Genomic DNA, 115,343 nt, shown 5'->3' on the forward strand with positions numbered 1-115,343 from the left:
GCGTCGCCGACGAGCGTGAAGGCGTTGTCGAAGCTGAAGAGGTTCTCGGCCGTGACCTTCACCTCCTTGTGCTTCTTACCGTCGATCCAGACCTCGATCGTCATGTCCGGCTTGTCTTCGCCGCTGGCGGTGAGGTAACCGGCCAGGGCTTCGATGCAGACCGCCGTGTCGCGGGTGCTGTTCCAGTACGTCGCATTTTTGCGGTTGTTGAGCAGGTACTTGACGAGCCCCGCCGCCTTCGGATCCTGCGGATTCACCTGCGTCAGGAGCTTCAGGTAGTAGGCGTTCGCCTCGACCCGGTCGCCGTACCAGCACCACCAGTAGCCGGCATGGTTCGGCAGGTCGATGTAGGTCGTCTGGTTCTCGTTGTCCGTGACGACGAACTGTTCGATGTTGCGGAGGATCATGTCCCGCTGCTCGACCTGCTGCTGCTTGTGCAGCGCCAGGCCGAACATCGCCGCGCTGTAGAGCGAGAGCTTCGTCCGGTCGCGGTAGAGGAACCGCTGCATCTCCGGCCCCGCGACGTCGGAGTCGACGAGCATCATGTAGACGAGAGCATCGAGATCGTCCGCCTGGCTGCGATACCGCTCACCGGACTTCGCCTCCCGTTTCTTCGCCGCGATCTCCTCGCCGATCTTGAGGAGCTGGATCTGCTCGTCCTGGTACTGCTTGAGCCACGCGATGCCGCGCTCAAGCGTTCCGGGGACGAGAGCCACGCCGTTCTGCTGCGCGATCTGGAGGCCGTGGACGACGACCGCGGTCGTGTGCGGATAGGAGTGTTCCCCGAAGCCGCTGAACCAGCCCCAGCCGCCGTCGGAGAGCTGCATCTCGGTCAGGTCTTTCACGCCCACCTTGACCATCCGCTCGACCTCGGCCTCGTCGAAGACCGGGTTCCACGAGGGGTCGTGCCAGTTCTTCGTCCCCCGCCGCCAGTCCTCCGCCCGCTTCTGTCCGTCGCCGAGTTCCTGGGCGTTGAGGTTCGTCCGCTTGGCCTGGATCGCCTTGAGGTCGAGCTTCATCCGCTTGAGGATGTTCTGCGTGATGACCGTCGGCAGGAACCGGTTCAGGGTCTGCTCGGTACAACCGTACGGGTAGTCGACGAGGTACGGCAGCGCATCGACCATCGCCCCCGCCAGCGTCGGCGAGTAGCGGATCTCCAGCAGGCTGTCGTTGATCCGCCGCTCCGCCGGGACCTTGACGGTCAGGGCTCCGGCCTCTTCGCCCGGCCGGACGACGCCGGTGAACGACTCGGTCTTGAGCATCCCGTGGACATAGACCGGGAACTTCATCTGCATGGCGTCGGACTCTTCGTCCGTCAGCGCCTTGACCGTGATGACCGCCTCGCCCGCCTGCTTCACGCTGACGATGAAGTCGACCTTGATCTCGCCGTCCGCGGGGATCACGACCTTCTGCGGATTGAGCGTCCGGTCCGCCTTCTCGAGGCACGGACCATCGAGAACGAGCTCGACGACCCCCGCCTTCTCGGTCTTGAGGTAGTTGTGGACGTTGGCGGTGATGAAGACCTGGTCCTTCTCGACGAAGAACCGCGGCGCCTGCAGCCGGACGAGCAGGTTCTTGGAGGTCACGACCTCCGTCGAGCCTTCACCGACGCGGGTCCCCTTCCCGATCGCCCACGCCCGGAGCTTCCAGGCGGTGAGGTTCTCGGGCATCGTCAGCGCGACTTCCGCGATCCCGTCCGCACCGGTCGTGATGTCCCCCTTCCAGAAGGCGGAATCGGCGAAGTTCGTCCGGACCGTCGGCTGAACCATCTCCGCTCCGCCGTCACCTCCCGCAGGTCCTCCCGGCGCCGCCCCCGACGACTTCGCCATCAAGGCATCCGCCGCCATCGGGGCGGCCGAGGCCGGCGCCGGGGGAGCGGCCGCTCCCTCCATCATCTCACCGCCGAGTGAGAAGCGGCGACCGCGTGCGGCCTGCATCTTCGTCGCACCCGCTCCTCGCTGGGCCACCTCGGCTTCGACAACGAGCCCGCCGAAGGCGCCGAGATCCTGCATCGTCGCTTCGCCGCTCTTCACAAGCTGCTGGAACCAGCGGTTGAGGCTGCTGTCGGTGGCGGGATTGTGATGCCGCCGCCACTTCCAGAAGAACTCGCGGATCTCCGGAACATTCGAGCCGCCCGAGATGTACTCGACGGCGCGGTCATACATCGTCAGCGCCATGGAACCGACGAACGGCTTTCCGTCGTTGTCGGTCAGCTTGAGCTTCACGGTCGCCGGCTGGCCCGGCTTGTACTCGCTCGCCGAGGGATCGACCTCGACGTTGATGACCCGCTTCTCCGGCGGGACGACCAGTTCCCTGGCCACGGTGTGGACCTTGCCGTCCGCGACCGTCACCGCCTCGACGAAGAAGTTCGGCATGTCCTTCTGGATGACCTCGATCTCCTCCGTGACGCTCTTCCCTTCCAGCCGGAGAATCCGCGGCTTGCCGTCGTAGATCCCGTTGACCGGCCGGACGAAGAACAGCACCGTCCCCTTGGCCTTGTCGACGTTCACCATGACCCGGGCCTTCTCGCCCGGGGCGTACTCCGCCTTCTCCGGGATCAGTTCGAGATCATTGAACCGGAAACTCTTCCCGTCAAAACCTTCGCCGGCGACGACGAAGAGGTAGCCCCCTTCGATCGTGTGCCGCTCGGCGTCGGTCACCTTGTAGGAGAGCCGGTACTGTCCGGGCTGGGCCGCTTTCACTTCCTGCGCGGCGTGCCCCTCCGCGTCGGTGTCGAGGTTCCACTCCTCGACCGTCTCCTCCTTCGGCACGCCGTCGGCGTCATAGCTCACCTTGAGGAGCAGCAGTTTCCCGCTCCCCTTCACCCCCTTGCCGCTGACCGTCCGGGCCTGGAACTCCGCCTTCACGGTGCTCCCGGCGCGGTAGTGGCCCCGGTCCGTCCAGGCGAAGACCTTAAACGGCTCGCGGGCGACCATCACGTTCCCGGTCCCGACGATGACCCGGCGGGAATTGTCCACGACTTCCGCGGTGATCGTGTACGAGTGGTCCTGGTCTCCGTGGAGCTCCTGCGCCAGGGCGGTGTCGATCTCGACCTCGACCGTCCCGTCCTTTCCGATCTCGACTTCCTGCTCCGCGACGAGCTCCGGCGGCTCCGGATTCCAGCCGATCCAGAAGGGAATCGGCGCGAGACAGCCCCAGCGGCCGTAGCCGGGATACCAGTTCGCCTCGCTGGCGAACCACCAGTAGCCGGGACCGTAGAACCAGTCCCACGGCCGGGCGGGATACCACCGCGCGTTGTGCGGCGAGCGTTCGACCTTGTACTTGACGGTCCCCTCGACGACCGGGGCTCCGAAGTAGTATTTCGCCTTGATCGTGGCGGTGATCTTCTCGCCGAGCATCACCGGCTTGTCCGGCGCATCGACGGTCACTTCGAACTCCGGCTTCTTGTACTCCTCGACCCGGAACGAGACGCTGCCGCCGTAGCGGTTCGGCTTTTCCAGCGTGAGGTTGTACTGGCCGAGCTTGGCCTCGTCCGGGAGAGCGTATTCGCCCAGGACTCCACCGAACTCGTCCGCCTTGAGGTCGAGCTTCTGGACCTCCTGCCCCTGCGGGTCGTGGATGCGGACGGTCACCTGATCCCCCGCGAACAGCGACTTGTCGTCCTTGTCGTACTTCGCCTGCCCAATCCAGAACTTGAACTTCACGGGCTGGGCCGGCCGGTAGACCGGGCGGTCGGTGATACCGTAAACCTTGGTCTCGTTGTACTCCTCGTCATGGCGCTGGCCGTACCAGACGTGGCTGAAGCCCTGGTGCGCGAACCGGCCGTCCGCGGTGCGGACCGTCGTCAGCCACTGGTAGTTGCCATCCATCAGCTTGGGATCGGCCAGCGTGATCCCGTCGGCGTCGGTCGCCTCGGCGAAGTTGGCGGTGAAGAGCTCTTGCTGGTTGGGCTTGCGGTTGTATTCCATCCGCCAGCCGAAGAACTCCATGTTGGCCCGGGGAATCGGTGTTCCGGACGCGGCGTCCGCCACGTAGTAGATCGTCTTCCCGTTCCCCGGCTTGCGGACGATGACCGTGTCGTCGATCCAGATCAGGACGCGGCTCATGTTGCCGTCACTCATCCTGGCCGTCACCAGATAGGCCCCCGCTTTTTCCAGCGGCGTCTCGACCGTGACCCGCCGGTGGAAGTGTTTCTCTCGGGGCTCGACAGCCAGCGTCCAACTGGCGACCGTCTCGCCGAGGTACTTTCGATTGTCCTGCTCGACGATCTGCCAGCCGATGTTGTCGATCTGGATCTTCTGCCAGTCGAGCTGCCGTGGCTTCGACTGGAGATACGTCTTGATGTCCTTCAGGAGTTCCGGAATCTTGACCGCGTGCGCCTCGAAGCGGACCTCCTTGCCGTTGCGGAAGCGGTACTCCAGCGTCGCTTTCTTCCCCGCCGGCAGCGATGAGCCCCCTTCGAAACGGCCCCAGTTCTTGACGATCTGATCGAGACTGTTCTGCCGGAACCCGCTGGGTCCCGGGCCGAATTTCTCGATCCCTGTCCGCCACCACTGGGCGGCAGTCTCGTACTGCTGACGGTTCTCGAAGATCGAAGCGAGCTGATTGACCGACAGTTCGGCCACCCCGAGGTTCGGATCGCTGAGATCCTGGTCGTTCACCAGCCGTTTGAAGATCCGGATCCAGTTGAATTCGTCCGGGACCTTGAACCGCTTGATGCCGGTTGCGAGGCGGGCGATCGTCTCGTCCTCGCCGAGCCCCGGCAGGGCAAAGGGACCGATCTCGTCCTTTCCATCGTTCCCGCCGGGGAGGACGACTCCCCACTGCCGCATGGTCTGGACGTCGAACTGCTGCATCAGGAAGTTCGCGAACCGCCAGTCGACGTCCGCCTGCTGCCGCGCCCCGCGTTTCCCCTCCTGCGCGAGAGCCCACCGCCACCGCTCGCCATCGCTCTTCGCCGCCTCCCAGCTCTCGGGAACGGTGTAGTAGACCGGGTTCCCGTCGGCGTCGACGGGAGCGCCCTTCGGCTGTCCCCCGCCTCCCCACATCCGGCCGCGGCCCCGACCTCGCCCCTGCCAGCCGAACTGGCCCTCCTGGTAGTCCGGCAGAGTCTCCAGGTCCGTCAGTTCCTGCAGCCGCCACGCCTCGGTCCCTTCGCGGCCGGACATCACCGCGTCGCCGAGCTGCCGGTAGAACTGATAGCGATCGTTCTGGTCTTTATCTGCCGCGACGAGCGGCATCGCTTTCACAAGGAGCTGGAGAGCCTCGACCCGATCCCGGTCGATCGTGCCGACGTACTCGCCTCCGCCGCGGTTGTTCCCCCGCTGGAACTTCCCGGCCACGACAAAGCCCCAGTGGTCCCCGTGCAGGAACGCCTGGGCCGCGGCGGCAAGGACTTCGTGGTGTGTCTCGTGCGCCGCGACGACATCGTGGCGAAACGCGTCGACATCGGCCTGCCGCTGGAGCGACTGCAGGCACTGCACGGCCCGGTTCATCGCGTCCGCGGCGACCCGGCCGGCGGTGTCGGGATCCTTGGCGTACCGGGCGAAGACGTCATACGCCTCCTTGAAGTTCCCCTGCTCCTGGAGCTTGACCGCATCTGCAAAGCGGGCTGGTTCGCCGGTCGCCGGTTGAGCCGCCATGAGGTACACCAGTCCTGAGCCGAGGAGGCCAAAGGCCATGAGGCCGACCATCAGGGCCAGCGGGCCGACCAGTCGAAGCGAGCGCGAGCGGCGCATCGGAGTCATCCTTTCCGAGCCCCCTTCCCGGGCCGAATGGCCCTCGTTCCGGGAAGAGGAAGAATCCTGTGAGTGACGTGGCGACTGGATCATAACGGAGGCACTTCTCAACGGCGACGACCCCGGAGAGGACCCCAAGCGGGCTTCTTCGGGCGCCGAATGGACGCCGCCCCGCCGCAGAGAGTTCCCGCGAATTCGCCCCGCGCCGACTGCCGATGCCGACGCAGGCCGTCAGGGCAATCTGGCGGGACTGAGCGTTCCGGGCCCGACCCTGTTGATCGAATTCGGCTCGCATTGGCCGCGGCAGATGGCTTCACGGCAACATGGCTCTACCGCAAAACAACACGTCCCCGGAGAACGAGATCGTTCTCCGGGGACGGCGAGTTCCATCAGCAGCGGATCATCCGTCGGCCAGCGACGGAGAGCCGACTACTTCTTGGCGCAGCAGGTCTTGGCCGCAGCGTGGGCTGCGGTTCCGCAGCCCCCGTCGGAGCAGCAATCCGCCTTGCCGAAGTTGCAGCAGACGCAGTCCGCGCAGGAGGTGCAGTCGCAGTTCGGGCATCCCCCGCCGCCGCTGCAGCAGGCTCCGCCGCAGAGGGCGGCGCAGGAGGCGGGCGTGGCGGCGGACGAGAGAGCCATGCCGGCTCCGGTCATGGCGAATAGCGACAGCGCAGCAGCAAACAGTTTCGTACGAGACATTGTGAAGAATCTCCGATTGAAGGATTCAGGAACGTCCGCGAGGGCGGACACGGGTGTGAACGGGCCGGGACGGAAATCGTCCCGCGGCGAAGCCAGGCGTTCACGCCGCAATCGGAGGGGGCACACAGGGGGGATGCGTCAGCCCGCAGAAGGAATCGCTGACGAGGTCCAGCCTCTCAAGGAGGGGGACTTCGATCTGGAGTCCGCGGACCGCGAGGGCGACCACGGGAATCGAAACGGTGGTGCAGCAGACGCACCCGGAGCAGTTGGTTCCGCAGTGTGAGGAGCCGACGTGGGGGGCTTTGCCGTCGTGGCGATGTGCGGCGGTGGCAGCACAGCAGGTTTTTGCGCCTGATGCGTGATCCGCGGCACAGCATCCGGAGGAGCAGGTCGCACCGCAGCAGGAGTGCTTCACTTGTTCTGTCGTGCCTTGGCCGGCACAGACGCTTGCTCCCGGGACGTGTGCAAATGGCACCGCGAGGGCGATGCAGCAGAGCACAACGATGGCGGGGATGCGGAACATGGCGACTCCATTATCCGCGCAGTGTCGAACTCCGGCAAGCGCATTTCCCGCCTCATCCGGGTCCAGGGGTCACCCTGGTGGGGAGTGCAGAGGGGCAACGCCCCTTTGCCCGCCGGAGGCCTGGCCTGTCTCGATCTCACTGAAGGAGCGCGTGTCCAAACGCGGACAACGTGCCGGATGCTCCCTTACCAACCCGCAGGGATTCCGAAGGCGAGCAGTGAGTCCTCAACGCCGGTTCCACAAAGGGGACGTCCTTTGTGTCCCACGGTTCCTCATGGAAGTGCCTCCGGCGGCAAGGGGGCGTGGCCCCCTTGACCCCAGGCTGCCGTGGCACGTTGGGTTTGACGTGGCATAGCCGAGCCGGCCAAGACGCGGTTCTTTAGGCCCGCTTTGCGTCCGCCGACGGATACCGGACCCGACCGTGATATATCCCAATCAACGACTTGATCAACGACTGCTCAATCTGATGAATATCCGTCAGACGCAGCGAACACTCGTCGAACTGACCATCCATGAGCTTCTTCATGGTGATCTTCTCAACCAGGTTCTCAATCCGACCCGGCGTCGGCTCCTCCAGCGTCCGGCTCGCACTCTCCACCGCGTCCGCCAGCATCAACACCCCCGCCTCGCGGGTCTGCGGCTTCGGCCCCGGATATCGGAACGAATGCTCTTCCGCATCGGTCCGGTGATCCGGGTCCTTCTCGGCATCCTTCCGGGCCTCATGGAAGAAGTACTCCACCAGCGTCGTCCCGTGATGCTGCTGGATGAAGTCAATGATCTGCTGCGGCAAGTGATGCTGCCGCCCCAGCTCCACCCCGTCTTTCACATGCCCAATGATGATCAGCGTGCTCATCGCCGGGTTCAGCGACTCATGGAGGTTCCCCTCCCCCGCCCGGCAGTTCTCGATGAAATACTGCGGCTTCAGCATCTTCCCGATGTCGTGGAAGTAAGCCCCCACGCGGACCAGAAGCCCGTTCGCCCCGATCGACTCCGCCGCCGCCTCGCCAATGCTCCCCACCGCAATCGAGTGGTTGTAAGTCCCCGGCGCCCGCCGGACGAGTTCCTGCAGCAACGGGTGCGACGGGTCGCACAGTTCCAGCAGCTTGATATCGGTCACGACCCCGAAGGTCGACTCAATGAACGGCAAGCTCCCGGCCACCAGATAACCGGCCGCCACACACCAAGCTGCTCCCTTGAGACAGTGGATCAGGAGCGCGTGATTGGACACCACCTCGACAAAGGATTCTGACGCCAGCAGCCCAATCCCCGCGCGAATGAACAGATGCGCCGCCGCCGTCCCAAACCCGATTTTCACGAGCGACGACCGGGAGGCGACCCGCTTGAGGGGCAGCACCGCCGCCCCGCAGGTGGCGATCAGAGTCACGAATTCATCGAGCTGCACCCGCGTGGCGAGCGTCAGGATCAGGCACAGCGAGAACGCCGTCAGCATCGCGACGTCCTGGTTGTAGGCGATGGCGACCACCATCACGAACGTCAGGACCGGGAGGATCTCCCCTCGCAAAGGATCGAGCGACATCCAGCGGGCGACAAAGGCGGTGAACACCACCCCGCCCAGCAAAACCCCCAGCCGATGCGTGCTCTGCGCCAGCCGCGGCTCGTTGAGAACGATATAGAAGCCGCCGATGACGACGAACACGCACAGCATCAGCAGCACGACCGCCATCCGGGCCAGTCGCATCGCCCACGGCACCGTCCGCTCGTTGGCGTCGTATTCATCGTGAAGAACCTGCAGCATCTCGGCGTCGAGCGTCACCCCCGGCGGAACCAGGAGGTCGCCGCGGAGGAACCGCTGCATGAGCTGCGGCACGGCATCGCGGGCCTTGCTCTGGGCCAGACGGGTCTCGCGCTGGTCGAACCGCAGCGTCGGCTCGATGCTGCGGATCAGCCACAGCGAGACCGCCGGGCGGAGTTCGTCCTTGAGGCTGGGATAGGAGAGCCAGGCCTTCCCCAGGTCCCCGGCGTCGTTGAGCTGATCCGCCAGCGTCACCTGCGGCAGCAGGAGGTCGAGGGCCGGGTCTTCTTTGCGTTCGGTCAGAACCCGGATGCGGCTGTCGCGCTGGATGCGGCCCGTGCGGATGTCGTCTTCGGAAATGACCCCGTTGCGCTCGAGAGGACGGATGAACTTGAGGAAGTCGTCCCCGATGTCCTCGATCCGCGTCTGGACGCTCTGCATCCCCTCGGCCACCAGCGTCGCCTTGAGCTGCTCGTACCGGAAAGCGGGGTCGTTGGCCTCAAAGAGCGCCGAGCCGTCGCTGGCGGGAAGGCTCGTCGTGTCCTTCACCAGACCAAAGGCCCGCTGGGTCGCGGGGCTCACCTGGTCGACGGTTGAGGACTGGGCGATTTCACCCAGGGCCGCGCGCAACTGTTGCGGAAGGTCGCGGAGCCGTTCGGGCTCATTGCGGAAGATGAACGGGACTTTCTCTTCGGCCTTGGCCCGTTCGCGGTCGGTCCCCTTTTCGTCGACCCGTTCGAAGTCGATCTTGGCGGCGATCCCGTGCGGAATCTGGTCGCCATTGCGGTAGGAAAAGGGGGCCTTCCAGCTTTCCAGGAGAACCAGGAGCAGGAGCACTGCGCCCACGCACAGGCCCGCCCGCTCGAGGGAGTCCCCCTCCTGCAGAGAGTCAATCAGGCGTTCCCAGAACTTCTGGCGGGGGCGAATCGTTGCCCTGGCCGGAACCCGGGACCGCTTTTGTCCAAAACCGAACATCCAGTGCCCATACAGGCGGATCGACGAGACCCGGATACCGTCCCCTCATCCTCAGGGGCCTCTTCCGGGGTGGCCTACTCTCCCTGGCCAGTCTTAACTTCCGTGCCGTCCCTTTCTTCGTCGCGCTTCGTCATCATACGCCTCCACAATTTCGCGTACGAGCCGATGCCTGACAATATCGAGTCCGGTCAGGGCAACTACGCCGACTCCGTCGATATGTTTGAGTCGGGCGATCGCGTCGTTGAGTCCAGACGGAACGTGAGGCGGCAGATCGGTTTGCGTCGTGTCGCCCGTCACGACCACCTTGGCTCCCTCGCCCATCCGGGTCAGGAACATTTTCATCTGGGTCGTGGTCGTGTTCTGTCCTTCGTCGAGGATGATGAAGGTGGAGTTCAGGGTCCGGCCCCGCATGAAAGCGAGGGGGACGATCTCGATGACGTCCGATTCCATGTACCGGCGGACCTGCTCGTAGTCGAGCATGTCGTTCATGGAGTCGAGGAGCGGGCGGAGGAACGGGTTGACCTTGGCCAGGAGGTCGCCGGGGAGGAAGCCGAGGCGTTCGCCGGCTTCGACGGCGGGGCGGACGAGGACGATTTTCCGGACCTGTTGTCGCCGGAGGGCGTTCACCGCCATGGCGACGGCGAGGTAGGTCTTGCCGCATCCAGCCGGCCCCGTGCAGAAGACGAGGTCATGTTTGCGGATGGCGTCGACGTATTCTTCCTGGCCCCGGGTCTTGGGGGTGACCTTCTTGGCCTTTTCGAGGAGGTCGATGGTGGGGGCGTCGGGCGTCTTGGCGCCGGGGCTGCCTCCGAGGACGCGGGAGAGGTCGTCGTCTTTGAGGATTCCTTTGCGGCGGACGAGGGGGAGGAGTTCGTTGATGACTTCCTGGGCGCGGGGGAGTCGGTCCTCGGGTCCGTCGAGGATGAGTTGTTCGCCGCGGAGGACGATGTTGACGCCGAGGTTCTCGCGCATGCGCCGCACGTGAACGTCCTGGGCTCCGAAGAGGAGGCTGGGATCGTCGTCGGGTGTGAGGGGGATGTTGGCTTGGGGCATGGGCGGTCCGGTGTGGGGGGGCGTGGGGATTCTAGCAGGACGCGGACCACCAGCGCAGGTTCGCCGCGTTGCGTTAAGCAGAGCTGCCATCCCATCAACCGGGTCCAGGGGGTACCCCTGGTGGGGAGTGCAGAGGGGCCTGTGTTGTTTTTCTGGCCCTTTGCCCGCCGGAGGCCTGGCCGTCGAGAGATATCTGAAGCGCGCCGTGTCCAAGCGCGGACACCGCGTCGTATGCCCCCTCACCAACCCGCGGGGAATTCAAAGCGAGCGGTGAGTCCTCATCGCCGGTCCCACAAGGCGGACGCCCGTTGTGTCCCACGGTTCCGCATGGAAGCGCCTCCGGCGGCAAGGGGGTGAGACCCCCTTGACCCCGGCTGCCGTGGCACGTTGGGTTTAGCAAATAGAGCCGTACCGGAAAGGACGGTCTTCAGAGCGGCTTGATCCGGATGTTGCGCCAAGCGACCTGGTAAGGCCCGGCCCCCTTCGCAATCCCATGCACCTGCAACCCAAGGAATCCCTTCGGATGCGTCTTGTAGATCTCCTCATGCGTCAGGTCCGCCACCGGCTGACCATTGATCCACGTCTGAATCCGCGGCCCCTTCGCCACCACACGGTACTTGTTCCACTCCCCGTCCTTGATGTGCTTGTGGAACTTCCGGTCCTCGTCCTTCACCAGCCAGCCGTACTTCGTCGCCTCGCCATAAATGTAACCCGCCTCCGGAGCCGGATTGTCGCTCGCCTCAATCTCCACCTGCGGACCATTCACCCGGCCGTCGTTCGTCCCGCCGACCGTCTGCGAGCGGATCTGAACACCGGAGTTCAGCTCCTTGTCGCATTTCACCTCGAACTCCAGTTCGAAGTCCCCGAACTCCTCCTTCGAACACAGGAACGAGTTCGGGCTCCCCTCATTCGTCTTGCCGAGAATCGTGCCATCCTCGACGCGATAGGTCGCGGTGCCGTTCTTCTGCTCCCAGCCATCGAGGGACTTCCCGTCGAAGAGCGACTTCCAGCCGTCTTCAGCGGCGAAGACCGGAAGCGCAAGAGCCAGGGCGAGACCAGCGGCAAAACGTGCGAGCGTTTTCATAGGGAGGTCGCAAGTGTGTGGTTGTGGGTGGCAAGAAGGACGAGTCCGTTTTCCAGACCGGTCTGGTCAGCAGAACTCCTGCGTCGTCGGCTTGATGACGAGGTCCGGCACATGCGCCCGCGGCGGCAGCGCCGCGACCGCCAGGATCATCGAGGCAATGTCGTCCGGCTGCAGGATCCGCGCCCGGTGCTCGACCGAAACCGGAACAGGCCGTGCATCGAGAATCGGAGTTTCGACTTCGCCCGGATAGACGTTCGTCACCCGGATCCCGTTGTTCCGCTCCTCGAGAGCCACGCAGGTTCCGAGCGCCGTCATGGCAAACTTCGAGGCGCTGTAGGCCACACCGCCGAGAGGACTCGCCCGCAACCCGGCGACCGACGAAATATTGATGATCAGTCCGTCCTTCCGCTCCCGCATCTGCGGCAGGACATAGTGAATCGTGTTGAACGCCCCGGTGACGTTCACCTGCATCAGCTTGTCCCAGTCCGCGGGATCGAGCGCCGCCATCGTCCGCTTCGGAACGTTGATCCCGGCACTGTTGAGAAGGATGTCGACGCGCCCCATCTCCCGCGTCGCCCACGCCACGACCTCGTCGGCGTTCGCGCGGACCGAGACGTCCCCCGCAAAGGTCAGGATCGGCGGATCCTTCGGTCCCTTGGCCGCCACTTCCTTGAGCTTGTCTTCCCGCCGCCCGGTAATGGCCACGCGGCATCCCGCCTTGGCGAAGGCCAGCGCACAACCGGCGCCGATCCCTGTCCCCCCTCCGGTCACCAGGACCGTCTTTCCTGCGAGCGACATCACTGCACTTTCTCTGAGATTCAGATGAGCACGGACCTTGTGGGCGCGACCAATGGCTTGGCGACGGCGTCCGATTTCTCCATACGGTAGGGCCGCCACCTGCGGACGCAACCGAACCCACCGTTCCCGTCCGCCCTGGAACCAGCGTTGCGACCTTCCTCACACCTTAGCACGTGCTTTGCAATCGTCGCGGATTGGTGAGGGGCATACGGCACGTTGTGCGAGTTTGGACACTCACTCCTTCAGACATCTCCCGACGGTCAGGCCTCCGGCGGGCAAGGGGCTAACAAAACGACACAGGCCCCCTTGCATCCCCCACCAGGGTGCCCCTGGCCCCGGTCGACCTGCGACGGCACTCGAACTCGCGGCACAACAGGCATAGACAGCGCATCCGACATCCCCGGCACCTCCCACCCCGGCCAGCCAAACCCGCAGAACTCCGCCCGCCTCCCCACCGCTCCCCGGAATTCCCCGGCAGCGCGCTATCTAACACCCTCGTCATCCAGCCACACGTGCCATGTTCATCGTGGGCCGTTGTCTTTCGTGAACAGGGCGGTGGAACTCCCCCCCGCGAACGACGACTCACGGTTTCATGGCATCACTCCTCATGGTTGGCTGGGATCAACTCCGACTCGCCGCATTCCAGGAGGCCCCCGAGTGTCAATTCACCGGGCAGGTCAAGCTCCCGGTCGTCCCCCAATGCGTCATCCGCTTCACCCATGAAGCCGACCGCCGCGAAGCCGACGTCTACAAGCTCTCCCAGATCCTCGAATCGGACTCGGCTCTCACCGCGGAACTCCTCCGCCACGTCAACTCCGCCCTCACCGGACTCCGCGCCCGCGTCCAGTCGGTCCGCAGCGCCCTGATGGCCGTCGGCATCCGCCGCTCCAAGGCCCTGGTCCTCACCGCCGCCCTCCGCAACGCCACCAAGAGCGTCAAGTCCCCCCTCATCCCGGCCAACCGGTTCCAGGAAGAGAACGTCGAACGGGCCCTCTTCGCCCTCGAAACCGCCCGTGTCCTCGGACGCGACATGGAACTGGCATACCTCGGCGGGATGGTCCAGGACCTGATTCTCCCGCACCTGACCGCCATCCACCGCGACGCCTACCAGCACTTCTCCCACGACATCCCCCTCGCGTCGTTCGAGCGATCGACGTTCAACTGGGACCACGCCGTGGCCGCCGCCCGGCTGCTGAACCAGTGGGGCTTCCCGGACGAACTCACCCTGGGAGTCCTGTACCACCACGACCTCGAGCGGATCCTCGCCCGGGACGAACTGAAGAACTCCGCCATCCTGCCGATCGCCGCGGCCGCTCTCCTCCCCGACTGCCTCGGGCAGTCGCCGGACGGGCTGATGATGCTGCTCACCCTGCAGGAGGAGCTCCCCGGCTTTCAGTTCCTGGAGATCGCGGCGGCGGTGGACGACGCCATCTCGGCCTTCGAGACGACCGACGAGAACCGCGTCCCGCTGTGCGAGCGGCTCGGCAACCTGGCGATGCAGCATCTCGAGCAGCACCGCCAGGACACGGTCGTGATGCAGAAGCACATCGGCCACTACTTCCTGGAGGGAGAGATCGGCCGGGGAGGGATGGGGGTCGTCTACCGCGCCCGCCACGACATGCTCAAGCGGCCCGCCGCCCTCAAGCTCCTGCTCTCGCCCGACCTGACCCCCAACATGATCCAGCGGTTCGAGGAGGAGGTTCAGCGGACGAGCCAGCTCACGAACCCCAACACGATCGGGATCTACGACTACGGCGTCACCCCCGCCGGGCTCTTCTACTACGCGATGGAATTCATCGACGGCATCACGCTGATGCGGCTCGTGCAGCAGTACGGACCGCAGCGCGAGGGGCGGGTGATCCACCTCCTGCTCCAGGCCTGCCACTCGATCGCCGACGCCCACGCGAACGGCCTGATCCACCGGGACATCAAGCCGGAAAACATCATGGTCGCCAGCCGCGGCGGCGTGAACGACATGGTCAAGGTCCTCGACTTCGGCCTCGCCAAGCCGGCCAAAGCCCTGTCGCAGGCGGACAGCGCCTACGGCATGAGCGGCACACCGCTCTACATGGCTCCGGACGCCATGACGCCCCCCTTCATCGTCGACGCCCGCACGGACATTTACAGCCTGGGGGCGGTCGCTTATTTCCTGCTGACCGGAGAGCCGGTCTTCACCGGGGACGACGTCCGGGAGATCCTGACCCAGCACGCCACCGTGGCCCCCATGCCCCCGTCGCTCCGGTCGGGGCGGACCGTCGCCGACGATCTGGAACAGATCATTCTCAAGTGCCTGGCCAAGCGCCCCGCGGAACGGTTCCAGAGCGCAAGCGAACTGATCGACGCGCTGCACGCCTGCCGGTCGGCCAAGGAGTGGACGCTCCGCGACGCCGCCGCCTGGTGGGGCGAACACAAGGACGTCGTCGCCTCCAGCAGCATCGCGCCGCTGCATCCCTCGGATGTGGAGACGATGCTCGTCCCCAAGGCGCTCCTCGAAGAGATCAGCAAGCGCGCGGTCGCCACCGCGAAGTAGGCCACCGGCGAGCGGGGAACGTCAGTCCCCTGATCCCCCTCGATACTGCACGCAGCCGGAACCGCCTCCCCGCACGCCCCGGTCACGCCCCCCGCAGGTCGTGACTCCCCTTCTCTTCCACCGTCAAAAAACCCCATCGCAGGGCCCGGTCCTGCTGGTACTGCTTCCCGAGCGTCAGCGCGGTGACCGCCTTCGCCAGCTCATACCCCAGATAGAAGGCGTGCGCGGCATCGACCGGCGACGCCTGCTGAAACGCTTCGAACAGCTCGAACGCATCGCGGCCCCGCCAGTAACCGTCGCGGTTCATGACGTGGATCTCCCCCCGCTCGACGAAGATCCGGAAGTTCGGATCCTGAATTTGCCGCGCGATCCCCTCCAGCTCCGCCGCGCCAAGCTCCTTGACCCGCGAGTCCCGCAGGAGCACCAGCGACGAGTCGACGTGCTTCGGAAGCGTCCGCTGGTCGACCGCGAACTTCACCAGCCGGCGGGCGGCATCGAACTCGCGAACCGCCGAGCGGGCCCACCCGATGACCTCCGTCGTCAGGACCGAGGTGACGCCGATCTCCTGGCAGATCCCCGCCAGCAGCAGGCTCATCCCCGCCGTATCGGCCTCCGCCAGTTCAGTGACGTTGCCGATCCCCATCATCATCGGCAGATCGGGCCACCGTCGACGGGCCTCGAAGTAGCGGGCCAGTGACGCCGAGAACCCGAACGCGATCGGCTCGAGAATCGGATCGATCCGGAACCGGGCTCCCGCGGTCCGCAGCGCGTCGATGGTGCGATCGAGCGAGTCGAGATCGCTCGGAGTGTCGGGGATCGCCACGACCTCCGCCGACAGCCGCGACGCCCACTCGATATTGGTCGAGTTCACACTGAGAACCAGATCCGCCCCCGCGGCGACAGCCGCCTCAACCTCCGCCCGGTCGAAACTGTCGATCGAGACCCGGTGCCCTTCCCGCACGAGCGCGGCCACGCACGCCCCGGTGCCGCTCCACGACTCCCCCGGAATGCACCCGACGTCGATCCGGTCCGCGCCGCTCTCGCGAAAGTGCTCCGCCATCCGCAGGACCGCCTCGGGGGCCATTCGCGGAGCGTGATTGACCTCGGCCAGGATCTCGATGTCGTACCGGCTCAAGTCCGCCTGCTTCCGGCCCCCCAGGCCAAAGTATTCGGGAAGGTCCAGGATATCCTTCGGCCCCCGCTCGAACGGCACCTGGAAGGACTCCTGCAGCGCCCCCAGGTCTCCCTGCACCCACCCCGGCACAACGACCCGGTCGACCTGCTCGGGGACCGAAAGCCGCCGCCGGATCAGGTCGACGTGCATCAGGGCCGCCACGCTCAGGCCCAGGACCGCCACTTCTCCTTCGAACCCCGCCCGCTCCGAGACGTCCGAGACGACGCGGCGCACGACATCTTCCGCCAGACGGCCGGTGACGAAGAGAAGGCGGGAAGGAGACACGGGTTCCTGGGCTCGTGGGAGGCTCGTCACGCACGATACTCGCGCGGCGTCGAATGCGATACTTGGCCGCGCCGGGCGTCTCCGTCCTGATGGTCTTCGCGCCATCACGGCCGCTCGCCGCTGGCTCCGCCCCCGGGAATCGGCGCCGGGGTCCCCCCATTGCGGTGATCCGAAAAGATAACACTTTCGTTATCTTCGGTTTGGCAAGTCTCTTGCAGAATGACCTGCTCGGGACCGACAACAGTGGGATCTGGACCAGGGAGCCGAGTGAACCATGCCGGAAGTCTCGTGGAAAGTCGATGCACCCCATGCACTTCCAGCCGACGAACTCTCGCGGACGCTGAAGACGGACCTCTCCAAGGGGCTGACCGATGACGAAGCCCGCCGCCGGCTCGAGCAAGTCGGGCCGAACCGGATCGCCGATGCCCGGAAACGGACACCGTGGCAGATCCTCGTCGCCCAGTTCCTGGAGTTCATGTCCCTGCTCCTGGCCGGCGCGGGGCTCCTCAGCCTTCTCGTCGGCGAATGGATCGACGCGGTCCTGATCTTCCTGATCGTCATCGCCAACGGGCTCCTCGGCTTCTCGCAGGAATGGCGGGCGGACAACGCCATCGACTCGCTGAAGAAGCTCACCGTCCCCAAGGCCCGTGTCCATCGCGGCGGCCGGATCCAGGAGGTCCCTGCCGAGGACCTCGTTCCCGGGGACGTCGTCGACGTCAAAGCGGGGGACGTCGTCCCCGCCGATGCCCGGCTGATCACGGCGGTCGATCTGGAAGCGGAGGAGTCGGCTCTCACCGGCGAATCGCTCCCCTCCGAGAAGGCGACCGACCCCCTCGATCCCCGCAGCTCGATCGGGGACCGGCACAATATGCTCCACATGGGGACCGCGGTCGCCCGCGGCCGCGGCGTGGCGATCGTCACCGCCACGGCGATGCAGACCGAACTCGGTCAGATCGCCCACATGCTGGAGTCGACGAAAGCCCAGGCCACCCCGCTGGAGGAGCGGCTCGAAAAGTTGACCCGGACCCTGGCGCTAGCGGTCTGCCTGATCGCGGTCGCGGTGTTCGTGATCGGCGTTGTCCGGGAGCGGTCGTCGGACTGGAACCGGGACCTCATCGCGCGAATGCTCCTGACCGCGGTCAGCCTCGGCGTGGCGGCGATTCCCGAAGGTCTCCCGGCGGTGATCACGATCTCGCTCGCCCTGGGAGCTCAGCGGATGGCGAAGCGGAACGCGATCATCCGCAAGCTGGCGGCGGTCGAAACGCTCGGCACGATCGACGTCATCTGCACCGACAAGACCGGCACGCTGACGCAGAACATCATGACCCTGGCCGACCTCAAGCCGGCCAACGACTCACCGGAAGGAAAGACGCAGCTCCTGGAGGCGATGGCGCTCTGCAACGACGCCGAGTTCTCCGGCGAGAAGGTGGTCGGCTCCGGGACCGAAGCGGCCCTCCTGCAGGGAGCGGTGAAGCAGAGCTTCGACGTCGGCAAGGCGCGGAAGGAACGCCCCCGCGTGGCGGAGATCCCGTTCTCGTCCGACCGCAAGCGGATGAGCACCCTGCATCGCCGCGGCGACAGCTGGGAGCTGATCGTCAAAGGGGCCTCGGACCGGATCCTGCCGCAATGCGCAAACGCGGCCGGCGTGTCGACCGACGAGTGGGTTCGCCGGAGCGAAGAGCTGGCGGGGCGTGGCCAGCGGGTGCTCGCCTTCGCCCGGCGGTCCTGGAGTTCCGAGACGCTCCCCGATCCGCCGCACGAAGCCGAGAAGGACCTCGAATTCCTCGGGCTCGTCGGCCTCGTCGATCCGGTCCGTCCCGAGGCGAAAGCGGCCATCGAACGCTGCCTCGCGGCCGGAATCACCCCTGTCATGATCACCGGCGACCATCCCGGCACGGCCCGGGCGATCGCCGACGGCGTGGGCATCCTCAAGACGAACGGCAAGGTCATGGACGGCCCCACGCTGGACGACCTGTCGCAGGAAGACCTGGAGAAGCAGGTTCACGAAATCGCGGTCTACGCCCGCGTCTCCCCCGCCCACAAGCTGCGGATCGTTCAGGCGCACCAGGCCCGGGGCCGGACCGCGGCGATGACCGGCGACGGCGTGAACGATGCCCCCGCTCTCAAGCAGGCGGACATCGGGATCGCGATGGGGATCACGGGGACGGATGTCTCCCGCGAAGCGTCGGCGATGGTCCTGGCGGACGACAACTTCGCGACGATCATCCGCGCCATCGAGGAAGGCCGCGTCGTCTACGACAACCTCCGGAAGTTCATCGCCTACCTGTTGACGACGAACGCCGCGGAGGTCTTCGTCATCCTCTCGGCGCTCATCGCCGGGATGCCGATGCCGCTCCTGCCGATTCACATCCTGTGGATCAACCTCGTGACGGACGGCCTTCCCGCCCTCGCGCTCGCCTTCGAGCCGGCGGAGGAGAACACGATGACGCGCCCGCCGCGGGGACGGAACGAGAGCCTGTTCTCAGGAGGGGTCGGCCGGTCCATCATCGTGATGGGGGCCGTGATGGCGCTGACGTGTTTCATCCTGTTTGTGGTCGCGCTGGGAGGGATTCAGACGGGACCGGTCGAGAGCGAGACGCTTTCGCGGGGCCGGACGCTGGTCTTCTCGGTCCTCTCGGTCACGCAGCTCTTTTATGTCCTGGGGATGCGGTCGCTGACGGAGTCGATCTGGACGCGGGGCGTGTTTGCGAACCGTCGGCTCATCGGCGCGGTCGTCATCGCGTTGGTGCTGCAGGTGGCGATCGTCTACATCCCGTTCTTCCAGAACATCTTCCACACGGCGCACCTGACGGTGCCGGACCTGCTGCTGGTCGCGCTCCTGTCGGCCATTCCGCTGGCGGCTCTCGAAGTCTGGAAGGTGATCGCCCGCCGGCGGACCGCCGCCTGATCGCCCGGACGCGGCGCGGACGAGAGGCGGCGCACGTCGCCTCAGTAATCAACGCTTCGAAGGCGACTCGCCCGGACTCGCGGCCGAAGTCGTCCTCGAAGCGGACGATTCGGGCCGGGCCGAGGATCGTTCCGCCGCCAGGGTTCTCGAGGCGGCGACGAGCTGCACCGCGGCCATGAGGTGCTCCCGGGAGAAGTAGGGGGTATCGGCCGCCCCGGCCTGATCGAAGGTCTTTCGCGCGAGATCGTCCCAGCTCATCCCACTGCCGATGTGCCACGCCGCCGCCTGCGCCACCGAGGAATTCACGGTGCCGCTCGCGACGGCCTCGCAGAGCGTCGCCAGCTCGGGCTGAGCGCTGTAGCGCTCCACGGCCACGACCGTGTAGCTGTTCCGGCTGGTCGGCGATCGCTTGCCGTGCTCCAGGCAGACCGAGCGAAAGGGAACCCGGACCGTCTCCGCCGGAGGAATGGAGAAGAAGCCCCCTCCGGCTCCACCCCCCTGGCCGCCGAGTCCGCCGCCGCCGCCAAGCCCTCCTCCCCCCACTCCGCCGCCGACCGCCTGGTTCTGCCCGCCGAGCCCGCCCCCTCCCTGTCCACCCCCCAGACCCCCTTGCCCTCCCCCCAGTCCGCCGCCGCCGAACTGCGGATGGATCTGAACGCCGACCATCGCCGCCGGCATGAGGACCGTGAGCGGCTTGTCGGTCCGGTTCCGGACGAACAGGTTTCCGCCGAACTCATTCTTGAGCCGCAGCGTCACCTCCAGCGACTCTCCCTCCATGCCGGCGAACAGCTCCACCCGTCCGGCCGCCGGGTCGTACTTCGGATTCGTGATCGGCTTCCGGAACGGTTCCGCCACGACGGCCGAGGTCGACAGGAGGACCAGCAACAGACTCAACGCAGCACGGCGAATCATGGTCGGACTTTCGTGAAGAGGGGCGGGGGCCGGGGACCGGAACCCACTGCAGGCGCGAGATCACGCGCTCCGCCGGATGCCAGGAGCCCGCGAGACTACGCCGGTCTCGTGAGCCCGGTCTGTGACCTGGCTCACGTTCGCCACCGGAGGCCAACGCGCCGTTCGAACCCGATCGACCCCACGGTGCGACAGCTCACAGAATCGCCCGGCCGCACCGGCGTAATCTCGCCACTCCACAGCAGGAGATCCGCAGTCGGATCCCCGCCACACTCTTTTCGCTGTCCGGAGAACCCCATGCTCTGCGTTCCCACTTCCCTCCGCCTCACCGCTCCAGCGCTGTTCGTCATGGCGGCAATCAGCCTCGTCGCGGGTCCCGCTCGGGCCGGCGAGCGGATTCCCCGCGTCGGCGAGACGGCAAAGGACTTCCAGCTCTCGTCCGTCCTCGGCACTCCCACGCGACTGTCGGACAAGCTCGCGGCCGGTCCGGTGGTCCTGGTCGTGCTGCGGGGCTACCCCGGCTACCAGTGCCCCGCCTGCCACAAGCAGGTCCAGGAGCTGATCCAGTCGGCCGGGAAGCTGGACAGTGCCCAGGCACAGGTCCTTCTCGTCTATCCCGGCCCCTCGAAGGGTCTGGCGGACAAGGCCAGGGAGTTCCAGGGACGAGGAGAGATCCCCAAGCACTTCACGCTCCTGCTCGATCCCGACTACGCCTTCACAACCGCCTACGGGCTGCGCTGGGACGAGCCGGGGGAGACCGCCTATCCGTCCACCTTTGTCCTTCAGCCGAAGACCGGAGAGATCGTCTTTGCCAAGATCGCCAAGGAACACGGCGGCCGAGCCCGCACGTCCGACGTTCTCGAAGCGCTCAAGCCGTTGGCGCGGACCAGGTAGCTCACGCGTTCCGCCGCGTCCGCAGCCGCGCCAGGTCCCGGGTGCAGTGCTCGCAGGTCCGCAGATGCCGGTCGATCCGCTCCCGGTCCCCCGCCGGGAGCGTCCCGGCCAGATACGACGGAAGTAACCGCACAACGTCGTGACACTCGATCGGCGCGGCGGCGTCCACGAGAGTCGCGTCCGGTCCCGGACCCAGGTTTGGCGCTGACGCGGGAACGACGGGAGCCTTATCGGCCAGCCCCTGGTCCTGCGACCGCTTCCACAGCAGCCCTCCAACGACCACGGCGCCGCTCGCCAAGCCCAGTTGCAGCAACGCCCGGCGCCGCGTAATCCGCGCACGGGCGGACCGGCCGGTCTCCCGGAGCAGTCCGGGAGGGCACGTCTGCCATTCCGTCGAGGATGGATCGGGTGTGTTCATCGGTCGGGCCTGTCGCTCCGGAAGGTCAGGATTCCGGTTTCGGAGCCGGGGGTCTGCGATCTGGCATACACATTGGAGGATTTGCGTGCTCCGGGCGGGGATCCGTCCCGCGTCGAATCTCCATCGGCGAGATGCTCATGGTGGAGCCTCTCCCAGAACACGCGGCGCAGGGGCAGACGAGGGAGGAACCGCGACCGTGCCCGCTGAGCGACGTTTGGAAGGAGATTCAACCGCCTCGGACGGCGACAGCGGCGGAAGGCCCGCCAGATCCCGCAGCCGGGTTATCGAGGTGACGCGGATCCGCTGTCGTCCCAGCTGGACGAGCCCCTCGTTCTGAAGGTCCCCGAGCGCCAGCGTCACCGACTCCCGCGTGGCGCCGATCAGGTTCGCGATCTCCTGGTGTGACAGCCGGATCGCGAGTTCGGCCGCTCCTCCGTCGCGGCGTCCGTAGTGCTCCAGGAGGTCCGCCAGCAGGAACAGGACCCGTTCGCGGGTCGTGCGGAAGAGCAGGCTCCGCAGCCGCCGCTCGATCCGCTGCCGCTGCCAGCCGATGAACTTCCAGATCCCGAGCGCCAGCCGTCCGTTCCGGTTCATGAGGTCCTCGAGCGAGGCCCGCGACAGGGAGGCCACGGTCGACCGGCCGGCCGATTCCGCGTGCTCCTCGCGGGAGCCGCTCGCCACGAGCGCCAGCTCTCCGAACAGTTCTCCGGGCTCGATCAGGGCCAGGACCGCCTCTTTCCCTTCCGCGGTCACGCTCAGGAGGCGGACGCGGCCCGCCACCACGAGGAAGACCGAATCGGCCCGGTCGAGCGGCGAGTAGACGATTTCCCGCGAACGGAACTCCCGGATCCGCGCGTGCGACTCCAGCAGGCCGAGCTCCGCTTCGGAGAGCTGCTCGAACAGCCGCGATTGTTTCAGATACCAGAGGCGCTCGGGCATGCGAAGAACGTGTTCAGAGGGCGGCGACCGTGCCGCGTTGGGGTTCCCGCTCCAGTCCCGTTGAGGAGCTCCCGCGTTCGCCGCCAATCATACCCAAGCCGCGAGGGCTTCGTGTCGCTTTCCGTACGGATTCTCTTGCAAGAATCGCCTCCTCGCCGGCAGAGCGCTGATCGCTCAAACCCAATGTGCCATGGCCACTGGGGTCAAGGGGGTCTCACCCCCTTGCCGCCGGAGGCACTTCCATGAGGAACCGTGGCAAACAACGGGCGTCCGCTTTGTGGTACCAGCGTTGAGGACTCACCGCTCGCTTTGGACTCCCCACGGGTTGGTGTGGGGGCATACGACACGTTGTCCGCGTTTGGACACACTCTCCTTCAGACATCTCTCGACGGACAGGCCTCCGGCGGGCAAAGGGGCGTTGCCCCTCTGCACTCCCCACCAGGGTGCCCCTGGACCCGGCGAGCCAGAGATGTTGGGGTGCATCCGCGCCCGTCGGCCGCTCCGGCGCCATGAAACTCCCTCGCCCCGGAACTATACTGATCACACGACCCGCTAAGGCCATCGACTCGCGCCGGCCGGGTTCCGGTCGAGACCGCCGCACGTGGCGCCGGACTCACCGGGTGATCACAGGAGTGAGGGACTGCGTTGGACGACCGCGTGACCGACATGACGAAATTCTTCCGTCGGCGGAGCACGCTACACCTCCCCATCACGCTGAGCGCCTGCCTCATCGCGCTCAACGTCACCCTCATGGTCTGCTGGATCATCGTCCTCGCCCGCGGAGCCCAGTGGACCGCCCTCACCGTCGGCGTCCTCGCCTTCACCCTCGCCCTCGCCGGCATGATCGTCTGGCTCGTCCTGACGATCAAAGAAATCCGCCTCAACAATCGCCAGGCCAACTTCGTCGACAGCGTCACCCACGAACTCAAATCCCCCATCGCGGCCCTGCAGCTTTATCTCCAAACCCTCCGGATGCGGAACCTCGACGCCGAACGGCGTGAAGAGTTCCACGCCACCATGGAGGCCGAACTCCACCGGCTCGACCAGCTCATCAACCAGCTCCTCGAAGTCGGCCGACTCGACGCCATCGGCCAGAACGAGATGCCCGAAGACGTCGACATCCCCCGCCTGATCGCCGAATGCGCCGATGGAGCCGCCCTCCACCACCAGGTCCGGGTCGCCGACACGTTCGAATTCGACCTAGCCCCCGTCGCGGTCCACACACAGCAGATCGTCGTCCGGATGATCCTCTCCAACCTCCTCGACAACGCGGTCAAGTACGGCGGCGAGCCCCCCAAGGTTCACGTCTCGCTCCAACTCAACGGCACCCGGGCCCGCCTGCGGATCACCAACAACGGAGCATCGGTCCCGTTCGACGACCGGAAGAAGATCTTCCGCATCTTCTACCGCGGCGGAAACGAACTCCAGCGGACCCGCAAAGGGACCGGCCTGGGCCTCTACATCGTCCACACGCTCGTCCGCCGCCTGAAAGGCTGGATCCACGTGACCGACCGCCTCGACGGCAAGCCCGGCTGCACGTTCGAAGCGGACATCCCGGACGCCCGCCCCCTGACCCCGGCAGCGGAAACCGCTCCCTCCCCGCCCCGCGCCCCGGCGGAGGTCCGCCGCTGATGGAGACCCGCAAACGGATCCTCGTCGTCGAGGACGAAGAGGCCATCGCCCGCGGCCTGCGGTTCAACTTCGAGCAGGAGGGCTACCTCGCGATCGTCTGCCGCGACGGCCCGACCGCGCTGACGCACTTCGCCTCCGGCGCCCCGGCGATCGACCTCGTGGTCCTCGACCTGATGCTGCCGGGCATGAGCGGCTACGAGATCTGCCGCGAGATCCGGGGCAAGAGCCGGCACGTCCCGATCCTGGTCCTGAGCGCCCGCACCCTGAGCGAGGACCGGGCCCACGCCTTCGACGTCGGCGTGGACCAGTACATGACCAAGCCGTTCGCCCTGCCTGAGCTCCTCAGCCGCTGCCGCAACCTCCTCGACCGCAACGAACGCCTCGGACTGGGAGCCGCCGCCCCCGTCGCGCCCGCCGTCCCGGCCGGCCCGTACCGCTTCCGGAACGTCGAAGTCGATCCCCGGACGTTTGAAGTCCGCGCCGGCGAGACGGTCTACCAGCTCACGACGATGGAGATGCAGCTCCTGCGGTACTTCCTCGACCATCCGGGGGAAGTCCTTCCGCGGGCACAGATCCTTCGCGACGTGTGGGACCAGAGCGCCGAGATCACGACCCGTTCGATCGACAACTTCGTGATGCGGCTCCGGAAGTACATCGAACTCGACGCCGCCAACCCCCGCCACCTGCTGTCCGTCCGGGGGACCGGCTACCGCTTCATTCCCGACCTCGGAGACACGAATGGCCACGGATCAGTCCCTCCTTCCAGTGATCGCGACGAGCCAGCCGGCGCCTAGCGCCTGCGCCGCCGGAGGCTGCGGAGGAACGGCCTGGATCCGGATCGGTGCGATCCTGGCGGGATTGGCGGTCGCCCTCGGAGCATTCGGCGCGCACGGCCTCGACGGGGTGCTGACGGCGAACTACGCCGGCAAGACGAAAGTCGTCGCCGGCGAGACGGTCGCCGCGGCGACCAAGTACCTCGGCGACTTCAAGACGGCGGCGGAGTACCAGATGTACCACGCCCTCGGCATCCTGCTTCTCGGCGTCCTGATGCAGGGAAGCGCCTGCCGCGGGCTGCGGATCGCCGCCTGGTGCCACGCCCTCGGGATCCTGCTCTTCAGCGGCAGCCTTTACGTCCTCGTCCTGACCGGCCGGACCTGGCTGGGGGCGATCACTCCGTTCGGCGGAACGCTGTTCCTCGCCGGCTGGGGAATCGCCGCGATGTCATCGATCAACAAACCGGCCACGGCGGCGGAATAGCCTCGCGGCCTCAGGCGGCCCACAGTTTCCGGATCACGATACAGAGGTCGGTCCACCAACCCTGCCGGGCGACGTACTCCATCTCGTCGATCTCGCCGGCGGGGGCAGGTTCCTTCGAAGCCGGCGCCTGTCCCCAGGGACAGAAGAGTCCCGGAGGCATGGCGGGCTGCGAGCCCGTCAGGTCCACGCAGGCTCCGCTTTCGTCCGAGACCTCGGGCGCCGACCCGACAAGGTGAATCTGCCCCGCCAGGACGTTCCACAGGCCGGGAAGCCGATCCCATCCGGACGCGACCAGCCATCGCTCGGGACCACCCTGCACCGTAGTACCGGGTCGCGAGGGGAGCCGAACGATCCCTTCCTCCGGCTCGCCGGCATCGGTCTCGGCGACGTCCACCGGGCGGGTCCGGAATCGCAGCAGCCGGATGCGGCGGCCATCGAGCCCGATCGCCGGGACGGCATCAAGCCAGTTCCCCGACCGCAGCACAGCCAGCACGCCGACGATGGCGACGAGCAGCGGCGAGAGAAAGGCCAGGAGCGCTCCTCCGACCACCAGATCGAAGAGACGTTTCCCGCGATACCCGTGGATCCAGAGCGAGGCGCCGGACCGTTCGGTCCCGGCTTCCGAGTCGGGCTTCGTGAAGCGGAGGATCACCGCCGACGCGGCGTCCCCCTCGTCGGAGGAGACGGTTCGAGCCGAGCCGACGGCAACCGGAATGAACCGGACCGTGGCAGGGGACGTTGTCGCAGGGGACGGAGCGGGAGGAGTCACAGACCGCGAATTCATAGAGGAAGACGCTTCAGGGAGATGTCCCCTCAACATGTCACATCTCCCCAGTCGCACCGGGAACTTCGCCATGGGATCCCTGACAATTCGCAAAGACTTTGCGGAAGAGACCGGACAACTCCGTTCGTTCGCAAGAGACCCGGCGGGCCGGGGGCCTTCCGGAAAATCTTTGCCTCCGGCGAAAAACACGCTCAAGTCTCGACGTCCGCCGGCCGAATGGAGACGCAGGTGACGGCCTGAGCGCTTCCAGTGCGCCCGGACCGCGCGAATCGTCCTCCGGATCCCTAGCTGAATGTCGTCTGTCGCGGATCGTCCTCGCGCCGCTATGGTCCGGCGCGTCCTGCCCCTTCCCAGTCAGCCTCGCCCCCGCCCCCGCCCCGATCTCCTCCGTCCTCTGACGAGCCGCGAGCCCGTGTCGATCTCCGTCGTCATCGCGAATCACAACGGCGGGCCGCTCCTCGCGGCCTGTCTCGATTCGGTCCGCCGGCTGCTCCCCGAGGCGGAAGTCCTCGTCATCGACAACGCCAGCGACGACAACTCGCGGGAAGCAACGCGCCGCGACTTCCCCGATGTCCGGCTCGTCGAGCTGTCCGAGAACCGGGGGTTCGCCTCTGCCAACAACCTCGGCTGTGTCGAGTCCCGCGGCGACATCCTGATTCTCCTGAACTCGGACGCGGAGCTGCTCGAGCCGGGACTGGCCGCCTGCATCGAGAGGCTTGAGCGGGAGCCGACGCTCGCCGCGGTCTCGCCGCGGCTGATCGGGACCGATGGACTTCCGCAGCCCAACTGTCTTCCCGGCCCCTCGATGGGCCGGGCCCTCCGGCGGGTGTTCCTGTGGGAACCGCGGGAGGGGAGCGTCGATCCCCGCCGGGCGGTTGTGTGGCTTCCCGCCACGTGCCTCGTTGTCCGCCGGGACGCCCTGGAGTCGGTCGGCGGACTGTTCGACGAGCGGTTCTATCAGTATTGGGAGGACGCCGATCTGTGCGCCCGCCTGATCCGCCAGGGCTGGCTGCTCTCGGTCTGTGATGACTCGACGGTTCTGCACCATGGCCGCGCCAGCGACCTTGGTCCGCGGTCGATCAGTTCACCACAGCGGCTCTTGTGGTACGCGTGGGGTCGGCTGCAGTGGTTCCGGAAGCACCGGACCCGTTTTGAGTACCTGCTGATTCTGGGGATCGATGTCCTGTTCGCGGGTCGGCTGTTCGTGCGGTCGCTTTTTGGCGAGCGTCACCGGGTGGAACGGGCGCGAGCGTCGGCGATCCTGCAGGCGGTCCGTCTGACGATGCGGAACGAATCTCCACCGGTGCGCACGGGCGACGGCTCCCGATAAGTCCACCGGGGTCCAGGGGGTCACCCCTGGTGGGGGATGCAAGGGGGCAACGCCCCTCTTGCCCGCCGGAGGCCCTCTCGTCGAGAGGTGTCTGAAGGAGTGAGTATCCAAACGCGGACGCAGTGCCGGATGCCCCCTCCACCAACCCGCGGGATTGCAAAGCGAGTGGTGCGCATTGAGGGAGTCCTCATAGCTGGCACCACAAAGGGAACGTCCGTTGTGTCCCACGGTTCCTCATCGAAGCGCCTCCGGCGGCAAGGGGGCCTGTGTTGTTTCTTGGCCCCTTGACCCCGGCTGCCATGGCACGTTGTTTTGAGGTGGCATAGCCGAGCCGGCAAGGACGCGGTTCGACGCGCCGGATACTCAACGCTTGCAAGACTTCATCCGCTCCACGAGCTGATCCAGCGCCGTCCCCCAACCCTCACGGAAACCCAACTCTTCATGCCGCTTCCGGGCCTCTTCGTCCCGATGAAGCGCGATCGCCGTGTACCGCGTACCGCTCCCCTCCGGAGCCATCAGGATGATGGCCGTCAGGAACGAACCGATCCCGCAACTCTCCAGCGGCGTGTGCCCCGGACGGAAGCCCGGCAGCAGAGCATCCGTCCACACAAGCCGCTCGTTCGGAACGACCTCCAGGTAACAGCCGACATTCGGAAACTGCTCCCCCTCGGGCGAGCACATCACGGTGCGGAAGATCCCGCCCGGACGAAGGTCGATCTCGCACTCGGAGACCCCCCAGGGCCTGGGGCAGAACCACTCCTTGATGTGCTCGGGAGTCGTCCAGGCCTCCCACACCAGCTCGCAGGGAACGTCGATCACACGCTCCAGAACAAGATCGAGCTTCGGATCCACCTTCCAGACCGGGGCCACGTTCGACACGGACTTGGACGTTGTCACTTGCGTTTCTCCTTGAGCTTCAAGAGGTAACTGTCGAGCTGATCGAGGCGCCGCTCCCAAAGCGCCCGCTGCCGGGCGAGCCAGTCTTCCGCCACCTGCAGCCGCGCGGGATCGAGCCGGTACGTCCGGACCCGGCCGGACTTTGTCGAACTGACGAGGCCGCAACCTTCCAGGATCCGCAGATGCTGAACAAAGGAAGGGAGCGCCATGTCGAACGGCTCGGCAAGTTCGCTCACCGACGCGGGACTCTCCCCCAGCCGTTCCACCACGAGTCGCCGCGTGGGATCGGACAACGCGCGAAAAACGCCGTCGACCGGATCGGCAACACGAGCCATGGACTCCCTCCCGCTCTGACCGCGGGCACGTCATTCCACTGCGTGTGGAGACCGCCCCGGCCCGGTTCGATCCTACCCCCGCCCAACACTTAGGTCAACACCTAAGTGTTGCACTCCTGCACGCCCCCTTGAGTACAAAGGTCCGAAGGATCGAGCCGCGTCCAGCCGGCGCTCTTGAACGACGTCCCGCGGCCCGTATCTTCGAAGGTCCCCGGTCCGCCGGGCGGGCCTCCCCCCCTGTGATCGACGTCCCGGATCGACGTCCGGAATCCCCCTCCTCCTCCTCGTCATGTCGTTTCGAGTCCACTGCACCTGCGGAGCGATGCTGCACGTCGGAGACCGGCTCCTCGGTAAGCGAGGCCGCTGCCCGACCTGCCAGTCCGCCCTCACGCTCCGCCCCAACGCCCCGCCCGCTCCCGTGGAGCGGCGGTGTGCCGGCTGCGGTGAAACGATCCGCGTCAACGCCCGAGCCAACGAACTGCTTTGTCCCGAGTGTGCAGCCCTCGCCGACTCGGCCGCCCTGCCGGAAGAGGCGGAGCTGCCGGTCATCGACCTCGACCGCTATCCCACCCCGGAAGCCGCCGCACCTCCGCCGCCCGCTCCGCTCCTGTCCCCGCTCCCGGCCGCAGTCCGCCCCACGGGCGAACCGGTCTGGGACGATGAGAGCGCCGGGTCCTCCGGGACGACACGGTCGACGCTTCTCTCCAAGGTCGACTGGCGGATCCTGGCGGCCGCGATTCCCCTGCTGCTCGTCGTCGTCATCGGCGGCTTCGCGGCAATGCAGGGCGGCGCGTTCTCCCTCAATCCCCTGCAGCTCGTCGCCAACATCGCGTTGCAACGGCAGCTCGCTCGCGCGATCGCCGACGATCCCCGCAACGCCGGCATCAAAGCATCCGCCTACTACCGGAACGCCTTCGACCAGTCCGTGCTCGTCTTCGACCTGCACGAGGTCTCCGGCGAACGGAACAAGCTCGACGTCTTCCGCGTCCTGCTCGACTTCGCCGCCGCCACGACCGACACCGACTGTGAAACGGTCGAGCTCGCCTTCCGCGGCACTCCGAGGTTCCTGATGAACGGAGACTACTTTCGAACGCTCGGCCGCGAGCGCAGCACCCAGAACCCCGCCTATACGATCCGCACGTTTCCCGAACACCTCCGGACCCCGTCAGGAACGCAGGCCTTTCAGCAATGGACCGGCGGCGTCCTTGGAGTCTTTGCCGAGCAGATGAAGGACTTCAACGAGATGCACGACCAGTGGTACGGCTACGCCGCACGTTGACCGCGCAGGACGCACCGGTCGCGGGCAATCGCTTCAGTGGGACGGTCGCAACGCCGCCGGACTCTGATTCCAGAGCGTGATGACAGGACGCGAGACGTCGCGGTCGTAGCCGAGGGCGCTGAGGCTCGCGGTATCCAGCAGAAACTTGCGGCCCAGCAGTCCCGGATCCGAGCCGACCCAGCGGGCCGCCAGCACGCGGATGAAATGGCCGCTCGTGAACAGCAGCGTATTCTCGCCATGGGCCCGCAGGCGGCGGACGACCCGGTCGGCCCGCGCCGCGACCTGCTGCGGCGACTCCCCTCCCGGACAGCCGTCGACGAAGACGTCCCAGCCGGGATGCCGGACCCGGATCTCCGCGCCGGTCTTCCCCTCGTACTCGCCGTAGTCCCACTCGACGAGGTCCGGATCGACCTCCGCCGTCGGCAGGAACCCCGACAGCTCACACGTCCGCCGGGCGCGCTGAAGGGGACTCGCATAGACCCGGGAAATCTCCAGCTCCCGCAGCCGCTCACCGAGAAGGAGAGCGTTCCGTTCGCCCTGCTCGGTGAGCGGGAGATCGGTGAGCCCCGTGTGCTGCCCCGTCCGGCTCCACTCGGTCTCCCCGTGCCGTGCCAGATAGACAACCGGAAGCGGCTCGCTCATCTCGGTTCCTCGGATGTCGGTCCCGCGCGCCTCCGCAAGCGGGAGTTCAAAATCGGCCTGTATCGTGCCGCAAACAACCTCAGCGGCAGGTGGCAGGTGGCAGTCACGTTCTCCGAAGTGCGACAAGAAGTCCACAGCTTGCGGGGGACCGTTCGCGAGCGCCCGCGATCGTCCCTCGACAAAGGCCAGCGGTCAGAACTCCGCCTTGTACTTGTCCGTCATCGAGCGGCGGACCTTGACCCCTTCCTCGGCGATCGTCTGGAACTGTTCGGCCCGGTCCATGGCGGCGCCGGCCCGTTCGTAGCGTTTCGTGCGGGCCGCGTCGCTCTCCTGGCGGGTCCAGTAGGAGTAGGTGTTGCCGTAGTAGTTCGTGAAGTAGCCCCAGAAGTAGCTCGGCTGGGTCTGCTCCTGGCTGATCCGCAGGGAGGCCATCCGGTACCGCGTCGCCTGAACCCGCAGCCGCAGCACCACGTCGTCGCAGTACTCCAGGACCTCGGGATCGACGTTCAGCGAAGGGAGAACCTCGATCTGCCGGGCGTACCGATCGAACCACAGGGCGTTCTCGCCCGCCCGCTGCGACTTCGCCTTATTGTCCTTCTTGAGGTCTTCGACGAGCTTGTCGCATGCGCGGAACCGGGCGAGCGACGCTTTGGCCATCCGCCGCTTCTCCTCCTCGGGCGAGAGCTTGGCGTCCGGCTGATACTCGCTCGGAACCTCCGTCGGGAATTCGACGAGGCTGAACATCTGCCGCAGCCCCGAAAGCGACAGCGGCCCCTCCAGAATCACGCGGTTGTCTTCCCGCCGGGCCTGCCAGTTCTCGATGTCGGAGATCCAGGCGCCGGTATCGGACAGGACCTCTTCGAACAGGTCCTTGCCCCAGGCGGTTGTGTCGGAGACCGGCTTCGAAAACTCGAGCGTCAGTTCCGCCGTCGGCTGGTCGCGGAAGCGGACGCGGATCGTCATCGACTTCAGCGTCTCCAGCACATTCGCCGCCCCGATCCGGGCGTTGGCCTTGTCGCGGAACGTCTCGCTCGACTGGATGTAACCGAGAATCTGCGAGCGGGCGAACATCCCCTCCAGATCGACCGCGATCAGGGCATCCGCCTTCGGTCCGAGCTGCGCCACCGTCGACACCAGGAACTCCGACGGCGGGGCCGGCTTGGTCGTCTTCGAAAGCCGGACGATGCGGCTCACCTGCTGCCGGTCGGGCGGAGTCAGGACGGCGAGGATGTTCTTCCCGGTCGAGACCGCGACCGCTCCGTAGGGGAGGACGGCGTACTCCGTCGGCCCGACCTCTTCGACCGATCCGCCGTAGTTGGCGGCGACCCCCGCCACGGAGGGCTCGGTGTTGGTCAGGAGCAGCGCGGTCTGCCAGTCGATCATCGACTCGCGAAAGCCGCGGATATGGGCCGCAAGCAGGATCTGGGAGACCTCCGAGCGGGCGACGATATGAGAGCTCGCGGAGGCGTCTCCCTCGGACGCCGCGATCGAGCGGGCGAACTCGGTCCGGCGGATCCGTTCCGCGTCGATCATGACGAGGACGTTGGCGTCGGCGGAGACCTGCTTCAGGAGGGGTGAGAACGGCGTTTCGGGGAGTTCCGAAGCGGGGGGAGCCGCGGACAACGGGGAAGCCGCGGCCCACAGGACCGCTGCGAGAAACCCGCTCGCGATGGCAGACGGACGGAGTGCTCTGAAGTTCCTCATGTGCGACCTTGCTCCCCGATGTGTTGAGGCGGTGGCCTGGCCGGGGCGTCTCCGTCTTCTGCCCCGCGGGAATGTCCGGCACCAATCCTTCCCCGCTCCTGCCGATCCGCCGCGGGCATCGTATCACCGGTCGGGCCAAGGATCACGATGGTCGATGAAGGGCGGGTTCACATAGGCGTTCTCGACTCGATGCGTCGCGGATGGCTCTTGCCGGCACGACTTCCATAGCTCAAACCCAATGTGCGACGGCAGCCTGGGGTCAAGGGGGCCTCGCCCCCTTGCCGCCGGAGGCATTTTCGATGGGGAACCGTGGTAAGCAACGGACGTCCCCTTTGTGGAGCCGGCGTTGAGGACTCACTGCTCGCTTTGGAATCCCCGCGGGTTGGCGAGGGGGCATCCGGCACGTTGTCCGCGATTGGACACGCTCTCCTTCAGACATCTCTCGACGGCCAGGCCTCCGGCGGGCAAGAGGGCTTCGCCCCCTTGCATCCCCCACCAGGGGTGGCCCCCTGGACCCCGGTTATGGGGGTAACGACGAACCGCCGCTGAGATTGCCTCCGGCACCGGCGCCATCCAGAATGCCCGCCCGATTCCCACTCCACCAAGAACACCATCGTGACGAACCGCTCCGCCTCCGCCGCCCTCGTTACCGCCCTGCTTCTGATCTCCCTCCTCATCGCCCCGCGCGGCTCGGCACAAACCCCAGCGGCCAAGCCCGCCGCCAAGGAGCCGGTCCTCGGCACCTACCACTGGCCCAACGGAACCGCCGGCGTCGACGCCTTCGCCACTTGGCTCGGCCGCGACGCGGTATGGGGACTGGACTTCGTCGGCTGGGAATCGTGGGACAACGTCGGCTGGCCCGTCTGGTGGCTCGAAGCGTGGTCGAAGTGGGTCCACGAGAAGCCGTCGCGCCGGTTCATCCTTTCCATCCCGCTCCTCACCGGCCCGGTCGACGGCAGCGGACCGACGCAGGGAAGCAAGGACGTCCGCAAGCCGGTCTCCCTCGAGCAGGGAGCGGCAGGGGCCTACAACCAACACTTCCGCGATCTAGCGACCAACCTCGTCCAGCACCGCCTGGGGGACACCATCCTGCGTCCCGGCTGGGAGTTCAACGGGAACTGGTATCCGTGGGGAGCCAAGGGGAAGACGGCCGCCTTCGCGGAGTACTGGCGGCAGATCGTGAAGACGATGCGGGCGGTCCCCGGCGCGGAGGGGCTCAAGTTCTGCTGGAACCCGACGCTGGGAGACCAGCAGTTCCCGGCCGACGAGGCCTGGCCGGGGGACGAGTTCGTGGACTATGTCGGGGTCGACGTTTATGACGAGACGTGGACCGCGGACACCTATCCGTGGCCGGCGGACGCGACCGCGGCGGAGATTGAGCGGCGGCAGAAGAAAGCATGGGAGGAGTGGATCGTCCAAAGCCCACGGGGACTGGCGTTCTGGACGAAGTTCGCCAAGGACCACAAGAAGCCGCTGGCGATTCCGGAGTGGGGGCTGGTCTGGTCTGATCATCAGCATGGTGGTCTGGACAATCCGTACTTCATCGAGCGGATGCATGCCTTCCTGACCGATCCGGCGAATGGCGTGGCGTTCCATTGTTACTTCGATATCAACGAGACGGACCACGGGCATCAGTTGTCGCCGGGCGTGGAGGGGACGGGCAAGGAGGAGGGAACGCGGTTCCCGAAGTCGGCGCGTCGTTTCCGAGAACTGTTCGGCAAAACGCCCTGAAGAATCCGTATCGGGGTCCAGGGGCTCGCCCCTGGTGGGGAGTGCAGAGGGGCAACGCCCCTTTGCCCGCCGGAGGCCTGGCCGTCGAGAGATGTCTGAAGAACGGCGTGTCCAAGCGCGGACACCGTGCCGTATGCCCCCTCGCCAACCCGCTGGGATCCGAGGCGAGCGAGGAGTTCCCAACGCCGTTCTCACAAAGCGGACGCCCGTTGCTTACCACGGTTCCTCAACGAAGCGCCTCCGGCGGCAAGGGGTGACCCCCTTGACCCCGGCTGCCGTCGCACGTTGGGTTTGAGCGAGCAACGCTGCGCCGGCAAGGGCGTCTTTCGCAGCAATCACGGCTCCGCTGTTTCCGCGGCCATCTGCTCGATCTCCTTCGGAGAGAGCGCCCGCGAGTAAAGCAGGAACTCATCGATCCGCCCCATCAAAAATCGCTCCGGAAACGCCTGCACATTCCCCGGCGTCCAGTTCCCCAGCTCCGCATCCCCGAACCGCACCGGAATCTCCTGAACCAGCGGCAGCTCCGCCACCGCCCGCCCGTTGACATAGTGAATCACCTTCCGCGCCGCCCGATCATAGACCACCGCAAAGTGCGTCCACCGCCCCAGGAACTCCTCATCCAGCGGCTGCGACAAGGAATACCGGATCCCCCGCCCCGGCCCCATCACCCCCAGTTCCAGCGAGCGGCGATTGCTCAGATGCCAGTGCCCCTCGAACCTCTCCCACCCATCCGCCATCAGCAGCGAGCTGAACCGGTTCGGCAGAGCATCGACACACGCCCACACCGCAATCGTGAGCGCGTCAAAGTCCCCGGGAATATGAAGCCGCACGCGGTCACACACCTGGCGAAAATCCAAGGCCGCCTTTCCAGGCCACCGCCCCGGTCCCCACTGACAGCCGACAATCGTCCCGTCGCCGGAGGGAGACCGCCCCGGCACCTGATTCTTCAGAGTCCGGATCCAGTCCTCCTGCCGATCGAACGTGTAATAGACCGCCAGACTCGGATCCCGCTGCCGGGCCTCCCGCCGCGCCTCCCACGTCCGCAGCCGGGCCTGCGCCGTCGCCTGCGCCCGGACCACAAGCTCCTCCGAACTGAGGAACGCCCCGGAATCGCTGGCGATCCGGTTCGCGGACTCCTGATGGTCAATACGGATCGCCTCGCCGGTCGTCAGCTCCCGCTCGGGAGCGACTCTCCGTTCGCCCGTCTTGTAGAGCTCGACCTTCCCTTCGAAGACGTGAACCTCGGTCGACGCCGTCCCATCGACCCGCAGGCCGAACTCCGTCCCCCGATCGATCAGGTCCAGCCGCGGCGTGCCGATCGTGAACCCCTTGGCGTGCGGCGGGACTGTCGCCCGCAGCTTGCCGCGGGAACAGAACGCCTCCATCGGCGAGACGATCTCGAAGTCCGCCGGCCCCTCAAGCACGACCGCCGCCCCGCTGTAGAACTCAATCTCCACGAAGCCCGACTTCAGCCGCAGCGCCCCGGGCGCCAGCCGGGAGCCGGCGTGCACCGGAGCCATCCCGGACTCCCACTCGGCCGATGAGTCTGCCCGAACGAGCGCCACCGTGTTGTCGAAATGGTCTTCGTCAGACTCACCCGTCTGCGGAGCGCTCTCCGTGATCGCCGCCGAAGGCGAATCGGCGGCCCGCCGGGGCCCTGTCCACCACAACGCGGCAATGGCCACCAGGACCGCAACAGCCGCGGTCGCGAGTGAAGCGAACGGCCGGAGTGTCCACCATCGCGTCGCCGGCGAAACGGGCCTGACGGCGAACGGCGAGCCCATCCCCTCCGCGACCTCGATATGCCGCCGCAGCGCCTCCTCCACGAACTTCGGCGGCACCGAGAGAGCGTGAGTGAGATCGGCGTACATCCCCATGAACTGGACGTAGTACGCCTCGGCCTCGGGCCGGCTGAGCACGATCTCCTCCAGCCGCGCAATCTCCTCGGGCCGGATCCGCTCCTCACAGAGCTTGTCGAGCAGAGCCCGCAGCTCCTCGGCTTCGGGAAAGGAAGTCGGCTGCGGGTTTGGATCGGGGTTCATGGACTCCCCTCCTGCCGGGCCAGCGTCCGCGTGATGCACTCAAACAGGACGTGGCGGACGCGGGACAGGGACTGATACACCGCCGCCACGCTCCGCTGAACCGCGGCCGCCGTCGACTCCGTCGTCGCCCCCTCGGCAAATCGCCGCGTCAGCAGGTCGCGATCCTTCTCGCTCAGCCGCGCCAGGCAGTTTAGGAGCGCCGCGCGGCGCTCGTCCAACTGGAGCGCGTCCCCCTGGTCCAGGATCGTCTCGGAGAGGCGTTCCAGCATCTCCTGGCGAAAGGGGACGCGGCGGCGGTTCTTCTTGAACAGCTCCAGGATCTTGAAATAGGCGATCCGGCAGCCCCATGCCGCAAAGTCGACCGGGGGCCGCTCCGGATCGAACTTTTCCCACAGGACGAAGCTGACTTCCTGAAGCACATCGTCCGCATCGGCCCGGTGAGGCACGAGCGTCAGGACGTAGCCATAGAGCCGCCTCTGGTTCTCCAGGAACAGGCGGAGGAAGACGCGGGTCTTGTCCCGCTCCGGGAGATCGTCGCCAAGGCGCGGAAACTCCGTGCGGTCCGGCCCCATGTCATGCCCAGCCAGTGGGAACTCGTCGGTGAGTCGCATGATGCCTCCCCGGTCGCGGCCTGTCGGGATTCACGGGCTCGGGATCACAGCTGCGGAATCACACGTATGGAGTCATGGAGTCCCGATGTCATTCCCAGCCCGGCTCCCGAGGGCCAGCCGGAGGGCGTCCGCCATGTTGTGGCTGTAGAAGGTCACCGCCCCATCCATCATGAGGAACTGCGCCCCTCCGGCGTGAGGGCTGCTGAACCCGATCCGCTTCTGGTCGTCGGTGCCGGCAATGTTGATCGGCATGCCGAACGAACCGCAGAACGTGTTATGGTTGTTCTGCGAATACTCGCTCCCCAGGGCGAAGAATTCGAGGGCCGTGCTCTGGGTCGGTCCCCGCCATCGTTCGCCAACCGCCACGGTGTTGCTGGTCCCGTCCTGGAAGTCGGACGTGCTGAAGGCGGTGTTCTGGTTGAACGCCCCGTTGTGGCGGGTCGTATCGCCGTTCCCGTTCACCCCGGGAACGTTGTCGTCGCCGTGGTTGCGGTTCTCGCCCCCCTTCGTGCCGGCCGGGTTCCCGATCGTGCCCGAGATCGACACGCCGTAGTTGACGGTCATGATCCCCGGCAGCGCCGCCATGTTGCCGCTGTCGCGGTCCATCGAGGCGACTCCCTCGGAGGTCGGGACCGAGGGACACCGGTAGGTCTCGATCCGCAGCTTGCGGGCCTCCAGGTTGTAGCCCGCGTTCCAGCCCAGCCCTTCGCCGAACGAGAGCTGGTTGTAGATACCGGCCTGGTCGACGTACGGGAGAATCATCGCCGACCAGTGGGTCGCCCGGCGGTTCAGGATCGTCGGGGTGTTGTCCTGGTTCAGCGTCTTGTAGCAGGCGGCGGGGAACCGGGAGTGCGTCTCCAGGTAGCTGTGGAGGGCGACGCCGATCTGCTTGAGGTTGTTCTGGCAGTTCGACCGCCGCGCCGCTTCCCGGGCCTGCTGGACGGCAGGGAGCAGGATGGCGACCAGGACCGCGATGATGGCGATCACAACGAGGAGTTCAATCAGCGTGAATCCAAGGCGCTTGGAACCAGGCATGGGCATCTCCAGCAGACGGGACAGACGGACGGGAGTGACAAAGGGGCCAGAACGGCCAACTAGACGTGGAGGAAAGATGGCGTTACCGAACGAGCTGGATCTCGACGGGATTGTCCCCCGGCTTGACCTCGACAATGAGGTCGTCGGGGCTCTTCCCCGGAAGCTTCCGAGCGGGATCGGGAGACCCGATGGAGACCTTGTGTTTGCCGACGACGGCGCCGTCCTTCTCGATGTAGGTGTTCAGATGAAAGGACCCGTCCGTCTCCACCTGACCGGTGGCCGCCTTTCCGGGTTCCTTGTCCTTGTCGTCCTTGGGGACCGGGGAGAACGTCACGGTCCCGAACGGGACCGGCTGTCCCTTGAAGGTCACCTTCCCCTGGACCTGTCCGGTCGTCCGCGTGTCTTCCTGGTTACCGCAACCCAGGGCAAAGGTGGTCGCTGTCAGCGCGAGCGCGAAAAGCCATTTCATGAGAACCCGCCTCCTCGGAAAGAGATCCGTCGATTGACGGCCGGGAATGGCTCCGACTGGGTGCGACTGCGAGCCGTTGGCCAGCGGCAGCAGCAAGCCCCGGGGAGCTTGGGACGATGTGGTGGACAGAAGGGAACGCGAACGAGCGGCGCGCAGCGGCCCCGTGCCTGGCGATTGCTGAATGGCCAACGAGACTGACTTCGGAACGGACCGTGACTGGTCCGGCCGTCCGTTCAACAGGGAAGTGACCGAAGTCCGAAGTGTTTGAGGGAGAAAATCTCCGATCTCGAAAAAATCGAGGGAGACGAGACGCGCCGGATCAGAAGAGGTGACGCCACTCCGGGAGAACCCGGAGGCCAACACTCAACTCCAACGTCCCCCCCTACCGGGTCCAGGGGCACCCTGGTGGGGGATGCAAGGGGGCAACGCCCTCTTGCCCGCCGGAGGCCCTCTCGTCGAGAGGTGTCTGAAGGAGTGAGTGTCCAAACGCGGACGCAGTGCCGGATGCCCCTCACCAACCCGCGATGTCTTCAGAGCGAGCCGTGAGTCCCCAACGCCGGTTTCACAAAAGGGACGCCCGTCGTCTACCACGGTTCCTCATGGAAGTGCCTCCGGCGGCAAGGGGGCGAAGCCCCCTTGACCCCAGCGGCCGTCGCACGTTGGGTTTGAGCAAACAAAGCTGCGTCGGCATCGAAAAGCCAACATCAACGCCCCGATGTCGCCCCCTCCCCCAGTCGATCGAGCGCCATCCCCGCATCGCCAGCAAGGACACCCTTCGGCTGGCGATCAAGCAGCGTCCGGATCAGCCCGCGGCCCCGCGGGTTCCCGAGCAGCCCCAGACCAATCGCGGCCCCCTCACGAACAGACAGCTCAGGATGATCCAGAAGCTCGACCAACCGCGACTCGTAAGCGGCGTCGCCCGAATGCCCCGCCAGACGGCACAGGAGCCCCAGCCCTTCCACATCCTGCCCCTCAACCAGCAGCCGTTCGAAGTGCGACCGGTACCGGCCAAGGACCTGAGCCGCCTCACTTCGCTGACGTTCCGGATGCTGCTCGTTGACCCGCAGGTAGCCAGTCCCACCATCGCGGTAGAGCTCATAGAGCCCCGCCCGCCAGATCTCGACGTGCGGACTCGCCAGGAGCCGATCGATCGGGAAGACGGGCCCGTCATCCATGAACCGTCCCCACATCGATCCGACGGGCCCCCCGATCACTTCGCTCTTCAGCCCCAGGAGCACATGCGACGGACGAACCGCCTCCGGAAGCGTTCCCAGGTCAACGACGACATCCTGAACGTACGGGGAATCGATCACGCGACAGGTCAGGGAGGCTTGCCCCGACGCCAAGGGACGCCCCTCCTGATCCAGCAGAACCACCGCCGCCACGGACGATTGCTCCGTCAAGTACGCTTCGCTGACGACCTTCAGCGTCGCGCTCCACTCCCGGGCGTCGTTCCGGTGAAGCTGCACGGACCGGAGCCGAGTCTTGCGGCCCTCATCCGCCGCCACATCGACCAGCACCGCCCGATCCAGCACGGCCGAGGCGGCGGCCGTCCTCGCAAACGCGGCCTGGTTCGCCTGGGTCGTCGCGGACGTCACCCCGTCGGCGGTCACGCGATGCAGGGACCAGCCCAGGAGGTGCTCGCCGAATCTCGGATAGTTGAGCTTCACCCACACGCGCTGCTGACCATCCCAGACGGTCCTCTTCAACCCCTCGAACTCCGGCCGCGTCGTGAAGTCCCCATAGGAGACGAGCGAGCGCTCAAACGCCGTCGCCTCCGGCGGCAACGTCCGATCGGTCAGGGCCTTCACATCCAGCGGCAGAACTTCCGGCGCCGCGTCCTCCAGAACGTCCACCCGCTTCGGAGGCTGGCCGCCGACGCGGATCGAGTCGACATAGGCACCATTCCGGCCACCCGGCTCGATCGCCTGAGCAAAGAGCCAGGACCGGTCCTCGACGAGTTGAAAGCGGAAGTCCATCTGGCGCCGCGACGGCCGCCCCGCGCCCGTCGATCCGTACTTGGCGTCGCGAAACATCGCCTCCAAATCCAACCCGGTGTGGGTGATTCGCATCGGGACGAACTGCCCGGCCTCCGGTTCCCGATAGTCGAGATAGCGAATCTCGTCATCGGAGAAACGTTCGAGAAGCGGCCGCCCCGTATCGTGATCGATGACGAGGAGCGTCTGCTCCGACCGGCTGCTGACGTATCCTCCGACGTAGGTCCCCTGAATTCCAATCCCCATCTGCCGATTGACCGGCGGCCCCACAATCACCGCCACATCCACCCGCCGTCCATCGAGGCTCGCCTCAAACTGGATCGGTGCCCGAAACTCCTTCGGCGCAGCGATCATCGCATCCAGCGCGGACCGGTACGTAATCCCGCGCAGCGCGTTCGCGTTGTTCGGGTCCCGGGTGGAATGCTCCGTTTCTTTGTAGTTCAGATGGAAGCGGTACAAGAGCTCCGGAAGCGCAGACCGATCGGGATCGATCCAGAGCCGGCTCGATTTCCGGATGCGGCTCAGGAACGGCTCGGCCGGACGCGCGAGTGATTCGAAACCGGCGATCGGAATGGCGAACGTATCGACCGGCGCTCCCTGCTTGTCGTAGAGCGTCACCGTCAAAGGCTCCGGCGACGCGATCCGGGCCGGCAGTTGTGGGACGACGAGTTCAAGACAGAGCGGCTGAAGCAGCGGCAGTCCGCCCGGTTCCCACCCGAATCGGTCAATCGTGAACCGGAGCGATTCGATCGACCGGCAGACCGGATCGTCCACCCCCGTCCATCGCAGGGGAACGGTGTCTCCAAGGTTCAGCGGGAGGACGGTATTCGAAACCGGCTGCGGCTCCACGGCGGGCTGCGCCAGCTCGTCGATGGCGGCCTGCAGCGAGGCGAGGTGGCGATCGACGTCTGGGGCGGCCACATCCCACTTCAGATCGACCAGTTCTTCGGTCTGCGGCTCCTTCCCGTCGAACCACGATCGTCCTGCTTTCAGAATCCACAGCGGCTCGACCGGCATGTGGAACTCGTACTCCACGTGGAACTGGTGCCCGGGGATCTCGATCGTGATCCGCCCCGGAACGGAGCGTCCGTCGGGCAATTCGATCCAGCGGTCGAACGTGATGGTCCGGGAATCCTTGTCCAGATCCGCCGACTCCCGGAGGATCCGTCCCGTCGCGTCGTCGATCAGGAGATCGGTCCGACCGGCGAAGAGGTCATGCACGTAGGACCAGGAGGTCGTGTGGAACATCGCCCCGGCGTTGATCCGCCGCCGGTTGTCGCGAAACGTGGGATGCATGAAGTTCGTCTTGAGCGTCAACACCGTCTGGCCTGGTTCGCCCGGCCGGGCATCGACGACGAAGTAGCGGTCCGGATGCCGCCCCCAGTCGAGAGCCACGAAGCAGGTCCGCGTCCCCATCAGATGCCCCCAGCGCTCGTCATCCCCCTTCTCGAGGGCCGTCGGCGTCCGGCGCGGATACGGCGAATCCGGGCGGCGTGTCAGCACATCGCCCCCTGACGTCAGGGCCCACAGACGCCCGACTTCCTCCGGACCTTGCTTGTCCTCGCGAAGCAGCACCTCGACGGAGCAACTCCCATCGCGCCGCCACGAGAAACGCTCATCGAGCCGCGCCGGGGCCATCCGGTGGGTGAACTGGAGGTTCGCCAACCGGCTCATGTCCGGCCGCTGCCAGGCGCGGTTCCGCTCGAGCACCCGGGCCGTGTCATACTTCGCCCCCCGCTCGACCGCGGCTTTCTCCCGTTCCAGGACCGCCGCCATCGCCGCCGGCGCCGCTGGCCAGCCGGCTTCCGCCACAAGACGCCCCCCCGCCGCATCAAGCGGCTGGGACTCCTTCCCCAGCTTCAATTGTTTCCCGTCGTCCGACCACTCGAACGCGTGATCGACTTCCGGCCGGTCGTGCGCCAATTGCCGCAGTCCCGTTCCGTCGCGGTCCACCACCCACAACTGCCAGTCCGACAATCTCGTCTCCCCCTTCCGATGCCGCGCGAGAACTTCGAAGGCGATCCGCCGACTGTCGGGGGACCAGGTCGGCCGGACGGCGCCGACCGTGAACGATTCGCCGGTCTCCTCGATCGAGACGGTCTGTCCCGGAGGCGTGACCTGCCGGAACTCGCGGCGGGCGACGTTCCAGATGCCGATGCGACCGTCGGGCTGCCCGTCGGCCCGATGGCGGTCGGTCACACAGGCGATCTCGGTCCCATCCGGAGACCACGCGGGGGCGTGCCCCAGGACGCCGGTCGGATCGACCTCGCCGGTGACGACATCGATCATCACCAGCGGATAGTCGACGACGTATCCGGCGGCGTGCCCTGTCGCGATCTTCCGCGAGTCAGGAGACCAGCAGAACCCCATCCGGATCGTCTTCCGGCTGAGTTGCCGCAGCTCGCCCGACTCCAGGTCGACCACAAACAACCCGGTGACTGCCTGACCGGGTGACGGAACACGACCGACGAACGCCACCCGCTTCCCATCCGGCGAGAGATGCTTCTCGCTGATGTCCCAGGCGGCCGGGAGAGAATCGATCCCCAGCGGCCGCGCGGCGGAGACCGTCAGGCGAGCACGATACAGGTCGTCCGCTTTCGGCCCGGCCGGCGCGTCGGGCTTGGCCGCGGGAACCGGAGCGGCGGTGTTCCTCGGCGGGGGCTCCTGAGCCACGACGGCGCGCTTCAGTCCAGCGCTGCAGGCCATCACGCCCGCGATCGCGAGCATGACAATCGCCGATCGCGAAAGGCGCGGCGAAGTCCCTCCCTCGAACAGCCGGGTGATCCGCTGCTGAAGCTGTTCGAGACCGGTCAACCCCGTCGCCGGAAGTCCCACGTTGCGGCGCGAGAGCAGTTCCACGGCCGCCACCAGGCCGCGGGCGTAGTCGGCCGCCCGCTCCGGCCATGTCCCGATGAGGCAGGCATCGCAGGCCTCTTCTTCCGCCTCATGCAGCCGCCCCCGAACCCAGTACACGGTCGGCAGCCACCAGAAGCCGACTGTCGCCAGCAGCTCCAGGAACCGGATCCAGTGATCCCGCCGCCGAACGTGAATCAGCTCGTGCGAGAGCAGCGTCGCCAGCACCTCGCGCGGGAGTTCCTCGACAAGCGACCGGGGGAGAAGAACCGTCAGCCGCCCCACCGGCCACAGGGCCGGAATCACGTTCCCGGACGTGACGACAATCCGCGGCAAGCTCTTCAACCCCAGATCCCGGCCGACCTCCCGGCCCGCTTCGATCAGGTCCGGCCCGGCCGGCTCCGCGTTCCGGAGCCAGCTCCGGAACCGGAGCGTGCGATACAGGACGATTAGCATTCCCAGGAGCGATCCCCCCAGCCACACACCGCCAAGGAGAGTCGGGAACGAGACCACCCCAACCCGCGGGCGTCCCGCGGCAGGAACCTCCTGAGTCACCAGCGGCGATTGATCCCGCGGGGCCGACGCCGCAACGGCGGACGTCGCCGGATGAGTCCCCACCGGCACGCGCTCCTCCGCCGGCCTCATCGCCGGGACCGCCTCAACGAGACCGCTCCGCGGGGGAGGGACCACGGAATCGCTGCCGCCCTTGGCGTACTCCGGGTGAAACAGCGGATCCGGTTCGACGGCGCCCGAAACATCCGGGCTCGCGAGAGCGACCGGGCCGACCGGCCCCGCACCCTCTGAACGAACACTCGCCGCCGACCGGGAATCTTCCAGCGAAGGGAGGGGCACGGCGAACCGCCACCCCGGCAACGGAGGCAGGAGCAGGCGGACCAGGACCAGCACCCACAGGGCGTGCAGCAGGACCGGAGAGGTGCGGGGGCGGAGTCGCGCGAGCACCGCCACGAGGATCGCCAGTCCTGTCGCCAGGAGGGCGTTTCCCATTCCCCATTCGAGAAGTGCAGCCATCGTCTCACTCCCTCCTGAACGCATTCCGCGTGAGCCCAACTCCGAGAGAATCACGACCGCCGGCGCCGCCCCGGCTCCTTGCGGGTCCGGGCCTCGAGGTCCTCCACCAGCTTCCGCAGCACGTCGACGTCCTCCGCGGAGATCGACCGCGTGTGCAGCAGGCCCGTCAGCAGCGGAGCCATCGAGCCCTCGCAGACGGTGTCGGCCAGGTCCTGCAGCCGATCCCCGACGAACTGGCTGCGGTCGATCGCGGCCCGAAACCGATGCGTCCGCCCGTCCCGATCCCGCGTCACCAGCCCCTTCCCCTCCAGCCGCTCCAGAAGCTTCTGAACGGTGTAATACTGCGAGGTCGACGCCCCGCCATAGAGCCGATCGGCGATGTCGCGGATCGGCACATCCGGCGACTCCCAGAGGACCTGCAGAACAGCGAGCTCAAACTGCGTCACGGCGGGCGAAGAGCGGGACATCAGACGGCTCCAGACAAAGTCAACCTGACTTTTATCCTGACCAGAGCCGCTGTCAAAGTCAACTTGTCTTTGTCTTGCGAACGACGCGAGCACAACGGGTGGCGTCCGCCCTCCCGACTGAGCCGCAGACCGAGTGTTGCCGGTCGTCCGGTGCACCAGAGCGGCACGGAGGGACAGTCTCCGGAGTGGCCGAGCCGTATTTCTGAACGCTGAACGCGTTGAACAATGCAGCCTGAGGCAACGCCCCAGGAATGGAGGTCGCGTTGGTTCCAAGCCCCGAGGGGGCGCCACAACAACCGGCGCTGTCGCGTCCCTTCAGGGCTTGCCGATCCTCCACGCGATCAACCTGGGGCGTTGCCCTCGTTCTTCTACACATCTCTGTCTTTGCCGGTTCCGGGGCGGAAGATGTCCCGGCATTGGGCCATATCGTGGGCTCGTTGCAGGCCCAGCCACAGCGTTTGCGGCCCCGGTTCGTTCTCTTTGCGGTCCACGAAGCCACCCAGTCTCGCCACCAGACGGATCATCGCCTTCAGCTTCGGCGGCTTTTGCGGCGGCCACTTCCCCGTCACCACCCGATACACCGCCTTCCATTCGCTCGGCTCAAAGAGCGTTTCGCAGTCCAGATCCGGGAACGCTCGACCCAGACGGCATAAATACAGCGTCCGCCATCCCACGATCAGCGAGAGCGCCAAGGCCGGCAACACTTGATCCACCGTCTCGAACCGCCGCTCTTCGATCCGGCAGCCCGACTTCAGCACCCGGAAGAACACTTCGATCATCCACCGCAGCGTGTAGTCCTCCAGAACCCCAACGCCTCGTCGGCCGACTGGACCGGTTCGCTCGTCAGCAGCAGCCACTCGATGGCCGGCTCCTCGGCAGGGGGATTAACCTCGCTTGCCAGTACCACATTCAGCGTGACCTCCGACAGTGTCCGGTCGGGACGGGACGGAGGACGCAGCGTCACCCTCGTTGAGCGGACCTCCATTACCGCCATGCGATCGTTACGGGACTGGCGACGAGACCGTTGATCCGTGGAGATCCTGGCTTTCCTGCCCCGCACCGCGATCGTCTTGATGGTGAGGACCGGAGCTTTGAGAACTTCGGCCCGCAACCGGGCTTCACCCCAGTCATCCGACACCACAGCCCGATCCTGGCAAGCGCGCAGGATGTAGCCGCAGGCCGCCCCGGAGGTCTCTTCCAGCACCTCATAGATGTCCGACTCGCTGTCGGCCACCATCAGGAAACGGGTTCCAGGAACCTGTGCGGCCAGTTCTCCCGCGGCCCGCAGCGCCTCCACCCACCGCATGCTCTCCTTCTGCTCGATCGGTATCTGCGCCCGCTCGCTCCGCGTCATCGACTGGCTGGTCTGTGGCTTCTCCTCGCGATTCCAGACCTTGGCGTGAACAATCCCCAACGGGGTCCCGTCCGGGGTGAAGCCCATCAAGGGATGCAGGAACATTCCGAAGCGGGAGCTTCCATCCAGCGTTCCCGCCCCGCGGACCTGCTGGTTGGGCCGGGTGAGATCGATCTCGGTCGTGTCCTGAACAAGCAGGACCCGTTCCTGCCCTGCGATCCTCCGCCGGGAGGCGTGGACATGAGGATCCAGGACATTGTCGAAGTGGACTTTGTCGTTATCGAAGAAGCGGTAAGCCGCCGCCATTTGGGCATAGCCTTCGCAGGCGGCCGGGATGCTGACCGCAGGAGCGGCGCTGAGATGATCGAGGATCAGTCGCATCCGGTCATTGAGTCTCTGGTCGCCCAGGTGGACATCTTTCGTCTCCTCCAGAACCCAGTCGGGCAACATGGCCATTCATCCTTGTGCGGCTTCGAGCTCCAATCTGTCCTGAGTGTCGCCAATCTCCCCTAATCAGCCGAGACTCACACAAACTTGTGTAGCAGAGCAAGGGCGTTGCCCCAGGCTCAGTTGTCTCACGCCGTTGGCGTGGCTGGCATCGAACGACCAGCCTTCTGGCGGAGTACACCTGAAAACAAGGGCCTCCTCGGGCGGGGGCATCGTCAGGACCCGTGAGCCCGAAATCCCTCGCTGCAGCTTCGGGCTAGTGGGTGGGGGAGAGGCCTTCGAAGAGACGGCTGCCGACACGGACCATTGTTGAGCCCTCCTCGATCGCCACAGCGAAGTCGCCACTCATTCCCATCGAGAGTTCGCTCAGGGCGATTCCCGGTTGGGCCGAGGCCTGGAGTTCGTCGCGGAGTTCGCGGAGGCGGCGGAAGACGGGGCGGGCGGTCTGGGGATCGTCCGTCAGGGGAGCCATCGTCATCAGGCCGGCGACGGTGACGTTCTCGACTGCCTGGATCTGCGGCCAGTCGCCTCGCACGGTCGCGGCGGAGAAGCCGTCCTTCGACTCCTCGCCCGAGACGTTGACCTCGAGCAGGACGCGGGGGGTCAGCCCGAGTTCCCCGGCGATCTCCCCGATCCGCGCCAGCAGTTTGAGAGAGTCGATCGAGTGGATGCAGGAGGCGAACGGCAGGACGGCCCGGACTTTGTTCCGCTGGAGGTGGCCGATGAGGTGCCATTCGGCACCCTGGAGCGTTCCGGCCCGCTCGATGAGTTGCTGCGGGCGGTTCTCGCCAAGAGCTGTCTGCCCGAGGGCCACGAGGCCGCGGACCCAGTCCATCTCGGCGTACTTCGTGACGGCGACCAGCCGGACCGAGTCGACGGGGCGGTTCGCCCGCTCGCAGGCAGCGGCAATCTCGGCCCGGACCGCGGTCCAGTTGGATGTCAGCCGGTCGGACATGGCGGTCGGAGGCGGGGAACTCGCGGAAAGTTCCGCGTGCCAACGAAAAAGGGCACGTCGACTGACGTGCCCTGAAATCTACAGTATGTCGCAGTGACCAGCGGCCCTGTGACCAACAGCGATCATTCGTCGGAGACGAACGGCAGGAGGGCGATGAACCGGGCCCGCATGATGGCCTGGCGGACGGCCCGCTGGAAGATCGCACAGGTCCCCGAGCGGCGGCGCGGCTGAATCCGGCCTTCCCGGTCGACGAGGGTCTTCAGGGTCTTGGTGTCTTTGTAGTCGACGTAAACCGGGCGGGGAATGTCCCCACCGCCGGTGAAGCGGCACTTGACCTTCTTCTTCAGGCGCGCCCGCTTCTTCCGCATCTTCTTCGGGTCGTTCTTCTGTCGTGGAAGCGGCATCGATCAATCCATCCAAACGCGGGAAAACGGGAAGGGAAGATTATGAGAAGGTGGGCGGGGAATTGCAACTTCAACGGGGCGAGAAGCTGTCAGCTCTCAGCGGTCAGCGGTCAGCGAGGAAAAATGCAGGCCACCGAGCCGTTTTCCCTCCGTCCCTAGACCCTGGTCCCTAGTCCCTAGCCCTTCTTCTGCACCTTCGCCCACGTATCCTTGAGGGTCACGGAACGGTTGAACACTGGTTTGCCGGGCTTGTGGTCGACGCTGTCCGGCGTGAAGTAGCCGAGACGCTCGAACTGGACGGGTGTTCCGGTCTGGGCGGCGGAGAGCGACGGTTCCAGTTTGGCGTTCGAGATCGTCTCGAGCGACTTGGGGTTGAGGTAGCTCTTCCAGTCTTCGCCTTCCGGGACCTGGCTCAGGTCTTCGATCCGGCAGAGGTGGTCGTAGAGGCGGACCTCGGCGTCCATCGCTTTTTCGGCGCTGACCCAGTGGATCGTCGCCTTCACTTTGCGGCCGTCCGGGGCATCGCCGCCGCGGGTGGCCGGGTCGTAGGTGGCGCGGATCAACGTTACGTTGCCGGCGGCGTCCTTCTCGACCCCCGTGCACTTGATGAAGTAGGCCCACCGCAGGCGGACCTCCTTGCCCGGCGAGAGCCGGAAGAATCCCTTGGGCGGGGTTTCTTCGAAGTCCTCGCGCTCGATGTAGAGCTCGCGGCCGAAGGGGACCTTCCGGGAGCCGGCGGAGGGGTCTTCGGGGTTGTTGACTGCGTCGAGTTCTTCGGTCTGGCCTTCCGGGTAGTTCTCGATGAGGACTTTGACCGGGCGGAGGACCGCCATCCGCCGCTGGGCGATCTTGTTGAGGTGATCGCGGAGGGCGTTTTCGAAGACGACCATGTCGGTCAGGCCGTTGTACCGCGTCACTCCGATCGTTCCGCAGAAGTTGCGGAGGGCTTCCGGCGTGTAGCCGCGGCGGCGGAGGCCGCGGAGGGTTGGCATCCGCGGGTCGTCCCAGCCGGAGACCATTTTCGCCTGGACCAGTTCCAGCAGCTTCCGCTTGCTCATGACCGTGTAGGTCAGGTTGAGGCGGGCGAACTCGTACTGGTGGGACGGGAAGATGCCGAGCTTGTCGATGAACCAGTCGTAGAGCGGGCGGTGGGTTTCGAATTCCAGGGTGCAGATCGAGTGGGTGACCTGCTCGATGGAGTCGCTCTGGCCGTGGGCGTAGTCGTACATCGGGTAGATGCACCACGCGTCCTTGGTCCGGTGATGGTGGGCGTGGCGGATGCGGTAGAGGACCGGGTCGCGCATCATGAAGTGCGGCGAGGCCATGTCCATTTTGGCCCGGAGGACGTGGGTGCCGTCCGTGAATTCGCCTTTCCGCATCCGGCGGAAGAGGTCGAGGTTTTCGTCGACTTTGCGGCTGCGGTAGGGGCTGTCGACGCCGGCGGTCGAGGGCGTGCCGCGGCCGCGGCTCATTTCTTCGGCGGACTGGCTGTCAACGTAGGCGAGGCCTTTTTCGATCAGTTCCTCGGCCCACCGGTAGAGCTGTTCGAAGTAGTCGGAGGCGTAGTAGAGGCCGTCCCACTGGAAGCCGAGCCAGCGGATGTCGTCCTGGATGGATTCGACGTATTCGGTGTCTTCAGTGGTGGGGTTGGTGTCGTCGAAGCGGAGGTTGCATTTGCCTCCGAATTCTTTGGCGAGGCCGAAGTTGAGGCAGATCGACTTGGCGTGTCCGATGTGGAGGTAGCCGTTGGGTTCGGGGGGGAAGCGGGTCTGGACGCGTCCGTTGTGTGTGCCGGCGGCGATGGAGTCGGCGACGATCTGGCGGATGAAGTCGAGGGGTTTCTCGGGTGTGTTCTCGCCAGCGGGGGTGTTCGGGTTGGCGGCGTCAGACATGAATCCGTTCTCGGGTTCGGCAACACGGGTGGCATGGGGGACCGAGGCGGTCCTGCCTGGGGATTCTATGGAAGGTTGGCTGGAATGCGAATTCGAGATTGGTGCGCCTGCCGGCACGACGTTTTAGCTCAAACCCAATGTGCGACGGCAGCCGGGGTCAAGGGGGTCTCACCCCCTTGCCGCCGGAGGCGCTTCCATGAGGAACCGTGGGGCGCAACGGGCGTCCGCTTTGTGCAACCGGCGTTTCGCGGTCCCCGCTCGCTTTGGAGTCCCCGCGGGTTGGTGAGGGGGCATACGGCAAGGTGTCCGCGCTTGGATACGCCCTCCTTCAGACATCTCTCGACGAGAGGGCCTCCGGCGGGCAAAGGGGCGTTGCCCCTCTGCACTCCCCACCAGGGGGAGCCCCTGGACCCCGGTATGAGCTTGATTTGTCTGCGGGTGGTCAGACCCTGGCTGCGTCTTTGCGCTGCATTCGCTCGACCGCGGACAGGCGTTCGAGGCGTGTGTCGTCGTGAAGCCTGACCAGCATCCGCTCGATCGCCGGCGTCAACATCCGATCCCTACGGCTCATCGCCACCCGCGCCGCCGCCAAACCCGGCTGAATCCCCCCCGGAATCTCGTCCAGCCGGCCATGCCACAACCGCATGAACGACGGAATATGCTTCGGCATCAACTCCCCCGCCGGCAACAGCATCGACATCACCCCGATCGACGAGCCGGTGTTAAACAGACTGCACAACGCCGTCTTCGTGTGATCCCCAATAAAACAACCCACCTTCGTCGACCCGGAGTCAATCGGCACACCGGACAGCGGGACCGTGACCGCCGAGTAATCATTCTTCAGATCGCTGTTCGAGGTCAGCGCCCCCAGGTTCACCCACGACCCCACATAACTGTGGCCCAGGAATCCGTCGTGGTACTTGTTCGAGAAGCCGTGAACGACGCTCTCCTCGATCTCGCCTCCAATACGGCAGACCGGCCCGAAGCTGCATCCCGCTCGGACATTCGCCCGGAAGAGCTGCGTCTTCGGCCCGACATAACACGGCCCCTCCAGCCGCGTAAACGCCTGGACCTTGGCTCCGGCATCGATGTAAACCGGCCCCGAGCGGGCGTCGATCACAACGAACGGGTCGACGTCCGCCGTCAGGTCGACGTGAACGTTGCGGTCCTCACCGAGGATCGCCACCTGGGCGCTTAGGTTCGCCTTCTTCGGGCTCTTGATCCGCGACCGGAAGTCCGCGGCGAGCTGCTCGCCGTTGTGATGAACGATGTCCCACGGGTAGCTGACGAGCGTCCCCTCCGCCGCGACCGGCCGGCGGTGCCGCGCGATCTGCGCCAGCGACTCGTCGACCGCCTCGGACCGGAACGCCAGTCCTTCCTCGGCCGTGAGCGTGAGGTAAGCGACCGTGTCGCCGATGACACCGACCTCATCCGCTTTCGCCGCGGCGAGCGCGCCAGGTGCCGGGAGGTAACGGCCGTTGATCAGGAACGTCGTCCCCGTGGTCAGCCAGTGCTCATCGTTGACCCGCACCGCCGGGTGCTCTTCGCGGTAGACCTCGGCGAGGTGGGGCCGGCAGAAGGCGCCCCACTCCGTCGGCTGGACCTGCCTGAGGACCCGTTCCCGGTTGGAGAAGTGCCCGCAGAGGAGCTCGTAGACGGGACGGGTGAGGGCGAGCGGCTGGAAATGCTCCGCCCGGCTGTCTTCGAAAAAGGCCACGCGCTGCATGACGACGATCCGGTGCGGAGGCGATGGGAGGGAACGAAGCGCTCGCTGTCAGCGACCAGCTTTCAGCGGAACCGTGAAGGCATGGAGAATGGACGCCGAATTCCAGGAATCGAGCCAGCCGGCTCAGGCCGCCTTGTCCTCGTCGTTGACCGCGGACGACGCGCGGGAGGCGGCTCTGCGGCGTCGGCGGGCGAAGTGCGGGGATCGCAGCATCTGCTGCGTCGCCTGCTCCATCCGGATCATACGTTCGCCGAGGTATTCGACGCGCGTGGAAACCTCGCTCGACGTCTGCTGCATCCCGCCGGAGACGAGAGTGACGACGCCGAGGAACAGGAGCATCTGTCCCGCCGTCGTCACCAGGAACCCGGTCGAGGTGTAGCGGCCCACGCCCCCGAAGTAGCCCCACAGAACCATCGTGGTCCCGACGGTGAGGACGGCCACGCCAATGTAGGCGACGAGCTGCCCCCAGATCGACTCGGACCGGCCAGTCTTCTGTGGGTTCTGCGCCAGATACGTCTGGAGATCGAAGTGCGGGGCGGGGATTGCCGCCTCGGCCCGGTCCACGCGGCGCCGCGGACGGCGTTCCTGGGCGTCGGCGGCGGAGCCTCGGCGGGACTCAGAGACGTGTGCGGCCCCCCTCTGGGAGCGGGCGGTCCTGTGTTCGCCACGCGGCGCGCCTTCGGGGCGGGCCGGGGAGGAGGCTGTCGCGGATCGTGGCGATGTCGATGCCTGAGGGAGTCCGCCGGCTGACTCGGCGGGGGTGAGGTTGAAGATCGCCTTGGGGGGAGTGATCGGGGCCGGGGGCGCTGTCGGCTTGGCCGGGGCCGACGGGTTGCCCGGTGTGGGGGGCGCGGTCAGGGGGAGGGCGATCGACTTCGCATCCCGGGAGGGGAGGGGGGCGGCGACGGACGGCTTCGCCTGTGCGCCGTTCGCCTCCTCTGGAGCGTGAGCGGAGTCGGCCCGCCACACGGTCTTGGGTTTGGCGGTGCGGGCAATCGCCGGGCGGTCGAGCATCTTCCGCGGCGGAGGTCCGACGGGCGCGGGAGGGCCGGCGGGGCGGGCAGAGTCAGAGGACACGAGGGCGGGGGCGGGGGCGGGGGACGCCGGTTCGGGCGACCCTTGGGCGGATGGCGCCGCGGGCGGGGCGGGGGACCGCTCCAGGCTGATCGACGGGATTCCGTCCGCCGGAGGGCTGGCCGGAGCGGAGGCGGCACTTGCGGTGGCCGGGCGTCCCTTGATCAGGGCGGCGACGGCGTCGGACGATACCGGGAAGGCCTTGCGAAGCTCGTCCGCGAAAGAGGCCGCCGGCTTCTCGGTTGTCGAAGCCGTGACCGGAGCGGGGGCGGCGGGGCTGGAGGTCAACGGAACGTTGCTGGCGATTCGCTCGGGCGCTGGAGGCGCGGAGGGACTGGCTTCGGCGGCCGGCACGGAGGCGCCCTCCTCACGGGACCAGCGCTCCAGCAGTTCGCGGGCGCTGCGGATCTCGGGGTGCTGCGAGGGCGTGTAGACCTTCTGGATCTCGTGCCCGCACTGCGTGCAGTTCAGCGACTGGCCTCCCGCTGCCAGTTCGGCCGCCACGTCGGCATGACACCGGGTACACCACATCCTTGCTCCCCCTCCCCTTCGCGGTCCTGAGTCCCTGGACCGGGCGATGCTGTTCGCGATCGAGATGCCTCTCGGCGGAAAGGAGATCCCGAGTCGGGCGGAGTATGTGCAAAATTTGCAAAATCGGACAAGACGAATGTCGGGAGGCGATCTGCGGAAGGCGGAAGACCTCAGACAGAAGGTCGAGGGGGAGGGGCGGACGTGGGGCGGGAAGCCTGTTTGATCGCGAAGAACAGCATTCGGACGCAAACGAGAGGCCGCCCCCGAAGTTCTTTCTACCTTCCGCCTTCCGCCGATTTCCGCCCAGATCCTTGTTCCCGTTTGCGCCCCGTTGCTTTAGGATCTGGCCACGTCAGACCCTCGTGGATGGACCGAACATGTTGCAGGGACGTGCCCTTACGACGGACTCCGCCGTCCAGCGCCCCCGCGGAGTGCCGGAAACGAAGGGAACTCCCAACCCCGAGTGGCGGGCCATACAGCGCGGCATGAGCAACACCTCTTATCTGCATTTTGGCGCCCACCTCGAAGTTCAGAACGGGGTGAGCGGGGCCCGCTTCCTGGTGTGGGCTCCAGACGCGCGCGAAGTCTGCGTCATCGGCGACTTCAACTCCTGGACCCACGGCGAGGACTACCTCAACTCCAGCGACTCCGGGAACTGGTGGGGCTTTGTCCCCGGGGTGAAGAAGGGGGACCGCTACAAGTTCAGCATCCGGACGAAGGCGGGGGATCTTCTCGAAAAGGCGGATCCCTACGGCTTCTACCACGAGGAGCCTCCCCGCACGGCGTCGCTCATCTGGGACGTCACGGAGTTCGACTGGAAAGACAGCGCCTGGCTCGAGAAGCGGAAGAAGACGAACTGGTTCGAGTCGCCGATCTCGATGTACGAGGTCCATCTTGCTTCGTGGAAGCGGCCCTGGGACGGGCGGAAGTACCACACGTACCGCGAGCTGGCGGAGATGCTGGTCGAGTACGTCCAGGAGATGGGCTACACGCACATCCAGCTCATGCCGATCACGGAGTACCCGTTCGACGGCTCATGGGGCTATCAGACCGTCGGCTACTTCTCGCCGACGAGCCGGTTCGGCACGCCGGACGACTTCCAGTTCTTCATCGACTACCTGCACCAGAACGACGTCGGCGTCCTGCTCGACTGGGTTCCCGGCCACTTCCCGACCGACGCCCACAGCCTGGGCCGGTTCGACGGGACCGCTCTCTACGAGCACGAGGATCCGCGGCAGGGGTTCCATCCCGACTGGAACACCTACATCTTCAACTACGGGCGGATGGAGGTCCGGAACTTCCTCCTCTCGAGCGCCCGGTTCTGGCTCGACACCTACCACATCGACGGACTCCGCGTGGATGCGGTCGCGTCGATGCTGTACCTCGACTACTCCCGCTCCCACGGCGAGTGGGTTCCCAACAAGTACGGCGGTCGGGAGAACATTGAGGCGGTCAAGTTCCTGCAGGACATGAACGTGGCCCTGCACGGCGAGTTCCCGGGGATCCTGACGATCGCCGAAGAATCGACCTCGTGGCCCGGCGTCACGCGGCCGGTCTATGACGGCGGCCTCGGCTTCAGCATGAAGTGGGACATGGGGTGGATGAACGACACCCTCCGCTATCTCTCGCGGGAGACGGTCCACCGCCAGTACCACCAGAACGAGCTGTCGTTCCGTTCGCTCTATCAGTTCACCGAGAACTTCCTGATGCCGCTCTCGCACGACGAAGTCGTGCACGGCAAGAAGGCGATCCTCTCCAAGATGCCGGGGGATGCGTGGCAGCAGTTTGCCAACGCGCGGCTCCTGTACTCGTATCAGTACGCCGCCCCCGGAAAGAAGCTGCTGTTCATGGGAGGGGAGCTCGGCCAGTGGACCGAGTGGAACCATGACAGCCAGCTCGATTGGGAGCTGCTGAAGTACCCGGAGCATGCGGGGCTCAACCGCTGCCTCCGAGACCTGAACACGCTGATGCGGCAGGAGAAGGCGCTCCACGAACTCGACTGCAACTCCGGCGGGTTCTCGTGGGTCAGCGCCGACGACGCGACGCACAGCGTCTATGCCTGGTGCCGCTACTCCAAGGACCGCTCCGAGGTGCTCCTGGTCGTCATGAACATGACGCCGGTGCCGCGGCATGAGTATGCGATCGGTGTTCCGATCGCCGGGCAGTGGAAAGAGATCTTCAACAGCGATGCCCGGATGTACGGCGGGACCGACGTCGGCAATGGCGGCGTGGTCGAGACCGAGACGGTCCCGATGAACTGGCAGGAGCAGAGTCTGCTGCTGACGCTGCCGCCGCTGGGGATGATTATCCTCAAGGCGGAACCGGTGGTCGCGCCCGCCGTGAAGAAGTAGGCGTCTCGGCGTCTCGAACTACGTCCTTGCCGGCGCGGCTCTGTTAGCTCAAACCCAACGTGGTACGGCAGCCTGGGGTCAAGGGGGCCACGCCCCCTTGCCGCCGGAGGCATTTTGATGAGGAACCGTGGAGCACAACGGGCGACCGCTTTGTGGTCCCAGCTATGAGGACTCCCTCAATCCACACCGCTCGCTTCGCGATCCCCGCGGGTTGATGTGGGGGCATCCGACACGGCGTCCGCGTTTGGACACGATCTCCTTCAGACATCTTCCGACGGCCAGGCCTCCGGCGGGCAAAGGGGCGTTGCCCCTCTGCACTCCCCACCAGGGGCGTGGCCCCTGGACCCCGGTTTGGCTTGCGCGAGGGACGATCACCTGATGGCCGAAGTCGTTGCCGGCTGCGCCCCGATCTGCGGGGCGTGGGCAGCGTGGATCGACTTCGTCAGCTCGACCAGCTTGCCCGCGTCTTCCTTCTTCACTCCGTCGAGCTGGCCGGAGACTTCATAGATCCAGTCCGGACGGACCTGGCTTGCCTCGTCCATCATCCGCAGGAAGAGCGAGACCTCTTCGAAGTTCTTGTCCATGATCTTGTTGGTCACCGGCGCGATCGTCCGGGCGACGAAGTCGACCGCCTGCGACGGAAACGAGATGAACATGTCGGCCTGCTGCGTCACCAGGGAATTCCCCAGCGAGTCCTTCTGCGTCGTGACCTGCAGGTGCATCAGCCCGGCCCCCTTGATCGGTTTCGGCAGCAGAGGGCTGGTGAAGGTCCCGGTGCAGACGACGAGGCTGCTGGACGGGGTGCGGTAGAGGACCTCCATGTCCCCGACCGTCCCGTCGCCGGCGTCGCATGTGTATTTGCCGGGCGCGGTCTTGGTCATCTTGAGGCCCGAGACTCCCATGGCCCGCCAGATGCTGACCGCGACGTCCGGGTGGTCGCAGAAGTAGCCGTGCATCCGCGGATCAGATTCGCAGCGGATCTTCGGCAGGCGGCGGAAGAGGCTGACGTCCTGAAGGACGGCGTTGGCCTTCTGCCGCTGCTCCGGCGTCAGCCTTTGCAAGGGGAGCGACTGGAGCGCGAGTTTGCGCTCGTCCCGTCCCGACGTCCCCGCGTTGAGCGTTTCGACGCGGATGTCCGGAACATCGCTGGCGATCAGCCCGGCGGAGCATGAGACTCCGAGCACGAGGGCGGCGACCCGGATCGTCCACGTCCACCGTTGAACCTGTGGCGGACGTGACGCACCGGGCGCGCGGACGCCCTGAAAGGCGGTCGCCTGGACCATATCGCTCCCCTTCCCCTGAGCGAAACGGCACGCCCCCGTGCTGATCCGGCTGTCGGCTCCTGTTGGAGCCTCCCCCCTCCGGATCATCCGGGCAGACTGAACGGCGGCCTATCGCTGGCTGCCGCGGGGATCGCACCCCGGAAAAGTCTGCCCAACCGTTCGCACTGATACCATCGGCACAACCGCGATGGGTTGATCAAGGGAAAGTCGTTCAAAGGGGAGAATACGGAGGCCGGATCGGCGGGACTGGCCGGAAGTCTCGAAATGTGTCCATGCCGGCACGGCTCCCATAGCTCAAACCCAACGTGCCACGGCAGCCGGGGTCAAGGGGGTCACCCCTTGCCGCCGGAGGCGCTTTCATGAGGAACCGTGGGACGCCACGGATGTCCCTTTTGTGGGACCAGCGTTGAGGACTCCCTCACATCACACAGCTTGCTCTGCAATCCCCGCGTGTTGGTGAGGGGGCATACGGCACCTTGTCCGCGCCTGGACACGTGCTCCTTCAGACATCTCTCGACGAGAGGGCCTCCGGCGGGCAAGGGGGTGTGACCCCCTTGCATCCCCCACCAGGGTGCCCCTGGACCCGGTGAGGGGAGAGATCTCGCGCTCTCCCTTCCGCCTTCTACCTCAATCTGCTGTCATGGCCGTTTCCCCCCGTGAGCCACGCCACATGCGGTCCTACCTCCAGCTCTGCCGTTTTCCCGCCGTCTTCACCGCCCTCGGAGACATCCTGCTGGGGTACCTGCTCGTCCGGTCGACACTCACCCCCATCGTGAGCGTCGCGGCCCTGCTCGTGGCGACCGCAGGCCTCTACCTCTCGGGAATGGCCTGGAACGACATCTTCGACCGCGAAGAAGACGCCCGCGAACGCCCCAAGCGGCCCATCCCCTCGGGACGCATTCCGCTCCGGTCGGCAACCGTGTTCGCTTCCGGACTTATGGGGATCGGCCTCGCCGCGAGTGCCGTCGCCGGCGTTCCCTCGCTCTTCGTCGCGCTGATCCTCGCCGGATGCATTCTCCTCTACGACGCGTGGCTCAAGCGGACCCCCATCGGTCCGGTCGCGATGGGGACCTGCCGCTTCCTCAACGTGCTGCTCGGCGCGAGCGGCGGCGCGGCGACCTTCGCCGACGTCTGGCGGATGCCGCAGATCTGGGTCGCCGCCGCTATGGGGATCTACATCGCCGGCGTGACCTGGTTCGCCCGGAAGGACTCCGGCGAGAGTCCACGCGGCTCGCTCGTTGCCTCGGGCTTCGTCGTCAACCTGGGCTTCCTGGGACTGGCGGCCTGGGTCAGCGGCGCGGCCCTGCGGTGGGGCTTCGGGGATCCCGTCCTCGATCCGCCCGGCGAATGGAACCTCGTCCTCGCCCTGGTGGTGATTGCGATCACGGTCAACCGCCGGATCGTGCTCGCCGTCGGTGATCCAAGCCCGCGAGTCGTGCAACTGGCGGTGAAGACAATGCTCCTGACCCTGCTGGTCCTCGATGCGCTGCTGATCTACTACTACCGCGGCGACCCGGGGATGCCGTACTCGCTGGTCTGCCTGGCCATGCTGATCCCGGCCCTGTTCCTTGGGCGGTGGCTGACGATCACGTGATTGGTTCTCAGTGGTCCGTGGTCAGTCGTCAGTTTTCAGCCCGATCTCAGAACGGAAGACTGAGAACTGACAACCCCTCCACGTAACCCTTTGTCGCGTCAGGTCCTGCGAGCCTGTCGAAACCGAGAGAATCGGAGGCCATTTCTGTCGTCCGCCCGACGACGGCCCGCGTATTATTCTGTGCCGGAGATGAGACGGACATCATCTCCGTGCTTGAGAACTTCAAAGCACGTAAACCCACAACGACCATGATCCTCGACTTTCAATACTACTTGTTCCTCGCCCCCGCGCTGCTCCTCATGATGTGGGCGCAGTGGCGCGTGAAGTCCACGTTCGCGGAAGCCGAGCAGGTCCCCGCGAATCTGTCCGGTGCGGCGGCTGCGCGGCATATCCTCGACGCCGCAGGTCTGCAGGATGTCGCCATCGAGCAGACGCCCGGCATGCTGTCGGATCACTACGACCCCAGCACGCGGGTCATCCGGCTGAGCGACGCGGTCTACAGCCAGCGGAGCGCGGCGGCGGTGGGGGTGGCGGCGCACGAGGCGGGACACGCCATTCAGCACGCCACGCACTACGCCCCGCTCGTCTTCCGCAACATCGCGGTTCCGGCGGCGACGTTCGGAAGCAACATCTCGTTCATCCTGCTCATCTTCGGTGCGATCATGGGCTTCCGGCCCCTGATCTGGCTGGGGATCATCGCCTTCGGGATGGTCGTCGCGTTCCAGCTCATCAACCTGCCGTGTGAGTTCGACGCCAGCCGCCGGGCGAAGAAGCTGCTCGGTGAGATGGGGATCGTGGACTACGAAGGGGGTGTCGCTGTGGCCCGGACCCTCAACGCCGCGGCCTGGACCTATGTGGCCGGGACGCTCCAGGCGGTCCTGACCCTCCTGTACTACATCCTCCGCTTCACCGGTGGCTCGCGGGACGAGTAACCGCGGCCCGCGACAGCGGCAGACTGAGAGTCGGCACCGGCCGACGGTGAAATGGTCACCGTCGGCCGGTTTGCTTTTGGGCAGGTGTCGGTCGCCCGAAAGGGGCGCCGCGAGACGCAGAATCGGCTGGGAAGCGTGCGGGCCGGTATTCGGGTGGTCTTCGCAAAGGTCTAACTTGTAGCGACTTATGATCTTGGTGGGGCCTGCGGCCGAGCCGGGAATCGCGAATTTACGATTCCTTCCTTTGTTTTACCGGTATAGCAGGTGCATAATGTCGGCCCCACCTTGGCTGAGATTCAGTCTCAATCGAATCTGGCCGCCTCTCGCCCGCCTCGAAATGGGTTTTTGAAATGGAACTGAACTGGCTGTATCGCCGCCTCGGCGAAGACTTTGGGCCGGTGACGCTCGAGACCCTCCACGAACTGCTCACGACAGGGCAGGTCGATCCCGACGACCTCGTGCGCCGGGTCGATGAGACGGAATGGCAGCCGGCGACCTCGCTCCCGGCCCTGGAGATCGACTCCGACAGCCAGTTCGATCTCGACATCGGATCGATGCTGTCCGCCGCCACACGGGCGAGCGCCCGCGAAGCGGCCGTCGACCACACCGCCTGCGAACGCCGCAACTTCGCCCCGGTCCGCAGCGCGAAGAACAAGAGATCGGCTCCGGCCCCGGTCGCGACCCCGGAACCCGCAGCGGTTCCGGCGAACTGGTACTGCTCCTCTCTCGGACAGGTGCTCGGCCCCTACACCTTCGACGCCCTCAAGGAGATGGCGGTCGACGGGACTCTCTCCCCGACCGACGACGTCCGCGAAGGGGTTGAGGGGACGTGGCTCTCCGCCAAGCGGCTCCCCGAACTGTTCCCCAAGACTGCCTCGACCGGCAAGTCCTCCGACGAGATGGACGCCGTGAACCTCGATCGGGTCGAGTGGTTCTGCCGCATTGACGGCGACGAGTTCGGTCCGATGTCGCTGAACGACCTCCAGAAGCGGATCGGCGAAGGGACGCTGGACCGCAAGGACCTGGTCCGCCGCTCGTGGGGGGCCGCCTGGCTCCACGCGCAGGACATTCCCGGTCTGGCGTTTCCGGTGGCGGCCGCGGTCGCTGCGCCGGTGGTTGCCCCGGTCGCTGCGAAGTCCGCCGCTCTCGAAGAGACCAAGTCGTTCGCCCCGATCCGTAAGGACAGCAATCGGGAGATCGACGCCGTCCCCGCCGAGCGACCGACTCCGCGGCCCGCCATCGCCGAATCGACGCTCTCCAGCTACGCCGAAACGGCTCGCGCCGCGTCGCCGGTCGCGTCGTCCTACGGAGCTTCGTCCACCACGCCTCCTCCGAGCTATCGGCCGACGCCGGTCGCTCCCCCGCCCCCACCTCCGCGGGCGTCCCGTTCGAGCTCCGGCCCGTCGTGGAGTTTCTCGCTCCCGTCGGGGCTGCTGGACAATCTCAAGAACCCGAAGCTCCTGGCCGGAGCGGGGGGCTTTGTCGTTGTGCTGGCTCTCGTGTTCGGCGCCAAGTTCTTCATCGGGGCGCCCGGAGTGAAGGAGTTTGCGACGATCCAGGAGTTGTGGGACGAGGTCGACAAGGCGATCCAGTCCAACGCGGCCGACGGCGCGTTCCAGGAGATGAAGTCCAAGCACACCGCTGAGGTGAAGGCTCTCAAGGCCGCGATCGAGAAGAAGGCGAGCGCGCAGAACCGCCTGGCCCAGATCATCCTCTACTGCACTCGCGACCACCTGCCGAAGATCTACGAAGGCTCGGCCCCCGAACGGACGAAGCGGCACGCGATGATGAAGGCCGACATGCAGGAGGCGAGCGAGCTCTTCCAGCGGCATACGTCGTGAGACGTGAGGCTTGAGGCGAAAGGCTGAAGGTAGAGATCAGAAGAGAGTCGGTTGAGGGGTGCGCCGGGGCTGGCGCACCTCCGATCTCGGGCTGTGGACCTGATCCTTGATACCTGGCACCGGATACTTCTCCCTATGGCATCCCTCCAGGTTGGTGACCTTGTTCCGGATCTGTCGGGGACGGACCAGTCGGGGCGGACGGTCCGGCTCTCGGATTTTCGCGGGCAGTGCGTTGTGTTGTTCTTCTATCCCAAGAACAACACGCCCGTTTGCACGCAGGAGGCCTGCCGGTTCCGCGATCTCCATGAGGAGTTTGTGGAGGAGAACACGGTGGTCATTGGTGTCAGTGGTGACTCGGAGGCTTCGCATCAGCAGTTCGCCGACAAGCAGCGGCTTCCGTACGTTCTGATCAGCGACTCGGCGGGGACGTGGCGGGGGGCCTTTGGTGTTCCCCGGATGCTGGCGCTGTTTCCTGGTCGCGTGACCTATGTGGTTGATCCGGAGGGCCGGATCCGGCACATCACGAACTCCGCGATGAATGCGCAGCGGCATGTTGACGAGGCGAGGGAGGCGGTGCGGGCGATTCGGGGCCAAGCGGGCGGGTAGCGTCCCACGATTTTACCGGGTCCAGGGGCACCCTGGTGGGGAGTGCAGAGGGGCAACGCCCCTTTGCCCGCCGGAGGCCTGTCCGTCGAGAGATGTCCTGAAGTCGGGCGTATCCAGGCGCGGACACCGTGCCGTATGCCCCCTCACCAACCCGCTTGGTTTTCAGAGCGAGCAGTGAAATCGAAACGCCGGCTCCATAAAGCGGTCGTCCGTTGTGTCCCACGGTTCCTCATGGAAGCGCCTCCGGCGGCAAGGGGGTGCTGTGTTGTTTCTTTGGCCTTTGACCCCTGGCTGCCGTGGCACGTTGGGTTTGAGCTAAGGACGTCCGTCCGGCAAGGACGTTGTTTCACGCGGTCCCGTCTCGTCGACGCGGATCTCGGAACCCGGCAGCACCTGGCCATGAAGTCCGTTCCGCATCCGCCATTCGATCGGCGTGCCGCCAGGGTACTCATGGGCGCGGCGGGGAGGGAGGTCGTGCCAGTCCGACCAGTAGGACTCCGGCGTCCGGACCCGGTAGACGAACGGCCGGCGTCCCTCGTTCACGATCCGGAGGGGCGGCGGAACCATTCCGAGCTCCAGACGCGTCGGGCGGGATCCGAGCGACTGCAGCCGCAGCCGGGACCCGCCCATCTCGATGTCCTTCACCGGCTCCGCCTGGGAGCGGGAAGTCGTCCAGGCAATCCAGGCCGTACGGAACGATTCCACGACCGGCCGCACATCGCTCTCCGGCGATTCCGGGGTGACGCGGGGCTCGGTCGACCAGGCCGTCTGCAGGACACGCTTCGCGGGACTCGGGCGCTCGAGGCGGACCGTCAGATCGTGCTCGACGCGGAACCGGACCTGACGCTCGACGAGACGCGTTCCGTCGATGCGGCACGGGGTCAGCGCGGCGACGGGGGCGACGAGCGTGGCGCTGATCGAGTCCGCATCGCCGGGGTTCTTGGCCCTGTCCGGCCCACCGGTGAGCTCCAGCCGCATCGGGGCCAGGATTTCGAGCTCGACATCGAGCTGCGTCTCGCCCCGCTCGGGGGAAAGCCCGGGCCAGAGCGCCGGGGTGGCGAGAGAGTGAAAGGCCGCCTCCGGCAGGTCGAGGACGTTGATCCGGGCCATCCCCTGCTCGACCTGCATCGTCGAACCCGCCTCGACCAGCCACGGCGAGGCGAGGATCGACAAGCCGGCGTCGGCGGGGAGCGTCGCGAGCGTGATGTCGCTGCCGGCCAGCGTTCGCGGAGCATGGGGCGAAGGGAGGGAGCTGCCGATCAGTCCCGTTCCGACGACCGAGAGACCGGTGCCGTCGATCCAGAGCTGCTGCGGCTGAATCCGCAACCGGGGGGACTGCACCGGGAGAGGCCACAGGAGCGACGAGAGGCTCGACGGGACGTCGAGCGCGAGCCGCTCTTCGAGCTGCGCGAGCATCCGCGGGACGACCGCCTTGATCTCGGCTTCGATCGCTTCTTTCTGAAGATAGACGCCGCCGACGATGCCGGTCGTCAACTCGTACTCGCCGAGGCCGGTCCCGCGGCGGACGATCCGCTCCGGGCGGGTGACGTACCAGTTGTCATCCTGGACGCGGAACGAGGTGCCGTCGTGGTGCAGCCGCAGCTTTCCGTTCTCGATCACGGGTCGGACACGGATCGTCATCGGCACCGCCCGCTGATGTCCGAGGACGACCTGGATCGGTCCCGCCTGGGCGTCGAGGGTCCGGCTGTGGATCGCCACGTCCGCGACCCGGAGCGTGAGCCGTTCCAATCCCAGCGACAGTTCGAGGCAGGCGTCCCGGCAGGCCCGCAGGTCGGCGCTCGTCAGGGCGCCGGCGAAGGTCAGGCCGCGGAACTCCGCGCGGTAGGCGTCCCCTTTGACGTCGAACGTCTTGATGATCGGCTCGAGCTCCCCTTTCAGGGAATCGGCGGGCATCAGGCCCGGCAGGCCGTGACCGATGGCCCCCAGGGCGTCGTTCCCGAGCCGCAGGCCGACCGCCTGGGGGACGATGAACGCGGTCTCGAACGGTTCATCCGTCCGCTGGACGCGCGACGGGGACGCCGGCGGCCAGTCGACCGATTCAGGAACGGGGGCATCGGCGGAGAGCATCCAGGCTCGAACCTGCGGCTGACGGTAGACCATCTCCCAGGAGTCGTGTCCGACCGGCAGCTCGGTGAAGCCCGGACTTCCTCCGGCCCGGCGAAGGGCCTCGATGCTGGCCTTCGTTTCCTCGGGGAGGACGATCTCGTCCTGCGCTCCATGAAAGGCCCAGAGCCGGGCGCCCTTGAGCGCGGCGAGTCGGTCCTGGTCATCGCCTCCGCCGCCGGCGATCGGCAGGATGGCGGACCAATGGTCGGGATGCGCCGTCGCGAGGGACCAGACGCCGAAGCCTCCCATCGACCAGCCGGTCAGGATCCGTCGCGCGGGGTCGGTGTGGTAGGTCTTCTCGACCTCCGACAGGATCGCCAGGGCACGCTCGCCCGCGGGGCGGTCGGGGGACCAGGCTTTGTGGATCCGGCCGCCGAGAGGAACCTGAGGAAAGACGACGATCGCGGGAAACGGCGGTTGCTTGCTCGCGAGCTCGTCCCGGATCACTTCGCCGAGGCCGACCCGGGTGGGGCGGACGCCGTCCGTTCCCCGCTCTCCAGCGCCGTGGAGGAAGAGAACGACGGGCCAGCGGTCGCGGGAGGTGTAGTTCGGGGGGACGTAGACCGAGTAGGCGTGGTCTCCCTGATCGTCGTGGAATGTCTTCGTCTGAAAGCCGATTCCCGCTGGCTCCGCGGCGCGGACCGTCGGGGACAGGAACAGCGCTGTCGTGACCGCCGCGGCGGTGACGAAAAAGCGGACGGCGGCGGGCAACATGGACGTGTCCTCTCAACCTGGGCCCTCCAGTCTGGCACATCCCAGGACGGGAGTCACGAAAACGGAGGCGGCGGCCACGGTCGCAGCGGTCAATTTTGATCCCGCGGCCCGATCCTTTCACACGGCTGGGACTTCCGCTAAGACCCGGCTCAACGTCGAAACCGATTCCTTCCCCGCGCCGCCATGTCCCGATCCAAGATCCACGCCGGTCCCCGCGTCCCCCGTTCGCGTCCCGCCGAACCGAAGGAGCGGGAAGAGGACTGGGAGATCGTCCTCAACGGCGAGCTCGACGAAAAATCGCAGGACCTCGCGCAGCGGCTGATGGAGCTTCCCCGGCGGTCGCGGGGGACGATCTTCTTCGACTCCTGCGGCGGGAGCGCCTTCGTCGGGCTGGCTCTGGCGTCGCTGATCCGGCTCCGCGGCCTCAAGGCGGACGGCGTCGTGGCGGGGGAGTGTTCGTCGGCGGCCCTGCTGCCGTTTGCGGCGTGCGAGCGGCGGTTTGTGACGCCGCACTCGACGCTCCTGTTCCACCCGCTCCGGTGGCAGAGCGAGGAGAGCGTCCGGCTGGAAGAGGCGGCCGAGTGGGCCCGGCACTTTCAGATCCTGGAGAACGACATGGACGCGCTGCTGGTCCGGTTCCTGGGCTGTCCGGCGGAGACGATCACCCGCTGGACCCGCCCCGGCCGGTTCGTCAGCGGTCAGGAACTTGTTGAGGCGGGGATCGCCCGAACCGTGACGCTGTTCGACGGCGACCTGTGGGCCCAGATCGGCAAGTCGTGAGCCAGAGACGGAGCGGCGCGGGAAACGGCGTCTAGCGCTTTCCGGGGGGGAGCTCCGCCGGTCCGATGGTGTCGCGTTTCATCAGCTTCGTTTTTTTGAAACACAGAGGCGCAGAGAGCGCGGAGCGAAAAGAGGCAGAGGCGAGACGGGAGCCTGCCGGGATCGCCGCCCGGCCTCTCCCACTCTCTCCCGGAACCTGTTGCGAACGTCGGCTCTCCTGCCGTCCCTCTCCGTGTCCTCTGTGCCTCTGTGTTTCCAGTCACTTCTTCATCCCGAACTCGACAGTGCGCAGAGATGGCCCCGGCGTCAGGTTCGTTCTGCTGCTCAATCGCTCTCGTCGGCTTGGACCAGGGGGATCGCGCCTCTGTTCCGGCGGGGCGTCGAGGCCGGTCACGTCGCTGTTCAACTGGACCGGTGAAGAGAAGATGAACGACTGTGCTGCGAAATCCGGCCGGGTCCCGAGGGCGTTGTTGGCTGCAGGCGGCATAGCGTTTGCCAAGTCTTGAAAACATGCCAAACCGCGCCGGTTTTGGCTCTAAGTTGCATGTCCATTGAGCATGGGCTGCGCGATGGAGTCGCAAGGGGTAGCCGGGCGGTGGCAACCACATCTTGGTTTTCTTGCGAGGCGTCGGGCGCTCCGAGGCTGTCGCGGCAGAAGGCGGTGTCGTTCCGTTCTGGCAACGACGGCCGCAGCGTTCCGGGGGAATGAATGTCTAAACGTCGCGGGTTCACGCTCATTGAGCTGCTGGTCGTCATCGCCATCATCGCCGTGCTTGTGGCGATCCTGCTTCCTGCCGTCCAGCAGGCCCGCGAGGCGGCCCGAGCCAGCCAGTGCCGGAACAACCTGAAGCAGCTCGGCATCGCGCTCCACAGCTACCATGAAACGATGGGCGTTCTCCCCCCCGGGCACATCGGCCGCTGCACCACCCCGCAGCTGAACACGTCGGGGCTGACGATGCTCCTCCCCTACCTGGATCAGGGGACGCTCTACAACAAGATGAACTTCAGCACGGCGATGACGACGTACAACAGTACGGCCCAGCCGACTCCCGCTCACGTGGATCCGGTCACCTCCGGCAATGCTCCCCTCGAGAAGACGATCATCCGGACGTTTCTCTGTCCGTCGGATGCGGGAAATCCGATCCTGACCGAGACGACGGCGCACTACGGGATCTCGGCCACCAACACCGGCACGGGCGGGGCCAAGACGAGCTATGACTTTGTCACGGCCGGCTCCGGGTTCATCTCGACCTGCGAGAACTGGCTGACGACGACGCTGACGATCCGCCGGATGTTCGGTGACAACACCGCGGTTCGCCTCACCGACGTCAAGGACGGAACGAGCAACACCGCCGCGATCTCCGAGACCTGCCTCGATGTCTACAACGGCCGGCCGCCGGCGTGGGCTTACCGCGGCTGGGTCATGGTCGGGATCGATCTGGCGACGTACCCGATCAACCTCTGGTACTACGCTCCGACCAACATTCAGAACCCCCCCGGCAAGCTCGCCAGCTGGGCCTATCCGGGAAGCACCCACGTCGGGGGACTCCATCTCCTGATGGGGGACGGGGCGGTCCGGTTCGTGACCGAAAACATCGACACCAGCACGAAGCAGCGCCTGGCCTACATTGCCGACGGCCTGCTGCTCGGGGATTTCTAAGGTCGGACGGAGAGTCTGCGGCCGTCCGAGCGTCCCTCCAGCGGCGGCCGCCTCTCTCGACTTTCCCTTTCGTTCGTGTCGCGACGATCTCTGTCTCTTTCTCGCTCTCCACTCATGAAACGAACTGCTGCGCTGTTTCTCGTTGTCGGACTGTTCGGATGCGGCGGGGCTCCCCCGGCCAAGCCTCTGCCGACGACCGTTCCCGTGTCGGGCAAGGTGACCCTGAACGGTCAGCCCCTGGCCGATGCCATGGTGACCTTCCGTCCCGACGGTGAGACCAAGGGGGTCGACAGCCTGGGGATGACCAACACGGCCGGGGAGTTCAGCCTCGACCAGATCCGTGGCGGCCAGGGGGCGTCGCCGGGAACCTATCGCGTCACGGTCAACCGCTTCGTCGCGGCCGACGGGAAGCCCGTTGTGCTCGATGCCGCGACGCCGCCCGCCGATGCGGGGGCCGTGGAGTCGCTGCCGGCCAAGTACAGCAGTGCCGGCGAAACGACCCTGAAGGCGACAGTGGCTCAGACCGGGAATGACGGTCTCAAGTTCGAATTGAAGAAGTAGCGGTTGCTTCCGAGGCCGGGGACAAGTCTGCACGGGGCGAATCGCGTTGGCCGACGAACGCTGTCCCGGTCTGAGCAAGTCTTGTGATAAGCGTCGTGTGCGGATCCCGCCACGACGCTTTTTTGTTGTCTGTTAAGGATCGCCTCGCCGCCGCCAGCGTCCAACCCTCGCAAGAGACTCCTCCCGAATCCACCTTGACGGCATTCGTAGACAGATACGTCGTCAAGCGGCGTGAGTCCAGAATCACCCCCACGGCTGCCGACAACATCCGACGGCATCTGGAGTACATGCAGAGAAAGCTCGGCCCAGGCCTTGATGCTTCGGCAGTCGGGGGCAAGCATGTCGACGATCTCCATCAGGCGTTGCTGCAGGACTGCGAAGGAAAACGCTTCACGAAGACATATGCGGCGGACATCTTCAAGACTGCGAAGATGTTCATTCGCTGGCTCCACGAAACTGACGTTCTTACCCAGCTCCCGAAGAACTTGACGTCCCGGGCTCTGCGGATCACTCGGGTACCGCCCGTCATCAAGACCTACCCTGTGGAACAGATCCGAGAACTGTTTGCAGCCGCTCCCGAGGACCTCAAGCTCTACATCCTCCTGGCTCTGAATTGCGGAATGACGCAGGTCGACATCAGCACGCTGAAGCCTGAGAGCGTCGATTGGGAGGCCGGAACGCTGACTCGCAAGCGAGGAAAGACCATCCACTTTGAGCGGGTTCCCACGGTCACCTACAAGCTGTGGGGCATCACGCTCAGGCTCCTGAAGAAGCTACGATCTGACGATCCGAACCATCTGCTGCTTTCCTCGAATGGGAAGACTCTTCGAGGCGAGGAACTCAGGAATGGCAAGCTTGTTCGACGGGATCCGATCCGCGTGGCATTCCAGCGACTTCGGAAGTCACTAGGGCGGTCGGGCGATTTCAAGAGCCTGAAGAAGACGAGCGCCTCACTTCTGCGAGACAATGTTGAGTTCAATGGCATCGAGGCGGTCTTCCTCGACCACGCGCCAAAGTCGATGTCGGATCGACACTACGCCACGGTTCCAACGGCCCTGCTGGCGAAGGGGCTCAAATGGTTGGAAACGGTTTACGATCTGACCTCGCTTCCTTGAGAGCTGCCATCGCAGTTCGCAATTGCTGGGAGAGGATGAAGCGGACGAAACGTCAACAAGTTGGTACGTGTTCGGCGGTCCACGTGAGTGATCCGAATTCCTGAGCGGGAGTTGGGAGCATTCGCCCCGAGTGGGTTTCTTACCAAACTCTTTTATGCTCTATGAACAGTCTGTTTGCCAACGGTCGGTGATGGGGTTAGAGAATAAATCGTCGATCGTTCCACTGGTTGTTTCCTGACATGCGCACTTGGATGTTTGGGAGTCTGCCGGAAGTGAGCTGGTCGCGGAACACAGGCCAATGTTCAATCGCATTCGCACATCGTGCTGGGAATGGACCGCGGAACGGATCCTCCGAAAGGCAAAACAACTCGAGCAATGCTCGAGCGACCGGCTCGAACGGGATCGTGCGGAACTGGGGGGCGCCGTCCGGCGCCGGCAACCGGTCTCTTCGATCATCGGCGAGGTCTTCGCGCTTGGCATCGAGACGACGCGGCGCGTGCTGGGCAAGAGGCACTATCCCGTCCAGGTCATGGGGGCGATCGCCCTGGCACGGGGGTTCGTGGCCGAGATGCAGACCGGTGAAGGGAAGACGTTGACCGCCGTCCTGCCGACATTGCTGCACGCCCTGGCCGGCAAAGGCTGCCATGTCCTGACCGCCAACGAATACCTCGCCCGCCGCGACGCCGCCGAGATGGCCCGGATCTTTGCGGAACTGGGGCTCACGACCGGCTGCGTCCTCGACGACATGGACGATGACGCCCGCCGGACCGCCTACGCCTGCGACATCACCTATGGAACCGCCGCCCAGATCGGCTTCGATTTCCTCCGGGACCGCCTGAAACGGGGCCCCCATCCCGACGAAGCCGCCCCCAAGGGGGCGGCCGGAGGGTGGCGCGAGTCGAGAGTTCAGCGCGGACTTCACATGGCCCTAATCGACGAAATCGACAGCGTCCTGATCGACGAGGCGAAGACGCCGCTGATCATCGGCATCGAAGACCGGGACCGGCCGGAGATCGAGAGCCTGTACCGGTGGGCCGATCACTGCGCCCGGACCTTCGACCCGGCGGAGGATTTCCAGGTCGATCCCCGCACGAGACAGGTCGACCTGACGGACCTGGGCAGCCGCAAGGTGACGCTCCTCTCCAAACCGCTTGCCCTGGACCAGATCGATTCGGAGACGATCTGCCTGCACGTCGAACGGGCATTGACCGCGCATCGCGTTTTCCACCGGGATCGGGACTACGTCGTACGGGAAGAGGAGATCGCGATCGTCGACGAGGGGACGGGCCGGATCATGGAGGGGCGGAAGTGGCAGGACGGACTCCATCAGGCGATCGAGGTCAAGGAACGGGCCCCCTTGTCCGCCCAGACAGGCTGTGCGGCGCGGATCACCGTCCAGTCGCTGTTTCGACGCTACGAGCATCTGGCCGGGATGACCGGGACCGCCGGTCCCGCGCGGCGGGAGTTCCGGAGTGTCTATCGGCTCCCCGTCGTGCGGATCCCGACGCACCGCCGCTGCCTGCGGTTCGGACTTCCCCCCCGCGTCTTCCCGACGCTCCGGGCGAAATGGGAGGCGGTCGCGGAATCGACCCTCCAGGGGATCGCGACGGGACGGGCCGTTCTGATCGGGACTCCTTCCGTCGAGGCGTCGCAGGGGCTGAGCCGCATCCTCGCGGAGGCGGGCGTCGAGCATGAGGTCCTCAATGCGATCCGGCACGCCGAGGAAGCCCCCATCGTCGCGAGGGCGGGCGAAGCGGGACGGGTCACGGTGGCGACCAATATGGCGGGACGCGGGACCGACATCCTCCTCGCCGAATCGGTCCGCCGCGCCGGCGGGCTGCATGTCATCGCCACGGAGCTCCACAGCTCGGCCCGGATCGACCGCCAGCTGGTCGGCCGCGCGGGCCGACAGGGGGATCCGGGGAGTTTTCAGTTCTTTCTATCACTGGAGGACGAGCTGCTCCGCACCCTCCCTCCGTCGCGGCTCGCCCGCCTGCGGAAGGGGGGGCAGGCGTCGGGCTCGTCCGAGCTGGCTCCCGAGTGGGCCCGCCTCTTCGAGACAGCCCAGCGCCGCATCGAGATCGGGCAGTCGCGCCAGCGTCGACAACTGCTGACCACCGAGAGACAGCGGGCCCAGCGCTACCACTACCTCAGACTGGACCCGTTCCTGGAGCTTACGGAATAAGTCCCGTGATGGGGTGTCGCGGGGGGGGCGGGCCGCCGCTCACCACCATAGCTTCCGCTGCACGAACTCCAGCAGGTCGCCGAACAGCACGTAACCGAGGCTCCGCGGACCGCAGTGCAGCCGGGCGGTCACCTCGGCCCCGATCCTCCGACCCGGCAGGTCGTTGGGAACGATCTCCACGAAGACTTCGACGACGCTCCCCTTCTCCTGGGATTCGTTGGACCGGCTCCCGATGGCGGAGAGCGCCCCTCGCTTCACCTGCGTGACCGCCGTCGCCGCCACGAACTCGACTTCGACCGGGGGCACCGGGGCGGCCGGGGCGGTCCCCGGCCCGCGGTGGGCCTCCAAGAGGTGCCCCATCCGGTACTCCGGGACGTCGAGCTCCAGCCGCCACGGTCCGTCAACGTCCATAATCTGCAGCAGGAGGTCGCCCCGCTTGACCGGACGGTCCAGCAGGTTCTGTCGCGTCTGGAAGGTCGCCACGCATCCATTGGCGGGCGATCGAACGACGAGGCCCTCTTTTCGGCTGAGGACCTTCGCGCGGCGTAGCCGGGTCCCTTCCAGTTCAATCTCCACCTTGCGGAGTTCGCCCGCCAGACGCAGGGCCTCCTCTTCGTTGCCGCGCGCTCCGGCCCGCTCCCGTTGCTGCCCCAGGGACTCGATCTGCTTCTGTTTCTCGCGAACGACGTTCTCCGCCTCGAGAAGCTCGGTCTCCAGGTCGTCGCTCCGCAACACCGCCAGCACGGTCCCCCGCTCCACGGTCTGGCCGTTCTCGGCCGAGACATCCACCACGATCCCGTCCCACGGAGCGAAGATCTCGTGCTGGACCGCCGGCATCGCCTGGCCGCGGGCTTCGACCCGGTACTCCCAGGGGACGAAGGCGAGCGCCCCCCCGACGAGGGCCAAGAGGGCACAGACCGCTCCGGCCAGGGCCAGCCGTCGTCCGCGGCCCCACCGGCAGGCGCGGCCGACCGCTTTCCATAGCGGTAGAAGGAAGATCGTCTCGTGGTCGCGGGCATTGCTCAGAGCGGCCGCGACCTGTTCCGCCACGAGCACGCCCCGGGCACGGACGAGGTCCGTCGGGGCGCTCTCCGAGAACTGCTCCAGGACCAGGCAACCGATCACCTCGCCCGCCGGGGGGCGGCGGCGATCGACGAGGTCCTGTTCGATCCGTTCGTGCGGGACGTTCTTCCGCAGCGGGAGGATCGTCACCATCCGGGACCGGCTCTCCTCAAGGAACCCTGCCAGCGGGTCCGCCAGAAACGAGGGGAACCCGTCGAGCGTCCCCTCGTAGAGGACCGGCTCTCCGTATCTGGACGCCTCGCGAGCCAGGGTTGCCAGCCGCCGGACGAGGTTCGCCCGATTCTGCAGGGACTCCTGTCCGCTCACCGCCGCCACGCGGCAGGACGATCCCGTGCGAAGGGCGACGCTGATCCGGTCGCACTCCAGCAGGACGCGGCCGTCGTTGGCGGCGACCTGGGCCACGGCGGAGACCGAGAGGCTCTGCTGCAGCGAGAGCACGAACGCGCTGAACGGTTCCCAGAACGGATCGGCGGCCGCAGCCGGCGCCGGAACGGGAGCCGCGTCGAGGCGGCTCAGGAGCGCGCCGATTTCGCTGCAGACAAGAGTCTGCCATTCCGGGTCATGCGGGGCGGCCGCCGGGAAGGCGAGTTCGAGGACGACCGTTCGCCCCGCTGCCCAATCGACACGTCGCCGGACAATCCGGACATCCGTTCCGGCCGGCGTGCTCCATTCGGCCGTGCTGACCGTTCCCGACTGGAAGGCGGCCCGGACGGCGTCCATGTGCCCCCCCTCCAACAGCAGGCGGCCTCCCGCGGCGACGAGACGGCTAACGCCGCCGCTGGCGACGAGTTGGAACCGGCCCGGAGCCTCCTGCTGCCACAGGAAGGCGGCCGCCAGGTGCTCGCCGTCCGATGCCGCGTCGAAGAAGCGGGCAATCCGCGCCGGGCCGTTCCCCGGAGCGTCTCTCAGCTCCTCAGCCCGCTGTCGCGCCCAGGAAAGCCATACGGCCTGCGGCGACTCCGCCCTCATCGGTGAATTCCTTGTTGCGATCTGTCTCCAGAGGGGCATAGCATCCAGTGGCTTTGCGACCGATTGCAAGGTCGTCTTCCGATCCAGAACTCATCCAGTTAAGGGCCGTTCGTGACACCCTTGCGCTCGGGGTCCGCCGGCTGTCGGCATGCGACAGCCATCCTGCTCCTGTTGCTCGTGGCACGGCCCGCGGTCGCCGCGGAGGAACCGCGCCGCGCTGCCGCGGAGGTCGAGTCCGTTCCCGCCCGGCTCCTCTTCGTCGACCGGCACTCACTGGCGTTCGAACGGGCCGGCGTCCTGGCCGAGGTCGCGGCCGAAGGAAGCTGCGTCCGACGGGGCGAGGTGGTCGCCCGGTTGAAGGCCGAGGTCGCGGCGGCCGCGCTGGCGGTGGCCCGGGCCCGCGTCGCGAATGAGGCAGAAGTCGTCGCGGCCCGATTGCAGTTCCAGGCGGCGGAGGCGGAGTTCGAGGCCGCTCAGGCCGCCAACTCCCGCGCGCCGGCGCTGACCAGCCTGTCCCTCCCGCCGGTGTCCCTCAACGTCTTCGAGTCGACCGCGCTGAATCGGCTGCGGCTGGCCCGGGAAACCGCGGCGGCCGAGATCGAAAGGGCCCGGAAGGAACAGACCGTCCAGGAGCGCTCCCGCGACCAGGCGGCGGCGGAGTTGGAGTCGTTTCGGCTGCTCTCTCCCCTGGACGGACTGGTGACGCGAGGCTTCAAGCGGCAGGGGGAAGGAGCCCAGGGAGGAGAGACGGTTCTGGAAGTCCTCTCGACCCGGAGGATCCGCGTGGAGGCGGACATCCAGGTGGCCCAGACCGCGCGGCTCGCGGTTGGAGAGGAGATCGACGTGCTCGTCACCCGCATCCCCGGGGACGAGGCGGGTCAGGAGACGCGCCGCGCGAGACTCGGCTTCGTCGATCCGACCGTCGAGCGGGTCTCGCAGACCGTGCGGGTCTGGGCCGACATCGACAATGGGGACAACCGCCTTCGGGAAGGGCTCCCAGCGAAACTCCTGCTTCCGGGCCGCGGACCGGCGGCCGGGACCGCGCGCTGAGGAGAGACGAGGATGCTTCAGGGATCGCTCGAACAGGGGGGGGCGGCGCTCGACCGTCCCGTCCCCTTCCGGAGACGGGTCGACCTCGACGTCGCTTGGATGGACTTTCGCGGGCGGCGATACGCCGTCCTCAAGGACCCGTTGTCTCTCCGCTACCACCGGCTCTCCCTGGACCAGCACGGCGTCCTGGCGCGGCTCGACGGAGAGCGGAGTCTCCGCCAGATCCGGGCCGATCTCCAGAGGGAATTCCCATCAGAATACTTCGCGCTCCCGGACGTCCAGGGGGTAATCCTCGGGCTCCACGAAAAGGGGCTGCTCACGGCGCTGCGGATGGGACAAGGTCCGACACTCGCCCACCGGGAACGGGAGCAGCAGAGACGGACGCTCTTCGCCGCCCTGAGGAACCCGCTGTCGATCCAGCTTCCAGGCTGGGATCCCGACCGGTTCCTGACGCGGCTCGAGCCGCTGGTCGGGTGGCTGTTTCGGCCGCTGACGCTTGCACTGGCCGGAGGAGTGATCGCCGGCGCGCTCGTCTTCGTGGCGGCTCACTTTCGGGACGTGCAGAACCGGCTGCCGGAGTTCCAGCGGTTCTTCGGCTGGCCCAATCTCCTGTTCCTGTGGCTGACGCTGGCGACGATCAAGGTGGTCCATGAGCTGGGACACGGGTTCGCCTGCAAGCATTTCGGGCGGGAGTGCCATTCGATCGGCGTGATGCTCCTCGTCTTCAGCCCGACGATGTACTGCGACGTGACCGACGCCTGGATGCTGCGGAGCAAGTGGGAGAGGATCCTGGTCAGCGCCGCCGGGATGTACTTCGAGGCCCTTCTCTCGACGGTGGCGCTCGTGGTGTGGTGGAACACCGAACCGGGGCTGCTGCACTTCCTCTGTCTCAACACGTTCTTCGTCTCCGCCGTCTCGACGGTGATCTTCAACGCCAACCCACTGCTTCGGTACGACGGCTACTACATCCTGTCCGACCTCCTCGAGATCCCGAACCTGCGGCAGACCGCCGACCGGCTCATGCAGCGGACCATCGCCCGGACTGGGCTCGGGATCGAGCTCCCGCCGCAACGGGACCTGCCCGAGTCGGGGAGGCCCTGGTTCCTGCTTTACGTCGTCGCGAGCGCAGTCTACCGCTGGATCGTCTTCGCCGGCATCCTCACCTTCTTCTACACCGTCCTGAAGCCTTACCGGCTGCAGAGCCTGGGGATCGTGATGGCCGTCGCGACCGTCGGGCTGGCGCTCGGCGGAACCGTCATGAACTTCGTCAAAATGTTGAAAGAGCCTCGTCGCGATCCGCCGTCGGCGCGCCGCATCCTCATCGCCTCCGGGGTCCTGGCGGCGAGCCTCGCGGGAGTCCTCTTGCTGCCGGTGCCCTGGTCCATCGAGGCTCCATTTTACATCGAGCCCGTCAGGGCCGTTCACCTCTACAACACAGTGTCAGGAGAGATCGTCAAGAGGGAAGTCGGGGAGGGAGATTCTGTCGCGGCCGGGGATGTCGTGATCGTCCTCGACAGCCCCGAGTTCGAGGCGCGGTTCGACGCGGTGCGAACGGATTTCGAGGCGTCCCTGGCGGAGGCGGAGGCGTGGGAGGCCGCGGGACGACCTGATGCCGTGGCCCTGGCTCGACAACGCGTGCGCTCGACCCAGGAGACGCTCAACCAATTGAAGGAAGAGTCTCATCGTCTTGTCGTGCGGAGCCCGATCGCAGGGAGAGTCTGCGCCCCGCCCCGCGTCGCCGCGCCGACCTTGGAGGTCGAACGTGAGCGTCTCTCTGGATGGTCAGGCACACCGCTCGACCGGAGGAATCTCGGAGCTTTCCTGCAGGAGCAAACCCACATAGCGACGATCGCCCCTGTGGAGCAATGGCAGGCGGTCCTCGTCATGGACCAGACGGAACGGGAAGAACTTTTGGTCGATCGTCCCGTTCGGTTGAAGCTCGAGGAACTCCCCCAGCGGGTCCTGGATGGGCGGATTGCAGAAATCTCCCACCGGCATCTGGAGCTTGCCCCGCGGGGCCTCTCCAATCGCTACGGCGGACCGCTGGTGACCGTGACGGACCCGCAAGGACGGGAAAAGCTCACGAGCGTGACTTACCAGGCGATCGTCCCGCTGGACATCGAGTCAAACTTAGCCCGTAGTGGCATGCGCGGAACGGCCCGCATCCATCTGACCGACCGATCGCTTGGGGAGTGGCTCTGGAGATCTTTTTGGACCACATTCCAGTTTCGACTGTAGCGGTTGCGCCGGCGCTTCCGGCGGCTTTGGACCGGGACCGCAGGGGACGACGATACGAGCGGTCGACGGAACAGGGAGTCTCCGTCAGGGTCTTTCAATTCTCTTCTCCCACATCAACGTGACGGATCCGCACGATGGGCCAGCGGGAGGGCAGAGCGGGGCGACGCGGACGGTGCGCCCTCGTATGCCTCTGCGTCTTCAGTCTTGCTCTCTCTGCTTGCCGGTCTCGGTGCACACATAATGGAAACTCACCGTTAGTTGAGTTGCACGAGGCTCCCGCAAACTCTGCCGATTCGGTGTCACCAAGTAAAACGAGCCTCGTGTCATTTGAGGCGGTGCCGATCGACGAGCCTCTCCGGTTGAGAAACCGCAGAGACCTGGAGTCGTGGGACCTGCCGCTTCAGGAGGCGATCTTCGTCGCGTTGTCACGTGCCGAAGTGATTCGCCAGAACGGGCAGTTTTTTTCTCCGACCAACACGCTGCTCCGATCGCCCGACGGACTTCCTACGGTCTATGACCCGGCGTTGCAGGAGTCCGGTGTTCTGTTCGGACAGCGTGGGGTTGAGGCGGCTCTGTCCGATTTCGACACCCAGTTCACCACGCGGACAGTTTGGGGGAACAGCCAGCAGATTCAGAACAATCCGTTCATTGCCGGAGGGCTGCCAGCCGGTGCAACCTTGGATGAAGACGCGGCGCAGTTCCAGGCATCGTTGGACAAGACGCTTGCAACAGGCGGGCGAATCGGCATCAGCCACAATTGGAACTACTCCGCCAACAACTCCCTCGGACGGCTTCTCCCTTCGGTTTATGAAGGGAATCTCCGCGCCGAGTTCCGGCAGCCGCTGCTGGCAGGAGCGGGAACCGAGTTCACGCGGATTGCGGGCCCCATCTCGGACAACATCCAGGGGGTGACGGGGGTCCAGCAGGGGGTCCTCATCGCCCGGATCAGCGGCAACATCACCGTCACCGAATTTGAGAGCAACGTCGCCAGTTTTCTGCGGGACGTCGAGCGGCAGTATTGGCAGCTCCATCTCGCATATCGGACGATCGAAAGCGAGCTGGCGGGACTGCGGACTGCTCGCGAGATCTACGAGGTAGTGCAGGGCCGTGTTGGCGCCCAGGCTCCGGGCGGTGGAGCGGGACGGCTCGTCGAAGCCAGAGAAGGTGTTCTGCAATCAGAAAAACGCTCTCTGCAGGCTCTGGACGATCTTTATGCCGCGGAAGGTCAGCTCCGGCTGCTGATGGGACTGTCGGTCAATGACGGGTGCTTCATTCGGCCGAGCGATACCCCAGTCACGGCCGAGATCGCCCTCGACTGGGACTGCTCGCTCGGTGAGGCATTGGCACGCCGGCCGGAACTGCGTCGTCAGAAACTGGTTGTCGGAAGCGAGGAGCTTCAACTCATCGCGGCTGAGAACCTCCTCCGTCCCCGGCTCGATCTCGTGGCTAGCCAACAGCTCAACGGGTTTGGGGACGACCTACTCGGGTCGGGCGAGGTCCCCGGCACGACCCGAGCGCTCGGAAGCGCCTACGGCCGCCTGTTTGGTTTGGAGGAGAGATCTTGGACCGCGGGCTTCGAGTATTCCCAGGTCATCGGACGTCGGTATGCCATCACTCAGGTGAGAAACCATGAGCTCCGCCTGGCCAAGGCCCAGGCCATCCTCCGGACGCAGGAGACGGAGATCAGCCACGAGCTGGCGGCGGCGTTTCGAGAGGTCGATCGGACTTGGCTCTCGCTCCGCAGCGAGACGGCGCTGCTGGATAATGCGCGGCTCCGCGTGGAAGTGGCCCGCCAGGAATACCTCGCCAATCGGGACGGGACCGCATTCCTGTCGCTCGAAGCGCTGAATCGTGCGGTGGAAACCCTCGCCAGGGCGGAGTCAGACATGGCGAAGGCCGAAGTCGACTACACGCTCTCGTTGACTGAAATCGAGTACCGCTGCGGACGGCTCCTGCAGTTCAACAACGTGAATCTCCAGGAAGATCTTCGGGCTGCCTGTCCTCCGCCGTGAGTCCACTCAACACGACGTCGGTTGGTCACGAACTGAAGCCCCCCTGTTAATCAGAATCCTGAAGGCATCCGCCATGCAACCGCAAATCCTTCTCGGCCTCGGGGCCGGACACTGCGGCCTGAATGTCCTGCTGGAGATTCTGAACCATCAGCCCCAGACCCGCCTAACGCTGGAGCAGTCTCCGCTCCTCCCCTGGCAGGCGATCCCCGGCCGGCCCGGGATCCGGGAGCGGTTTGCACGATGGCGGAAGAAGCCCGCCGCCGAGCGGATTGGTGATGTCGCGACCTTCTATCTTCCGTACCTTCGCGAGGCGATCGCGTTAGAGCCCAACCTCCGGGCCGTCTGTCTCCGCCGCCCCAAGGAGGAGATCGTGGCCGCCTATCTCCGCCATCTTGATCAGCCAGGCCGTCCGCGCCTCAACCACTGGTCGCGTTCTCCGGAGGTGGGGTGGACGCAGGACCTCGTCTGGACTCCCACCTTCCCGAAGTACGATGAGCCGGACCGCCAAGCCGCCCTCGAGCAGTACTGGGAGGACTACTATACGCAGGCGGACGAGCTGGCGAATCGCCATCCGGACAACGTCCTGCTCCTCGACACGGCGGAACTGGCCGAGCCTGCCGGTGTCCGGAGGCTTCTCCAGTTTGTCGGGATCCCGGAGGCGCAGCAGGTGGTCGTGCAGGCCCGTCCCCCAATTCGCTCTGCGGTCCGTACGGACGAGGCCGTTGCCGATGCTGATCCGCTCTCGCCGCGGCGGTGCGTCATCCTGGTCCCCAATTCGGGGTCGATCCATCCGGAGTGCGACCAGTCGCTACGGCAGCTTGAAGCCCGCGGATACGAGGTTCGGCGCGTCTCGGGTTACGCAGCCATCGACCAGGGACGAAACCAGATCGCGACCGATGCCCTCCGCGATGGCTTTGAGGAGACGTTCTGGATCGACTCGGATATCGGGTTCTCCCCGGAGAGCGTCGAGCGGATCCGGCAGCACGGCCTCCCGATCTGCTGCGGCATCTATCCGCAGAAGGGGAAGCGGGCCCTGGCGTGCCACGTCCGCCCCGGGACGACGAAGATCCAGTTCGGAAAGACTGGTGGGCTGATTGAGATCCTCTATGCCGGGACCGGATTTCTGCATGTCCGACGGCAGGTCTATCTCGACGTCGCGCAGAAGCTGCGGCTCCCGACCTGCAATGAACGATTCGACCGGCCGACCTTCCCGTTCTTTCTGCCGATGGTGAAGCCGATCGAAGATGGGCACTGGTATCTGGCCGAGGACTACGCCTTCTGCGAGCGTGCCCGGCAGTGTGGACACATCGTCCAGGCCGACACCGGCGTCCGCCTGTGGCATCTTGGCCACTACCGTTACAGCTGGGAGGACGCCGGGAGGGAAACACCGCGGTTTGAGGATTTCACGCTCAACCTGAACTGACGCCGGAGTCCCGCTGGATCGGAGGGCGGTGGAGCGATGGGAGCTGTGCCGGACGGCGGAGTCTTTGTACGAAGAGGGGGATACGAAAAGTGCTCCCTTGATAGTCAGCAGACGTTCATGGAAGCGTGAGGGCACAGAGCGCGAGCCCAATTGTACCTACCGGGGGCACTGCAACGCCTCTTGCCAAGGCACGCCGCTGCCGGCATCACAGCTGGGACCGGAGCAACAGATCCTTCCCATCTACTGGTGCTCGAACCAGCAGTGCCCATTTTACTTCGGGCGTCCAATCACTGCTGGCCCAACGATGCCAGCGGCGGCACCCGGCGTTGTAGTGGAGTCCACGGGAGACGCCGGACTTGGCGGCGGCAATCCGGACGATGCCGTAGGTCCGGTAGGCGGTGAGGAAGGCTTGTTGCTTTGTTGTGAGGGGTTTGGGCATGGGCGTCGTACCGAGGAGGGGACGCCGGTCTATCGGCACGACGACGGTTCCACGCGCCCGGGCCGCCAAAAGTCGCCCCATGGTCAGATGGGCTGTCCACGGACCAGGGTGAGGGCCATTGTTGCCCCCCGTTAACCGGCACGCGGGGGCGTGCGTTCGGCGCGGCGCAGAGGACGCACCGCGAGCGGGAGCCACCGTCGCGGCTCGGCCGGAGCCTCGCCCTCCCATGGAAGCGAGAGCTTCTTTCGTCACTGACGGGACTCGTTCCGAATTTGCGCCGTGTTACCCCCCCCCCCGTTGAAACGGTGGGCTATTTCCTTCCGTCCCTTGCGGGACTGAGGACATCGAACGTTGAGACCGAAGCGCGAGCGGGGCGGAATGAGCCTCACGAGGAGGCGCGGAGAACGCGGAGGAAACTGCAGGAGGCGTGTCTCTTCTCCGCGGCCTCCGCGTCTCCGCGTGAGCATTTCCTTCATTCGAGTTCGGAACCGAATGGTTGGCCCGTTCGGCCGTCCTTCTGTTTCATCGGCCCACACCAAGGCCGGTGGCCCTGGCTGGAAGAACGGATGGGCCTTTGGGCCGGAATGCCCTATGTCCGTCGTCGGCCGGGTGCCACTTCTATGAAAGGCTGCTGCTCGTCAAGTCGGAATCGGTCGGAAGGTGGATCGCTGCGGGAAGCCCAGTCTTCTATCCGAGCCTCGGTGCGGCCCACCTAGTACTACAGCTGTAGTTCACCGGGGTGGCGGGTCATGCCCCCGAGACCGGTAATGGCACGCTTTCGCGGTCTGTTGGTGTCGACGCCGCCAGTCAGGCCAATCCAACACGCGTTGCGGCGCCATCACTGTGGCGAGGAGCAGCCGGGTCAGCAGGCTGCGAACTTCCGGGACCGTCACCGGAATCAGGTCCTCCTCTTTTTGGGGGCCACGGCCTGCACGCGATGGCGGATCACCGCCAGCGTCGCATGCGCCAGCATCGACAACGTGATGTGGCGATACCAGCCGGGCCAGGACCGGACCTCGTAGTCGTCCAGCCCCGTTTCCCGCTTCGCCTGCTCGAAGCACTCTTCGATGGCCCACCGGCTGCCGGCGATCTGGACCAGTTTCTTCAGAGGCGTTCCCTTCGGAGCGTGGGTGAAATAGTGAGCGATCTCGTCAGGATCGCTGATCGAACGACGCACCAGCCAGCCCCGCCCGAACCCCTCCTCATGGGGGCTGGGCCAAGAGACGAACGCCCAGTCATAAAGCCGCTCCCCCTTCGTACCGGGCCCGCACGACAGACGCTTCCAGTCTCGGGAGGGGATCCCCGCCAGATGCTGGTCGACGCGCACCCGCTTTCCCTTCAGGAACAGGTGGATCTGGGACGAGACTGCGACGACATAGCCCAGCCCCCGCTCTTCGCACAGCCTGCGCAAAGCATGGTCCGAGCCGGAGACCTCGTCCGCCGTCACCCACTGGGCCAGGATCCCTGCCTCGAGCGCTCGTTTGAGCATCTGCCGGGCCAGCTCCGGCTTTGTGGCAAAAGTCACGGACTCCGGCACCTTGGCCACCCGTCGCCGAGTGGGGTCTTCGGCCCACTCCTGCGGAAGGTACAAGGCACGATCGATCAAAGCGTGTCCGGCGGTGGCGCGGTACCCCAAGAAGACCCCCACTTGGCAGTTCTCAATCCTCCCCGCCGTTCCGCTGTATTGTCGCTTCACCCCGACAGACTTGTCTCCCTTCTTGAGGAACCCCGTCTCGTCAACGATCAGGATGCCATCCGCTGTCCCCAGCTGTTCAGACACATAGCCCCGGAGATCGATTCGGACCTCATCAGCATCCCAATCAGCCCGCCCCAGGAAGTGCTGCAGATTAACGGGTGTTGGTTCCCCCAGTTCCTCCGCCAGTTGCCAGCCGTTCTTCCGCTCGATCCGACTGATCAGCCCCTGCAAGTAGCGCGTCGCCCGTCGACGCAGCTCGGAGCGGGAAAAGCGTGGCCCGATCCGCTTTCCGACCGCCTCGACTTCAACCATCCACTCCCGAACATCTTCTGTTGTCGGCATCCTTGCCTCCTGGGTTGGACAGGAAGACTCTATAAACACCTCGCATTTCTCTCAAATACAGCTGTAGTACCAGAGCGTTTTCACAATTCGTGTTCAGTAGCCGCAGTGTTGGATGTAGTTCTGGCATTCGGACGGGGAGAAGCGGTCGAGGGCTTCTGCCAACGTCGCGCACAGCGTCTCGAACGTCTTGGACGCCGCTTTGCGGAGCAGCGTTTTGAGCTTCGAGTACGCGTTCTCGATGGGGTTCAGGTCCGGTGAGTATGGCGGGAGATACAGCAGCTTCGCTCCCGTCTGATGGACCAGTCTCTCGATCCGTTCATCCTTGTGAGGAGCGACATTGTCCAGGATGACGCATTCCCCCCGCTTGAGCGTCGGAGCCAGGGACTGCTCGACCCACACGGCAAAGGCATCTCTCGTCATCGCTCCCTCCAGGACGAGCGGAGCGGAGAGTCCAGTGGTCCGGAGGGCGCACAGAAACGTGAACGTCTTCCAGTGACTGAGCGGCTGATGGTCGACGACACGCTGCGAAGTCTCTCCCCACCCATACATCCGCAACAGGCCCGTCTGGACGGCCGTCTCGTCCAGGAACACCAGCCGCTCGGCCGGAATCCGCTTCCGCAACAGAATGTCCCACCAACGACGACGCTGCCGAACATCCGGCCGCAATTGCTCAGCGGCGTACAGGCCTTCTTTTCCAGAACGCCGTGTTGATGTCCATCGCCCAAAAGCACGGCAAAAGTGTTGCCCAGGTCATCCTGCGGTGGCTGATTCAACGCTGCATCGTCGCGATTCCCAAGTCCGTGCGCAAAGAGCGGATCGCCGAGAACTTTCAGATCTTCGACTTCCAGCTCGACGGGGATGATCTCCAGGACATTGTTGGTCTGGAGACCGGGAAGAGCGCTATCTTCGATCACCGCGATCCAAAGATGGCAAAGTGGCTCGGGGCGGCCCAGCGGAACACCTAGGCTCTTTCAGGAAACGAAAGTCGCAGGATGCGGGACGAACGGCTGACTTCCGTCGCGTCCCGTGCTGCGGAGACGTCGCTCAGCCCGGCTTCGCCGCCTTGGCCGCCTGCTCGGTGACATCCAGACGCGCTTTCTTGCGATCGGGGGCATTGACAGCCGATCCATCAGCCCGGAACTCGAAGACCTCGTCTTTTTCAGGACTGTATGCGGGCCATTCCGGCAGCCCCTTCCCGTTGGGACTTCCCGTCTTGGCGAAGTTCGCCCAATAGGTGTTCATCATCTTGGCCATCTCTTGATCCGAAGCAGCCACGTTCGATCGACCTCGACCGAACGGTGTCCCGAAGACGTAGGGAATTTCGGACGCGTGCGCCGCGCCGTAACGCATCCATTCTCGCATCGGAGGTGAGACGTAGGAGAACAGGTAGAGGTAGGCCGGAGTGCCAGCCCTTTGAAGGTGCATCCTCCTTCATGGTAAACCGGTGTCATGTCGAGACATGCACAGGATTTCCAGGGAGGAGGCGACCATGGTTGGTCAATCGGTCCTCGACCGCTTCATTCAGCAGGCTCCGCTTTGTGTTATGGCCCGGGCGACGCTTGAGAAAGTCTTCGCCCCGCAAAGATTGGATGCCCTGTTTCAACGGACGGCTGTCCGACAGTACGAACGGGAGCTTCTGTTCTCGACCGTCGTCGATCTCATGAGCCTGGTCGTCTGTCGCGTCACACCGTCCGTTCATCGGGCCTATCAGCAGAAGAAGGCCCAGATTCCCGTCTCCATCCGGGCTCTCTACGACAAACTGGGGCATATCGAACCGGCCACGTCCCGAGAACTGGTGCGGCAGACCGCCTCTGAGATGGCCGAGCTGATCCGGACGCTGCCGGCGATGGCGGCTCCCCTCCTTCCCGGATACCGGGTCAAGATTCTCGACGGCAACCACCTAGAGGGAACAGAGCATCGGCTCAAGCCGCTGCGAACTCAAGGAGGCGGAGCCTTGCCCGGCCAGTGCGTCGTCCTGCTCGATCCCCAGCTCCGCATGATCCTGGACGTGATTCCTGACCTGGATGCCTACACCCAGGAGTGTCGTCTCTGCCTGCCGCTGTTGGAGGGGATCGAACCCAAGGATGTGGTGATCGACGATCGGAACTTCTGTACGAGCGAACTCCTGTTCGGTCTGGCCCGACACGCCGCGTTCTTCATCACCCGGCAGCATCGGGGCCGGCTGCGATGGGAGGTTACCGGGAAAGCCAAATCGCTCGGCCGGGGCGATTCCGGCCGCCTGACGGAAGAGCCTGTCCGCCTGACGGATCCCACAACCGGTGAGGTCCTGCCGGTCCGCAGAATCACCATCGAGTTGGACGAACCAACCCGGGATCACGACTCCACGCTCCACTTGCTGACGAACCTGCCCGCCAGTGAGGTCACCGCAGCACAGGTCGCTGAGCTGTATCGGGAGCGATGGACGATCGAGACAGCCTTCCAGGAACTGACGACACACCTGAGGTGTGAACTCAACACCCTTGGCTATCCGCCTGCGGCCCTCTTCGGCTTCTGCACGGCGGTTGCGTGCTACAACGTCCTGGCGGTCGTGCAGGCCGCTCTGGCTTCTGCTCATGGCCAGGAGTTCGTTGACGAGCAGTTCTCGCACTGGCGGATGTCGGATGAGCTCAGCCGCACCTACGTCGGGATGATGATCGCGATTCCGGCGGATCAATGGGAACAGTATGGAACTCTTCCCACCGAAGCTCTCAGCCGGCAGCTCCACGTCTGGGCCCAGAGCGTCGATGTCATCCGATATCGCAAATCGATTCGTGGTCCCAAGACACGCACCAAACGTCCAGCCGCGAGGGCTCAGCACTTCTCGACCGACAGGCTTCTCAAGCAGCGGAGATCCAACACGGGATAGCCACCTTCAAAAGGTTACCCCCTTGACCTACCCCTTTAAAGGTGAGCGAGTCAGTCCTTACCCTGTCTCTGTCTGGAGGTTGCGACGGACTCCTGGAGAGGACAACAGGGATGTTGCCAGCCGAAGTGTTGGAGCGTTTTGTCGAACGCTGTCCCGCCGCGGTCATGGTGCGGGCCGAGCGGCTGGATGAGGTCTTCCAGCGGGCCGCCCAGCGGCAATACAGCCGCCAGCTCCTGTTCTCGCAGCTCGTGGCGATCATGTCGGCTGTCGCCACCCGTTCGCAGCCGTCTGTCCATGCCGCCTATCTGGCGGCTCAGGACAAACTCGACATCTCACCCCAGGCCCTGTACGACAAACTTCGACGGCTTGAACCGGCCGTCACGGCCGCCCTGGTCCGCGAGACCGCCCGCGATGCCGCACGAGCCATCGATGCTCTGCCGGGCCTGCGGCCACCCGTGCTGACCGGGGGACTGAAGACGTACGACGTCTATTGTGTCGACGGGAATCACCTGACCAGCACGGAGCACCGGCTTGCCGAGTTGCGGACGACCCGCGAAGCGGCCCTCCCCGGACAGACGCTGGCCCTGCTGGACCTTCGTCGGGGGCTGATCACGGAACTTGTTCCCGGCGAGGATGGCCATGCCCAGGAACGCTCGCTCGTCCCGGAGCTGCTGGAGCGGTTGCGGAAGGGGATGGTGCTCGTCGCCGACCGGAACTTCTGCACGAGCCGGATCCTGTTCGGAATCGTGGAACACGCGGCCAGCTTTGTGATCCGCCAGCATCGCTCGACGCTCTCCTGGGAGCGGGAGGGGAAGCGGCGGCGGATCGGCCGGACGGCGACGGGGATGATGTTCGAGCAGACCCTGGACCTGAACTATGAGGGCCAGACGCTGCCGGTCCGGCGGCTGACGATCGAACTGGACGGACCGACGAACCAAGGGGAGAGCGAAGTCCACATCCTGACGAATCTTCCGGCTGAAACGGTCCCGCCCGGCGAGGTGGTGGAGGCGTACCGCCTGCGGTGGACGATCGAAGAGGCGTTCCAGTGTCTGACGGAGGTTCTGCGGTGCGAGGTGGAAACGCTGGGCTATCCGCGGGCGGCCCTGTTCTCGTTTGCCGTGGCGGTGGTGGCCTGGAACACGTATGCGGTGGTCAAGGGGGCGCTGAAGTCGGTTCACGGCTGGGAGACGATCGAGGCGACGCTGTCCGACTATCACCTGATGCATGACGTGCTGCTGACGCACTGCGGCCTGGAGATCGCTGTGGAGGCTTCGGCGTGGTGCTGGCACCAGGGGTTGTGCCCCCAGGGGCTGGCGAAGGAGCTGGTTCGTCGGGCGAAGACGGTGAAGTTGTCCCGGTATCCCAAGCGGAAGCGAGGTCCGAAACACCCGCCTCCCGCGAAAACAGGACGCCGCAACGATCACCTTTCGACCGCCAGACTCCTTGAGAAACGCAAACGCAAACGACCTTGAAAGGGGTAGGTCAAGGGGGCCACGCCCCCTTGCCGCCGGAGGCACTTCCATGAGGAACCGTGGTCAGCAACGGATGTCCCCTTTGTGGTAGCCCCGTTGAGGACTCCCTCAATCCATACCGCTCGCTTTGCAATCCCCGCGGACTGGTAATGGGGCATCCGGCACGTTGTCCGCGTTTGGATACGTACTACTTCAGGCATCTGTCGACGGCCAGGCCTCCGGCGGGCAAAGGGCCCCAAAAACAACACAGGCCCCCTTGCATCCCCCACCAGGGTGCCCCTGGACCCGGTGAGGCGGTGAAGATGACGTGGTCTCAGCCCCCGGCCTTCTCTTCCCGCACCTGCCGGTACACCTCCTGAATCAAGTCTTCCACCGACTTGAGCTTCGCCTTCCCCTGCGTCGCCTTCATCACCTTCGACCGCGCATCGGCAGGACTATGGCCCAGCGCCAGCAGCGCCTCATAACCCTCGTTGATGATGTCCGACTGCGGCGCCGCGGTCCCAGGCGCTTCACGGGCAATGAGCAGAGCAAACTTCGCCATCTTGCGGCGAAGCTTGGCCACAATCCGCTCTGCCATCGCCGGACCAATCCCCGGCAGCGCGCTCAGGCCCTTGACGTCCTGCTCCTCAATCGCCTCCGCCACCTCCCGCACCGGCCGGACCATCGCATTGAGCGCCTTGCGGACACCCACGCCATCCACCGAGCAGATCATCTCAAAGAACTCCCGCTCCACGGCATTCTGAAACCCGACCAGCCGGGGAACCATCCGCCCCCCCTTCTGCGGATTCCCGTCGATGTACTCGATCGTCTGGAGCGAGATCGTCTGCCCGATCTGCGACTGAAGCTGCCGCCGCACGAACTCGGGAAGAAACACCTCGTATTCAAACGCGCCGACCTCAATCGACGCATCCGCCCCCGAGAGTCCCACCAGCTTCCCTGTGATCTTCGTGATCATGCGTCGCTTCCGTTGCCTTTATCCGAAATTCATCCAAGAAAAAGTGTGTCCCGCTTCCATCCGCCGGGACTGCGTCAGTGTGGAGATCCGAATCGCGAACCGCAAGAAGCGAAACGGCTTGGAATCGGAGCGACGGGACGCAACGACGGCCCGCAGTCTTCCGCCTGAAGACCGTCGCGCGCACTCTGTCGCAACGGTAATCGCAACAGTTTGACATCGACCAAACCCGATACTAGGTTGCCTCTCCCCGCGGACCTGCCTGAAGTGCTCTCCGCCCAGCTTTGGGCCCACCTGCCTTCCGACTCTCCCGCCTGCGTACCCCGCCCGATTTCCTTCCTGACAGCTTCCCTCCTGAGAGACCTATGCGCTCATTGTCGTCTCGTCAGCGTGGTTTCACGCTGATCGAACTGCTTGTCGTCATCGCCATCATCGCCGTTCTCGTCGCCATCCTGCTTCCGGCCGTGCAACAGGCCCGCGAGGCGGCCCGCGCTTCGCAGTGCCGCAACAACCTGAAGCAGCTCGGCATCGCGATGCACAGCTATCACGAGGCGATGGGGATGTTCCCCAAGGCCATCAGCGAGCTCGCGACGGGAGGGGCGCAGGACCTCTACCGCGGCTTCAGCGCCCACGCGATGCTGCTTCCGTATGTCGATCAGGCGGGACTCTACAACCGCGTCGACTTCAGCTCCGGCACCGACTCGGGCGGCAACGTCCAGATCAGCCGGAACGTGATCCCCGGTTTCCTCTGCCCGAGCGACCTCAAGTACAACAGCACGAGCGCCACTGACGTCCGCTACAACGGTTCGGGCGTCAACTACGCAGTCAGCGCCGGGCCCAGCCTCTTCTGGAGCATCAACGCGACCGACGCGGTCGGCATGTTCAACTTCCGGGTTCCGGTCCGGATGTCCGATCTCCTCGACGGCTCGTCGAACGTGATCGCGGCAGCGGAGCAGATCCTTCCCGCAGGGGATGCCAAGGGGAAGCTGGCCGAGACGATCTATCTGGGAACGCAGGGCTCGCTGACCGCCAGCTTCGGGACCGATGCCGCCCTCCAGGCGTTCGCCGGGACCTGTACGGGCACGACGACGATGAACGCCAGCTACAACGAGAACACGAAGTGGCTGAACGGCGGGATGGGACAGACCGTCGTCGCCACGCTCAATCCGCCGAACTCGAACCGCCCGAACTGCATCATCAGCTGCAGCGGCTGCTGGGCCGGGACCGGGAACGGCGTCTGGACCGCCCGCAGCCGGCACGCCGGCGGGGTCCACACGCTCATCGGTGACGGCGCCGTCAAGTTCATCTCGGACAGCTTCGATCTCCTCACCTGGCAGCGCCTCGGCAGCCGAGCCGACGGCAAGCCGGTCGGCGAGTTCTGATCTGCAAGACGGGCTGCCGGGAACGGGGCGGGGAAGGCGAACGCTGACGCGGCTCGCCTTCCCCGCCGTCGATCCGGGGCCATCGTTGAAATCGCTTCTCCTGTCCGCCGGGCTCGGGCTCCAGCGCGACACCTCGTTCTCTGTTTCACGTGAGTTTCCCAGTATGTCTGTCCGCCTCGCCTCGAGCCTGCTGCTCGGTTTCCTCGCTCTCTCCACGGTCGGTTGCGGTGCCTCGTCCGTGACGCCGACGGTCAACGCGCCGATCGGATCGGACGAGCAGCTGAAGAAGGACCTCCAGGTCATCGCCGAACACGGGACCGGCGAAAGCGCGCTGGAACCGATCGTGATGGGGGTCCAGGCCCTCGATCCGGCCACGCCGCGAAAGGCCGATCTCGAAAAGGCGAAGGCCCGCCTCCTCAAGAGCCCGACCGCCGAAAAGCGGAAGGAAGTCGCGCGGGAGATGATCGAGATGCTCGACTCGCCGAAGGCCTCCTGAGCCGAAGGCCTCCTGAACCGGAGCGCCGGCGGCCACCGCCGTTGGTGCTCACCCCTCGTCCGCCTCGCTCCGCAGCCGGAATTCTCCGGATCAGCTACGCTGACTCCGGCCAGTGGCTCGTGCGCGTCGGGAGGTGAGGATGCGATTCTGCTTGGGGCGAAAGGGGACGGCGAGCCTCGTGCTCGCGCTGGCGATCGCGGCAACCGGGGCGAACCTCGCCACGGCTCAGCCGCCGGACGAGGGCGGAATCGGTGCGCCGATGGCGGCGCTGAAGCCCGAAGTCTTCGCGCGTCGCAACACCAATGTCCCCTTGGCGGAACGGCTGAGTGAGGATCCGGAGGCCCGGGTCCTCGAACTCATCTACGTGCTGCGGCATTACCGGGTCTTCAGCCGCGACGAGGAAATGGCCCAGGCGATCCGCGAGCTCCACCGGATCGGGAAGCCGGCCGTCCCCGAACTGGTGGCCGAACTCGACCGGACGGACCGGGATAACACGCTCCGCGTCCTGGGGATCGCGCTGCGGGCCCTCAACGATCCGCGGGCCGTTCCGGGCCTGATCCGCGCGGTCCCCAGGACGCTTCGTCCCCCCGGATCGGACTGCGGCGTGTCGATCGAGGATCCGGAACTGCTCAAGTTCGTCCTCTCCTTTGAGCGGGGGGCTTCGCCCGATCAGAAGCACATGAGCGTCGGACGGCCGGTCAATGAGATCAGCCGCGCCCTGGAGCGGATCACGGGACACAAGTCGCCCGGAGGTGACCGCGATCCGCTCCGCGGCAATTTCCTGGGCGGTCCCGATACCGAGGCTGCGCAGCGCAAGAAGTATCTCGACCGCCAGAAATACTGGGCGGGCTGGTGGGCCGAGCACGGCGGCGAGTTTCTCCCCGAGGCAGAGCGGCAGGCGCTCGACCATCCAACGGCCGCGGACGCCGTCCCTGGCGACGAACGGGACCGCGTCGATCGCGCCGGAGAGGCCCGCTTCGGAGCGATCTTCCCCACGGGGCCAGATGTCCGCCTCGGTCCCGTTCACGAAGTCGAACTGTTCAACATCCTTTTCGCCGACGCTCCGTCGGCGATCGACTTCGAGCGGCATCGCATCTTCCGGTTTCAGGAGGGACTGCGGGAGCAGGACCGGTGGCACATGCAATGGATGCGACGCGTCGGCGTCGACATGATTGTGGGCGGGGACTGTGATGACCTGCGGCTGTGGGTCATCGACGACGCGCGGTGGGAGACGATCGACAACGAGGTCCTCGCCTCGGAACCGTTTCGACCGGGATACGAGCACCGCGGCGGATTCTTCCAGCTGGAGGGGGCCAGGACAGTCCTGTTCAACACACGGGACGGGGGAAGCGGGATCCTGCAGGTGGAGCCCTATCGCGGCGCGACGGCCTCGCGGCAGGTGCGCTACCGGATGTGGCAGATGGGACCGCCCGCCGATGACCCGCCGGCTCTCGTTCCCCCCGTGGCGGAGAAGAACGTCCAATGGTCGGAGACGATCGACGTCACGCTGAAGCCGCCCGAGGAAAACGCCCAATGCGGGTGGAGCCTGTCCCGAAAGCAGTCTGCCGCCCTTCCCCGGCCTTTCGAAGCCAAAGACCTCACGCAGCAGATCTGGTCCCAGGACGCGGAGACGGATCTGGCCAGATGGAGACGAGAGCAGGCGATTGACCTGCTCGCGACTCCCGCCCCCGAACCACACCCCCTTCAGCTCCGCACCGACGAGAAGCCCGATCTCCTCCAGATCGCGCTCTTCGACGGCGTGGCGCGACCGGTCCGCACGGAGTGTTTCGAAAGCCTCACCGCCCCCGCGGCGAAGGCCCTGCTGGACGAACCGGCGGCCCGACCGCTGCAGCCAGTGAACATCCTCAGCTCGATGGGAATCCCCCAGCCCCAGACGTACCTGTTCCGCACGAGCCGCGGCGAGTCGGGCATCCTCCAGTTCCGATCCGGCAGCCTCAAAGCCGGGCTGGCGCTGCTCCGCTACAAGCTGATCGAGGAAGCCGAGAGACCGCAGATGCGGTGATCTCGTGGTGTCGCAGGTTGGACTGCCGCCCAAAGAGGGGAGGCCCACGGCCTCCTCGATCGGTCCGGGCCAAAGACAGAGCGATCGGTGGTTCAGCCTCTTGTCAGCGGAAGGAGTCGCACGCGAGACCGGGCCTCGTCCACGACAAGCAGTGCGCCGGCTTCCAATTCCGCCTCATACTGACGCAGTACCGGAACCAACAGAGGAGCCAGCGTCTGTGGGCGTACGTCCTGTGTCCGAACTTGAGCTACGCTCGGGCCACTCGATCGTGTCGCGGCCAGCATTGCCCCGAAGTCGAGGTCGTGTGTCAGCACGACACGGCGATCCTTCAGGGCCCATTCCAGGATCTCGTGGTCGGACGCGGAACTGCTGCCGACATCCGACCAGTGAACACTCTCCCAGCCCTCGAACCGCAGGATCGAGCACCATCGTGGCGACAGGTTCATGTCGATCAGGAACTTCATGGACGAACCAGCGGAACGTCCACTTCTTCTGAGCGCCATGCCGCATAGGAGAGCGCAGCCGGGATGTCGTCGGGCTCCAGGTACGGGTAATCAGCCAAGATCTCAGCAACAGTGCTACCACTGGCGATCAAGCCGACAACGGTTCCCACGGTCACCCGCATCCCTCGGATGCACGGCTTGCCCCCCATTACCTGGGGATCGAAAGTGATTCGGTCGAGCGGGATCATGGACGCGCTCTCAAGCAACTCGAACCAGAGAGACTCTCCTCCCGTTCGGCGTCGCACATCCCTGTGGCACGATGCCACAACGAGAAACGCCCGGAGCCCGAATTTCGGGTTCCGGGCGTTTTGGGTAGTTCTCTACGTTGGTAGAAAATCCAAAGCTCCCCGACTAGGACTCGAACCTAGAACCTAGCGGTTAACAGCCGCTCGCTCTACCGATTGAGCTATCGGGGACTGTGGGGGCGGATTGTTGCGGACTCCCCCATTCGACGCAAGCGAGATTTTCACAAGATCCCACAGAGAGAATGAGTCTGTAACCCATGCTGTCATTGGGGGATACAGAAAACGCTCTCCGCGATTCCCGCGGGGAATCTTGATCGGAGGACCACCGGGTCTGTCCGGCGATACGGCTTGCAGTCATTCACAGGACACGGGGGCATTCCGCCCGGTTCGCGCTGCGAACCGGGCGGCGTCCCACGATCTCTGGCATCCGTCCGCCCGCCACCGCTTCCAACGTCCGCTCGGAAACCGCGCTCGCCGGACGGACATCCTTAGCGCAACCCATCGTTCCACGGCCACCCGGTCCAGCGGGACGCTGGCTGGCTACTCGGAGAAGGCGGCGTCGAAGGCTCGGCCGCTGGGGCGGAAGTCGACGTTCTTGCAGAACTGGGCCGCTTCGGCGGCACCCGCTTCGCGGTCCATTCCCGAGTCCTCCCACTCGACCGACAGCGGAGCGTCGGCCGGGTAGCCGGCGGCGTTCAGGGCGCGGATGATCTCTTCGAACCGGACCGCCCCGCGGCCCACGCTGCGGAAGTCCCAGCCGCGGCGCGGATCGCCGAAGGAGAGGTGGCTCGAGAGGATCCCCGAGCGGCCGTTGAGGGTCGTCGAGGCGTCCTTCATGTGGACGTGGTAGATGCGGTCCGGGAACTCGCGGATGAACTCGACCGGGTCAACCCCCTGCCAGATCAGGTGGCTGGGGTCGAAGTTGAAGCCGAACTCCTTGCGGTGGCCGATCGCTTCGAGGGCCCGCTTCGTCGAGTAGATGTCGAAGGCGATCTCGGTCGGGTGGACTTCGAGGGCGAAGCGGAGGCCGCACTCTTCGAAGACGTCGAGGATCGGGTTCCAACGGTCGGCGAACTGCCGGTAGCCGTCGTCGTACATCTTCTTCGGCGTCGGCGGGAAGTCGTAGATCAGGTGCCAGATGCTGCTGCCGGTGAAGCCGTTGACGACGCCGACGCCGAGCTTCTTGGCGGCGCGGGCGGTGTTCTTCATCTCTTCGGCGGCCCGCTGGTTGACTCCTTCGGGCTTGCCGTCTCCCCAGATGGCGGGCGAGAGGATCGACTTGTGGCGGGCGTCGATGTTGTCGCAGACCGCCTGGCCGACAAGGTGGTTCGAGATCGCGAAGAGCTTGAGGTCGTGCTTGTCGAGGAGGTCCCGCTTGCGGGCGCAGTAGGTGTCGTCCGAGAGGGCCTTGTCGACTTCGAAGTGGTCACCCCAGCAGGCGAGTTCGAGGCCGTCGTAGCCGAACTCCGAGGCCTTCTTGCACAGGACTTCGAGAGGAAGATCAGCCCACTGGCCGGTGAACAATGTGACGGGACGACCCATGACCACGATTCCTTGGAAAAGGCGAGACGGGGAGCGCATCCCTGAAGCACGACCAGCCCCGATCCGTGGGGATCGTCAAGCTATCGCGGCCCCGCGTCGGGAACAAGCGACGCCGGCGCTCCCGCGAACGCCCGCACGCGGCGTTCGCGGCGCTTTCGAATGCCGTCGCAGCGTCTAGTTCGCAGAGACCTGCAGCTTCGCCCCTTCTTCGATCCGGAACAGGTGCTTTTCGCTCCGGATGAACAGCGCACCGCCATCGACGGCGTAGGAAGCAAAGGTCCGCTCGTCTTTGACGAACTCGTTCTCGGACACCTTCTCAAAGGTCTTGCCGGCCCGGACGACAATCGCCTTCCCGTGTTCGTCCTGGAAGTAGACGTGGTCCCCTGCGGCGAGGAGCGAGGCCGAGAAGTTCCCACCCAGCCGCTCCTGCCAGTTGACCTTTCCTGTCTGAAGGTCGGCGCAGGTGGCGATTCCGTTGTCGGAGACGAGATACAGCTCCTCGCCCACAGCCACGACCGACGGGTTGTAGGGAACCCCCTTGTCGATCTGCCATCGGAGATGGGTCTCAGTCACGTCACCCGTTCCGGTCGGATCGATGGCGAGGAGCTTCGCCTTGTTGTAACCCGTGCAGATGAAGACGAGCCCCCCGGCATAGACCGGACGCGGGACCACCGAGTAGCCGCCGGCGTACCGGCATCGCCAGACCTCTTCGCCGGTTTCGGGGGCGTAGGCATAGACAGCATCGCTGCCGGGGCAGATCGCCTGGAGCTGGCCGTTGATCGTGACCAGCAGCGGAGTCGAAAACGAGAAGCCTTTGGATGGTTTGACGGCGCGTTCGACGTTCCAGCGGACCTTCCCGGTCTTGCGGTCGAGACCGACGACGAACTGCTTGTCCGAACCGTCGCAGCAGATGACGAGCACGTCCCCCGCCAGCGCGGGAGAGCCGCCGTTGCCGTGCTGTGGACTGTAGGTGAGTTCGTTGTTGGTCCAGATCACTTCGCCCTCAAGCGTGAGGGCTGCCGTTCCGTGCGGGCCGTAGTGGACGTAGATCACGCCGTCGGCCACCAGCGGGGTCGGGCTGGCGTGGCTGTTCTTCGAATGGATCTCGACGTCGGCCGCGTGGTGAAACAGCTTGCGGGTCCAGAGGGTCTTGCCGGTGTTCTTGTCGAGCGCGAGTGTCTCCAGGGAATACGACTTCGTTTCTTCCGCGGTCTCGACGGCCGTCGTCAGGAAGATCCGATTGCCAACGAGGACCGGGGAGGACCAGGCGACTCCGGGAACCGGCACCTTCCAGGCGACGTTTTCTGAGTCGGACCACTGTGTGGGGATCTTCGCGCCGGTGGCGACTCCCTGCCCGGTTGGTCCGCGGAATTCCGGCCAGTCGCTGTGGGCGGGGGTGGCCATGCCGAGCAGAATGAGGACTGCAGATCCGAACCGATTCACAAGCAACTCCCGCTGCGGCTGATTGAGGCGCGCCGCAGCAGTCTATCGCGGGGCCGGCGCGGCGGGGAGGTTGGTGAGGCATTGCGCCCCAATCGGGTCCAGGGGTTGGCCCCTGGTGGGGAGTGCAGAGGGGCGACGCCCCTTTGCCCGCCGGAGGCCCGGCCGTCGAGAGATGTCTGAAGGAATGGGTGTCCAATCGCGGACACCGTGCCGTATGCCCCCTCACCCAACCCGCGGGGAGTCCAAGGCGAGTGCAGAGTCCTCCACGCCGATCCCACAAAGGGGACGTCCGTTGTTGACCACGGTTCCTCAACGAAAATGCCTCCGGCGGCAAGGGGGCGAGGCCCCCTTGACCCCAGCGGCTGTAGCACGATGTGTCTGAGCGGGCACCATCCTGCCGGCAAGGACATCGTCAGAGCCGGCGAGAACAAGACTTCCCCCTCCTTCGCCCTGACCCGCATAGCCCTGCCCCGGCAAAAGTAAACGGCAAATTCACCTCCCGCGAACCAGCTCGTCTTGATTCCTGTCTCAAACCGCTAGAGTATCCGTGCCAGCGCGGTTGTCGGACCCTCCGCGAAGCTGACTCAGGCGCGACGGAACGATTTCGGACATCCGCGTCGGTCCAATCTGGCTTTGACCCTCGTCATGTGGCGTCGAAGCGTATGATTGGCGTGAGCAGAACCGTCTGCTCACTGCGAGTGTCCCGGCCGTCGCGACCGACACACTTCGTGGCGTCCTGACGACCTTAAAGCGAGGAACCTACCCATCATCGCGAAAGTGACCTCCGAAAGTGCCAACCCTGGCATTCCCCGTCCCGTGAACGCGTCCGGCGCCGACAATGCCGTACGCGCGGCTCAAGCCTGCGATGCCATGCGTGGCAAGGAGACCGTGGTTCTCGATCTCCGCGCTGTCACGCCTCTCTTTGACTTCTTCGTCATCTCCACCGGCAGCAATACCCGCCAGACCCGCGCCATGGCCGAAGAGGTCAACCGCGTCCTGAAGGGGCAAGGCTCTCCGCGACAGGCGGTCGAAGGACTGGAGCCCGGAAGCTGGATCGTGCAGGACTACGGAGACATCGTCCTCCATGTCTTCACGCCGGAAGACCGCGACCGCTATGACCTCGAACACCTGTGGGGCGATGCTCCCAAGATCGAGTGGTCAAAGCTGATCCTGGACGGGGCGGTCTCTGCCTGAAGGATTTCGGCCGGCGGATCTTGTCTGACCGGCCTTCTCAGAGTGGGACATCGGCGGGTGATCCGTTCACCCCGCGAGCGGATCACCACCGCTGCTCAATCTTCCGCATCGGGCGAACGCGGACTCGTTCGATGAGAGTGGCGTTGCCGTCAAAACGCGGCCGCGGAGCGATCATCCCCGGCGCCGGAGTGGCGAAGGGCTGAGACATCCTCCCCGCGGCCGTCGAAGGGACTCCCGTCATGGATCCCGGCCCCAGGTTGGGAGCTGGCGTGGGGGTGGGGCCCGCATCGAACGTTCCACCCGGTGTACTCTGCAAAGTGCCCGACGGCATGCCCGCTGGAAATCCCGTTCCGGGAAGCCCGGTCCCCGGAATCCCGTTGCCTGGGATCGCAAGTCCCGACGGCATCGCTGCCGGCGGGGTCTCGGTCATCAGGCGGATCACCAGCCACCCGTCCCGCGGATTTGCCTCGGCCAGGGCGACCGGCAGGACGCGCCCCTCTTCGAGCGGGATCGTGAATCGCCGCGGCACGCTGAACGGCTGAAACTGCGATTCGATGCTCTTGCGGATGATGGTATTCGCCACCTCGTCCACCGCCGCTTCACCCGGCTCCAGCGTGCGGATGTCGACCGGCTCGGGAGTGATCCGCAGGCTTTCCGGTTCCACGTCGATCCGGATCCGCAGCGTGATCGCCCGCTCTCCGAGCCGCGCCGCCCCCGCCGCCTGCACCGACATCACGACGGAGATTTCCACGAGGCCATTCTGATACCGGACCGCCACGGGTTCCCGCGATCCGAGGACGAATGTCGCAACGCCGAGAGGAACGGCCGGGTCGGCCGCCGGCGGGGTGCCGCCGAGGAGCGTCGTGAGCTGGTCCCCGAGCGCCTTGAGCTGCGTGTCCGGGATCTGCATCCCTTCCAGCGGCAGGCGGCGGAGCGCCCCGCGGATCAGGTTCTCGTGCAGCACGATCGACAGCCCCTGTTCGCTGAGCGCGGTCGAGGGAGTTCCAGCTTCCTCATTTGTGACCTGGGCGCTGACGATCATTCCCTGTTCGGTCGACCGCGTGATGAGCGATGCGGGCTCCAGCCGCTGGCTCGCGAGTCGGGCGAAGAGCGTCCCGAGCTGGGTGTTGAGGCGGGTGAGCTGTTCGTCGACCGCGGTGTTGAACTGCGGGACGACCTGTTCCGTGATCTTGTAAGCGGCGATCCGTTCCGACTCCGGCCGCTGCTGGTTGGCGACCGAGGTGGCATAGGCGCTCGCCAGCGGCCCGAGGAGCGGAACTCCGGAGAGCTGCGTCTGGGCGCCGCGGATCTGCTGCGAGGTGACCAGGAACGCGGCGGGGGAGCGGGTGGCGACCTGCCGTCCGTTGAACTCCAGGGCCTTCGTCATGAGGAACTGGGCGTCCCCGGTCGTGTCGATGGCGGCCTGCGGCGTCGTGGCCCGCGTCTGGTTGCGGGTGTTCCCCAGGAGTTCGAGCTGTCCCAGAGTCATTCGCTCGCACGGCTGGAAGTTGATCCGCGTCCGGGTGTCGGTCGTCTGGCACCCGTTGACGCGGGCTCCCAGGATGCAGTCGGAGACCGGCCCCTGGTCGGTCCGCTGCGTCGAGACAAACCCGTTGGCGAAGTCTTCGCCGATCACGATATGCAGTCCGTGTCCCGGCGCGGCCATCAGGCTGGGGCCGTTGAACGGCCCGGTCGGGAGAGGCCCGGTCGGAAGAGGGCCGAATCCGCCTCCGGGGATCGTCGAACGCTCCGGCGTCGGTGAGAGGGGGCCGGTCGGAAGCGGCTCCAGCGGGATTGTCGAAGGGCGGAAGGTGGAGTTGGGGACCGCGGTCGGGGGGATCGTCGTCGACGGGGCCGAGGGGATCGTGGAGGGGACGGGGGTGACGTCGAGCGGCGTGACCTTGCGGGTCTTCATCTGCGTTGGACCCGCGTCCGGAATGAACAGCGGGGTCGCGGAGTCGTCGCTCGCGGGAGGGATCAGGATCGGCGGCAGTTCAGGCTCGTTGGCGCGAACCGGGGCGGGGATCGCCGAGGCCGCTCCGAAGAGCGCGGCGAGGCTCAGAGTCAGCAGGCGTCTGCGGAACGCGCCGCGCAGCGGCGACCCGGACACGGTCCGCGATGCGGCCCGGCGCAGGCTCCAACCGACGTTTGGCGGCGTCAAAGAAAAGTCTCTCACAGGCGAGCCCCGATGGTGGCGTTCCGGAACTGACATCCATCTGCGGCAGAGTTGCAATTGTTATTCCTGCCGGACTTCGTGCGTCCGGTGCCTGGAGGGTGCGGCAGGGATTCGGCGAAATGCCTTCACGGCCGCCGATTCCGTTCCCCCAGTCCCTCGACTCCACGCACTCTGCCCACACGGCGTTTGTCGTCCGAACAACTTTCCGGCGACGTCCCGGACTGGCCTCCCCTGCAGGCAAGAGGGGCTTCCCGGATCCCCTGGTCTGCCTGACCGGACCGATCCCGGGAACCGATTCGTTTTGCCGGTCCGGGAGAACGCGGACTTTCGGGTTTCTTCCCGCCGGCGCGGACGGCCGCCTCGCGGCCGATGCGATTGCGCCGGGGCGACGGAAATGCCTGATTGCCGCAGTTCTCTCCTTCCGAAGGGGAGTTTGTGTGCCAGAGTTGTGATGCGGCACAGGAGAAAATGGCCAAGCCGTATCGGATGTGAGAGACGGATGAATCAGGGCGTCACGGAAAGTCGCGTCGACATCGAGGTCCTTGAGGCCGAGGTCCGGCAGTTGCGCCAGCAGTTGCTTCAGGCGCAGAAGATGGTGTCGATCGGGGCCCTCAGCTCGTCGATGACGCACGAGTTCAACAACATCCTCACGACCGTCATCAACTACGCCAAGATGGGGTTGCGGCACAAGTTGCCCGCAGACCGCGACAAGGCGTTCGAGAAGATCCTGGCGGCCGGCCAGCGGGCGACGCGGATGACGACGGGGATGCTCGCTTTCGCCCGGGCGAAGGGAGACCACCGGGAGCCGCTGAGCGTCGCCCGGATTGTGGAAGATGTTCTCGTTCTGGCTGAGAAAGACCTGCAGATGCACCGGGTTCGGCTGGAGACCCGTCTGGAGGACGATGTCTACGCGGAGATGAACGCGGGGCAGATCCAGCAGGTGGTCCTGAATCTGATCGTCAATGCCCGGCAGGCGATGTCCCAGGGGGGCGTCGGCGGAGGAGGGAATCTCACGGTCGGCGTCCGGAAGAATGTGGACGAAGGTTTTGCCGAGATCTCGGTGCGTGACACGGGCAGCGGCATTCCGGCCGACGCGTTGCCGCGGATTTTTGATCCGTACTTCACGACGAAGAAGCCGGACGAGAACGGTCAGGGGGGGACGGGGCTGGGTCTGGCGCTTTGCCGGCAGGTGGTGGAGAGCCATCGTGGGCGGGTGCGGGTTGAGAGCGTCCTGGGCAAGGGGACGACGTTTACGATCAAGCTGCCGCTGGTTGCGGCTCCGATCGTTCATCAGAAGGCGATGGCCGGTCGGGCGTAGGCTGAACTGACGAGTCGCTTTTTCGGACGTCGCTGTGCTTCCAGCGGCTGCGTGTGGTTGAGGCAGAGACACGGCAACGCAACGTCGTCTTTTTACCGGGTCCAGGGGCACCCTGGTGGGGGGATGCAAGGGGGGCAACGCCCCCTTGCCCGCCGGAGGCCTGGCCGTCGGGAGATGTCTGAAGTAGTGAGTGTCCAAACGCGGACGACGTGCCGGATGCCCCCCTCACCAACCCGCGGCGATTGCAATGCGAGCGGTGTCGATTGAGGGAGTCCTCATAGCTTGTTCCACAAAGCGGACGTCCGTCGTGTCCCACGGTTCCGCAGGGAAGTGCCTCCGGCGGCAAGGGGTGACCCCCAACGCCGTTAACCCCGGTTGAGGAGCTTGAGTCTCCTGGCCTGGTCGATCTGCTGGGACGTGGCGTTGGTGATCTTTGGCGATCCCGCCGGCCGCTCCTTCTTCCTCCGTGTGTAGTCCCGGCTGGCCTTGTTCTTCCGCTCATACGGGTCGGTGACGGATTCACGCAGCATCGCGCACAGCGTCTGACCTCGAACAACGGGATGCCGGTAGTCCCGTATCAGTCGACGGAACGACCGCAAGACTCCCGCCATGCTGATTCGAGACAGCGGAACCTGGGCCTTCGCCAGTTCCACTGCAACCGACAGTCCCATGCCCCACAGGCCGACCAGCGACCATTCGAGCTCGACCGCGGCATTCAGGGAGGACAGGCTGCGGAGTTTTCGTCGACCGAACGTCTGCTTCAGGGTTCGATAGAACAGTTCCACTCCCCAGCGTTTGCGGTACAGGTCCAGGACCGCCCGGTCGCTCAAGATCTTCGGGTCCCGGACGCTCGTGAGCAGAGAGATCGGAGATCTCGGTCCCTGGGCCACGATCAGCCGGAACACCAGAGGCGGATCGAGCCGTTTGGCGGCCTCGTCAGGCCAGACGTAGACGGTTCCTTGCGATTCCCGCACGAACCCCAGCTTCCGCAGAAGCTTGACGTTCGCTCCCACCCGAACCAGCAGATGCCGGCCGCTTCCCAGGACTTTCCGGGCGAAGTCATAGCCCACGAAGCCGGCGTCCGCCGTCATCAAGCTTCCCTCGGGCAGGTCCTGGAGCATCTGAAGGGCGTGTTCCCGCTCACTGCTGTCGGCGGGGCCGATCCGCCAGTCCCACGGAAGCCCCGTCCCGACATGGAACAAGGTCGTCAGCCACATCTGGGGAACGCGGGCCGCCTTGGCCCCGGCGGCTGTTCTCGTCCGTTGGCGGCGGTGGCGCCTCTTCCGGATCGATCTCTTGAACGACGGGGCATAGGCCGTCTCGTGGGACTGGGTGCGAGGGAGCTCCACTCGGCTGCCATCGACCCCGTAGACCACCAGACCGCAGGATTCCCACTGCCGGGGGAGCGTCTGGCGAATCCGCTTTCGGAGAGCCGTCGTGAGAAGATAGACCAGGGGAACGGTCCAGCGTCGGAGGAGCTTCATGAAGGCCTGGGACGACCCGGCCAGAGGGCCGTGATGGGGGAACAGATGCGCCATCAGCCTGTGGGTCGTGACAAACCGTTCCTGCAGTGTCTGCTCATCGGACCAGGCCCACAGAAGGGCGGCTCGAACCAACAGTGGTGGCGTCCACGTGCAGTCGTGCCGGAAGAGGATGGTCTTCCAGTCCGTCCCAGCCAGAAGCCATTGCAGAGCTTTCTCGAGATGCCGAGAATTGAGCGCAACATCCGGAGACAGGTCTTGATGCGGCATCCCCGAATCCTTTCGGGAGGGCGAAGTGGGTGGGTTTCAGTGTGAGAACCGAAGCGTCTCCACAACGCCATGTCGCATCAAGACTTTCTTTTTGAACACGAACCAGGGTTAACGGCGTTGGGTGACCCCCTTGACCCCGGCTGCCGTGGCACGATGGGTTTGAGCTAACAAAGTCGCGCCGGCAAGAACGTTGTTCGAGCCGAAGGAACGAGACAGGCAACCCTTTCTCCAGCTCCTGACTCCTCACCTCCCCGCATCCGCCTGCATCTTCAGCCACGCCCGCCCCAGGTACCGCGGCAGGTCAGACGCAATCAGACCCGGCTCGCTCAGCTCCGCCGCCGCCAGGTCTCCCGCGAGCCCGTGGAGATAGACGGCCACCCGCGCCGCTTCATAAGCCGGAAGCCCCTGCCCGAGGAGCGCCGTCGTCAGGCCCGTCAGCACATCACCCGTCCCGCCGGTCGCCATGCCGCTGTTCCCCGTGGCGTTCTGAACCACCCGGGCTCCGTCGGTGATGACGGTGTGCTGTCCCTTAAGGACGAGGATGAGCTGGTGCTGCCGCGCGAACTCCGCCGCCAGCGGCTCGCGGCTCTTCTGGATCTCCTCCATCGACTTGCCGGTGAGACGCGAGAACTCGCCGGGATGAGGAGTGAGGATCCGCGGGGCGGGCGGGTCGAAGAGGACGTCCCGCATCTCGGACAGGAGATTGAGGGCGTCGGCATCGCACACGACCGGTACCGGGGCGGTCCGGTAGACCGCTTTGACGAGTGTCTTGAGCGCTTCGGAGCGGCCGAGTCCGGGGCCGATGCCGATGGCGTTCATGTCCGGGAGATGGCCGAGGATCTCCTCGACGCCCGCCTGCGTCAGCTTGCCGCTGTCGTCTTCGGCCATTGGGAGCGTGAGGTAAGAAGGCTCGAGGCCGGCGACAATCGGGACGATCGAGGCAGGCGTCGCAACGTAGACGAGTCCGGCGCCGCCGCGGAGAGCCCCGAGACCGGCGAGGGCCGGAGCGCCGCTCATGCCGCGGCTCCCGCCAATGAGGAGGACGCGCCCAAAGGTCCCCTTGTGGCCGTCGGGGGGGCGTTTGGGCAGGGCGGGGAGTCCGGCGTCGCGATAGAGCGAAAGGTTCATGCGGTCCCTCGTCTCTGGGATTGAGAGGTCGAATTCATGATAAGGGGCCGCGCTGATGTGCACGACGCATGCCCCTGCACTCTCTGGCCGCTGGGGGCGTCCGCTTGGTGGTTCCGGCGTTGAGGACTCACCGCTCGCTCTGGAATCCCCGCGGGTTGGTGAGGGGGCATCCGGCACGTTGTCCGCGTTTGGACACGATCTCCTTCAGATATCTCTCGACGAGACGGCCTCCGGCGGGCAAAGGGGCGTTGCCCCTCTGCACTCCCCACCAGGGTGCCCCTGGACCCGGTTCATGGACGCTTTCGCACGCTACAGTGCCGAGCCAGTATGACCACGTCGCGAAAGGCGCACCTGTGACCGATTCCCCCACCCCCTGGACCAAGCCCGCCTGGATCACACGCACACAAGAGATCCTCAACTCCTACGAGAAGTGGCTCGGCCACCCCCTCATCCCCCGCTCAGGCGACCCCGCCGAAGAATCCCACCGCCTCTACCACGCCCCCTTCGTCATCGTCTCCCACGGCACCGAAGCCGACCCCGTCCTCAACTACGGAAACGCCACCGCCCTCGCCCTCTGGGAAATGCCCCTCCCGGACTTCACCCGCACCCCCTCCCGCCTCACCGCCGAACCGATGCACCGCGACGAACGCGCCCGCATGCTCGAACAGACCGCCCGGACCGGCTACATCGACGACTACCGCGGCATCCGCATCGCCTCCACCGGCCGCCGCTTCCGCATCGACCCCGCCACCGTCTGGAACGTCATCAACGCCGAAGGCCACCCCGCCGGCCAAGCCGCCACCTTCGCCACCTGGACGTTCCTCGATGACCAGCAGAGCGACGCATAACCAATCGAATCCGCCCTGGGCAGCTAGTCCCTACCCTCAAACGGATACAACGGCCGTCGCCGGTGCTGAAAGGTCAGCTGATGGACATCGGCCGTCGTGCAACCGGGCGTGTTGACACGGATGAAGTGCGGACAGACCTCCTGATACGCAGCCACCGGTGCGTTGACCCCTTTCGCCGCCAGCGCGTGGAACTCCCGCGGCTCCAGCCCGCAGCTGCGAATCTGCCCGAGGCTGAACGGCGGCGTCCGCCGCGAGTTGACGATCAACGTCAGCCCCCCGGCATGCTGCAGCACCACGGTCGCCCCCTGGTCATACTCCCGGATCCCCCCATGCCGGGCCTGCGCTTCGCGGTACCGCCCGTCGGAATGCCCCCGCACCGCAAAGGTCCCCCGCAAAGGGACGCCATGCAGCCGGTCGGTCTTCGCGCCGATCGCCACGTCCACGAGTGAACCGACCGCCTCATTCCGACACTGCTCAACCACCTCCGGGTCATAGAGACACGCCAGCGACTTCATCCCGGACGAGAGCAGTGCCTCCGCCAGGAATGTCCCGTCGGCAGGCGACCCGCCCCCCACATTGTCCCCCATGTCGAGGAGACAGACCGGCTCGCTCAGCTCCTTCGCCCGGGAGATCGCTTCGGGCACGCTGATGAACTGGCCGACGAAGTCCGTCCGCCGGTCCCACAGATCCTGCCCCAACTCGTCTGCCGCGCGGCGGGCCAGATCCCGGTCTCCATCCGCGACGACAACGCAGGCCGCTCCCATCTCGGGGACGTCGGCATACGGAAACCCGAGTAGGAGACTCGTGGAGAGAACACCGGGCCGTTCGCGGATCTCCGCCGCGTGCCGGTACACGGGAACGAGATGCGGCTCCGCGGTGAGCTGCCGCTCGATGTTGATGACCAGCGGCGGAAACGCCGCCGCCTGCACGGGCGAGATCTCACCACGCAGCGTCCGGACCATCAGGTCCGCCGCCTCACACCCCCGCTCCCGCTGATCGAGGTGCGGATTCGTCCGATAGGCGATCAGGGCGTCGGTCGCCTCGACCATCTGCGGCGAGAGGTTGGCATGGGCATCAAGCGTCCCGATGATCGGGCAGGCGTGCCCGACCATCTGCCGAACGCTCCTCATCCACTGGCCGTCGGCATCAGGAAACGGCTCGCTCACCGTCGCCCCGTGTGGCGCGATCAGCAGACCGTCAAACGCCGGCGCGGCCTCGAGCGCCTCCCGCAACCGGTGCCACAGCGTCTGATACGTCTCCGCCGTGATCGTCCCAGAGGGAATCGCCCGCGCGGCAAAGATCGGGACCGCCTCGGCACCGGCGGCGGCGAGCCCCTCGAAGAATCCCCCGATCTCGTGATGCGTCCCCTCCATTGCGGTCCGGACCGCCTCGCCGCGGACGAGGAGGTTCTCCTCAAAGTTTCGGATCGTCGTCGGGGGAGTGACGAAGGTGTTCGACTCGTGGAGAAGGGCGATGATCCCGACGCGCATGGAGGCTGGACTCTGTGGAAAGAGAGGTCATGGGAGGCCGATCTCGCGGTCCGCAGGACGGAGCCGGCCCCCTGTCGTTCCCGCCGCCGAGCCGCTGCGCGAGAACCGGTTCTGGGGAGATTCTGTCAGTGAACCGAAAACGTCCGGGCTGAGATCGCAGTCACTTGCGAGGCGGGGGACCGTCCGTGTCGGGAATCGGGATCACTGGCGCGGGATCGTCCAGGCCGGGCTTCGGAGTCGGGATCGGTCCGGGGCCAGGGATGGGACGGACAACCGGCCGCCTGGGGGGGACGATGAAACCCGGGACGCCGCGAGGGGGAGGATCGTCCTGGTCGTCGACAGCCTTGTCGATGCTCTTCCACGTCTGGAGAGTCGCGGTGAGCATGATCTCTTCGTTGTCGCGCTCCACGAGGATCTCGACCTCGTCGCCGACCTTTCGCGTCCGGAGGTGGTTGACGAGCCCTTCGAAGTTCTCCACGTCCGTCTCACCGATCTTCAGGATCCGGTCGCCGGACTGGATACCGGCCTTGTCGGCCGCGTTACCCGGAAGCACCCGTCCCACAACGCAGCCCCGGACCGCGAAGGAGTCTGGACCGATGCCGAGGGTTGCCGCGCCGCGGAACTGCGGCTGGAGTTGCGGCAGGTCGATCCGCAGCTTCTGGATGTCCTCCTGGCCGACGCCACAGCCGTCGATCACGGTGACCATGAACCGCTCGGGCTGGGAGATGCGGCCGACGTGCCGCAGCCCGTCGGTCTTTCCCTTCCAGTTCTCGTCGAGGCGGATCTCTTCAATGACGGGGTTGACCACGTCGTCGTCGCGGCTGGCGAGGCGGACCATGCCGCCGAGATTGCGGATTGCGACAATCGCCTTGGCCTGTCGTTCCGGCTCCAAGCTCCGCAGCGCGGCCCGAGCCGAATCGAGTCTGCGGGGGCCTGCCAGGTCTTCCAGGGCCGCGGCGGCCCGGTCGCTGAGCTCGATGTTGTCCGACAGGTACATCCGCCGCAGGACGCGGACGATGCGGGCTTCCAGTTCCGGCGATCGTGAGAGAGCCGCTTCCGTCAGCCGGTCGACGGATGCGACACCGCGGCCGTAGAGGGCCGTTTCCGCTTCGGCCCGCAGCTCGAAGTCGGGCGTCTCCAGTTGCTCGATCAGCTGTTCGATCGGGGCTTCCGCCCGCGCGGTCGGCGCGGGGAAGGCGGCGGACAACGCGCAGAGCGCGGCGAAACGGACCAGCGGTCCCGCTCGGTGTTTCGGACTCGCGTTCACTGTCGACTCCCTTTCGCATCTGCGGATTCGGTCCGCATCAGCCTGTACGGCGATTGTCTGAGTCGGATCGTGCGCTGTTCAGATCATCGCAACTTCATGCAGGGGACGCTACGGGAACCAGCGTCCGGCTGGACCGGGGTGGCCGTGGCGTGATGGGTTTGAGGGGGGCGAGTCCATCCAGCGGGGGCGTATTTGGGAGAATGAAGGAAGGGGTGCCGGATAAGTGGGCATCCAACTTCAATCGCCAACCGGGTCCAGGGGCACCCTGGTGGGGAGTGCAGAGGGGCAACGCCCCTTTGCCCGCCGGAGGCCTGGCCGTCGAGAGATGTCTGAAGGAGTTCGTGTCCAAACGCGGACACCGTGTCGTATGCCCCCTCACCAACCCACTGGGATTCCAGGGCGAGCGGTGAGTCCTCAACGCCGGTACCACAAAGGGGACATCCGTTGTTTACCACGGTTCCTCATGGAAGTGCCTCCGGCGGCAAGGGGGCGTGGCCCCCTTGACCCCAAGCTGCCGTGGCACGTTGGGTTTGAGCTCTGGGAGTCGCGCCGGCGACATCACTTCTTGCCGAGCGCCCTCTGCCGGGCAAAGAACTCGCGGAGGATCGACTGGCACTCCGGCTGCAACACCCCGCCGACGACCTGCACGCGGTGATTCAGCCGCGGATCATCCGTGATCGAGTAAAGCGAATGACACGCCCCCGCCTTGGGATCAGTCGTGCCATAGATGAGACGCGGCAGCCGGGACTGGACGATCGCCCCCGCGCACATCGGGCACGGTTCCAGCGTCACATACAGCGTGCAGTCGAGGAGCCGCCACGAGCCCAGCTCCTGAGCCGCCTGCGTCATGGCGAGCATTTCGGCGTGCGCGGTCGGATCCTGAAGCGTCTCCCGCTGGTTGTAGCCTTCGCCGATCACCCGCCCTTCGTAGACGATCACCGCCCCAACCGGGACCTCGTCCTGCTCGAATGCCTGCATCGCCTGGTCGAGCGCCTTCCGCATCCAGGCGGCGTGAGGAACGACAGTCTCATCGTCAAAGGGAAGCACAGCAGAGCAGGGGGCGGCAAAGAGTGGGGGGAATCGTCGGGAACAGCCGGAGGTCGCGTCGGGGCTGCCTTCGCGTCGTCGTCTCGCGTTGGGCCGCCCCAGTGTATCGCGACGGCGGGACCGCGGCACCCGCTCCCGCGCGAACGGAAACCCGGAACGAAGACGTCAGCCGGACAAAAAGAAAAAGCCGGCCGCGAGAGGATCGCGGCCGGCTCGGTTTTCGTGTCGGATGCCACCGCCGACGGGGGAGGCGACTACAGGATTTTGATGACCAGAATCAGCGCGGCGATGACTCCGACGAAGACGCCAATCTGCTGGCCCGTCGACATGCTCGAGAAGCTGAACCCCTCCGACTGAGCGGGGGCCGCCACATCCGCCTGGGGAATCGTCAGCACCCGCGGACCGGCGGGAGCCGGCGCCTGGGCCACGGCCGTCGAAGGACTGCCGGCAGCGCTCGATTCCGTGGGGCCGGAGGTCGTCGCGGCTGGCGTCGCCGTCGGAATCGGCGTGGGAGCAGCGTCCACGGAGACAATCGCTCCGGCGGGGATTCCATCCGGACGCCCGGGAACCGGCGTTCCGGCATCAGCCGGCTTGCCGATGGCGGGGGCCGTCCCCGGCTGCGGCACCGGTGTGGCCGCGACCGGTTCTTCCTTCTTGGGATTCTTCTTCACATAGTCGGCTTCCGCGTCGCGGTAGACCTCGGTCGCCTCGATCAACGACACGTCCGCACCCGGAATCGAACAGAGGGCGCGGAAGATGTCGTCCCCCGTCGTCCCTTCCGGACGGATCTCAACGGCCAGGGACTGGATCCGCAGCGTGTCGATCTTGGTCCATTCGACCGGCTGCCCGCCGTAGGCCTTCTTGATGTCCGGCCGGATATTGGTCTTCGGCTCGATCACGACATAGTGGCGCGAGGCGTAAATGAAACGTCCCGACCGATAGGCACCGTTCTTGAGCTTGAGGTTCGTGTCCGCCTGCGACGGAAGGGTCACCTTCGATTCCTGGGCCACCCCGATCTCGATCTGGGCGAACACCATCGAAGCAGGAACCCAGCCGGCTAGAAACGCGGCGGTGCACAAAAGCCGAGAGAGAAACGTCGTCATGATAAGGGGCCCGCGAAAACAGGAAGGAAGGCGCGAAATTCGGGCGAGCGCTAGCTAGGTGGGTGACAAATTCTTCAGGCAGGAGGCCCTGGGCAGGATCAGGAGTGTATACCTGAACACGGTTTTCGTCCAGAGGCTGGACGACCTGAACCCGGAGTCGCCGCGCATTAGACCACGAGTCCAATACGGACGTTCCGCGGAAATCGATCAGCCGGAATCGAATCCCGCAGAAAATTTTCCCTTAAACTTGCCGTGGGCGGTCCCAATCCCACTCCAGCTGGGAGTTTGCCACAGTCTTCTGAAGGCAACGTGAATGCCAGCTTGGCAAAGCGTGAATTGTTAGCACGCGAATAAGCGAGCCTTGGGACGAGTTCCTGCCCTCGGATTGCCTTGCCGGGCGGCAGCGGGCCACACCCGCGTTCTCAGTCGCGCCGACCCGGCTTCGACGATGCGGGAAAGCAACACTCTTCAGCGTTTGGCCGACCGGCTCTCCGTCCGCTCGCCGGAGGCGGTCACGGTTCCCGAAGCCCCGCCGCCCGCCTTCGTCCGCGCCGTCTGGATGTAGTCGAGATCCGGGAAGTTCGACCGCAGATAGGCGTTCCCACGCGTGGAGATCAGCTGCTGGTCCGGCTCCTCCGCGTACTTCGTCTCGATCTGATCGACGAGCTCCATCCCTTCGATCACCCGGCCGATCGGCGCAAAGCCCATCTTGTCGAGCGCCGCGTTGTGCTTGAGATTGATGAAGAACTGCGTCGTCCGGGAGTCCGTCCCGGACGTGGCGAACGTGACGTAGCCCCGCTTGTTTGTCTGCAGCACGGGGTCGTCCGGGAGCTTCTTTTCCTTCCACTTGGAATTGACCAGCGGGTCGCCGCTCATCCCGCATTGGACCACGAAGCCCGGCACCGCCCGGAAGAACCGGCAGTCGTCGAAGAACTCGGCGTCGACGAGCTCCCGGAAACGGTCCGCCCCGATCGGGGCCCATTCCGGATGGATCTCAAGGACGACCCGCCCCTTGGAGGTCTCCAGGTTCACCAGGTAGACGTCGTCCGGAGTCGTCCGGACTTCGGGCTTGGTGAGGACGGTCTCGGGGGTCGTGAAGGTCTGCGCCGCGGCGCAGCCCAGGCAGAGCCCTCCGATGAGCAGGACGAGGCCGCGCGGGAGTGAGAGCATGTGTGCGAATCCATTCGTCATTTGCCGCGGCCGAGAAACGTCTTGATCGAGTCGAAGATCGCTTCCTTGGAAGGAATCTCGCTCAGGATCAGGTTTTCGTGCTGGTCCACGATCCGCCGCAGTTCCCGGATATAGTCGCCGGAACCGTACGGGCTCTCAACCTGTCCGTAGCAGAACAGGTTGCTGATCGGCAGGATCTGCTCAATGAGGAGCCGCGAGCACTCGCGGTTGTCCTCCCCCCAGTTGTCCCCGTCGGAGAACTGGAAGCAGTAGATGTTCCAGTCGCTCACCGGGAAATCCCGGGCGATCACGTCGAGGAGCTTCTTGTAGGCGGACGAGATTCGCGTCCCGCCCGACTCCTTGACCCGGAAGAACGTGTCCTCGTCGACTTCGTGCGCCACGGCGTCGTGGACGATGTACCGCGTGGTGACGCCGTCGTACTGGCTCCGCAGCCAGGTGTGGAGCCAGAAGGCCTCGGTCCGGACGATCGCCTTCTGGTCGTCGGTCATCGAGCCCGAGACGTCCATGATGTAGAGGATCACGGCGTTGGCCTGCGGCTCCTGGACCGTCTTCCAGCTCCGGAACCGCTCGTCTTCCTTGCCGGGAACGACGACCGGGTCGTCCGGGACGTAGCCGCCGCTGGCGATCTGCCGTTTGAGTGCTTCCTTGTAGGTCCGCTTGAAGTGCCGCAGCGAATCCGGGCCGACGCGGGAGATCGTGTTGTACTTGTCCTTCTTCGTTTTGAGCGACTGCGTCCCCTTGGGGACGATCCGCGGGAGTTCGAGTTCGTCGGAGAGCATGTCGGCCAGCTCTTCGAGGGTCAGTTCGACCTCCCGGACGTGCTGGCCGGGGTCCGAGCCCGCCTGTCCCTTGCCGTCCGCTTCGTCCTGCCCTTTGCCGACCGGCTGGCCGACCTCACCTGATCCCTGGCCGGTTCCGCCGGAGCCTTTCTGGCCGTGGCGGAAGTGGGGGATGTCGATATTCGGGACGGGGATGCTGACCATCTCCCGTCCTTTGCGGCCGATCATCTCGCCATGGTTGACGTACTTCTTGAGGTCCTTGCGGATCTTTCCGCGGACGATCTCATTGAAGCGTCCCATGTCGCGTTCGATTGACCGGGTCATCTCGGTTTCCTTCCTGCCGCGCGCCGGCTGTCCCCGTCGCTCGTGCGGGTCGACGGATCGGACCGTCTTGAGCCGCCTGGCATCTGGAATTCGACGGAGAGGCTCGCCGAATCCGACCGGTCATGCGTATAGAACAATCCCGCGATTTCGGAAAGACGAACCTGTGCCATTCTATACCGGCGCGTGGTCCGGCGGGGGGATGATCCGTCCCGCGCGGCGATCGAAATCGGCGGACAAGCCCGTCATCCGGTTGCCCGAACCGCGTCCTTGCCGGGCGAACTTGTGATAGCTCAAACCCAGCGTGCCACGGCAGCCTGGGGTCAAGGGGCCAAAAAACAACACAGGCCCCCTTGCCGCCGGAGGCACTTTCATGAGGAACCGCGGGATACAACAGGCGTCCCCTTTGTGGTACCCGCTTTGAGGACTCCCTCGAAACACACCGCTGGCTTTGCAGTCCCCGCGGGCTAGGTGAGGGGGCATACGGCACGATGTCCGCGCTTGGACACGCGCTCCTTCAGACATCTCTCGACGAGACGGCCTCCGGCGGGCAAGGGGGATTCTCCCCCTTGCATCCCCTGACCAGGGTGCCCCTGGACCCGACTGGCAACTCTCGACCAGCAATCACCGGTTGAACAGGAACGCCGGACTGTTGATCAACGCCCACGCAATGTCCTGCGCCGCCGTCAGCCGCGCCGTCTTGAGCTGCTCTTCGCTCAACTTCGTCGCCCGCTCCAGCCGGGCGAACTTGGGATCGATCGGCAACGGAACACCCGCCTCCTCCAGCTTCGCCTGCAGATCGACCAGCACCGGATCGACATTGCGGGGCTTGCTGGCCGCGTCGAACGCCGTCTGCAACTCCTTCTGCTTCGCATCCTGGTTCCGGAAGAAGTCCTCGATCACCTTCTTCTGGTTCGGCTTCCGCTTCGCCGCTTCCACCTTGGCGATCTTCTGGACGTTCTCCGGCACGCCGATCACAAGCGGGGGCGCGGCGGTCGTCGTCGACCACCGGAACCGGCCCAGAGTGTGCTGGCCGTCTTTGTACTGCTGGTCCATCGTGAACTGGACGACGACCTGCCCCGTCAGGGGCAGCTTCGTCTCGAACGTGGCGGTATGGCTCTTCCCCAACTCGGGATTGACTGCCCACCCGTTCCCCTCGTCCGCGACCTTGCCGTCGATCGCCGTCGTGACGTCGTAGTTCCCCTGGCTGAAATCGGCCCGGGCGTTCTGGAGGTCGACTTTGACCTTCATCTCGGGATGGTCCTTCGGCCAAGCCTCGATCGTGAGTTCCGTCAGTACGAAGTTTCCGCCGCCGGAACGCCCCGGGCCCTTTCCTCCCAGGCGGTCATCCTGCAGCGCCTCCAGGCGGAAGCCGGTCACGTTCTGGGCATCGAGCTCGGCCTGGATCGTGTAGGTCCCCTTGCCGTTCGTCCCCGTTACGAGGAGCGACTTGTCGTCCTGCTCCGCGAACATGGCGTCCATGCTCGACTTGGCGTCGGTCGGGTCGAGGACGGTCCACTCGATCTGGCCCAGCGATTTCTCCCAGGCGTCGATCCGGGTCTGGAAGCTGGCGTTGTACTCGTCAAAGGCGGTCTTGGCGGCCGCGAGCTTGTCGGCGTGCTCCTTGTCGAGCTGCGCCTCACGGTCCTTGACCGGCTCAAAGGCCGTGTCATAGGCCATCTTCGCGGCGGCGATCGCCTCGGACCGCTTCTGCTCCTTCACCTGAACCGCGGGCTCGATCTCCTTCGCATAGGCTTCGAACTCGGTCTTGATCTGCGCCATGTCCATCGGCAACTGATCGAACAGTTTGAGCGACTGTGCGACTTCCTCCGGCCGGGCGGGCCGATTGAGTATCCGCAGGAACAGCTCCTCGACGACCTTGCCGTTGTCCGACTGCTCGGCCGTGATCTTCGCGATCGCGTTGTCCGCCTGCGAAAGGGCGTTTCCGACGGTTGGGCCGCTCATGAGGGCCATGACCGGTCCCAGCTGCATCCCGGCCGAACGCTCGCACTCGCAGGCGCTTTCGCGGACCGGCCGGCCGGTCGTCGCCAGGAAGGCGTCGGGGAGGTCGATCCCCGCATCGGGGATCTCGGCGGCTCGCGCGCCGGCGGGGAGGCCGGGGATGTTCGACTTCGAGCCGGTCACGTTGTGGATGGCATCGAAGAGGACTTCCGACGGCAGCCGCCGGGCGATCGCGTGCGAAAAGTTCTGCTGGTCATCCTTGTTCCAGTCGTTCGTCTTGAGCGACATCTGGTACGTGCGGCTCTTGCAGATCGTCCGCATCAGGTGCCGGACGTCGAACTTGTGCTCAATGAAGTCCTTCGTGAGCCACTCCAGCAGCTCGGGGTTCGTCGGCGGGTTACCGGCCCGGATGTCGTCGAGCGGCTCGATCAGGCCGACGCCGAGGAGATAGCCCCAGACCCGGTTGACGTAGCTCCGCGCGAAATACTGGTTGTCCGGCGAGGTGATCCACCGCGCCAGCCGCTCCCGCCGCGTCGCTTCCGCGGGCGCTTCGAACTTCGTGGCGTAGGGGAACTCCGGCGCGGTGATCGCGTTAGTTCGCAGGTGCGTCGTCTCGCCGTCCGGCTTGTCGAACACCTCCTCATAGAGCGGCCGGGCTCCTTCGACCGCAGTCCCGCCGATGTTCCCCTCGGCGTTCTTGGGATCGCGCTTGAGGGCGGTCCGGGCGAAGAAGGCGGTCGTCTGGTAGTACTGGTCCTGGGTCCACCGCTCGAACGGATGGTCGTGACACTTGTTGCAGTTGAACCGCACCGCCAGGAACAGCTGCGTCGTGTTCTCCATGATCAGGTCGGGATCACGGAGCGTCTTGTAGTACGAGGCGGCCGGGTTCTCCTTGTTTGAGCCGGTTGCCGTCAGGACCTTGTAGCAGAACTGGTCATAAGGCGTGTTGGTAGCGACCTCCTGCCGGATCCAGGTTCGCAGGAGCTTGGCTCCCTCGGCTCCGAGGAATTTGCCGTTCACCTGCAGCATGTCGGCCCACTTGTTCGACCAGTGGTCGATGAAAGTCTCGCTGCCGATCAGCTTGTCGATCAGCTCGTCCCGCTTCGTCCGCGAGTCCCGGCTGTCCGCCAGGAACGCCCGAACCTCATCCGCCGTCGGCGGGAGGCCGGTCAGGTCCAGCGAGACGCGGCGAAGGAACTCGTCGTCGGTGCAGAGTGTCGAGGGGAGGATCTTCATCCGCTCCAGCTTCCGCGCGACAAGGCGGTCGACTTCGCTCCACGCTTCGGGCTCGGCCCAGGCAAAGCCCGAGCGGTCTCCCATGGCGGTGATCGTCGTGGCGGCATAGGCCCCTTCGTACCGGACCAGGACCGGAGCCTCGCCGCGGCGGAGCGTCGTGGCGACGCCGTGGCGGTTCGTCACGGCGACTTCGGTGTTGCCGCTGTCGAGGTAGGCCTCGGCCGTGACATCCCGCTGCCGGCCGTCCGCAAACGTGGCGACGACTCGCATCTGCTGCCGTCCGCCGATCGTCTGGATCACCGGATCGATCGGAGCGACTTCCACCTTGACGACCCGCGGCGACGCGAGGTCGAGCTTCGCCCCTTCGGCGATCCACTGCCGGATCGTTTCGTAGTAGCGGGAGCCCGGCTTCGTGAGCTGTCCTCCCATGTGCGGGACGGCGCCGGTCGCCTTGAGGAGCATCAGGCTGTCATCGGGCGAAGCGATGTTGACCCGGCGGGACGCCATGTCGTCGGTCAGGGCTCGAATGTCGTAGATCGGGTCGTATCCGCGGAGCGAGAGCTTGAAGCCGTTCTTGCCGTCCTTCGCTCCGTGACAGGTTCCCTGGTTGCAGCCGAGCCGCGAGAGGACCGGATTGACGTCGCGGATGAAGTCGACCGGGGCCCGCTGGGCGATCCCGGAGACGGTCGCCGGGACCTTGGCCTCCTGTCCCAGGACGGAGACCTTGACCTCGGTCGGGCCGTCCCCCTTGGCGAAGACGCGGCCGAGCGGCGTCACGACGACGCTGCCTCCCGCGGCCGACCAGTCTCCCATGCGGGTCACATCGACCCGGTCGCCGGTGTTGAGCGTCCCGGTGACCAGCAACTGGGCGTAGCTCCCCGGCCCGGTGAGGTCGATCTGGGCCGGCGTGATGGCGATCGCGGTCAGCGACGTTCCGGGCGGAAGGGAGTCCTTCGTTCCGGCAGTGTCGTCGTCGATGGCGGCATCGACGGCGGCAACCGCCTTCGCCGCTCCGGCGTCGACCGTCACGGCCGGGACTTCTTTGACGATCTGGCCGTTCGAGGCATCGATGAAGCGGATCGTTCCGTCCGCTCCGGCGGCAATGACCTGCGTCCCGTCGTTCGAGAAGACCGAGACGTAGACCGGCGTCGGCAGTTCCGCCTGGGCCAGCAGTTTGACGTCCGACGTCAGGTAGGCCTCGAGCTTGGCTTTCTCCTCGGCCGACTGGGTGGTGACGACCTTGGAGACGATTGCCCGGATCTCATCCGGGAGCTTCGTGTCGAAGTCGCAGGAGGAGATGAAGACCTGTCCCTTGCCGTCGAGGCTGCTGCAGGCGACGACCCGCTTGCCGTCGCCGGAGAAGTCGACGCCAAAGACCCGTCCCTTCATTTCCGGGAACTTGCGGATGTTGTTGGCGTCGTCGCCGATGACGCGGGACGTGACCCGCTGCATCCGGTAGAGCCGCGGCACGCCGTCCGAGCTGGCGACG

The 115,343-nt window shown here is 65.8% G+C and carries 81 protein-coding genes, 1 tRNA gene and 1 pseudogene (2 of these 83 running past the window's edge); 32 read left to right on the forward strand and 51 right to left on the reverse strand.

Annotated features, from left to right (window positions below; all coding sequences use genetic code 11):
- The 6 genes from VT03_RS08705 to VT03_RS08730 all read right to left on the reverse strand — a co-directional run.
- On the reverse strand, window positions 1-5,699 hold the 5' portion of the coding sequence (locus tag VT03_RS08705; RefSeq protein ID WP_082846751.1) for an alpha-2-macroglobulin family protein. The gene continues 595 nt to the left of window position 1, outside the view; 5,699 of the gene's 6,294 nt are visible here — the first part of the coding sequence; its start codon is at window positions 5,697-5,699; its stop codon lies beyond the left edge, outside the window.
- 429 nt (window positions 5,700-6,128) lie between these two features.
- Window positions 6,129-6,398 carry a hypothetical protein gene (locus VT03_RS33300; protein WP_156514361.1) on the reverse strand — a complete coding sequence of 90 codons (270 nt, stop codon included), beginning with the start codon at window positions 6,396-6,398 and terminating at the stop codon, window positions 6,129-6,131.
- Window positions 6,399-7,300: 902 nt separating this feature from the next.
- Window positions 7,301-9,649, reverse strand: a complete 2,349-nt coding sequence (locus tag VT03_RS08715) for an HD family phosphohydrolase (protein ID WP_075092623.1) — start codon at window positions 9,647-9,649, stop codon at window positions 7,301-7,303.
- 93 nt (window positions 9,650-9,742) lie between these two features.
- Entirely contained in the window at window positions 9,743-10,702 is a 960-nt protein-coding gene (locus VT03_RS08720; RefSeq protein WP_075092624.1) for a PhoH family protein, read from the reverse strand.
- 427 nt (window positions 10,703-11,129) lie between these two features.
- Window positions 11,130-11,786: a DUF1080 domain-containing protein gene (locus tag VT03_RS08725; protein ID WP_075092625.1), complete on the reverse strand. Its 657-nt coding sequence runs from the start codon at window positions 11,784-11,786 to the stop codon at window positions 11,130-11,132.
- A gap of 66 nt (window positions 11,787-11,852) precedes the next feature.
- Window positions 11,853-12,584: an SDR family oxidoreductase gene (locus VT03_RS08730; protein WP_075092626.1), complete on the reverse strand. Its 732-nt coding sequence runs from the start codon at window positions 12,582-12,584 to the stop codon at window positions 11,853-11,855.
- A 592-nt stretch (window positions 12,585-13,176) separates the two neighbouring features.
- Here VT03_RS08730 and VT03_RS08735 point away from each other — a divergent pair.
- Entirely contained in the window at window positions 13,177-15,114 is a 1,938-nt protein-coding gene (locus tag VT03_RS08735; protein WP_082846052.1) for a protein kinase domain-containing protein, read from the forward strand.
- An 82-nt stretch (window positions 15,115-15,196) separates the two neighbouring features.
- Here VT03_RS08735 and VT03_RS08740 read toward each other — a convergent pair whose 3' ends face one another.
- Complete coding sequence (locus tag VT03_RS08740) at window positions 15,197-16,573, reverse strand: DUF6513 domain-containing protein (protein WP_075092628.1); 1,377 nt, start codon at window positions 16,571-16,573, stop codon at window positions 15,197-15,199.
- Window positions 16,574-16,847: 274 nt separating this feature from the next.
- On the opposite strand from VT03_RS08740, the gene VT03_RS08745 reads away from it, so the two are divergent.
- On the forward strand, window positions 16,848-19,481 hold the full coding sequence (locus VT03_RS08745) for a cation-translocating P-type ATPase (protein WP_075092629.1): 2,634 nt from the start codon (window positions 16,848-16,850) through the stop codon (window positions 19,479-19,481).
- 48 nt (window positions 19,482-19,529) lie between these two features.
- Here the strand turns inward: VT03_RS08745 and VT03_RS33305 are convergent, their stop codons facing one another.
- The gene (locus tag VT03_RS33305; RefSeq protein ID WP_156514362.1) at window positions 19,530-20,393 is read right to left on the reverse strand and encodes a hypothetical protein; all 864 of its coding nucleotides are present in this window, start codon (window positions 20,391-20,393) and stop codon (window positions 19,530-19,532) included.
- A gap of 294 nt (window positions 20,394-20,687) precedes the next feature.
- Between VT03_RS33305 and VT03_RS08765 the strand changes: the two genes are divergently transcribed.
- Window positions 20,688-21,284, forward strand: coding sequence for a redoxin domain-containing protein (locus tag VT03_RS08765; RefSeq protein WP_075092633.1), 597 nt, complete (start codon window positions 20,688-20,690; stop codon window positions 21,282-21,284).
- Between the two features lies 1 nt (window position 21,285).
- Here VT03_RS08765 and VT03_RS08770 read toward each other — a convergent pair whose 3' ends face one another.
- Both VT03_RS08770 and VT03_RS08775 read right to left on the reverse strand, forming a co-directional pair.
- Entirely contained in the window at window positions 21,286-21,702 is a 417-nt protein-coding gene (locus VT03_RS08770; RefSeq protein WP_075092634.1) for a zf-HC2 domain-containing protein, read from the reverse strand.
- Between the two features lie 135 nt (window positions 21,703-21,837).
- Window positions 21,838-22,641: a Crp/Fnr family transcriptional regulator gene (locus VT03_RS08775; RefSeq protein WP_075092635.1), complete on the reverse strand. Its 804-nt coding sequence runs from the start codon at window positions 22,639-22,641 to the stop codon at window positions 21,838-21,840.
- A 666-nt stretch (window positions 22,642-23,307) separates the two neighbouring features.
- On the opposite strand from VT03_RS08775, the gene VT03_RS08780 reads away from it, so the two are divergent.
- From VT03_RS08780 to VT03_RS08790, 3 genes are read left to right on the forward strand one after another with little or no spacing between them, the layout of a single operon-like run.
- A complete protein-coding gene (locus tag VT03_RS08780; protein ID WP_075097014.1) occupies window positions 23,308-24,273 on the forward strand; it encodes a sensor histidine kinase in 966 nt (321 codons plus the stop codon).
- Window positions 24,273-25,067, forward strand: a complete 795-nt coding sequence (locus VT03_RS08785) for a response regulator transcription factor (RefSeq protein ID WP_075092636.1) — start codon at window positions 24,273-24,275, stop codon at window positions 25,065-25,067. Before VT03_RS08780 ends, VT03_RS08785 begins: the two co-directional genes overlap by 1 nt.
- Window positions 25,012-25,530: a DUF423 domain-containing protein gene (locus VT03_RS08790; RefSeq protein WP_082846753.1), complete on the forward strand. Its 519-nt coding sequence runs from the start codon at window positions 25,012-25,014 to the stop codon at window positions 25,528-25,530. Before VT03_RS08785 ends, VT03_RS08790 begins: the two co-directional genes overlap by 56 nt.
- 10 nt (window positions 25,531-25,540) lie before the next feature.
- Here VT03_RS08790 and VT03_RS08795 read toward each other — a convergent pair whose 3' ends face one another.
- Window positions 25,541-26,314, reverse strand: coding sequence for a sugar transferase (locus VT03_RS08795; RefSeq protein WP_197489259.1), 774 nt, complete (start codon window positions 26,312-26,314; stop codon window positions 25,541-25,543).
- Window positions 26,315-26,726: 412 nt separating this feature from the next.
- Here VT03_RS08795 and VT03_RS08800 point away from each other — a divergent pair, with 412 nt between their 5' ends.
- Window positions 26,727-27,644 (forward strand): glycosyltransferase family 2 protein, encoded by a 918-nt coding sequence (locus VT03_RS08800; protein WP_197489260.1) that lies wholly within the window; start codon window positions 26,727-26,729, stop codon window positions 27,642-27,644.
- Between the two features lie 363 nt (window positions 27,645-28,007).
- Here VT03_RS08800 and VT03_RS08805 read toward each other — a convergent pair whose 3' ends face one another.
- A complete protein-coding gene (locus VT03_RS08805; protein WP_156514957.1) occupies window positions 28,008-28,514 on the reverse strand; it encodes an SRPBCC family protein in 507 nt (168 codons plus the stop codon).
- A gap of 23 nt (window positions 28,515-28,537) precedes the next feature.
- A complete protein-coding gene (locus tag VT03_RS08810) occupies window positions 28,538-28,876 on the reverse strand; it encodes an ArsR/SmtB family transcription factor (protein WP_075092639.1) in 339 nt (112 codons plus the stop codon).
- A gap of 289 nt (window positions 28,877-29,165) precedes the next feature.
- On the opposite strand from VT03_RS08810, the gene VT03_RS32630 reads away from it, so the two are divergent.
- Window positions 29,166-30,155 (forward strand): hypothetical protein, encoded by a 990-nt coding sequence (locus tag VT03_RS32630; protein WP_082846055.1) that lies wholly within the window; start codon window positions 29,166-29,168, stop codon window positions 30,153-30,155.
- 33 nt (window positions 30,156-30,188) lie between these two features.
- Here VT03_RS32630 and VT03_RS08820 read toward each other — a convergent pair whose 3' ends face one another.
- Both VT03_RS08820 and VT03_RS08825 read right to left on the reverse strand, forming a co-directional pair.
- Complete coding sequence (locus tag VT03_RS08820; RefSeq protein WP_075092640.1) at window positions 30,189-30,797, reverse strand: histidine phosphatase family protein; 609 nt, start codon at window positions 30,795-30,797, stop codon at window positions 30,189-30,191.
- Between the two features lie 192 nt (window positions 30,798-30,989).
- The gene (locus tag VT03_RS08825; RefSeq protein ID WP_075092641.1) at window positions 30,990-32,501 is read right to left on the reverse strand and encodes a hypothetical protein; all 1,512 of its coding nucleotides are present in this window, start codon (window positions 32,499-32,501) and stop codon (window positions 30,990-30,992) included.
- Window positions 32,502-33,116: 615 nt separating this feature from the next.
- Between VT03_RS08825 and VT03_RS08830 the strand changes: the two genes are divergently transcribed.
- A complete protein-coding gene (locus VT03_RS08830; protein ID WP_075092642.1) occupies window positions 33,117-34,232 on the forward strand; it encodes a glycoside hydrolase family 26 protein in 1,116 nt (371 codons plus the stop codon).
- A gap of 335 nt (window positions 34,233-34,567) precedes the next feature.
- Here VT03_RS08830 and VT03_RS08835 read toward each other — a convergent pair whose 3' ends face one another.
- The 13 genes from VT03_RS08835 to VT03_RS33310 form a co-directional block, all read right to left on the reverse strand.
- On the reverse strand, window positions 34,568-36,274 hold the full coding sequence (locus VT03_RS08835) for a LamG-like jellyroll fold domain-containing protein (protein WP_075092643.1): 1,707 nt from the start codon (window positions 36,272-36,274) through the stop codon (window positions 34,568-34,570).
- Window positions 36,271-36,885: a sigma-70 family RNA polymerase sigma factor gene (locus VT03_RS08840; RefSeq protein WP_156514363.1), complete on the reverse strand. Its 615-nt coding sequence runs from the start codon at window positions 36,883-36,885 to the stop codon at window positions 36,271-36,273. Before VT03_RS08840 ends, VT03_RS08835 begins: the two co-directional genes overlap by 4 nt.
- A gap of 72 nt (window positions 36,886-36,957) precedes the next feature.
- Entirely contained in the window at window positions 36,958-37,920 is a 963-nt protein-coding gene (locus VT03_RS08845) for a DUF1559 domain-containing protein (RefSeq protein ID WP_197489262.1), read from the reverse strand.
- An 82-nt stretch (window positions 37,921-38,002) separates the two neighbouring features.
- The gene (locus VT03_RS08850) at window positions 38,003-38,389 is read right to left on the reverse strand and encodes a hypothetical protein (protein ID WP_075092645.1); all 387 of its coding nucleotides are present in this window, start codon (window positions 38,387-38,389) and stop codon (window positions 38,003-38,005) included.
- A gap of 704 nt (window positions 38,390-39,093) precedes the next feature.
- A complete protein-coding gene (locus VT03_RS08855; RefSeq protein ID WP_197489263.1) occupies window positions 39,094-44,268 on the reverse strand; it encodes a M56 family metallopeptidase in 5,175 nt (1,724 codons plus the stop codon).
- Window positions 44,269-44,318: 50 nt separating this feature from the next.
- Window positions 44,319-44,735 (reverse strand): BlaI/MecI/CopY family transcriptional regulator, encoded by a 417-nt coding sequence (locus VT03_RS08860; protein WP_075092647.1) that lies wholly within the window; start codon window positions 44,733-44,735, stop codon window positions 44,319-44,321.
- 368 nt (window positions 44,736-45,103) lie between these two features.
- Window positions 45,104-45,514 carry an IS4 family transposase gene (locus VT03_RS08865; RefSeq protein WP_075092648.1) on the reverse strand — a complete coding sequence of 137 codons (411 nt, stop codon included), beginning with the start codon at window positions 45,512-45,514 and terminating at the stop codon, window positions 45,104-45,106.
- Complete coding sequence (locus tag VT03_RS08870; protein ID WP_075092649.1) at window positions 45,511-46,539, reverse strand: IS4 family transposase; 1,029 nt, start codon at window positions 46,537-46,539, stop codon at window positions 45,511-45,513. Before VT03_RS08870 ends, VT03_RS08865 begins: the two co-directional genes overlap by 4 nt.
- Window positions 46,540-46,792: 253 nt before the next feature.
- A complete protein-coding gene (locus VT03_RS08875; protein ID WP_075092650.1) occupies window positions 46,793-47,491 on the reverse strand; it encodes a YggS family pyridoxal phosphate-dependent enzyme in 699 nt (232 codons plus the stop codon).
- A gap of 122 nt (window positions 47,492-47,613) precedes the next feature.
- Window positions 47,614-47,895, reverse strand: coding sequence for a 30S ribosomal protein S18 (gene rpsR, locus VT03_RS08880; RefSeq protein ID WP_082846058.1), 282 nt, complete (start codon window positions 47,893-47,895; stop codon window positions 47,614-47,616).
- A gap of 176 nt (window positions 47,896-48,071) precedes the next feature.
- Window positions 48,072-49,787: a glutamine--tRNA ligase/YqeY domain fusion protein gene (locus VT03_RS08885; RefSeq protein ID WP_075092651.1), complete on the reverse strand. Its 1,716-nt coding sequence runs from the start codon at window positions 49,785-49,787 to the stop codon at window positions 48,072-48,074.
- 442 nt (window positions 49,788-50,229) lie between these two features.
- A complete protein-coding gene (locus tag VT03_RS08890; RefSeq protein WP_075092652.1) occupies window positions 50,230-51,513 on the reverse strand; it encodes a putative sugar nucleotidyl transferase in 1,284 nt (427 codons plus the stop codon).
- Between the two features lie 123 nt (window positions 51,514-51,636).
- Window positions 51,637-53,118 (reverse strand): hypothetical protein, encoded by a 1,482-nt coding sequence (locus VT03_RS33310; RefSeq protein ID WP_156514365.1) that lies wholly within the window; start codon window positions 53,116-53,118, stop codon window positions 51,637-51,639.
- Window positions 53,119-53,495: 377 nt separating this feature from the next.
- On the opposite strand from VT03_RS33310, the gene glgB reads away from it, so the two are divergent.
- Window positions 53,496-55,469 carry a 1,4-alpha-glucan branching protein GlgB gene (glgB, locus tag VT03_RS08910; RefSeq protein WP_082846059.1) on the forward strand — a complete coding sequence of 658 codons (1,974 nt, stop codon included), beginning with the start codon at window positions 53,496-53,498 and terminating at the stop codon, window positions 55,467-55,469.
- A gap of 371 nt (window positions 55,470-55,840) precedes the next feature.
- On the opposite strand, the gene VT03_RS08915 is transcribed toward glgB, so the two are convergent.
- On the reverse strand, window positions 55,841-56,752 hold the full coding sequence (locus tag VT03_RS08915; RefSeq protein WP_075092657.1) for a hypothetical protein: 912 nt from the start codon (window positions 56,750-56,752) through the stop codon (window positions 55,841-55,843).
- A gap of 670 nt (window positions 56,753-57,422) precedes the next feature.
- On the opposite strand from VT03_RS08915, the gene VT03_RS08920 reads away from it, so the two are divergent.
- The 4 genes from VT03_RS08920 to VT03_RS08935 all read left to right on the forward strand — a co-directional run bounded on the left by VT03_RS08920 (window position 57,423) and on the right by VT03_RS08935 (window position 61,725).
- Entirely contained in the window at window positions 57,423-58,346 is a 924-nt protein-coding gene (locus VT03_RS08920) for a UbiA family prenyltransferase (RefSeq protein WP_075092658.1), read from the forward strand.
- Between the two features lie 248 nt (window positions 58,347-58,594).
- Window positions 58,595-59,278: a zinc metallopeptidase gene (locus VT03_RS08925; RefSeq protein ID WP_075092659.1), complete on the forward strand. Its 684-nt coding sequence runs from the start codon at window positions 58,595-58,597 to the stop codon at window positions 59,276-59,278.
- Between the two features lie 350 nt (window positions 59,279-59,628).
- Window positions 59,629-61,119 (forward strand): DUF4339 domain-containing protein, encoded by a 1,491-nt coding sequence (locus VT03_RS08930; protein ID WP_075092660.1) that lies wholly within the window; start codon window positions 59,629-59,631, stop codon window positions 61,117-61,119.
- Between the two features lie 135 nt (window positions 61,120-61,254).
- Complete coding sequence (locus VT03_RS08935) at window positions 61,255-61,725, forward strand: peroxiredoxin (protein ID WP_075092661.1); 471 nt, start codon at window positions 61,255-61,257, stop codon at window positions 61,723-61,725.
- Between the two features lie 315 nt (window positions 61,726-62,040).
- Here VT03_RS08935 and VT03_RS08940 read toward each other — a convergent pair whose 3' ends face one another.
- Window positions 62,041-64,566, reverse strand: a complete 2,526-nt coding sequence (locus VT03_RS08940; protein ID WP_075092662.1) for an alpha/beta hydrolase-fold protein — start codon at window positions 64,564-64,566, stop codon at window positions 62,041-62,043.
- A 183-nt stretch (window positions 64,567-64,749) separates the two neighbouring features.
- On the opposite strand from VT03_RS08940, the gene VT03_RS08945 reads away from it, so the two are divergent.
- The 5 genes from VT03_RS08945 (at window position 64,750) to VT03_RS08965 (ending at window position 70,867) form a co-directional block, all read left to right on the forward strand.
- Window positions 64,750-65,346 (forward strand): ClpP family protease, encoded by a 597-nt coding sequence (locus VT03_RS08945; protein ID WP_075092663.1) that lies wholly within the window; start codon window positions 64,750-64,752, stop codon window positions 65,344-65,346.
- A gap of 709 nt (window positions 65,347-66,055) precedes the next feature.
- On the forward strand, window positions 66,056-67,006 hold the full coding sequence (locus VT03_RS08950) for a DUF1559 domain-containing protein (protein ID WP_075092664.1): 951 nt from the start codon (window positions 66,056-66,058) through the stop codon (window positions 67,004-67,006).
- A gap of 114 nt (window positions 67,007-67,120) precedes the next feature.
- Window positions 67,121-67,567 (forward strand): carboxypeptidase-like regulatory domain-containing protein, encoded by a 447-nt coding sequence (locus VT03_RS08955; protein ID WP_075092665.1) that lies wholly within the window; start codon window positions 67,121-67,123, stop codon window positions 67,565-67,567.
- Window positions 67,568-67,761: 194 nt separating this feature from the next.
- A complete protein-coding gene (locus VT03_RS08960) occupies window positions 67,762-68,682 on the forward strand; it encodes a hypothetical protein (protein WP_156514366.1) in 921 nt (306 codons plus the stop codon).
- Window positions 68,683-68,980: 298 nt separating this feature from the next.
- Entirely contained in the window at window positions 68,981-70,867 is a 1,887-nt protein-coding gene (locus VT03_RS08965) for a DEAD/DEAH box helicase (protein WP_075092667.1), read from the forward strand.
- 39 nt (window positions 70,868-70,906) lie between these two features.
- Here the strand turns inward: VT03_RS08965 and VT03_RS08970 are convergent, their stop codons facing one another.
- Window positions 70,907-72,919, reverse strand: a complete 2,013-nt coding sequence (locus tag VT03_RS08970; RefSeq protein ID WP_075092668.1) for a biotin/lipoyl-binding protein — start codon at window positions 72,917-72,919, stop codon at window positions 70,907-70,909.
- 177 nt (window positions 72,920-73,096) lie between these two features.
- Here VT03_RS08970 and VT03_RS08975 point away from each other — a divergent pair, with 177 nt between their 5' ends.
- The 4 genes from VT03_RS08975 to VT03_RS34130 all read left to right on the forward strand — a co-directional run bounded on the left by VT03_RS08975 (window position 73,097) and on the right by VT03_RS34130 (window position 79,642).
- A complete protein-coding gene (locus VT03_RS08975; RefSeq protein WP_156514368.1) occupies window positions 73,097-73,969 on the forward strand; it encodes an efflux RND transporter periplasmic adaptor subunit in 873 nt (290 codons plus the stop codon).
- 12 nt (window positions 73,970-73,981) lie between these two features.
- Window positions 73,982-76,207 carry a hypothetical protein gene (locus tag VT03_RS08980; protein WP_075092670.1) on the forward strand — a complete coding sequence of 742 codons (2,226 nt, stop codon included), beginning with the start codon at window positions 73,982-73,984 and terminating at the stop codon, window positions 76,205-76,207.
- A gap of 359 nt (window positions 76,208-76,566) precedes the next feature.
- Entirely contained in the window at window positions 76,567-78,219 is a 1,653-nt protein-coding gene (locus VT03_RS08985; protein WP_197489264.1) for a TolC family protein, read from the forward strand.
- Window positions 78,220-78,292: 73 nt separating this feature from the next.
- Window positions 78,293-79,642, forward strand: a complete 1,350-nt coding sequence (locus VT03_RS34130; protein ID WP_197489265.1) for a hypothetical protein — start codon at window positions 78,293-78,295, stop codon at window positions 79,640-79,642.
- Window positions 79,643-79,847: 205 nt separating this feature from the next.
- On the opposite strand, the gene VT03_RS33315 is transcribed toward VT03_RS34130, so the two are convergent.
- The 3 genes from VT03_RS33315 to VT03_RS09000 all read right to left on the reverse strand — a co-directional run bounded on the left by VT03_RS33315 (window position 79,848) and on the right by VT03_RS09000 (window position 82,785).
- The gene (locus VT03_RS33315; RefSeq protein ID WP_156514369.1) at window positions 79,848-80,081 is read right to left on the reverse strand and encodes a hypothetical protein; all 234 of its coding nucleotides are present in this window, start codon (window positions 80,079-80,081) and stop codon (window positions 79,848-79,850) included.
- Between the two features lie 898 nt (window positions 80,082-80,979).
- On the reverse strand, window positions 80,980-82,119 hold the full coding sequence (locus VT03_RS08995) for an IS701 family transposase (RefSeq protein ID WP_156514370.1): 1,140 nt from the start codon (window positions 82,117-82,119) through the stop codon (window positions 80,980-80,982).
- 93 nt (window positions 82,120-82,212) lie between these two features.
- Complete coding sequence (locus VT03_RS09000; protein ID WP_255378576.1) at window positions 82,213-82,785, reverse strand: IS630 family transposase; 573 nt, start codon at window positions 82,783-82,785, stop codon at window positions 82,213-82,215.
- A gap of 23 nt (window positions 82,786-82,808) precedes the next feature.
- On the opposite strand from VT03_RS09000, the pseudogene VT03_RS09005 reads away from it, so the two are divergent.
- Window positions 82,809-83,084: pseudogene (locus VT03_RS09005) on the forward strand (aldo/keto reductase); the annotation flags it as partial.
- Window positions 83,085-83,163: 79 nt separating this feature from the next.
- Here the strand turns inward: VT03_RS09005 and VT03_RS09010 are convergent.
- Window positions 83,164-83,544: a carboxylesterase family protein gene (locus VT03_RS09010; RefSeq protein WP_075092674.1), complete on the reverse strand. Its 381-nt coding sequence runs from the start codon at window positions 83,542-83,544 to the stop codon at window positions 83,164-83,166.
- A gap of 64 nt (window positions 83,545-83,608) precedes the next feature.
- On the opposite strand from VT03_RS09010, the gene VT03_RS09015 reads away from it, so the two are divergent.
- Window positions 83,609-84,985 (forward strand): transposase, encoded by a 1,377-nt coding sequence (locus VT03_RS09015; protein WP_075092675.1) that lies wholly within the window; start codon window positions 83,609-83,611, stop codon window positions 84,983-84,985.
- Window positions 84,986-85,095: 110 nt separating this feature from the next.
- Window positions 85,096-86,457, forward strand: a complete 1,362-nt coding sequence (locus VT03_RS09020; RefSeq protein WP_075092676.1) for a transposase — start codon at window positions 85,096-85,098, stop codon at window positions 86,455-86,457.
- Window positions 86,458-86,770: 313 nt separating this feature from the next.
- Here the strand turns inward: VT03_RS09020 and ruvA are convergent, their stop codons facing one another.
- Complete coding sequence (ruvA, locus tag VT03_RS09025; protein ID WP_075092677.1) at window positions 86,771-87,412, reverse strand: Holliday junction branch migration protein RuvA; 642 nt, start codon at window positions 87,410-87,412, stop codon at window positions 86,771-86,773.
- A gap of 362 nt (window positions 87,413-87,774) precedes the next feature.
- Here ruvA and VT03_RS09030 point away from each other — a divergent pair, with 362 nt between their 5' ends.
- From VT03_RS09030 to VT03_RS09040, 3 genes are all read left to right on the forward strand, one after another.
- On the forward strand, window positions 87,775-88,791 hold the full coding sequence (locus tag VT03_RS09030; RefSeq protein ID WP_075092678.1) for a DUF1559 domain-containing protein: 1,017 nt from the start codon (window positions 87,775-87,777) through the stop codon (window positions 88,789-88,791).
- A 163-nt stretch (window positions 88,792-88,954) separates the two neighbouring features.
- The gene (locus VT03_RS09035) at window positions 88,955-89,287 is read left to right on the forward strand and encodes a hypothetical protein (RefSeq protein ID WP_075092679.1); all 333 of its coding nucleotides are present in this window, start codon (window positions 88,955-88,957) and stop codon (window positions 89,285-89,287) included.
- A 139-nt stretch (window positions 89,288-89,426) separates the two neighbouring features.
- The gene (locus VT03_RS09040) at window positions 89,427-91,310 is read left to right on the forward strand and encodes a hypothetical protein (protein ID WP_075092680.1); all 1,884 of its coding nucleotides are present in this window, start codon (window positions 89,427-89,429) and stop codon (window positions 91,308-91,310) included.
- Window positions 91,311-91,402: 92 nt separating this feature from the next.
- Here VT03_RS09040 and VT03_RS09045 read toward each other — a convergent pair whose 3' ends face one another.
- The 5 genes from VT03_RS09045 to VT03_RS09065 all read right to left on the reverse strand — a co-directional run bounded on the left by VT03_RS09045 (window position 91,403) and on the right by VT03_RS09065 (window position 95,043).
- Window positions 91,403-91,774 (reverse strand): DUF5615 family PIN-like protein, encoded by a 372-nt coding sequence (locus VT03_RS09045; protein WP_075092681.1) that lies wholly within the window; start codon window positions 91,772-91,774, stop codon window positions 91,403-91,405.
- Complete coding sequence (locus VT03_RS09050) at window positions 91,771-92,001, reverse strand: DUF433 domain-containing protein (protein WP_075092682.1); 231 nt, start codon at window positions 91,999-92,001, stop codon at window positions 91,771-91,773. Before VT03_RS09050 ends, VT03_RS09045 begins: the two co-directional genes overlap by 4 nt.
- 155 nt (window positions 92,002-92,156) lie before the next feature.
- Window positions 92,157-92,229, reverse strand: a tRNA-Asn gene (locus VT03_RS09055).
- Window positions 92,230-92,598: 369 nt separating this feature from the next.
- Window positions 92,599-93,600, reverse strand: coding sequence for a sugar phosphate isomerase/epimerase family protein (locus VT03_RS09060; RefSeq protein WP_075092683.1), 1,002 nt, complete (start codon window positions 93,598-93,600; stop codon window positions 92,599-92,601).
- A 174-nt stretch (window positions 93,601-93,774) separates the two neighbouring features.
- Complete coding sequence (locus VT03_RS09065; protein ID WP_231870631.1) at window positions 93,775-95,043, reverse strand: PQQ-binding-like beta-propeller repeat protein; 1,269 nt, start codon at window positions 95,041-95,043, stop codon at window positions 93,775-93,777.
- Between the two features lie 816 nt (window positions 95,044-95,859).
- Between VT03_RS09065 and rsfS the strand changes: the two genes are divergently transcribed.
- Window positions 95,860-96,237 carry a ribosome silencing factor gene (gene rsfS / locus VT03_RS09070; protein WP_255378578.1) on the forward strand — a complete coding sequence of 126 codons (378 nt, stop codon included), beginning with the start codon at window positions 95,860-95,862 and terminating at the stop codon, window positions 96,235-96,237.
- Between the two features lie 82 nt (window positions 96,238-96,319).
- Here the strand turns inward: rsfS and VT03_RS09075 are convergent, their stop codons facing one another.
- Window positions 96,320-98,347: a hypothetical protein gene (locus VT03_RS09075; protein ID WP_075092686.1), complete on the reverse strand. Its 2,028-nt coding sequence runs from the start codon at window positions 98,345-98,347 to the stop codon at window positions 96,320-96,322.
- Between the two features lie 565 nt (window positions 98,348-98,912).
- Here VT03_RS09075 and VT03_RS09080 point away from each other — a divergent pair.
- Window positions 98,913-99,731, forward strand: coding sequence for a sensor histidine kinase (locus VT03_RS09080; RefSeq protein ID WP_075092687.1), 819 nt, complete (start codon window positions 98,913-98,915; stop codon window positions 99,729-99,731).
- Window positions 99,732-100,096: 365 nt separating this feature from the next.
- Here VT03_RS09080 and VT03_RS09085 read toward each other — a convergent pair whose 3' ends face one another.
- The gene (locus VT03_RS09085) at window positions 100,097-101,482 is read right to left on the reverse strand and encodes a transposase (protein WP_075091179.1); all 1,386 of its coding nucleotides are present in this window, start codon (window positions 101,480-101,482) and stop codon (window positions 100,097-100,099) included.
- A gap of 243 nt (window positions 101,483-101,725) precedes the next feature.
- Entirely contained in the window at window positions 101,726-102,610 is an 885-nt protein-coding gene (locus tag VT03_RS09090) for an NAD(P)H-hydrate dehydratase (protein ID WP_075092688.1), read from the reverse strand.
- A gap of 353 nt (window positions 102,611-102,963) precedes the next feature.
- Here VT03_RS09090 and VT03_RS34580 point away from each other — a divergent pair, with 353 nt between their 5' ends.
- Window positions 102,964-103,458, forward strand: a complete 495-nt coding sequence (locus VT03_RS34580) for an MEKHLA domain-containing protein (RefSeq protein ID WP_075092689.1) — start codon at window positions 102,964-102,966, stop codon at window positions 103,456-103,458.
- Window positions 103,459-103,481: 23 nt separating this feature from the next.
- Here VT03_RS34580 and VT03_RS09100 read toward each other — a convergent pair whose 3' ends face one another.
- The 7 genes from VT03_RS09100 to VT03_RS09130 all read right to left on the reverse strand — a co-directional run.
- Window positions 103,482-104,948, reverse strand: a complete 1,467-nt coding sequence (locus tag VT03_RS09100) for a M81 family metallopeptidase (RefSeq protein WP_075092690.1) — start codon at window positions 104,946-104,948, stop codon at window positions 103,482-103,484.
- A 160-nt stretch (window positions 104,949-105,108) separates the two neighbouring features.
- Window positions 105,109-106,215 carry a PDZ domain-containing protein gene (locus VT03_RS09105; RefSeq protein ID WP_075092691.1) on the reverse strand — a complete coding sequence of 369 codons (1,107 nt, stop codon included), beginning with the start codon at window positions 106,213-106,215 and terminating at the stop codon, window positions 105,109-105,111.
- A gap of 558 nt (window positions 106,216-106,773) precedes the next feature.
- Window positions 106,774-107,262 carry a tRNA adenosine(34) deaminase TadA gene (tadA, locus tag VT03_RS09110; protein ID WP_075092692.1) on the reverse strand — a complete coding sequence of 163 codons (489 nt, stop codon included), beginning with the start codon at window positions 107,260-107,262 and terminating at the stop codon, window positions 106,774-106,776.
- Window positions 107,263-107,516: 254 nt separating this feature from the next.
- A complete protein-coding gene (locus VT03_RS09115) occupies window positions 107,517-108,365 on the reverse strand; it encodes a hypothetical protein (RefSeq protein ID WP_197489267.1) in 849 nt (282 codons plus the stop codon).
- Window positions 108,366-108,833: 468 nt separating this feature from the next.
- Window positions 108,834-109,535: a peptidylprolyl isomerase gene (locus tag VT03_RS09120; protein ID WP_075092694.1), complete on the reverse strand. Its 702-nt coding sequence runs from the start codon at window positions 109,533-109,535 to the stop codon at window positions 108,834-108,836.
- Window positions 109,536-109,552: 17 nt separating this feature from the next.
- Entirely contained in the window at window positions 109,553-110,659 is a 1,107-nt protein-coding gene (locus VT03_RS09125) for a DUF444 family protein (RefSeq protein WP_075092695.1), read from the reverse strand.
- 621 nt (window positions 110,660-111,280) lie between these two features.
- Window positions 111,281-115,343, reverse strand: the 3' portion of a protein-coding gene (locus VT03_RS09130; protein ID WP_075092696.1) for a DUF1549 domain-containing protein. It continues 1,055 nt past the right edge of the window; the window shows 4,063 of its 5,118 coding nt (coding positions 1,056-5,118); its start codon lies beyond the right edge, outside the window — the gene reads right to left on this strand; it ends in the stop codon at window positions 111,281-111,283.

Origin of the sequence: Planctomyces sp. SH-PL14 (genome assembly GCF_001610835.1) — a bacterium.
In the GTDB taxonomy this organism is placed as follows: domain Bacteria; phylum Planctomycetota; class Planctomycetia; order Planctomycetales; family Planctomycetaceae; genus Planctomyces_A.

Bases quoted from the DNA above. Each gene is read 5' to 3' on its own strand.
- VT03_RS08950 (WP_075092664.1), top strand. From the start codon at position 66,056: ATGTCTAAACGTCGCGGGTTCACGCTCATTGAGCTGCTGGTCGTCATC.
- VT03_RS08745 (WP_075092629.1), top strand. From the start codon at position 16,848: ATGCCGGAAGTCTCGTGGAAAGTCGATGCACCCCATGCACTTCCAGCC.
- VT03_RS08915 (WP_075092657.1), bottom strand. From the start codon at position 56,752: ATGGTCCAGGCGACCGCCTTTCAGGGCGTCCGCGCGCCCGGTGCGTCA.
- VT03_RS08725 (WP_075092625.1), bottom strand. From the start codon at position 11,786: ATGAAAACGCTCGCACGTTTTGCCGCTGGTCTCGCCCTGGCTCTTGCG.
- VT03_RS08795 (WP_197489259.1), bottom strand. From the start codon at position 26,314: ATGAATTCGCGGTCTGTGACTCCTCCCGCTCCGTCCCCTGCGACAACG.
- VT03_RS09035 (WP_075092679.1), top strand. From the start codon at position 88,955: ATGTCTGTCCGCCTCGCCTCGAGCCTGCTGCTCGGTTTCCTCGCTCTC.
- VT03_RS08890 (WP_075092652.1), bottom strand. From the start codon at position 51,513: ATGCAGCGCGTGGCCTTTTTCGAAGACAGCCGGGCGGAGCATTTCCAG.
- VT03_RS09100 (WP_075092690.1), bottom strand. From the start codon at position 104,948: ATGCGCGTCGGGATCATCGCCCTTCTCCACGAGTCGAACACCTTCGTC.
- VT03_RS08770 (WP_075092634.1), bottom strand. From the start codon at position 21,702: ATGAACACACCCGATCCATCCTCGACGGAATGGCAGACGTGCCCTCCC.
- VT03_RS08920 (WP_075092658.1), top strand. From the start codon at position 57,423: ATGCGGTCCTACCTCCAGCTCTGCCGTTTTCCCGCCGTCTTCACCGCC.
- VT03_RS33305 (WP_156514362.1), bottom strand. From the start codon at position 20,393: ATGATTCGCCGTGCTGCGTTGAGTCTGTTGCTGGTCCTCCTGTCGACC.
- VT03_RS08735 (WP_082846052.1), top strand. From the start codon at position 13,177: ATGGCATCACTCCTCATGGTTGGCTGGGATCAACTCCGACTCGCCGCA.
- VT03_RS08930 (WP_075092660.1), top strand. From the start codon at position 59,629: ATGGAACTGAACTGGCTGTATCGCCGCCTCGGCGAAGACTTTGGGCCG.
- VT03_RS09045 (WP_075092681.1), bottom strand. From the start codon at position 91,774: ATGAAGTTCCTGATCGACATGAACCTGTCGCCACGATGGTGCTCGATC.
- VT03_RS08970 (WP_075092668.1), bottom strand. From the start codon at position 72,919: ATGAGGGCGGAGTCGCCGCAGGCCGTATGGCTTTCCTGGGCGCGACAG.
- VT03_RS08935 (WP_075092661.1), top strand. From the start codon at position 61,255: ATGGCATCCCTCCAGGTTGGTGACCTTGTTCCGGATCTGTCGGGGACG.
- VT03_RS08810 (WP_075092639.1), bottom strand. From the start codon at position 28,876: ATGGCTCGTGTTGCCGATCCGGTCGACGGCGTTTTTCGCGCGTTGTCC.
- VT03_RS09080 (WP_075092687.1), top strand. From the start codon at position 98,913: ATGAATCAGGGCGTCACGGAAAGTCGCGTCGACATCGAGGTCCTTGAG.
- VT03_RS33310 (WP_156514365.1), bottom strand. From the start codon at position 53,118: ATGTGGTGTACCCGGTGTCATGCCGACGTGGCGGCCGAACTGGCAGCG.
- VT03_RS08720 (WP_075092624.1), bottom strand. From the start codon at position 10,702: ATGCCCCAAGCCAACATCCCCCTCACACCCGACGACGATCCCAGCCTC.
- VT03_RS08715 (WP_075092623.1), bottom strand. From the start codon at position 9,649: ATGTTCGGTTTTGGACAAAAGCGGTCCCGGGTTCCGGCCAGGGCAACG.
- VT03_RS33300 (WP_156514361.1), bottom strand. From the start codon at position 6,398: ATGTCTCGTACGAAACTGTTTGCTGCTGCGCTGTCGCTATTCGCCATG.
- VT03_RS08995 (WP_156514370.1), bottom strand. From the start codon at position 82,119: ATGCCGACAACAGAAGATGTTCGGGAGTGGATGGTTGAAGTCGAGGCG.
- VT03_RS09060 (WP_075092683.1), bottom strand. From the start codon at position 93,600: ATGGGTCGTCCCGTCACATTGTTCACCGGCCAGTGGGCTGATCTTCCT.
- VT03_RS33315 (WP_156514369.1), bottom strand. From the start codon at position 80,081: ATGCCCAAACCCCTCACAACAAAGCAACAAGCCTTCCTCACCGCCTAC.
- VT03_RS09085 (WP_075091179.1), bottom strand. From the start codon at position 101,482: ATGCCGCATCAAGACCTGTCTCCGGATGTTGCGCTCAATTCTCGGCAT.
- VT03_RS08765 (WP_075092633.1), top strand. From the start codon at position 20,688: ATGCTCTGCGTTCCCACTTCCCTCCGCCTCACCGCTCCAGCGCTGTTC.
- ruvA (WP_075092677.1), bottom strand. From the start codon at position 87,412: ATGATCACGAAGATCACAGGGAAGCTGGTGGGACTCTCGGGGGCGGAT.
- VT03_RS08730 (WP_075092626.1), bottom strand. From the start codon at position 12,584: ATGTCGCTCGCAGGAAAGACGGTCCTGGTGACCGGAGGGGGGACAGGG.
- VT03_RS08870 (WP_075092649.1), bottom strand. From the start codon at position 46,539: ATGTTGCCCGACTGGGTTCTGGAGGAGACGAAAGATGTCCACCTGGGC.
- glgB (WP_082846059.1), top strand. From the start codon at position 53,496: ATGTTGCAGGGACGTGCCCTTACGACGGACTCCGCCGTCCAGCGCCCC.
- VT03_RS08785 (WP_075092636.1), top strand. From the start codon at position 24,273: ATGGAGACCCGCAAACGGATCCTCGTCGTCGAGGACGAAGAGGCCATC.
- VT03_RS08925 (WP_075092659.1), top strand. From the start codon at position 58,595: ATGATCCTCGACTTTCAATACTACTTGTTCCTCGCCCCCGCGCTGCTC.
- VT03_RS08820 (WP_075092640.1), bottom strand. From the start codon at position 30,797: ATGAGCGAGCCGCTTCCGGTTGTCTATCTGGCACGGCACGGGGAGACC.
- VT03_RS32630 (WP_082846055.1), top strand. From the start codon at position 29,166: ATGTCGTTTCGAGTCCACTGCACCTGCGGAGCGATGCTGCACGTCGGA.
- VT03_RS09050 (WP_075092682.1), bottom strand. From the start codon at position 92,001: ATGATCCCGCTCGACCGAATCACTTTCGATCCCCAGGTAATGGGGGGC.
- VT03_RS08775 (WP_075092635.1), bottom strand. From the start codon at position 22,641: ATGCCCGAGCGCCTCTGGTATCTGAAACAATCGCGGCTGTTCGAGCAG.
- VT03_RS08875 (WP_075092650.1), bottom strand. From the start codon at position 47,491: ATGTCCGACCGGCTGACATCCAACTGGACCGCGGTCCGGGCCGAGATT.
- VT03_RS08885 (WP_075092651.1), bottom strand. From the start codon at position 49,787: ATGTCTGACGCCGCCAACCCGAACACCCCCGCTGGCGAGAACACACCC.
- VT03_RS08965 (WP_075092667.1), top strand. From the start codon at position 68,981: ATGTTCAATCGCATTCGCACATCGTGCTGGGAATGGACCGCGGAACGG.
- VT03_RS08860 (WP_075092647.1), bottom strand. From the start codon at position 44,735: ATGTCCCGCTCTTCGCCCGCCGTGACGCAGTTTGAGCTCGCTGTTCTG.
- VT03_RS09015 (WP_075092675.1), top strand. From the start codon at position 83,609: ATGGTTGGTCAATCGGTCCTCGACCGCTTCATTCAGCAGGCTCCGCTT.
- rpsR (WP_082846058.1), bottom strand. From the start codon at position 47,895: ATGCCGCTTCCACGACAGAAGAACGACCCGAAGAAGATGCGGAAGAAG.
- VT03_RS09030 (WP_075092678.1), top strand. From the start codon at position 87,775: ATGCGCTCATTGTCGTCTCGTCAGCGTGGTTTCACGCTGATCGAACTG.
- VT03_RS08845 (WP_197489262.1), bottom strand. From the start codon at position 37,920: ATGCCTGGTTCCAAGCGCCTTGGATTCACGCTGATTGAACTCCTCGTT.
- VT03_RS08780 (WP_075097014.1), top strand. From the start codon at position 23,308: ATGACGAAATTCTTCCGTCGGCGGAGCACGCTACACCTCCCCATCACG.
- VT03_RS08980 (WP_075092670.1), top strand. From the start codon at position 73,982: ATGCTTCAGGGATCGCTCGAACAGGGGGGGGCGGCGCTCGACCGTCCC.
- VT03_RS08790 (WP_082846753.1), top strand. From the start codon at position 25,012: ATGGCCACGGATCAGTCCCTCCTTCCAGTGATCGCGACGAGCCAGCCG.
- VT03_RS08835 (WP_075092643.1), bottom strand. From the start codon at position 36,274: ATGAACCCCGATCCAAACCCGCAGCCGACTTCCTTTCCCGAAGCCGAG.
- VT03_RS08855 (WP_197489263.1), bottom strand. From the start codon at position 44,268: ATGGCTGCACTTCTCGAATGGGGAATGGGAAACGCCCTCCTGGCGACA.
- VT03_RS08945 (WP_075092663.1), top strand. From the start codon at position 64,750: ATGTCCCGATCCAAGATCCACGCCGGTCCCCGCGTCCCCCGTTCGCGT.
- VT03_RS08955 (WP_075092665.1), top strand. From the start codon at position 67,121: ATGAAACGAACTGCTGCGCTGTTTCTCGTTGTCGGACTGTTCGGATGC.
- VT03_RS08865 (WP_075092648.1), bottom strand. From the start codon at position 45,514: ATGATCGAAGTGTTCTTCCGGGTGCTGAAGTCGGGCTGCCGGATCGAA.
- VT03_RS09120 (WP_075092694.1), bottom strand. From the start codon at position 109,535: ATGCTCTCACTCCCGCGCGGCCTCGTCCTGCTCATCGGAGGGCTCTGC.
- VT03_RS09020 (WP_075092676.1), top strand. From the start codon at position 85,096: ATGTTGCCAGCCGAAGTGTTGGAGCGTTTTGTCGAACGCTGTCCCGCC.
- VT03_RS08840 (WP_156514363.1), bottom strand. From the start codon at position 36,885: ATGCGACTCACCGACGAGTTCCCACTGGCTGGGCATGACATGGGGCCG.
- VT03_RS34130 (WP_197489265.1), top strand. From the start codon at position 78,293: ATGCAACCGCAAATCCTTCTCGGCCTCGGGGCCGGACACTGCGGCCTG.
- VT03_RS08850 (WP_075092645.1), bottom strand. From the start codon at position 38,389: ATGAAATGGCTTTTCGCGCTCGCGCTGACAGCGACCACCTTTGCCCTG.
- VT03_RS09115 (WP_197489267.1), bottom strand. From the start codon at position 108,365: ATGACGACGTTTCTCTCTCGGCTTTTGTGCACCGCCGCGTTTCTAGCC.
- VT03_RS09040 (WP_075092680.1), top strand. From the start codon at position 89,427: ATGCGATTCTGCTTGGGGCGAAAGGGGACGGCGAGCCTCGTGCTCGCG.
- VT03_RS08940 (WP_075092662.1), bottom strand. From the start codon at position 64,566: ATGTTGCCCGCCGCCGTCCGCTTTTTCGTCACCGCCGCGGCGGTCACG.
- VT03_RS08825 (WP_075092641.1), bottom strand. From the start codon at position 32,501: ATGAGGAACTTCAGAGCACTCCGTCCGTCTGCCATCGCGAGCGGGTTT.
- VT03_RS09090 (WP_075092688.1), bottom strand. From the start codon at position 102,610: ATGAACCTTTCGCTCTATCGCGACGCCGGACTCCCCGCCCTGCCCAAA.
- VT03_RS09010 (WP_075092674.1), bottom strand. From the start codon at position 83,544: ATGCACCTTCAAAGGGCTGGCACTCCGGCCTACCTCTACCTGTTCTCC.
- VT03_RS09125 (WP_075092695.1), bottom strand. From the start codon at position 110,659: ATGACCCGGTCAATCGAACGCGACATGGGACGCTTCAATGAGATCGTC.